The 115343-nt window shown below is 65.9% G+C and carries 76 protein-coding genes and 1 tRNA gene (2 of these 77 only partly in view); 34 read left to right on the top strand and 43 right to left on the bottom strand.

The window, feature by feature from the left end:
- The 6 genes from KF688_07710 to KF688_07685 all read right to left on the bottom strand — a co-directional run.
- A protein-coding gene (locus tag KF688_07710; GenBank protein MBX3425547.1) for a hypothetical protein crosses the window boundary here: on the bottom strand, nt 1-809 show its 5' portion. 121 nt of this gene lie to the left of the window's left edge; the window shows 809 of its 930 coding nt (coding positions 1-809); its start codon is at nt 807-809; its stop codon lies beyond the left edge, outside the window.
- Nucleotides 810-1034: 225 nt separating this feature from the next.
- A complete protein-coding gene (locus KF688_07705) occupies nt 1035-3698 on the bottom strand; it encodes a hypothetical protein (GenBank protein MBX3425546.1) in 2664 nt (887 codons plus the stop codon).
- 155 nt (nt 3699-3853) lie between these two features.
- Nucleotides 3854-8503 carry an autotransporter-associated beta strand repeat-containing protein gene (locus KF688_07700; protein ID MBX3425545.1) on the bottom strand — a complete coding sequence of 1550 codons (4650 nt, stop codon included), beginning with the start codon at nt 8501-8503 and terminating at the stop codon, nt 3854-3856.
- A gap of 332 nt (nt 8504-8835) precedes the next feature.
- The gene (locus tag KF688_07695) at nt 8836-9258 is read right to left on the bottom strand and encodes a hypothetical protein (GenBank protein ID MBX3425544.1); all 423 of its coding nucleotides are present in this window, start codon (nt 9256-9258) and stop codon (nt 8836-8838) included.
- Nucleotides 9259-9360: 102 nt separating this feature from the next.
- A complete protein-coding gene (locus KF688_07690) occupies nt 9361-10377 on the bottom strand; it encodes a DUF1559 domain-containing protein (protein ID MBX3425543.1) in 1017 nt (338 codons plus the stop codon).
- 175 nt (nt 10378-10552) lie between these two features.
- Nucleotides 10553-11263, bottom strand: coding sequence for a hypothetical protein (locus KF688_07685; GenBank protein MBX3425542.1), 711 nt, complete (start codon nt 11261-11263; stop codon nt 10553-10555).
- Nucleotides 11264-11855: 592 nt separating this feature from the next.
- On the opposite strand from KF688_07685, the gene KF688_07680 reads away from it, so the two are divergent.
- The 5 genes from KF688_07680 (at nt 11856) to mscL (ending at nt 17134) form a co-directional block, all read left to right on the top strand.
- Nucleotides 11856-12542 (top strand): sigma-70 family RNA polymerase sigma factor, encoded by a 687-nt coding sequence (locus KF688_07680; protein ID MBX3425541.1) that lies wholly within the window; start codon nt 11856-11858, stop codon nt 12540-12542.
- Nucleotides 12539-14440: a LamG domain-containing protein gene (locus KF688_07675; protein MBX3425540.1), complete on the top strand. Its 1902-nt coding sequence runs from the start codon at nt 12539-12541 to the stop codon at nt 14438-14440. Before KF688_07680 ends, KF688_07675 begins: the two co-directional genes overlap by 4 nt.
- 223 nt (nt 14441-14663) lie before the next feature.
- Entirely contained in the window at nt 14664-15533 is an 870-nt protein-coding gene (locus KF688_07670; GenBank protein MBX3425539.1) for a hypothetical protein, read from the top strand.
- Entirely contained in the window at nt 15530-16627 is a 1098-nt protein-coding gene (locus KF688_07665) for an RluA family pseudouridine synthase (protein ID MBX3425538.1), read from the top strand. The genes KF688_07670 and KF688_07665 overlap by 4 nt, the downstream gene beginning before the upstream one ends.
- A 120-nt stretch (nt 16628-16747) precedes the next feature.
- Nucleotides 16748-17134, top strand: coding sequence for a large-conductance mechanosensitive channel protein MscL (gene mscL, locus KF688_07660; protein ID MBX3425537.1), 387 nt, complete (start codon nt 16748-16750; stop codon nt 17132-17134).
- Nucleotides 17135-17202: 68 nt separating this feature from the next.
- On the opposite strand, the gene KF688_07655 is transcribed toward mscL, so the two are convergent.
- Together KF688_07655 and KF688_07650 are read right to left on the bottom strand one after the other, a co-directional pair.
- On the bottom strand, nt 17203-18414 hold the full coding sequence (locus KF688_07655; protein ID MBX3425536.1) for a response regulator: 1212 nt from the start codon (nt 18412-18414) through the stop codon (nt 17203-17205).
- A 76-nt stretch (nt 18415-18490) separates the two neighbouring features.
- Complete coding sequence (locus tag KF688_07650; GenBank protein MBX3425535.1) at nt 18491-20407, bottom strand: PAS domain-containing protein; 1917 nt, start codon at nt 20405-20407, stop codon at nt 18491-18493.
- A 162-nt stretch (nt 20408-20569) separates the two neighbouring features.
- On the opposite strand from KF688_07650, the gene KF688_07645 reads away from it, so the two are divergent.
- Nucleotides 20570-20800 carry a hypothetical protein gene (locus KF688_07645; protein MBX3425534.1) on the top strand — a complete coding sequence of 77 codons (231 nt, stop codon included), beginning with the start codon at nt 20570-20572 and terminating at the stop codon, nt 20798-20800.
- A gap of 515 nt (nt 20801-21315) precedes the next feature.
- Here KF688_07645 and KF688_07640 read toward each other — a convergent pair.
- Nucleotides 21316-21591: a hypothetical protein gene (locus KF688_07640; GenBank protein MBX3425533.1), complete on the bottom strand. Its 276-nt coding sequence runs from the start codon at nt 21589-21591 to the stop codon at nt 21316-21318.
- Nucleotides 21592-21804: 213 nt separating this feature from the next.
- Here KF688_07640 and KF688_07635 point away from each other — a divergent pair, with 213 nt between their 5' ends.
- The gene (locus tag KF688_07635) at nt 21805-22167 is read left to right on the top strand and encodes an STAS domain-containing protein (GenBank protein ID MBX3425532.1); all 363 of its coding nucleotides are present in this window, start codon (nt 21805-21807) and stop codon (nt 22165-22167) included.
- A gap of 143 nt (nt 22168-22310) precedes the next feature.
- Here the strand turns inward: KF688_07635 and KF688_07630 are convergent, their stop codons facing one another.
- Both KF688_07630 and KF688_07625 read right to left on the bottom strand, forming a co-directional pair.
- Nucleotides 22311-27602, bottom strand: a complete 5292-nt coding sequence (locus KF688_07630) for a DUF1080 domain-containing protein (protein ID MBX3425531.1) — start codon at nt 27600-27602, stop codon at nt 22311-22313.
- 48 nt (nt 27603-27650) lie between these two features.
- Complete coding sequence (locus KF688_07625) at nt 27651-28859, bottom strand: Gfo/Idh/MocA family oxidoreductase (protein ID MBX3425530.1); 1209 nt, start codon at nt 28857-28859, stop codon at nt 27651-27653.
- 269 nt (nt 28860-29128) lie between these two features.
- Here KF688_07625 and KF688_07620 point away from each other — a divergent pair, with 269 nt between their 5' ends.
- From KF688_07620 to KF688_07585, 8 genes are all read left to right on the top strand, one after another.
- The gene (locus tag KF688_07620) at nt 29129-30316 is read left to right on the top strand and encodes a DNA-binding transcriptional regulator (GenBank protein ID MBX3425529.1); all 1188 of its coding nucleotides are present in this window, start codon (nt 29129-29131) and stop codon (nt 30314-30316) included.
- Between the two features lie 364 nt (nt 30317-30680).
- Nucleotides 30681-31589: a PEP-CTERM sorting domain-containing protein gene (locus tag KF688_07615; GenBank protein ID MBX3425528.1), complete on the top strand. Its 909-nt coding sequence runs from the start codon at nt 30681-30683 to the stop codon at nt 31587-31589.
- A 102-nt stretch (nt 31590-31691) separates the two neighbouring features.
- Complete coding sequence (locus KF688_07610; protein ID MBX3425527.1) at nt 31692-32726, top strand: DUF1559 domain-containing protein; 1035 nt, start codon at nt 31692-31694, stop codon at nt 32724-32726.
- A gap of 8 nt (nt 32727-32734) precedes the next feature.
- On the top strand, nt 32735-33187 hold the full coding sequence (locus KF688_07605; protein MBX3425526.1) for a hypothetical protein: 453 nt from the start codon (nt 32735-32737) through the stop codon (nt 33185-33187).
- A 64-nt stretch (nt 33188-33251) separates the two neighbouring features.
- A complete protein-coding gene (locus tag KF688_07600; GenBank protein MBX3425525.1) occupies nt 33252-34430 on the top strand; it encodes a hypothetical protein in 1179 nt (392 codons plus the stop codon).
- Between the two features lie 344 nt (nt 34431-34774).
- Nucleotides 34775-36388: an MFS transporter gene (locus KF688_07595; GenBank protein ID MBX3425524.1), complete on the top strand. Its 1614-nt coding sequence runs from the start codon at nt 34775-34777 to the stop codon at nt 36386-36388.
- Between the two features lie 5 nt (nt 36389-36393).
- Nucleotides 36394-37857, top strand: a complete 1464-nt coding sequence (locus tag KF688_07590; protein ID MBX3425523.1) for an ADP-ribosylglycohydrolase family protein — start codon at nt 36394-36396, stop codon at nt 37855-37857.
- 179 nt (nt 37858-38036) lie between these two features.
- Complete coding sequence (locus KF688_07585; GenBank protein ID MBX3425522.1) at nt 38037-38924, top strand: glycoside hydrolase family 16 protein; 888 nt, start codon at nt 38037-38039, stop codon at nt 38922-38924.
- A gap of 20 nt (nt 38925-38944) precedes the next feature.
- Here KF688_07585 and KF688_07580 read toward each other — a convergent pair whose 3' ends face one another.
- The 6 genes from KF688_07580 to KF688_07555 all read right to left on the bottom strand — a co-directional run bounded on the left by KF688_07580 (nt 38945) and on the right by KF688_07555 (nt 47327).
- Nucleotides 38945-40507 carry an FAD-dependent oxidoreductase gene (locus tag KF688_07580; protein ID MBX3425521.1) on the bottom strand — a complete coding sequence of 521 codons (1563 nt, stop codon included), beginning with the start codon at nt 40505-40507 and terminating at the stop codon, nt 38945-38947.
- The gene (locus tag KF688_07575) at nt 40504-43305 is read right to left on the bottom strand and encodes an NAD(P)H-dependent oxidoreductase subunit E (GenBank protein ID MBX3425520.1); all 2802 of its coding nucleotides are present in this window, start codon (nt 43303-43305) and stop codon (nt 40504-40506) included. Before KF688_07575 ends, KF688_07580 begins: the two co-directional genes overlap by 4 nt.
- Nucleotides 43302-44321, bottom strand: coding sequence for a 4Fe-4S binding protein (locus tag KF688_07570; GenBank protein MBX3425519.1), 1020 nt, complete (start codon nt 44319-44321; stop codon nt 43302-43304). The genes KF688_07575 and KF688_07570 overlap by 4 nt, the downstream gene beginning before the upstream one ends.
- Before the next feature lie 68 nt (nt 44322-44389).
- A complete protein-coding gene (locus tag KF688_07565) occupies nt 44390-45013 on the bottom strand; it encodes a 4Fe-4S binding protein (GenBank protein MBX3425518.1) in 624 nt (207 codons plus the stop codon).
- A gap of 26 nt (nt 45014-45039) precedes the next feature.
- A complete protein-coding gene (locus KF688_07560) occupies nt 45040-45861 on the bottom strand; it encodes a hypothetical protein (protein MBX3425517.1) in 822 nt (273 codons plus the stop codon).
- Nucleotides 45858-47327: a PQQ-like beta-propeller repeat protein gene (locus KF688_07555; GenBank protein ID MBX3425516.1), complete on the bottom strand. Its 1470-nt coding sequence runs from the start codon at nt 47325-47327 to the stop codon at nt 45858-45860. Before KF688_07555 ends, KF688_07560 begins: the two co-directional genes overlap by 4 nt.
- A 526-nt stretch (nt 47328-47853) precedes the next feature.
- On the opposite strand from KF688_07555, the gene nrfH reads away from it, so the two are divergent.
- Nucleotides 47854-48345 (top strand): cytochrome c nitrite reductase small subunit, encoded by a 492-nt coding sequence (nrfH, locus tag KF688_07550; GenBank protein ID MBX3425515.1) that lies wholly within the window; start codon nt 47854-47856, stop codon nt 48343-48345.
- Between the two features lie 97 nt (nt 48346-48442).
- Nucleotides 48443-49957 (top strand): ammonia-forming cytochrome c nitrite reductase subunit c552, encoded by a 1515-nt coding sequence (locus KF688_07545; GenBank protein MBX3425514.1) that lies wholly within the window; start codon nt 48443-48445, stop codon nt 49955-49957.
- Here KF688_07545 and KF688_07540 read toward each other — a convergent pair.
- Nucleotides 49954-51351, bottom strand: a complete 1398-nt coding sequence (locus KF688_07540) for a sigma-54-dependent Fis family transcriptional regulator (GenBank protein MBX3425513.1) — start codon at nt 51349-51351, stop codon at nt 49954-49956. The genes KF688_07545 and KF688_07540 overlap by 4 nt on opposite strands.
- A gap of 672 nt (nt 51352-52023) precedes the next feature.
- Between KF688_07540 and KF688_07535 the strand changes: the two genes are divergently transcribed.
- Nucleotides 52024-53418, top strand: coding sequence for an alginate export family protein (locus tag KF688_07535; GenBank protein MBX3425512.1), 1395 nt, complete (start codon nt 52024-52026; stop codon nt 53416-53418).
- Between the two features lie 108 nt (nt 53419-53526).
- Here the strand turns inward: KF688_07535 and KF688_07530 are convergent, their stop codons facing one another.
- The 10 genes from KF688_07530 to KF688_07485 form a co-directional block, all read right to left on the bottom strand.
- Nucleotides 53527-55113, bottom strand: coding sequence for a sulfite reductase subunit alpha (locus KF688_07530; GenBank protein MBX3425511.1), 1587 nt, complete (start codon nt 55111-55113; stop codon nt 53527-53529).
- A 34-nt stretch (nt 55114-55147) separates the two neighbouring features.
- Nucleotides 55148-57025 (bottom strand): NirA family protein, encoded by a 1878-nt coding sequence (locus KF688_07525; GenBank protein ID MBX3425510.1) that lies wholly within the window; start codon nt 57023-57025, stop codon nt 55148-55150.
- The gene (locus KF688_07520) at nt 57022-59268 is read right to left on the bottom strand and encodes a nitrate reductase (GenBank protein ID MBX3425509.1); all 2247 of its coding nucleotides are present in this window, start codon (nt 59266-59268) and stop codon (nt 57022-57024) included. The genes KF688_07525 and KF688_07520 overlap by 4 nt, the downstream gene beginning before the upstream one ends.
- Nucleotides 59265-60959: a dimethyl sulfoxide reductase anchor subunit gene (locus KF688_07515; GenBank protein ID MBX3425508.1), complete on the bottom strand. Its 1695-nt coding sequence runs from the start codon at nt 60957-60959 to the stop codon at nt 59265-59267. Before KF688_07515 ends, KF688_07520 begins: the two co-directional genes overlap by 4 nt.
- Nucleotides 60960-61066: 107 nt before the next feature.
- Nucleotides 61067-62047 carry a GAF domain-containing protein gene (locus KF688_07510; protein ID MBX3425507.1) on the bottom strand — a complete coding sequence of 327 codons (981 nt, stop codon included), beginning with the start codon at nt 62045-62047 and terminating at the stop codon, nt 61067-61069.
- Nucleotides 62048-62063: 16 nt separating this feature from the next.
- Nucleotides 62064-63038 carry a nitrate ABC transporter ATP-binding protein gene (locus KF688_07505; protein MBX3425506.1) on the bottom strand — a complete coding sequence of 325 codons (975 nt, stop codon included), beginning with the start codon at nt 63036-63038 and terminating at the stop codon, nt 62064-62066.
- Between the two features lie 39 nt (nt 63039-63077).
- On the bottom strand, nt 63078-63938 hold the full coding sequence (locus tag KF688_07500; GenBank protein MBX3425505.1) for an ABC transporter ATP-binding protein: 861 nt from the start codon (nt 63936-63938) through the stop codon (nt 63078-63080).
- A gap of 92 nt (nt 63939-64030) precedes the next feature.
- Nucleotides 64031-65071: an ABC transporter permease subunit gene (locus KF688_07495; protein ID MBX3425504.1), complete on the bottom strand. Its 1041-nt coding sequence runs from the start codon at nt 65069-65071 to the stop codon at nt 64031-64033.
- A gap of 660 nt (nt 65072-65731) precedes the next feature.
- A complete protein-coding gene (locus tag KF688_07490; protein MBX3425503.1) occupies nt 65732-67318 on the bottom strand; it encodes an ABC transporter substrate-binding protein in 1587 nt (528 codons plus the stop codon).
- Between the two features lie 414 nt (nt 67319-67732).
- Nucleotides 67733-67815 (bottom strand) — tRNA-Leu (locus KF688_07485).
- A 273-nt stretch (nt 67816-68088) separates the two neighbouring features.
- Here KF688_07485 and KF688_07480 point away from each other — a divergent pair.
- The 4 genes from KF688_07480 (at nt 68089) to KF688_07465 (ending at nt 77308) form a co-directional block, all read left to right on the top strand.
- Nucleotides 68089-70161, top strand: a complete 2073-nt coding sequence (locus tag KF688_07480; GenBank protein MBX3425502.1) for a UvrD-helicase domain-containing protein — start codon at nt 68089-68091, stop codon at nt 70159-70161.
- Between the two features lie 17 nt (nt 70162-70178).
- Nucleotides 70179-72020, top strand: coding sequence for an ATP-binding cassette domain-containing protein (locus tag KF688_07475; protein ID MBX3425501.1), 1842 nt, complete (start codon nt 70179-70181; stop codon nt 72018-72020).
- A 321-nt stretch (nt 72021-72341) separates the two neighbouring features.
- The gene (locus KF688_07470; protein MBX3425500.1) at nt 72342-74315 is read left to right on the top strand and encodes a hypothetical protein; all 1974 of its coding nucleotides are present in this window, start codon (nt 72342-72344) and stop codon (nt 74313-74315) included.
- 395 nt (nt 74316-74710) lie between these two features.
- Complete coding sequence (locus KF688_07465) at nt 74711-77308, top strand: hypothetical protein (protein ID MBX3425499.1); 2598 nt, start codon at nt 74711-74713, stop codon at nt 77306-77308.
- On the opposite strand, the gene KF688_07460 is transcribed toward KF688_07465, so the two are convergent.
- From KF688_07460 to KF688_07450, 3 genes are all read right to left on the bottom strand, one after another.
- Nucleotides 77305-79761 carry a glycosyltransferase gene (locus KF688_07460; GenBank protein MBX3425498.1) on the bottom strand — a complete coding sequence of 819 codons (2457 nt, stop codon included), beginning with the start codon at nt 79759-79761 and terminating at the stop codon, nt 77305-77307. The genes KF688_07465 and KF688_07460 overlap by 4 nt on opposite strands.
- A gap of 923 nt (nt 79762-80684) precedes the next feature.
- Entirely contained in the window at nt 80685-81074 is a 390-nt protein-coding gene (locus KF688_07455; GenBank protein MBX3425497.1) for a hypothetical protein, read from the bottom strand.
- A 110-nt stretch (nt 81075-81184) separates the two neighbouring features.
- Nucleotides 81185-82222, bottom strand: a complete 1038-nt coding sequence (locus tag KF688_07450) for a DUF4365 domain-containing protein (GenBank protein ID MBX3425496.1) — start codon at nt 82220-82222, stop codon at nt 81185-81187.
- A 201-nt stretch (nt 82223-82423) separates the two neighbouring features.
- Between KF688_07450 and KF688_07445 the strand changes: the two genes are divergently transcribed.
- Together KF688_07445 and KF688_07440 are read left to right on the top strand one after the other, a co-directional pair.
- A complete protein-coding gene (locus KF688_07445) occupies nt 82424-82594 on the top strand; it encodes a hypothetical protein (GenBank protein ID MBX3425495.1) in 171 nt (56 codons plus the stop codon).
- Between the two features lie 385 nt (nt 82595-82979).
- On the top strand, nt 82980-83726 hold the full coding sequence (locus tag KF688_07440; GenBank protein MBX3425494.1) for a DUF2071 domain-containing protein: 747 nt from the start codon (nt 82980-82982) through the stop codon (nt 83724-83726).
- Nucleotides 83727-83818: 92 nt separating this feature from the next.
- Here KF688_07440 and KF688_07435 read toward each other — a convergent pair whose 3' ends face one another.
- Nucleotides 83819-84823 (bottom strand): class I SAM-dependent methyltransferase, encoded by a 1005-nt coding sequence (locus tag KF688_07435; GenBank protein MBX3425493.1) that lies wholly within the window; start codon nt 84821-84823, stop codon nt 83819-83821.
- 227 nt (nt 84824-85050) lie between these two features.
- Nucleotides 85051-86409 (bottom strand): sulfatase-like hydrolase/transferase, encoded by a 1359-nt coding sequence (locus tag KF688_07430; GenBank protein MBX3425492.1) that lies wholly within the window; start codon nt 86407-86409, stop codon nt 85051-85053.
- A gap of 190 nt (nt 86410-86599) precedes the next feature.
- Here KF688_07430 and KF688_07425 point away from each other — a divergent pair, with 190 nt between their 5' ends.
- Both KF688_07425 and ilvD read left to right on the top strand, forming a co-directional pair.
- Nucleotides 86600-87118 (top strand): N-acetyltransferase, encoded by a 519-nt coding sequence (locus tag KF688_07425; protein ID MBX3425491.1) that lies wholly within the window; start codon nt 86600-86602, stop codon nt 87116-87118.
- Between the two features lie 301 nt (nt 87119-87419).
- Nucleotides 87420-89105, top strand: coding sequence for a dihydroxy-acid dehydratase (gene ilvD, locus KF688_07420; GenBank protein ID MBX3425490.1), 1686 nt, complete (start codon nt 87420-87422; stop codon nt 89103-89105).
- 25 nt (nt 89106-89130) lie between these two features.
- Here the strand turns inward: ilvD and KF688_07415 are convergent, their stop codons facing one another.
- From KF688_07415 to KF688_07395, 5 genes are all read right to left on the bottom strand, one after another.
- Complete coding sequence (locus KF688_07415) at nt 89131-89322, bottom strand: hypothetical protein (protein ID MBX3425489.1); 192 nt, start codon at nt 89320-89322, stop codon at nt 89131-89133.
- 188 nt (nt 89323-89510) lie between these two features.
- Nucleotides 89511-91523 carry a ferrous iron transport protein B gene (gene feoB, locus KF688_07410; protein MBX3425488.1) on the bottom strand — a complete coding sequence of 671 codons (2013 nt, stop codon included), beginning with the start codon at nt 91521-91523 and terminating at the stop codon, nt 89511-89513.
- A 13-nt stretch (nt 91524-91536) separates the two neighbouring features.
- A complete protein-coding gene (locus KF688_07405) occupies nt 91537-91812 on the bottom strand; it encodes a ferrous iron transport protein A (protein ID MBX3425487.1) in 276 nt (91 codons plus the stop codon).
- 297 nt (nt 91813-92109) lie between these two features.
- Complete coding sequence (locus tag KF688_07400; protein ID MBX3425486.1) at nt 92110-93390, bottom strand: AI-2E family transporter; 1281 nt, start codon at nt 93388-93390, stop codon at nt 92110-92112.
- Nucleotides 93391-93688: 298 nt separating this feature from the next.
- Nucleotides 93689-93838 (bottom strand): hypothetical protein, encoded by a 150-nt coding sequence (locus KF688_07395; GenBank protein ID MBX3425485.1) that lies wholly within the window; start codon nt 93836-93838, stop codon nt 93689-93691.
- Between the two features lie 126 nt (nt 93839-93964).
- Here KF688_07395 and KF688_07390 point away from each other — a divergent pair, with 126 nt between their 5' ends.
- The 3 genes from KF688_07390 to KF688_07380 all read left to right on the top strand — a co-directional run bounded on the left by KF688_07390 (nt 93965) and on the right by KF688_07380 (nt 98446).
- Entirely contained in the window at nt 93965-94984 is a 1020-nt protein-coding gene (locus KF688_07390) for a glycosyltransferase family 2 protein (GenBank protein ID MBX3425484.1), read from the top strand.
- Nucleotides 94981-96507, top strand: coding sequence for a hypothetical protein (locus KF688_07385; protein MBX3425483.1), 1527 nt, complete (start codon nt 94981-94983; stop codon nt 96505-96507). The genes KF688_07390 and KF688_07385 overlap by 4 nt, the downstream gene beginning before the upstream one ends.
- A gap of 181 nt (nt 96508-96688) precedes the next feature.
- Nucleotides 96689-98446, top strand: a complete 1758-nt coding sequence (locus tag KF688_07380) for a PEP-CTERM sorting domain-containing protein (GenBank protein MBX3425482.1) — start codon at nt 96689-96691, stop codon at nt 98444-98446.
- Here the strand turns inward: KF688_07380 and KF688_07375 are convergent.
- The 3 genes from KF688_07375 to KF688_07365 form a co-directional block, all read right to left on the bottom strand.
- Nucleotides 98435-99172, bottom strand: coding sequence for an RluA family pseudouridine synthase (locus tag KF688_07375; GenBank protein MBX3425481.1), 738 nt, complete (start codon nt 99170-99172; stop codon nt 98435-98437). The genes KF688_07380 and KF688_07375 overlap by 12 nt on opposite strands.
- Before the next feature lie 97 nt (nt 99173-99269).
- The gene (locus KF688_07370; protein ID MBX3425480.1) at nt 99270-100100 is read right to left on the bottom strand and encodes an SDR family NAD(P)-dependent oxidoreductase; all 831 of its coding nucleotides are present in this window, start codon (nt 100098-100100) and stop codon (nt 99270-99272) included.
- 34 nt (nt 100101-100134) lie between these two features.
- On the bottom strand, nt 100135-103200 hold the full coding sequence (locus KF688_07365) for a VWA domain-containing protein (GenBank protein ID MBX3425479.1): 3066 nt from the start codon (nt 103198-103200) through the stop codon (nt 100135-100137).
- A gap of 427 nt (nt 103201-103627) precedes the next feature.
- On the opposite strand from KF688_07365, the gene KF688_07360 reads away from it, so the two are divergent.
- Both KF688_07360 and KF688_07355 read left to right on the top strand, forming a co-directional pair.
- On the top strand, nt 103628-104299 hold the full coding sequence (locus tag KF688_07360; protein ID MBX3425478.1) for a hypothetical protein: 672 nt from the start codon (nt 103628-103630) through the stop codon (nt 104297-104299).
- Nucleotides 104300-104303: 4 nt separating this feature from the next.
- Nucleotides 104304-105437, top strand: coding sequence for a PAS domain-containing protein (locus KF688_07355; protein MBX3425477.1), 1134 nt, complete (start codon nt 104304-104306; stop codon nt 105435-105437).
- Nucleotides 105438-105458: 21 nt separating this feature from the next.
- On the opposite strand, the gene hflX is transcribed toward KF688_07355, so the two are convergent.
- Nucleotides 105459-106814 carry a GTPase HflX gene (gene hflX / locus KF688_07350; protein MBX3425476.1) on the bottom strand — a complete coding sequence of 452 codons (1356 nt, stop codon included), beginning with the start codon at nt 106812-106814 and terminating at the stop codon, nt 105459-105461.
- A gap of 185 nt (nt 106815-106999) precedes the next feature.
- Nucleotides 107000-108088 (bottom strand): hypothetical protein, encoded by a 1089-nt coding sequence (locus tag KF688_07345; GenBank protein ID MBX3425475.1) that lies wholly within the window; start codon nt 108086-108088, stop codon nt 107000-107002.
- Between the two features lie 856 nt (nt 108089-108944).
- Here KF688_07345 and KF688_07340 point away from each other — a divergent pair.
- From KF688_07340 to KF688_07330, 3 genes are all read left to right on the top strand, one after another.
- On the top strand, nt 108945-113528 hold the full coding sequence (locus KF688_07340; GenBank protein ID MBX3425474.1) for a S8 family serine peptidase: 4584 nt from the start codon (nt 108945-108947) through the stop codon (nt 113526-113528).
- A gap of 205 nt (nt 113529-113733) precedes the next feature.
- On the top strand, nt 113734-115113 hold the full coding sequence (gene hydA, locus KF688_07335; protein MBX3425473.1) for a dihydropyrimidinase: 1380 nt from the start codon (nt 113734-113736) through the stop codon (nt 115111-115113).
- A 187-nt stretch (nt 115114-115300) separates the two neighbouring features.
- Nucleotides 115301-115343, top strand: the start of a protein-coding gene (locus KF688_07330) for a hypothetical protein (protein MBX3425472.1). Its footprint extends 1193 nt past the window's final position; 43 of the gene's 1236 nt are visible here — the first part of the coding sequence; it begins with the start codon at nt 115301-115303; its stop codon lies off the right edge, out of view.

Here is a 115343-nt window from a genome sequence, read left to right as displayed (position 1 = left end):
CCGCGTCCGGGATACAGCGTCACCTCCCACAGCGCGACGATGCCCGCATTGACCGCCTGAGCCGCCAGTTGCAAGCGGGCGATTTGTCGATCGGTTTCTTGATCGCGATGCTTCGCAGCCGCCAGAGCCTGCAACCGAAACGCGGCGCTGGCCCGCGATTCTTCGTCGCTCTGCGACTTGGTCCACTCCTGCCAGCCGGGCTGCAGCAGGTCGAGATCTCTCTCCGCGAACAGGAAGAACGGCGCCGCGTACTCGTCGCCATTGGCCAGTTCGATGACGACCCCTTCGCAGTGGAACGTACGGGGCTTGCCCTTCTGGCGAGCGACCCAACGGTTCAAGTCGACGCGAGTTTCGATCGTCGTTTCATCGAAGTGCTCGACGATTCGCTCGACGATCCGTTGATAGACCTCAGGCAGGTTGTCGAACGTTCGATCGTTGACGTACAGCTTGCCGCGCCGGCGGTGGAGCGTCACGTCGCGCTCGACGTAGTCGACGATGCGTCCCTCGACCTTCTTGCCGTGGCGGGTCGTCCAAATTTGCATCGCTCCCGTCACTTCGGCGGAGCGGTCTTGAGCCTCCTTGCTCGTCAGGTAATCGCGATCTGCCGGGGAGAGGTTCTCCAGCGGGACTTCGACCAGATGATGGTCGCCCCGTTGAAGGACGGCGGTCTTTTCGTCGAAGGCGATGAGATCGGCCTCGACGGTGTAAGCACCGGTCGAGTCGGTCCAGGTGCGGGCCGCCGCGAGAGCGGGAGCGACGGCGCAAGCCGCAAGAAACGCAACACGGGCAATCCGCAGACGAAGGCGCATCGATCAACCCCGCAATCGGCGAGAACCGCGGCGCCAGACACGACTCGCGGCGCCGCATACGAGTCGGTCACCGATTATGGTCCCGTCGGAGCGAACTGTCCACGAACCAATCCGGGCGGGCAGGGGAACTGCCGCGCCCAAGCAGGTTGCCGTGCGCCAGATTCGACCCCCCAATCGGCGAGGACGTCGAGTGAATTCACGAGCGGAGCCGCAGTTCAGCGCGAACTAACGCGCATGGCGGCCACGGCCGGAGGCGAGCGCCGCAAGCGCCGCCAGGGCGACCAGCGCCAGCGTGCTTGGCTCGGGCACGGCGGCGGCGGCGCCAGGTTGACCGCCGGCGCCGAAGTTTGCCTGCCAGCTTGCCAAGTCTTCGGAGCTCCCCGCCATGGGGGACTCGCCGCGTTGCCAGGCGAGGAAATCGACGCCATCGACGACGCCGTCATGATTGAAGTCGCCGGGCACGACCGGCACGACCTGCAACTCGCCGGTGAGTGCCAAGTCGCTGGTCTTCCAGGCCAAACCGGGGTCAAGCGCCGGCAGGGTCAGCAGATCGAAGGCGCCGCTTGCGGAGTCGAACTCGAGAACCTGAAATACGTCGCCCGCCTGCGGCGCCGGGGCGCCGTACGCCATCGTCACGCGCAACTCGCCCCCCAACGCGGCATGCCCCGCGATCGACAGCACGTCGTACGACGCCGGGTCGAACAGGTTGATTTCGAGCACCGAGCCGGTCGCCTGAGAATAGTTGCCCCCGACGGCCAGGACGTCGGCGAACCAGGTGTGCTCGGGATCGTAGCCGGTGAGCGGGTTCGTCAGGTCGAGACCCTTGAAGTAGAACAGATCGTCGACGCGCACGCCGTTGTCGACCGGCGCGGAACCGGCCAGGGCGAGAAACACGTTCAGGTCGTCGGATGTGCCGTTGCGGAACGCCAACGGAGAGGCATTGAGCTTGTTGCCCGCCGTCGCGTCGCCGTCTCCCTGATTCATGTACACGTCGTAGGTGTCGGTCGCTTGGTCGACGACCATCCAGACGTTGTACCAAGCGTTGAGCGCCAGCCCGCTGGCGAGCGTGGCCGAAAAGCCGCCGCCGTTGCGGGCGTCGATCGCAACCGTCCCCGCGGAGGTTCCTTGCTTGATGCGAAGCTGAGCTTCGTAGTCGCCGAAGTCGGCGGTGGCCGTCGTCGCTTTGTCGCCGAGGCCGAGGTTGTGATTGGGAACGTCGGTCTTGGAGTTGAACCGGAAGAAGTAGGTGGCGGACTCCGAGTTTTCGAGGATCGCCTCCTCCGGCAGGGTGCGCGACCCGCCGCGGAAATTGGTGGCCCAGCCGTAGGTGAGCACTTTGCCGCCGCCGTAGCTCTCAATGTCGATCAAGCTGGTGTTTTCGTGGGCCGTCCAAGGGGGACTGGCGACGTCGCGGACGTTGCCTAGCGCGTAGCTCTCGAAGTCGTCGATCTTGACCCGGCGCGGGGCCCCTGAGCCGTCGTCGCCGATGCGGACGACGGACCCGGCCAGGAGCGACAAGTCGCCCGAGACGCTGGCGGCGCCCGTGATCTGCGACCCGTTCCCCGCAGCCAAACTGCCGAGCGCCTGCGACGAACGCCGCATGTGCAGAGTCTGCCCTGGCGAGACCGTAAAGGGGCTTGATTGCAGAGACACGTCGAAGGTGCCGGCCGACTTGATCTCGATGCGGGGAGCCGTCGACATCTGGCCGCGGCCGGTGAGGGCGAGCGTGCCGCCGCTCACCAGCACGTTGCCGGAGCCGGTCATCGAGGAGCCGAGTTGAAAGGTCCCCTCGGCGATTTCAAATAACCCGTTGTTCGTGACGCTGCCGCCGAGGATCCCCATGGCGTTGGCGCCCGACTTCCGCAACGTGGCGCCGGGCTGAATGCGAATCCAGTTGTCGGTAGTCATGTTCCAGTTGGAGGTGCCGGTGACCGTGCTCGTGCCTTCCAGGGCGTTGATGTAGCGAACGACTCCGGGAACGGCTCCGTTCTGCTGCAGCGTACCGCCGGCCAAATAGGCGACGTGCTCGCCCAGGGTGCGGCCCGCGATATTCTCGCTCTGCCCGCTCTTCAGGACGCCGGTGTAGGCGTAGCTCATCGGCGTCGGCACGGGGGGATTGCCGTTGTAGAGCCGAGCGTCGCTGAACCAGTGATACCACGCGTACCCGGCGACGTAGCTGCGCGAATCGAGCGCGGGGATCACGATGTCGAGGAACTGGCGGTTCGCTTCGATGATCGCCGCGTCGGAGTAGGCGTTCCCCCAGTCGTGGATCGCGAACTCGGTGATAAACACCGGCTTGCCGTACGAGTTGTAGTACGAATCGACCCGGCTGAGGAAGGAACTGGCCGCTCCGGCGGGGTTGTCGGGGTTGCTGACTCCGTACCAGTGAAATGCGACGGCATCGACCCGCAGGCCCTGAGAGTTGGCCTGACTCATGAAGCTCGACAGCCACGCTTGACCGCCAGACGTGTCGGAAACCGCGGGACTGACAAGCTTGATCCCCGTGCCGGCGAAACCGTTGTGAAGGGTCGTCCACGAGGAAATCGCCTGGGAGACCGTCATGTTGGCCTGATCGGACCGCTCCGGCTCGTTGAAGCCGAGAACGTACTCGGGATTGGCGGCCTTGACGTTGTTGATGTTCGTTTGGTTGACCGCCCAGCCTCCCCAAAACATGGGATAGTGCTTGGCGTCGAAGTTGCCCGGATTGCCGGCCCCGAGCCCCCAGGTGTAGTACCATCCGGCCCCGGTCGCCTGCAGATTCGAGTAACCCGCTCCGGTGTCGGCAAAGCCGCGCTTTTGCGAGAGGATGGCGGCCTGGGTCGCTTCGCCGGCAAGCATCGCGAGCAGGAGCATGGTCGTCCCGAGGGACCACTTCGAGCGGCAAGTCATCGTGCAGTTCCCAGAGGAGACTGAGCTAGTAATCTTTGTTGCGGCGACGAGCGTGAAACGAGGCGCCGCAACTCGGCGAAAAGCGAGCCGACGACCCAGCGGCGGGCGGAGCGCGCCCGCCGCTGAGCGAATCGGCGTTCGTCAAGCGGAGCTCGTCAGCAGCCTCGACGGCGTCGGCTGGCGGCGACCGTCGCGCCCATCAGACAGGCAGCCAGGATCAGCGTCGACGGCTCGGGCACGGCCCCGACCGCGGGAGTCGCGGGGCCGACGCCTGCGCCGTAGTTCGTTCGCCAATCGCTCAGATTGCCGACCCCCGGATTACGCTGCCAAGCCAGGAAATCGCTGCCGTCGACCTTGGTGTCCGAGTTGAAGTCGCCCGGCAAACCGCCGGCGACGACGCTCAACTGGCCCGTGGTCAGCAGACTCGACGTATCCCAGCTCAACCCGCCGGTCAGACTCGGCAGGCTGACCGTGCTGAACGACCCGCTCGCGCTGGCGAAATCAAGGATGTCGAACACGTTCCCCGCGGCAAGGGTCGGCGACCCCGCCTGAAGCGACACCGCCAACGTCCCGCCGGCGGCAAGGTTGCCCGTGACGTTCAGCTTGTCGTGCGCCGAGGGAGTCGAGATGTCGATCGCCAGCGTCGACCCGGCGTTGAGGGTCAGATCGCCGCTGACCGTCATCGTTTGGCTGATCGCGGCGGTCGAGCCGTCGCTGAAGCTCAAGCCGTCGTACCACGTGCGACCGTCGCCGACCGAGGCGTTGCCGCCGTCGTCGATGAACACCGCGATGTGCCCGTTGACGTCGGCGACCATGTTGCCCATGGGGGCGCCGTACATGGTCCGGTTCCCTTCGGTCCGCAGAGGAGCGGTCGCGTAGAACAAGGTCGAGGTGTTGATCCCGTCGACGGCGCCGGCGACGGCGTCGTCAGGCGAGTCGTACAAGGTCAAAGCGCCTGAGGTCGTCCCGGCCCGGATCTGCCACTGCGAACCGGTCGCGTCCCAGTAATTGGCGTACACCGTATAGGTTGCGCCGGGAGTGAGGCCGGTAATGGTCGACTTCAGTTCAGGCGCCGAGGCGGGATCGTCGCTGCCGCCCTGATAGATCGTGCCGTTGTTGCCCAACGCGGTGCGAAGCTGCCAGTCGGGGTTGGTCGTCGGTTCAAACGTAGCTCCGCTGGAAAGGGTCGTGTTGCCGCCGACGCCGTGGGTGGCGTCGAGGTATTGGTAGACCAACTGGGTCGGCATGCCGGCGGAGCCGACGCGAATCGTCGAACCGCTGGCCGCGCTGACGTTGCCCGTCACCACGCCGCCGCCCGACCCGCTGAGGGTCTGCCCGTTGGCCACGACGAAGGTCCCCAGGGCCGTGACGTCGAGCGAACCGTTGCTCACGTTGACGAGCGGGGACGAGACGGTCGCCGAAGCGGCGAGTGCCAAGACGCCCGTGCCGTTCTTGTTGAGCGCGCCGTTGTTGCTGACAGCCCCGGCGACGGTCATGCGCGAGCCGCCGTCGATGTTGGCGTTGACGGCTCCGGCCGCCGCGCCGCCGATGGCGCTAGTCACGGTCAGGGCGTCGTCGCCGCCGCCGCCGTCGACCTGGAACGTGCCGCCGCCGGCGTTGACGGTGATCGGCCCGGCCAGCGTGAGGGCCGCGGAGGCCCCGCCGCCGACGGCCAGGGCGCCGCCGTTCAGGGTGAACGGTTCGCTGGTCGTGTAGGCGTCGCTGTTGGAGCGCACCGTTCCGCCGGCGTTGATCGTGGTGCCGGCTGCGGTCGTTCCCAGCGCGGTGGCCGAATCCATGTTCAGCACGCCGCCGTTGACGACCACCGCTCCGGTGAACGTGTTGGCGCCGCTGAGCTGCAGCGTGCCGGAATCGACGCGAATCGTGCCGGCGCCGCTGACGACTCCGGTCGAGATCGTCGTTCCGGTGCTCGACCCGTTGCCTTGCTGCAACGTGGTTCCGGCGCCGACGCTGATCGTGCCGGTGAGGTTGTTATTGGCGTTGGCCAGCACCGCAGTCACATTGCCGGTGAGCGAGACGGGGGCGCTCCCCTGAACGCCCTGCGTGCCGGTGAAAGTGAACGTGCGGCTGGCGGCGCTGGTCAGCGCGATCGACGCCGGCGAAACCGACGACGAGGAGATGTCGACCGTCGTATTCGCCCCGGCCGTGTCGTTGAACGTGACGCTGTCGAGATCGAAGTAACGGGTGTCGCCGCCGGACCAACTCGCGGTGTTGTTCAAGTCCCAGGCCGTGCCGCCGGCGCCGGTCCAGGTGAGATTGGCCTTGCTGCCGGAGACGACGAGGTTCACCTGCCCGGCGGTCGCGCCGCTGACGGCCAAGCTCTGGCGAATCGTCAGCGGATTGCCCGCGGGATTGAGGACGCGAGGCGTGATCCCGCCGAGCGACGTCGTGCCGCCGGCGTGCGAGATCAAGCGGTACGTGCCGGTGGCCAGCCCGCCGTCGGCCGGAGTAATGTCAAGGTTCATCGTCGGCGACCCGTTGACGGTCAGGGCGCCGGTGACGTTCAAAAGGTCGTTGACGACTCCGCCGACGGTGGTCGTGCTCCCCAGTTCGTACTGGAGGGCCCCGCCGCCGCTGCCGCCGTTGAGGGTCATGGCGCCGTTGATGGTCAGCGTGCCGACGCTGTCGCCGGGGGCGATCGAGTTGTCGTCATAGACCTCGACGGTCTTCCCGGTGGCGAGCACCGTGCCGGCGCCGCCCAGCCGCTGGAATTCCTGCAGGGCGTAAGTGCCGAAGTGGGTGACGTCGAACGTCGCGCCTGCGCGGACGGCGATCAGCGGGCTCCAGAGTTCGCCGTTGTTGGCGCCGTCGGAGAGGACGCGGAGCGTGCCCCCTTCGACGATGGTGTTGCCCAGCCAGTAGTCGTCCTGAAGGTTGGTCGCGGTGCCGATGGTCAGCGTGCCGGCCCCCTGCTTGATGACGCTGACGCTGCTCACGGCATTGGTCGGCGCCGGGGGCAACGTGCCGTCGGCGTTGGACCCCAGATCGGTGATCTTGCCGGTCACGTTGAAGTTGCCGGCTCCGCTGAAGACGAAGTTCCGCGTACCGCTGTCAGGGGCGGAGATGACGCCCCCCAGGGTGAGCGTGCCGGAGTTCGACACGAGGTTGTATTGCGATCCGCCGACTTCGCCCTTGACGTTGCCGGCCCAGGAGTTGTTGCCGGTGCTGACGACGTGGGGGGAATTCGCGGCGCTCAACTCGCGAGCCGCGAGGACCAACAGTTCGTTGCCGACGTTGATGTTGCCCGACAACGCCAACTGGCCCTTCTGCTCGTTGCCGCCGAGCAACGTGCGCGAGGCGACGGTCCCGTCGGAGACGCCCAGCGCCCCGGCGTTGCTGACGGCGAGCGTGCCGCCGTTGATCGTCGTTTGGCCCGAATAGCTCTTGGCGCCGCTGAAGGTGACGGTTTCGGTGGTCAGCGAGCCGTCAATCAGCACCGTGCCCGCCCCGGCGATGTCGCCGGCGAAGACGCCGTTGTAGCCGCCTCCCAGCGAGTCGCCGACGAAGGCCAGCGTGGCGCCGGCGGCGACGGTCGCGTTGCCGTCGACCGAACCGACGCGAGCGAGACGGAGCGCGCCTCCCTGGACGTCCGTGAGCCCCGTGTAGGTGTTGTCGGCCGAGAGCGTGATGCCGCCGCCGCCGGTCTTCACCAACCCGGCGGTCCCGGCGATGACGGCCGAGATTTCATGCGTGCCGTTGGTCGAGCCGAGTTGGGCCAAACCGTTGAGGGTGAGGACGCCGGGACCGGCGAGCTTGTACTGGTTGGCGTTGCTGAACGTGATCCGCGAGGCCGACGCCGCCGCGGTCAGCGTGACCGTCGCCGGGGCGTTGGCCGCGGTCAGCACGCCGCCGAAGACGACGTTTGCCGAGGCGCCGGGGGCGACGCCGCCGGTCCAGTTGCCGCCGACGTTCCAGGCGCCGCCGCCGTCGACGTTCCACGACAAGGGCGCCGAGGCGACCGACAGCGTCCCGTCGAACGGGTTGAACAGGTACGTGCCGTTCGTCCAGAAGTCGCCCGACTTGGTGAAGCCGGCGACCGAGAAGGTGCTGGTGAACGTCTGCGTGGCGACGTTGGCGATCGTCCAACTCGAACCTGGGGTCGCGCTGGCGCCGGTCAAATCGAAGTTGAACGTGCCGCCGAACTCGGCTCGGCCCGTGCCGCTCACGCTGTTGTTGACGCCGCTGGCGCCGATCGTGAACTTCAGCGCTCCCGTGCTGGAGACCCGCAACCGCCCGGCGACGCTCGTATTGCCGGTGAACGTGTTGGCGCCGGTGAGCGTCAGCAGCCGCAATTCAAAATTGCCGTTGCCGTTGTCGTCGGTGGCGGGGACAGTCAGATTGGCCGAGCCGCTGATGACCGAGCTGATGGTGATCGAGCCTTGCTTGGCGTAGATCGTCGAGGGGGCGACGACGTTGATGTTGCCGGCAAGCTGAAACAGGTCGCCCGTCCCATTGGCGTGCGAGATCAATCCGCTGTTCAGGATCAGGTTGTTGATCGTGATGACGCCGGCGTTGCCGGTCCCCTTGTAGAGCAAACCCGTGGAGTAATCGGCCACCGTGCCGCTGGCGGTATTCACAGTGAGCGAATCGCCGGCGAACACGTGGCTCGCTCCGTCGGCTGGGGTCCGCAGGATGTTGCTGCCGGTGAAATAGTTGTTCCCGGCGGTCGGGGCCACGGCCCCCGGCCAGTTCAACCCGGTGTTGAACGAAGACGTCCCCAAACCGTCGCTGGCAGAGAGCGTGATGTCCGCTGCGTCGGCCGTACCGACGCAGCCGAGCGCCATGGCGAGCGCCGCCGCCCAGGCCGCGACTCGTCGCGTCCGCCGAATCGCGACTGATCCGAATTCCGTCCTGAATTCCGTAATTGACCGTCCGATCATCGTCTCTTCCCCCTCAAGCGTGCTGGATGGCACTTCACTGGTGAGCGTGGTTGACGGGCGTCGACCGCCGGTCGAACGCCATGGCCCGCCGCGGGCCGCAAGACATGAGAACAACGCAACAAGATCGCCTACCGCCGCGCTGCCCCGGCGATCGCCGCAACGATCGCGCGACGGCGATAGGCGAATCGCTTCTGAGAAGTTTCTCTTCTGAAAAAAAAGTTCCGTGGAACTCGTCGCTACCGCTCGGGCCGCGACGAGAGATTGAGGACCGCCTCGTTGACTTTGCCTGATTCGACTTGAATGACCAGTCCCGACGTCTCCGCGACGGAGTACCGCTGCGGGACGAGGAGTTTCCTCGGGGCCTCGGGGTTGAACGTCGCCGACTCCTCGACGGCGATGACGGCCGCCCGGTGAGTTCCGATCGTCGCCCCGGCGCCCAACTCGCCCGAGGTCAGGACGAATCGCCCCTCGGAATCGATCTCGCCGCGGGCGCCGCGTCCTTTCTCGGGCATCGTCACGACGACGCCGGCCGTCAAGGGCTTGCCGTCGAGCAGCACCTGTCCCTTGACCGACGCAAGGCCGTCGCCGCCGCCGCTGCAGCCGGACCAACCGATGGCCGCGGCCGCGAGCAGGTACTGCCAACGCGTTGTTCCCGACACTGTGTTCGCCTTGGCTGGTATGACTTTGATTGTAATTGGAATCGCGTTTTTGTCGCTCCGGGGGCTGACGCCCGCCGGCTCGGGGGGAGATCAAGGTTGTAATTATCGCCCCGAACCGCCGCCGCCGGAGGTGCAGGTCGAATCGGGCTGGGCGACGTCGTCCGCGTTGTCGCGGGTGGCCAGGGCGCGCAACACCCGCATTTCGACGTCCTCGTTGCGGAAGCTCGCCGAACCGTCGGCCATGCCCAAATGGGCCCCGCCCGGATGGCGGCTTCCCAGGCTGACGTCGTTGCTCAGGTATCCGCTGTAGGTCTCGCCGGGCTTTTCGCGAAAGGCGGTGTGCATCGGCCAGCGGACGTTCTTCGAGTTGTAAAGCCAGCCGTGATAGTCCCCGCCGGGACCGCTATTGACGTCGAGCGTGCCGACGATCCAGCTGCGAGTCGGACCGGCGTCCCAGGAGCATTCGCCGATCATGAGCGTGCTGGCCGTGCCGTCGCCGAAGTTTCGGAACTGAATCTTGCCATTGAAGACGATCGACCCGTTGGATGCCAAGCCGCCGCTCTCGCTGGCTCCCTCCCGACGGACGAGCATCGTGTAGCCGGAGTCGGGATAAGCCGCTGAAGCGGGATCGCAGGACGATTTGGCCCCCATGTTGCCGACATAGTGAGCCCGCAACGGCGAGAATTCGACGAACACGGACGTGTTGCCCGGGGTCGAGGTGAAGACGCTCAGTTCGCCCCCGGTGGAGGGGCAGTTGAACAGCGGGACAGGGGTCTGCTCGGCCAAGTCGTTGTTGGCGTGGAACCAGGGGACGCTGTCGTCGATCAGGTCGCGTAGGACGGCGTTCTCCTGATAGGGAAGAATTTGACCCAGCCAACTCAACCCGGTCGCCTGGTGAGCCGAGTTGGCGACGACTTGGTCCCCCGCCGACGGCAGACGCTTCATGGCGTCATGATGATTGTGGCAGGCGAGCACGAGTTGACGGATTTGGTTGACGCATTGCGTCCGCCGCGCCGCCTCCCGAGCGGCCTGGATCGCAGGCAGCAAGAGCGCAACAAGGACCCCGATAATGGCGATCACCACCAGCAATTCGACCAGCGTAAATCCTCGTCGCCTCATCCTGTCCGCTCCTCATGCCGTCGGGATCCGCCGCAGGGGCGGCCCGAGAAAAAGGGATACCTTCGTGGCCCTGACGTGTCTCTGCGTGTGCCTGATTTGTCTCTCTGTTGGAATGTCGGCCGGCGGACCGCGGAGGGCCCGCCGGCCGAGCGATTCAACTCCAAAAAGATCCGATCTACTTGCGATTCCTCCGCCGGGCGGCGACCAAGCCGAACGCACCGCCGATCATGGCGAGCATCGCCCCGGTCGGTTCGGGGACCAGTTCGTACGAGACGCCGTCGTACCACGTGCGGTTGTTCACGCCGATCTGCGAAGGAAGGTCGTCAATGTACACGTTCAGGTTGCCGCTGCCGTCCGACAAGGCGATGCCAACGAGCCCGGCGAACTGCGTCCGGTCACTCTCGGTGAAGGGAGTCGGCGGGTTCACGTAAGCGAGCGTGCTGGCGAGCACGGCCGGGGTGGCTCCCAGGTCGGGCGCGTCAGTCGGGTTGGCGAACAGAGTGTTGCCGCCGGGACTGGAGGTGAAGCCAGCCCGAATGTTCCAGTCGGGAGCCGTGCCGCTGCCGTCCCAGAAATGGACGTAGACCCGATAGGGGGAGTTCGCCGCGAGGCCCGTGATCGTCGTGGTCAGTTCCGGAGAGTCTTCGCCGTTGCCGTCGCCCGACTGAATAAAGGTGCTGCCGACGGAGAAGCCCGTTCGGACCGTCCAGAGGTCATCGTCGGCTTGACCGTTCGTGCCGGCAGTGAAGGCCGAGAGCGGACCGGTATTGTCCTTCGAGGCGTCCAAATACGTCAGGGCGGCGCGAGCGCCGGGGATGCACGTGGCGATCGCCGCCAGGGTCATGGCGACCCGGGCGCAACCGGAAATCCAATTTGTCATTCTCATGAGACGAGACCTCACTGCTGAAAGGAAGAAAGAGAAAACCGCATCGATCGCCGCTGCCCTGCTCCGTTTCCTGCACCTGACTGCTGCTTGCCGTCCTGAACCAAGTACTTACGAGGCAACAGACTGGGGACCGGGTCGTCGACGCCATCGCCAGCCCTGGCCGGTGCGGGCTCCTGCGGCCAACCGCAAACGACTTGCCGATTCAGACAAGCAAAATCGGCCGAAGTGAACGGGCAGACGGAGCAGCCAAGCCAAAAAGCAGCCGGGAGGGCTGGGAAACGCCTTGTGACGGTCGCCGGATTCGCGTCTGCCCTCGCGAAACCCCGCTCCGACCCAGTCGGAACCGACCGATCATGTCTTGCCTGCAGGTCGGTAGACCTTCGGGCTATCTGTTAATCCCCACACCGGCCCTCGCTTTCGCGACAATTACGCAAAAAAAACGAGAAAGTTTCCCCGAAAGCGTCTGGTCGCTCCCAGAGGGGAGCCCCAGCGGCAGTCGGTTGAGCTTGAGCGTCTTTCTGGCGGGATTCGCCGCAAAAGGCTCGGTCCCTCGGGTGATACACAGTGGAACCTTGCAATTTCGGGCGATCCCGTGTTCGGCATCCGTCGGCTGCGCGCCTGGACGGAGTGCGCTTGGCCGGTCACAACTGAGAGGGTCTCAAGTGCGGCGGACCCCATTGGCAGAGTTCCCAAGAGAACGGACGTCGTCGCGACGGAGCGTATTGCCTTGACCACATCCGATTTCGAATCCGACAGTTCCGAGCAGGAGCGGCATACTGAGTTTTTGCGACTGTTCTCGCAACATTCGCGCCGGGTGTTCGAGTTCATCTCGACGCTCGTGTTCAACTCGTCGGACGCGGAAGAGGTGTTCCAAGACACGTGCGTCGTGCTCTGGAGAAAGTTCTCCGAGTACGACCCCGAGGGCTCGTTTTACGCCTGGGCCTGCAAAGTCGCCTATTTCGAGATTCTGCACCTCCGGCGCGCCAACCAGCGGCTCCAGATCATGAGCGAGGAAGTTTTGACCCTGCTGGCCGACGACCTGTTGTGCCGGTCCGAGCACCTGACCGCCCGGCGGGCGGCGCTCGAGGAGTGCCTCGACAAACTGGCCGCAAAGGATCGCACGCTGATTCAACAACGTTATTATTTGCAGCACCGTCCGAAAGAGATCGCCCGGAAGGAAGCCGCGTCGGTGCATTCGATTTATCGCTCGCTGGCGCGCATCCATGTGGCGCTGCGAGAATGCGTGGGCCGAGTCATGGCCAAGGAGAACGCGTCATGAAAAACGACGACTCTCGCGTGGAATACGACGTCACGCGGATTCTGATGGCCGCCGTTGACGGCAACGCCACGCTCGATGAACTGGCAGAGGTCAATCGGCGAATCCTGGCCGACCCGTCTTTGGCGTCGTTCGTCGTCGACGTCATGAGCCAGGAATCGTGGCTGACCTGGTACAGCACGAAGTCGCGCAACGGCGGCAGCATGCGGGCCGATTTGTTGGAGCAGATCGTCGCCACGGCCAGTTCGGCCAAGTCGGCGGGGACATCGACCGGCACGGTTCCGCAACGCGATCCCGCATTCCGACCGGTCGCCGGCGCGACGGCCGCGTGGCGAGCGCGACTGACCCGCGCGTCGAGGTCGTCCTATTGGGCGACCGCGGCGGCGCTGCTGGCGGTCGCGGCGGGCTGGACGCTGGGCTTCGGACAGGCCAGTCGCCAGTTCTCGCAGCGCGAGTACACGGCCCCTTCGCTCGCGGAACCTGGTTCGCTCGGCGAACCCCGTTACGCGGCCCGGTTCGTCCAAGGGACGGCGTGCCTGTGGAATCTCGACGGCCGAGCGGCCTACCTGACCAACGACACGCTCCACACGGGCGAGACGTTGAATCTGCTCGAAGGCCTCGCCGAGTTGCAAGTCGACTGGACGGGCGGGCGCGCGGCGCTCAGCATCGAGGGCCCCGCAGGGTTGGTGCTGACGGCCGAGCGAGGCGCCAGCCTCAGCCACGGCAAACTCACTGCCGAAGTCAAGTCGACCGATTCGCAGTTCATCCTGACGACCCCGAACGGCCAAATCGAAGTCGCCTCCGACGCCTCGCTGGGAATCGCGATTGCGGGGGGAGACGTCGAGTTGCATGTCTTCACCGGCCAGGCGTTCGTCTCGCTCCCGTGGACCGCGGATTCCACCGGCGTGAAGCGGGTCGGAGTCAAGGCGGGCGAGTCGCTGCGGGTCGCGGCCAACGCCGACGGCATGGTGAGCATGGTGCGCGGGGAATCGTCGCCGGGAGCCTTTGCTTCGCAGACGTCGATGGGTTCGGACGGACTGCATGTGACGCGGGAGTACGCCCGCGAGGTGCTCGCCGCGCAGCCGTTGATTTACTGGCGGTTCGAGGACAAGAACCCGCAGCGAATCAACAACGCGGCGGCGGATCGCTACCACGGTCGCGTCGTCGGCGTCGCGGAGATGATTCGCGACCGCAGCAATCAGTATCTCGACCTCGGGGCGGCGCTGACCGACGAGGCGTATTCGACCTATCTGGTGTCGGAGGAGCCGATTCGCGAGTCGTTCGACGCCGGTTACGCGGTGGAAGCGTGGATTAAGCCGAGCCACTACCATTGGTGCTCGCTGGTCGCCTTGATTTGTCCGCCGCCGGAGCCCGACTGGAGAAGTCCGCATGCGTTGCTGTTGGAATTAGGCGGCCCCCGCGCCGCTGAGTCGTCGATCGAGCATCCGGGCCGCTTGCGGTTCCTCCACCGCAACCCGCCGAGCGACGTGGCCGGCTCGGGGACCTCGGTCTTTTCCGAAGAGTTGTACGATCTGCGCCGGTGGCAGCACGTCGTCGCCGTCAAGGAGGGCGATCGGCTCAAGCTGTACGTCAACGGCAAGCTGAGCGCGACCGGCGTCGACCCGACCCCGCTGGCCAGCGGCTGGCGGCTGCTGGTCGGACAACTGGACGAAAAGCAGAACTATCGCCGATTTATCGGCCAAATCGACGAATTGGCCGTCTATCCCCATCCGCTCTCGGAGCAGGATATCGTGCGGCACTACGAGTTGATCCGCCATCCGCGGCGCACGGAACCTCGCAACCCCGAAGCGAGTCGCACGGCCCGCAAGGTGCGCGGCTGGGTCGTCCCGCAGTTGATCGATTCGGCCGCGAACCCGGTCTGGGCGATTCCTCGGTCGTAGCCTGCACGAGGCATGCTGACTCGACGGACTTGCGCCGCCTGGGCGCCTGCGCCGTTCGGCGGTCGCGACCTACTTCCTGTCGCCGTGCCGCCTGGGGCGCCGGCGTGGTCGCCTTGACCGCAGGTGCAACGGGCATCTACACTTACGACTCGCCGCAGGCGTCCTGACGCCTCCGCAAGTTCGTCTCTTTCTCCCGTCGCAACGCATCGAAACCTCCTCCGCCATGCGCACCGAACGCCGTCACGAGCTCCAAACGAACACCCTGGCCAAGGACCTGGAGCTCGGACTCGAAAAGTTCCGCCCGTATACGAACCAAATCCTGGCGGCGATCGGGGCCGTTTTGCTGCTGTTCGCCGCGCTGTCGTACTGGCGCAACTCGCAGTTGAAGCAGGAGCAAGCCGCCTGGGAAGCCCTGCAATCCGCGATGCTCTCCAGCGAACTGGAGCTGACCGGCGTGCAAAAGTTGATCGAAGACGAGACCTACGCCGGCTTGGCGACGCAAGAATGGGCCGCCGTCACGTGGGCCGACAGGCAGCTCAGGATTGCCGCCAATGACGCTCTGATCCGCCCGGAGGCGGCGAGCGACAAGATTGACGCCGTGGCCGGGATTTACCGCCAGTTCTCCGCGAGCGCCTCCAGCGACGAAATTCGCAACCGCGCCCGGCTCGGACTCGCCCGCGTGCACGAGTTGCGGAGCGAAGTCGACGAGGCGATCGCCGCGTATCAGCGGGTCGAAGGCGAGTTCAAGGAAATCGCCCAGGACCGGATCGAATCGTTGGAGCGCACTTCCGGCATCGATGCGGTGAAGTGGCTCGCGACGGCTAAGTTCGAGTTGCCGCGCAGCGCGACCGGGCCTGGCACGCCGGGGGTGCGACCGCAGTTCAGCCCCGGGGAACCGGCCGCCGACGCCACGGGCGAGATGGAGTTCGATCCGACCCGCTCGTTGGAAGAAATCCTCGGCGGGTTGTCCGAGGCTCAAGGCGACGCGCGCTACGACGACAAGGACGCGGAGCCCGCCGACAAGTCGCCTGCCGCCGATGCGGACGCCGACGACGACGCGGCCGACGAGAGCGACGCCGCGGCTGAGCAATGAGCGACGCTCCCTTGTTGCCGTGGGACGACGACGGCGACCTTGCCGATTTGCCGGAGCTCGTCCCGCCCCCTCCCGGGCCCGCGCTGTCGCCCGAGGCGGTCGAGTCCTTTGATCTGACCACAGGGCCAGCCGACGTCGGGCAACGGTTGGACGTCTATCTTGCCGCGGCCCTGCCGGGGGTGAGTCGCTCGCGGATCCGTCGCGCAATCGACCAGGGTCTCGTCCGACTTGACGGCGAACCGCCGAAGGCTTCGTTCAAGCTGGAAGCGGTTCACCGCGTCGCCGGCCAGATCCCCGCCGCGGCCGAGGGCCCGCACCCTGAGCCAATTCCGCTGACGGTGTTGCTGGAGGACGAGCATCTGGTCGTCGTCGACAAGCCGCCCGGCATGGTGGTTCACCCCGCCAAGGGGCACTGGGCCGGCACGCTGGCCAGCGCACTCGTTCACCGCTTCGGGCAATTGAGCACGACCGGGGGCGCCGCGCGGCCAGGAATCGTCCATCGGCTCGACCGCGACACGAGCGGCGTGATCGTCGTCGCCAAACATGACGCGGCGCACACGGAACTGGCCCGGCAGTTTCACGATCGCACGGTTCAGAAGGAGTATCTGGCGATCGTGGCGGGACGACTCGATCGGGATCGGGACCTGATCGATCGGGCGATCGGCCCCCACCCGACCAGCCGGGAGAAGATGGCCCTGCGGCCCGAGCACCCCGACAGTCGGCCGGCGCAGACTTTTTACGAAGCCGTCGAGCGGTACCCGGGGTTCGCGCTGGTGCGGGCGCAACCCAAGACAGGGCGAACTCACCAGATTCGGCTCCACCTGGCGCACGTCGGCGTGCCCGTCTTGTGCGACCGGCTCTACGGGGGCCGAGCCAAGATCACGCTCGGCGAATTGCGGGCAATCACGCGCTGCAAACGACTCGGGGCCGGGCAGGCGGATTCTTGGGTCATGCTCGAGCGGCAGGCCCTGCACGCCCATCGGATCGCATTCACCCATCCGGCGACGGGAAAGCCCGTCGAGGCGACCGCTCCGCTGCCCGCCGACCTTCAAGCGGTCGTTTCCGTCTTGCGAGAATCGCGCGAGTTGGGTTAGAACTCGCCGGCGCACCCCCGCATTGGGGGGATTCGCCTGCGCGTGGCTCGTCCAAGCAGGTTGCATCGCGACGCGCCGTTTGCGTTCCTCGGACCCCTGCGAAGGATTCCCCACATGGGCATGCTGAAAGAGTTCAAAGAGTTCGCCATGCGCGGCAACGTGGTCGACATGGCCGTCGGCATCGTCATCGGCGGGGCGTTCGGGAAGATCGTCACGTCGCTCGTGGAAAAAGTCTTCGCGCCGCTGACCGCCTATCTGACCGGCAATTCCGACGTGTCGGATATGGCCTGGCAACTGCCCCCGGTGGTGGAAGGAGGAAGCTCGGCATCCATCGGCTGGGGCGCCGTCGCTCAGGCCTTGCTGGATTTCGTCATCGTGGCCTTCGCGCTGTTCCTTGTCATCAAGGCGATGAACACGCTGAAGAAAAAGGAGCAAGCGGCCCCCGCGGCGCCTCCGGAAGACGTCGTGCTGCTGCGAGAGATTCGCGACGCGCTGGCGAAGCGCTAATCCGCTCGCGCTGTCCGGAAGTCCTGGGCTATCGCAACTCGCGCAAATGCCGCGAACCCGCCGGCATACTAGCCAAAGGCATTTTCGTTCACCGCAAAGGAGCCGATTCCTGGCGAGCGGAGGGGGAAAGCCCCGTATTGATCCTCAGGCAACTTCACCACGGTCAGCATTCGCCTTTTTCGCGAATCCGAGGAGTGCAAATGGATCTTCTCGATCACGGCGCGGGTAAGCCGGCGCCCTTTGCGTAGCAACAGCGCACCGTCCGGCGACACGACGTCGGTGGCAATGATCATTCCCTCTCGCAAGTGATCCACATCCACCTCGACCGTCTCCGGGCTGGACGCATCTTCGTCCATCTCGCTCAAGGCAATGCACAGACGAGGATCGATCTTCGGAAAAGCCTGTTTCAATTCTTGGACTGCAGCGGTATTGTTCATGCCGTTGCCAATCAGCGCCGCCCAGTGAGTGCCAATCCTCAACAGCGCCGCAGCCAACTTCAGATTCCGTTGGCGTTCATCTCCGCCGGAAGGCAATTGCCCGTCAACCTGTAATTGAAGCCGAATAATCTGCGCAACATCGTCAAGTCGCGGAATTCTCTCGATCAGGCGCGCGGAAGATTCGGCAACGGCTCCCATGAGCTGAGGAGCTTCCGGATCCACGGGGGACAGAAAACAGAACTGACGCTGCAAGGGGTCGGGAAGCAGCGCCAACCCCAGGAACGCCAGCCGACCGGCGAGGCGACTTTCCCAACGTTCGGGAATGTCAAGTCGACCCTCAAGCTCCTTCACGACTGCGCCGACACGCCCCGACTGCTGCACAAGGTTCGGCTGCAAGGACTCGATGACGTCCGTCAGCACCCCGACGGCGCCGACGAACGTCCGATGCAGAAGCTGTTTCTCCCCGACGACAAGTTCGTACTGCCGCTGCGCCAACTCGAGCGTCTTGCGGATATCCTCCATCTGACAAGGCTTGTTGAGGAATCGAAAGACGTTCCCTTCGTTGACGGCCTGAGTCGCCGTGTTCACGTCCTGATTGCCTGTCAACATGATGTAGACAGTGTCAGGGGCAATCTTACGGGCCTCGTTGATGAACTGAATGCCGTTCATTTTCGGCATCCGCATGTCGCTGACTACGACCGAATACGCTTCCGTAGATGCAATCTTCGTCAGCCCCTCGCTGCCCGACTCGGCCAGCTCGATATCATAATCCATACAGAGATTGCGCTCGATGCTGCGAAGCAAGGTCGGGTCGTCGTCGACGAAGAGAATCTTGGCGGTCATGGATGGCCCCTAGTGAATAGCGATCTGCTGTTCCTGCTGATGCGTGCCGCTTGCACCTGCAAGCGAAATCGACTTGTCACGCCCCGTCTGCGACAACCGCTTCTTGTCCGCACGACTCGCCGTCGACGCTCGACAGGCTCTGGGGGAGTCGGATTCTGAAGGTCGTGCCAAGGCCGACTGCACTTGACACCTCGATCGTTCCGCCATGCCTTCGCGCGATGGCGTCGTAGGTTATGGCAAGTCCTTGGCCCGTTCCCTTGCCGACGTCCTTGGTCGTGAAGAACGGTTCGAAGATTCTCCTTCGCACTTCGTCAGACATTCCGCATCCGGTATCCTCGATTTCAAGCAACAGGTCGGAGTTTTGCTGGGCGGTACGAATCGTGATTGTCCCGCGATTGCCTTCATCGCCCTTCTCGGCGATCGCGTCAGCCGCATTGACAATCATGTTGAGCAGCACTTGGTTAATCTCGGCAGGGAACAGGAACGCGGTGCCAATCGACTCGTCAAATTCGTAACGGACGTCGGCGTAGTCCTTCCAGCGATTGCGCGAGATGGTCCCCGCGTTCTTGATGAGCTCGTTGACGTCGACGCCGACTCTGTCTTGCGTTCCTGGATGCGACATCGACTTCATGGCCCGAACGATCTCGATGACTCTCTTAACCGCTTCCGATGCCTCTTGGATTGCTTCGGGAACTTGGTCGCGAATATGCTCAAACCGAGTCGCTTTGACGACCTGGTTGATCTCGTCCATTCGCACATGCCAATTTCTCTCGGGCAAGTCAAGCGCTTTGGTGTAACTGTCGATCACGGCGAACAGGCGATTGCACGAATTCTTAAGAAACTCTACGTTGCCGCTGACGCATTGCATGGGCGTATTGATTTCATGCGCGATTCCGGCCGCCAATTGGCCGAGCGCCTCCTGTTTCTGGAGTTGCAAAACTTGCGTTTCCAGGGCCTTACGATCGGTAATATCGGTGTACGTGCCAAGAACGCCCTTGAGTTCGCCGGTCGTCGCACCCAGTACAGTGCGGCTCGCCACCACCGTCTTGGGGCCGTCTGGAAGCTGGTGGACCTCTTCCGTCGTCAGCGGCTCCGTCGCCGTCAGTACGTCTGAAACCGCTCGTGCATTCATTTCCTCCGATTCGGCTTGCCAGGGCAGATCTCGATCGGACTTGCCGACGACGTCCTGCGGGGCGACAAGGCCGAGATGCCGCGCGAAAGCGGCGTTGCACCCCTCGTATTTGCCCTCGACGCTTTGCCAGTAGATTGGCGTGGGGAGAGCGGCGAGCACAGAATCGAGATGCATCTGCTTTTCTCGAGCCTCGGCAGTTCGCTGCGCGACGCGGATCTCCAGGAGACTGCATTCACGCTGCAATGAGACTTGCAGAAGCGCCAGCGTCCACAACTGTCGTTGACTTTGAGCGACGCCCCAGAGAAGAAATACGGTCTCAAAGAGCACCCAGACCGTGTGCTCAAACGTTCGCCAAGGGGCGGCGGCAATCACTCCGTAGACGGATTCCGGCCAGAATGCGCCGCGAACAAGATGATCAATCGCCACAAAGCCGACAGCAGGCAGAAACACCCACAGATCGCGATAGAATGCGATGATTGCAAGCGATCCAAACACATGAAAATGCGTTTCGATCCGGCCGCCCGTCAGGTGAATTAAGAGCGCAGAGAACATGACCTGCGCCGTACACACGACAAACCGCGTCGACCGATCCTCATTGGCGAAACGAACCAGCATGGCCGGCCATATCGCCAAGATTCCGCCCAACACGACGCCGGCAAAGACATGGACGTGGAGCGAATGCTCGGCTCCGCTCCATGCGACTGGCGACACCCAGATCGCAAGAATGACGGATAAAACCCATTCGCACAGCAGCAGACGCACCAACACTCGGTTCGTCTGCTGCCGCAGGGCGCTCAACTGGGACTGGTAAACGCATTCAGCCTGATTCCGTTCCTCCTTGGTCATAGCGTGTGTAATCATGGCCTACTGTCGTCCTTCTGAAGGGTCCTTGAGACTGCATCCATATACGGGAGCGGTGCTTGCCGACGTCTGCTTCCCCTCGACGACAAGCCGAATAACGTCTGTTCCTCGACAATCGCCCTCGTGACCGCGCCCCGGGGTGATCCCCCCAGCGAACTTCGATTGACCGTCTGGACCGTACAAAACGACCGCCCCGGAAACGCCCAGACCAAGCGAGGCGGCGATACGACCGTCCTCATCCTCGACGATCTGCGCATATTTTGCCGCTTCAAGGTTCGTGACGAGCGAGGTGCGGCCCCACTCCAGAGGAGTTCCAAGCGGACGATAGACGAGAACCGTAACGGCAAGGCGCGTACTGCATCGAGCGAGAATTCGTTCGATTTGCCGGACTGACGCCGTCGTACAAGGACATCGAGGATGAGCGGCCATCACGAGCCGGTAGGGCGCGTCGTTCGGACGCTTCGGCAGTTCCGCCTCGCGTTCCGCACAAGGCTGGACCGTTGCTCCTGAGGCGTGTTTGTACACGAGTATGAACAAAAACGCCGCTAAGCATGCAATAACCCAAAGGCAAGTGACAATGGCCCGTGGTTTCGAGAATGCCTCCCCTGACGTCGAAGCAACTTGCTTCCGAAGCAGACCTTCGTTCTCCGACTCCTTGTCCGTCATCTTGCTATCCAAGACGCACCTCCGCATTTTGTGGAATACGACCAACAAATGCAGCGTCATCCTCAACGGAATCACAAGCTGAGCGGTCTGTGCGTTCCTCCCAATTCCCAATAGCAAAGCTTAGGTCGCTTCGCTATCCGTGTGAGACAGGCCCCCCATGTCACACGCGGCCAAATCAATACAATCCGCACAAACCCTAGATTCAACTGCATGAAAATTGAAAGGACGGCGCCAATTGATTCTTACAAACGAGTCGTCGGTTGATCGTCGCTCGAAATTGCAGTCGCGTGCTCGGCGATCACCGCATTTGCGGACATCCGCATTGCTTCTCCGGCAATCGCGGCAGATTCGGCTTCGGCAGCTGTCTGGCTTGCGGTTGCATCATTCAGCCCCGCTCCGCATTGAATACGCAAACCAGGGGCTTTCACACCATACTTCTTGTTATGTTGCTTCGTCGCCGATCCTCCCGAATGCTTCGCATGAAGACCGTGACGCTGCCAAGGAGCGCCGAAGGGCACAAGTCAAGGCCTCGACATGCGAGGCGCTCCGCGTCCGATTGCCGATCCAAGCGAGCTTGCGTTTGGGTTTGGCAGCAGCGTCAGCACGCTCGGCAATGACGATGCCCTCGGTCCCCGACGTCGGCGGATTCCGCGTGCATGCCGGGCGGGCGTGTGCTAGATTGCGCAAGTCGCAGTTCGATCCGCTCCTCGTCTCCCCGCAGCGAGTCCGCCATGTCCCTCGTCACCGCTTCCAAAGACGGCATCCTGACGGTCGCCATCGCCGACGAACGGCTCGTCGACCCCGAGCACCTCGCGCGGATGTTCAAGGACCTCGAAGGAGTGCTGGGCAAGAGCGACGAGGATCGGGTGATCCTCGACTTCTCGAACGTCAAGTTCATGGCCTCTTCGGCCCTGGGAAAGCTGGTGCAGCTCAACAAGAAGTGCGCCGAATACCGGGCGAAACTGAAGCTGAGCGGCATCTCGAAGGAGATTTACGAAGTCTTCAAAATCACCAAGCTCCACAAGGTGTTCGACATCGCCGCGGACGAAGCGACGGCCCGCAAGGCGTTTCAGAAGACCGGGCTGTTCCGGTGAATGTTGTGCGACCGCAGCGCACCGCCGCGTGAATTGGCTTGCCCCGCGAAGTTCGCGACTCATCGCGAATCGATTGACAGTACGCTCGCGGACTTGACGCCAGCGCCCAATCGGAGATCTACCACAAGCGAGTACGTTTCACGCTATTCGCTCCCTGCGCGGGATCCTCCCGGGCCAAGTGGCGTCAGCGCCAGGCGGCGAAAACGCACCTCAGTCGGGCCGCCGGAGTGGACCTGCAGTGCGAACACCCCGCGACGTCGCCCCGCGGGGTCGTCGAGATCGACGCACGGCTGGTCGTTGATCCAGGTGCGAATTCGGGCCCCTTCGGCACGGACGACGTACTTGTTCCACTCGCCGCGACGGACATGAGCTTCGCCGGGCTTGTCCCAGAGCAGTTCCCGGCCGTGCTCTTCGTACAGCTTGCCCCACCAGCCCGGACCGACGTCGGCTTGATACCCGGCCACGTCTCCGTCGCCCGTCTCGCGGCTGCGAAACTGCACGCCGCTGTTGCCGGCGTCGTCGACGAGCTTCACCTCCATGGTCAACTCGAAATCGTCTGCGGCCAGATCGCTGACCAAGAACGAATTGCGGGCCAATCCCGAGGCGGCGCGGCCGACGATCTCGCCGTCTTCCACGGACCACACCGCCTCGTCCCCATGCCAGCCCGACAAGTCCTGGCCGTTGAACAGGGGCGGCGCCCCGTCGGCCGACGCCAAGAGCGGCGCTTGCGATCGTCCCCGCAGGTAAGCGATCAGCGAGACGATCTCCTCGTCGGTGAACTGCTGCAGCTGATTCTCGGGCATGAGCGAGAGTTCGCTCAGCGAACGGTCGTCGATTTCGTCTTTGGGGATCGTGATCGTCTCGGTCGCGGATTTGAGCGTCAGCGAGTGATCGTCCTCGGCGGAGACGACGCCGCTCAGCACCCGGCCGCCGTCGGTCAGCACGACCGTCGTTTGGTACTCCTTGCTGATCAGCGCGCCGGGGTCGACGATGTTGTCCAGAAGATAGTCGAGATTCGAGCGATTCGATCCCGTCAAATCGGGACCGATCGCCGCGCCGACCCCGTACAGCACATGACACGCCTGACACGTGCGAGTGAACACGGCCCGGCCGAGGATCGGGTCGGCCGCGTCCGGGGGCGCGGAAGTGACGAGGTCGCGATACCGTTGAATCTGCTGCAACTTCTCGTCCGGGGTCGTGCGAAGGCTCCCCCAGGTCTCGGCGAGCTTCTCCGCGACGGCGTCGTTCTGCAAATTCAGCAGTTGTCGAGCCAAGTCGGCCGAGAGATCGGCTCGCGAGATGCGGCCCGCGGCCATCGCGTCGAGCAGGGCCGACCCGTACGCAGGGCGCGAGGCGAGCGTCGCCAGCGCTTGGCGTCGCTCGTGAAGGGGGAGCGACCCGTAGACCGCCAGCAGTCTAGCCGGGGTATCGTCCGCGTCGTAGCGAGCCAAGCCTGTGAGCGCAACCGATCGAAGTTCCGCGTCGGCGAGCAGGTCGTACAGCGTGCCTACCAGTTCCGGATCCGCCGCGTCGAGCAGCGTCTCGACGGCGGACCGCCGCGCGGCCAGATCGGCTGACGGCGAACCGGCCACGACACGCAGCGCGCGCATCGCCTGGCGATCGCCGAACGCGACCCCCAGCGCGGTCGCTTGGGTCCGCACCTCGTCGTCCGCAGCGGCGAGCTTCGCGTAGGTCGTCTTCCAGCCTGGGGGTTCGGCCACATTGCGACGCCCTTTGAGCGCCGCCCGCAAGCCGGCCAGAATCGCCGTCTGGCCGGCGCGGTCGGAGGCGTTCCCGAGAGCGGCGATCAGCACGCCGCGGGTCGCGTCCGAGTCGATCGCGCCGATTCGCTGGATCATGAAGTCCCGCACGCGCGGCATGGCGCGCGCGTGTTTCATGGCCAACTGCAAGGCCCGCTCGGGATTGACTTCGGCCAACGGCTCTGCGGCGTACCAGTACAAAAGCGGCAGGTTGTGATCCCCGGCATCCTCGCCATGAGCCAGCAGCGCGTCGAGCGTCTCCCACCGCTCGTTCAGCGGGAGACGTCCGACGGCCGAAGCGAGGGCCAAGCGAACGACCGGCGAAGGATCGCTCGTTGCCAGCGAGATCCACGCGGGCAGCAGTTCCGCGTGCTTGGCATCCGGCCGATCCAAAGCCGCTTGAATCGTCCAAGCGCGAACATGCGGGCTGGCGTCCTGCAGCAACTGCGAGACGAGTAGCGAATCGAGGTTATTCGTCGCATGCAACGCCCACAGGGCCCGCAAGCGGCGCGTTTCGTCGGCGTGCTCGCAGACGATTCTTCGCAGTCGCGCGAGGGCGGTCGTGGCGAGGGCTCGCTCCGACGCGCGTTCCTGCAGCACCCGGCGCGCGTGACGCACGTACCAGTCGTTGGGGTTGAGCGCGTGCTCGGCGAGATCATCGTCGCTCGCCGCCGCCAAATCGACCGCGACGGACTGAGGCTTGCCGTAGAAGATCTTGTAGATGCGCCCGTTGCTGCGGTCATGCAGCGACGCGTCGCCGTGATGGCACGCCTGCATATCGTACCAATCGATGACGAACATCTGCCCGTCGGGCCCGTATCGCATGTTGAGCATCTGCGACGCGCGATCCTGGGTCAGCAGGAAGTCGGGGCCGTGCCGTCCCACGAGCCCAGACCCGTGCGGCTCGAGCACGTCCATGTTGAGCCGCTGGCCGTGAATGTTGTTCATGAACACTTGGCCGCGATAGCGTTCGGGCCACGCGCCGCCGAGATAAATCATGGCGCCGGCGTGGGCGTGTCCGCCGCCGGCGGAATCGGATTTCTCGTTGCCGCTGTGGGGCGTGTCTCCCAGGTAATGGCGGTGATCGGCGATCGTCTTGACGTCGTCGAACGTGAAGGGGTTGAAGTGGGCCCCCGCCTGACGTTGGTAACGAGCGCCCTGAATGACGTGGAACAAGTGGGGAATGACACACGCCGTGCATACGGCCTGTCCGCGATCGGTGAAGTCGACGCCCCATGGGTTGCTGGTGCCGTGGGCGAAGACCTCGAACGCCTGCCGCACCGGGTGATAGCGCCAGATTGCGGCGTTCAGCGGGGTGCGGTCGCTGGCCGGAGCGCCGGGCTTGCCGACCAGCGAATGCGTGAAGACCCCGTGACACCCGTAAAGCCACCCGTCCGGACCCCAGATGAACGCGTTGAGCGTTTCGTGCGTGTCGTGATAGCCCCAGCCGTCCAGCAGCACCTGCGGCTCGCCGTCGGGGACGTCGTCGCCGTCGCGATCGGGGATGAACAGAAGATACGGCGCCGCGCCGACCCACACGCCCCCGAATCCGACCTCGAGCCCGCTGACGAGATTGAGCCCCTCGGCGAACACCGTGCGCTCGTCGAATCGGCCGTCCCCGTCGGTGTCGGCGAACACGAGAATCCGATCGCGCCCCTTTCCTTCAGGGGCGCGCCGGGGGTACTCGTACGCCTCGGCCACCCACACGCGACCGCGATCGTCGAGCGCCATCGCGATCGGCTGCTTCACGTCAGGTTCGGCGGCGAACGCCGTCGCCGTGAACCCCGCGGGCAACTTCATTGCGGCAGCGGCTTCCTCGGCCTCCAGTCCGGCGAACGGATAGTCGTCCGTCTGGAGGATCCGCGATTCAAGCGCCGAGATCTGCGGCTTGGCCTCGTGGAAGCGGAAGTGGTCGAAGTTGACGTGTCCCCACGGTCCGCTGCTCTCGTCGACGATCCGCACAAACGCGATCTTGCCCAGATGGTCGGAGACGTCGAACGAGACGGGACGCAATTGTTCGGAGTCCTGGCCGCTAGCTGACAGCAGCACGGCGCCGGTCTCCTGGCGAACCAACTCGACCCGCGTTTCCGGCGCGGCCCCTCCGCCGACGTAGAAGCTAATATGCGGATGCGAGATCACGAACGCCGACGACGACAGCGTTCCTTGCGGCGCATCGCCGGCGACTTCGTAGCTGCCGATCCACCGATCGCCGAGATGTCCGCTGACGCTGTCGCCGCGGCGGGCATGAACGGTGTCGCCCCAGATCGGCTGGCCCTTGAAGGCATCGCCCGTTGCGGTCCAGTCGGAGAGGTCGCCCGCTTCGAAATCAAGGTTCAATCGCCTCCCGTCGGGCGACAACGGGACGAACTCCAAGGCGCCGGCCGGACCGGCGTCCTGAGGGGGTTCGGCGACGATTGTCGGATGAGCGGAACCGATCGGCTTCGGCTGCGCTTCGGCGTACTGCTCAGCCGTGACGTCGCGAACCTGATGGCGATGAAGGAACGTTCCCTTCTTGTTGCTCGTGAAGACGTCGGGGAGCCCGTCGCCGTCGACGTCGGCGACCGCGAACTGCGTCCCGACCCCGGAGTTGCCGTCGATGAGCCGCGGGACGAATTCGACGCCATCCGGGCTGCGAACCGTTTGGAACCAATACAGCACGGCCGGGTCGAGCGAACCAGGATCATGCTCCTTGTGCGCCCAAAACCGCTTGCCGGTCACAATGTCGCGGACTCCGTCGCCGTCGACGTCGACGAGTTCCAGCGCGTGGAGTTGCGAGAACGCGACGCCGTAGCGGTTTTCCTCCGGAGTCTCGCCCATGATGCGACGGGGGAGGAACTTCCGGACGCCGTCCTCCACGATCTGTTCGTGCCACACGAGGCCGTACGCATGCGCGTCGAGACTTGTGATCACGTCGTTGTCGCCGTCGCCGTCGAGATCGTAGGCGTACATCTGGGCGCCGCCGGGGCCGGCGAACTCGACCGGGTGGTGGGTCCACTCCTCCCCTTGTTCCCTGTCGGCCGGTTGCCGCCACCAGCCGGTCTTTTCGAGCAAATCGAGGCGGCCGTCGCCATCGACGTCTCCCGCCCCCAAGCCGTGCGTGAAGGGCCCGTAGCCGCGGTCGGGCGAGACGGCCCGAAACGTCCACGGGGCCGTCGGGTTCGCCGGGTCGACGAGTGCGTAGCCAAGCCGCCCGCGCGACATGCAAACCAATTCCGGCATGCCGTCGCCCGTGAGGTCGACCGCCAGCGGCGATTCGTTGTCGACGCCCTTTAGGACGAGATGGCGGCGCCAGGGCCCGCCCCCTTCGCCAGGGTTCTCGAACCATGCCGCCTCGGCGCCAGGAAAGCCGACGACGAGCACGTCTTGCCGGCCGTCGCCGTTGAAGTCGGCGACGTGGGCGACGAAGTTGTCGGAATAACCGTCGACGTCGAACGCCTGCGGCGGATAGATTTCGCGCCGCTCGAGAAATTCGGGGCCGCGATACCAGTACGGCCCCGCGACGAGATCGAGGCGACCGTCGCCGTCGATGTCGCCGACCGCCGCCCCTTCGGCGACAAACTCGGGGGACATACGGACGCGCTGAAACTCATGGAGCCGAAAGCCGGACTCCGCGCCCGTCGCTCCCGCGCTCGTCGCGACCATCAGTGCCGCGAGAGCCGCACGTTGAACGTTCATGACGATGTATCCCTGGCTGCCGTCCGGCGTGCATCGCTGCCGGCTCGGTCAGCGAGCTTGGTCGGTCTGCGAGATCGGCGCTCCCTCTCGTACGCCGGCGAGACGGGCCGGCGCCCCGTGGGCGCGATCATACCGCATGGAAGCCGTTTTGGTGAATTCGGGAAGGCCCAGTATCGCCCCCCCCTGCATGGCGGATTCGTGCGCCAAAATCCCCACGCACGTCCAGTTGGCGCTGGTGGTGGCGTTGGGCCACGGTTGCCGATCATCTCTCACGGCCGAGACGAACTCGTGGACCAAGTGGGGATGCGATCCGCCGTGGCCGGCGCCTTGCAAGAACGACAGGTGATCGGCGTCGACGATCGATCGCGTGAACGGACGAATCTCCTCCGGCAGCAGGTGGGCGAAATCGGGGATCTCGACCCGCTCGGGAATCTCGTGCTCGGGGCGCTTCGCCGTATGAACGACGTGCGGCTCGCCTTCGACCAGCGTCCACTCGAACGATTTCTTCGACCCGTACACGTCGAAGCTCTCGCGATACTGCCGAGCCGTGTCGTACAGGAACCGCCAGACGTGGGCGGCGACGTCGCTGTCGGCGAGCCTGATGTGGCATGATTGGACGGCGAACGGGTTGCCGGACTTCTCCCGAATGTCGTCCCGGACGGCGCCGGAACCGAAGCAGGAGACGGACTCGGCCCGGCTGTCCATGAGCCCCAGCACGGGGCTGACGACGTGCGTGGCGTAGTGCATCGGGATCATCCGTTCCCAATACGTCGGCCAGCCGTCCATATCCTGCGGGTGCGAGGCCTGCAGGTATTGGATCTTGCCGAACTCGCCGCGGCGATACATGTCGCGGATGAACAGAAACTCGCGGCTGTAGACCACGGTCTCGGCCATCATGTACTTGAGGCCCGTTTCCTCGACCAGTCGGCAGATCTGCCGGCACTCGTCGATCGTGGTCGCCATGGGGACGGTGCACATGACGTGCTTGCCGGCCTTGAGGGCCTCGATGCTCATCCAGCCGTGATCGGGGATCGGGCTGTTGATGTGAACGAAGTCCACGGTCGGATCGGCAAGCAGTTGCCGGTAGCTCGTGTAACGCTGCGGCACGCCGAACGCGTCGCCCGCCTTGTGGAGTTCGGCTTCGTTACGACGACAGATCGCGTGAATATTGACGTCGGGATGCCGTTGGTAGATCGGAATGAACTCGGCGCCAAACCCGAGTCCGACGATCGCCGCGTTGAGCTTCTGAGCATTCATGGTCGTCGCCGCCCGCCAAAGTGACAGTGGAGTCGAAAGCAAGCCCGTACAGTCGGTCCTGCCATCGCCGAGAGGCGTGCCGCAAGGAGGAGCAAGACGAGCGATTGCGTCGAGGCAATCGTTGCATTTTAGCCCGACTTGCCTACGCTAGAATGAACTATAGCGCACAATACCCGTCTTATTTTACATGCCCTTCCTCCCTCGACCGGCGCGGTTACGCTGGCCTTGTGCGCGTCTTGTCCTGAGCACTTGTTCCCGCCGGAGAATCGATGCAACGCCGCTCCGTCGCCCTGCTGGTCGAAACCTCCAACGCCTACGCTCGCGGCCTGTTGGACGGAATCATCGCCTACCAACGGGAACATGAACTGTGGTCCATCTACGTCGCCGAGCAGGACCGGGGCGCCCGGCCGCCAGTCTGGCTCAAGAACTGGAAAGGGGACGGCGTCATCGCTCGAATCGAGACGCCCCAAATTGCCGCAGCGGTGCAAAAGTTGAATGTCCCGACGGTCGACGTCAGCGCCGCCCGGATGGTCAAGAGCCTGCCCTGGGTTGAGACCGACGATCGTGAAATCTCGCGGCTGGCCGTCAATCATCTTGTCGAGCGGGGGTTCGAGAATCTTGCCTTCTGCGGGGAACCGATCTTCAACTGGTCGCAATGGCGCGAGGAGAACTTCCTGGAGTTCGCCGCCAAGGCGAATTGCCTGTGCCACGTCTTTCGCGGACTGTCGCGGAACGAAAAGGGGTTTTCCTGGACCCGCGAACGCCGCCGGTTGACCGCTTGGATTCAAAAGCTCCCCAAGCCGATCGGGATCATGGCCTGCTACGACTTCAAGGGGCAGCAACTTCTGGACGTTTGCCGGGAATTGGACGTCGCCGTCCCCGAGCAAGTCGCGGTCGTAGGAGTCGACAACGACGCCCGATTGTGCGAGCTTTGCACGCCTCCCCTGTCGAGCGTGATTCCCGATACTCACCGCACCGGTTACATGGCGGCGGAACTGCTGGACCGGATGATGCACGGCGATACGATCTCGAACCGAGCGACGCTGGTGGCGCCAATCGGCATCGCCACCCGGCAATCGAGCGACGTCTATGCCATCGACGACGAGTTCATTGCCGCGGCTTTGCGATACATCCGCGAGCATGCGTGCGAAGGAATCACCGTGGCCGACGTCCTTAAGGTCGTGCCCTTGTCGCGACGAATGCTGGAGCACCGCTTCCAGAAGCTGGTTCGACGAACGCCTCACGCCGAGATCACCCGCATCCGCATGGAACGGGTCTGCCGACTGCTCCGCGAGACGGATCTGTCGCTCGACGAAATTGCCCGCAAGACGGGCTACGCCCATGCAGACTACCTGTCGGTCGCGTTCAAGAAGCAAACCGGCATGTCGCCCCGCGAGTTCCGCAAAGACACCGGCTACCATTCGCTGAAGGCGCAGCATGGAATGCTTGCGGATTGAGCGTCGTTCCGGCGTCGGATCGCAATTGATTTTCACATCCGACTATGTCATTTCACACGCCATTTCGGCGGTGATTTCAAATTGACGCCTTCGACAGTTTGGTTGAACATCTAGTCAGGCGGTCTTGCTTCGAACGCAGAGCATTTGCACTGCATCGAATCCCGCTCTGCCGCACGTCTCCTCGGTTGCCGAGTGCTCGCTACGACCACGGTCGCCGGCGACCAGCGTACGAACTTCGCCGGCTTATCACGCGAATCGTCCCTGGCGCCCGCGCGGCTCTGCAACGTCCGAGACGCACGACGGCGGCATCTCATCGGCTTTTTTTGCTACGCACCTTTGGACACGTCTCATTCGGAGGGGTCTCATGAAACGAACGGCAAGTACTTTAACGATCGCCGTCGCGATTGTCGCGGCGGCGGGTCGCGCTCCCGCGGTCACTTACAACTATGCCGGCACTGACTACGACATCGGCGGCACGTTCTTCCCCGGCGGAACGGCCCCCTACGTCGTCGCCCCGTGGCGGAGCAACGACGCCGCCAAGGCGTTCGACATCGACGGGAACAACGTCTACGGCTCGGCCGGCTACGTGATGTTCGCCACGCAGTATCTCTATCCGAACGCCGGTTGCTGCGGCAGCAGCGCGCCCTACGCCAGCGCGACTTATCCGAACCTCGAAAGCATGCCGTCCTGGATCGCCGGGACGCAGAATCTGACCACCAACAAGGTCGGCGGCTGGAACTACGCCCTGGTCGACGACCCGACGCAGACCAACGGACCGCGCAACTACAACTGGGGGCAAAGCCTCGCTCCGCCCGTCAACGGCCAAGTCCCGTACGTCAAGCTCGGCATCCTGGACGGCAACGACATTTTCGGGAACAACCCCGCGACGACCCCCGCCGGTCGCTGGGCGTTTACCGTCGGCCCGAACGCTCCGGCGGTGATTCGCGTCGGCGTGATGACAGACGGACTTGACGACACCCACTGGGCGGCCAGCGAGGTCGTCCTGGCCGAGGTGACTGGCATGCCGAACCCGATGATCGTCGGCTCGGCCACGTCCGGGACCGTGACGCGAAACAGGTTTATCGACATTCACACGTTCGACATCGTCGGAGCCCAGGCCGGCGATACGTTTGCGATCATGGCCCGTGCCGCCAGCGGCGGTTTCGGCGCCATCTCGGCCGTCACGTTCGACGTGGTGCCCGAGCCGACGACTGCGGGGCTGACCCTGTCCGCACTCGCGGCGCTCGCCGGCTGGCGGCGTCGTCGGGTATAAGCAAGGAGCCCTCGGAGCGAGTTGACAGAGAAAACCGCTCGCCGCGATCAGGGGCCGTCGCGCCCCTGATCGCTCGGGCGGCGAAGGATCTGCGAGGCAACTATGACGGACTCATCACCCCGACGATCTCCGACAGCGGCGTTCACGCTGGTCGAGTTGCTGGTGGTCATCGCGATCATCGGCGTGCTGGTGGCGTTGTTGCTGCCGGCGATTCAGGCGGCGCGCGAGGCGGCGCGCATGAACACCTGCCAGAATCACCTCCGTCAGGTCGCGCTGGCTTGCCTGAATCACGAGAGCAGCCTGAAGCGACTCCCTTCGGGGTTCACCTCGCTCGACGGCGGCCCCGGCGACACGGTCGACATCTTCCACACTTGGGCGTCCTACGTGCTCCCCTACCTTGAACAGGCGAACGTCTTCGGGCAGATCGATTTCACGATCCCCTCGTACCGACCCTGGGAACTCGCGGGAGCGACGCAGCCGCTAAACGCCCCGTGGACGTACACGCAACTCGACGTCTATCTGTGCCCGTCCGATCAGCCGCGGGGGATTCATACGGGCGACGCCCAGTGGTTCGCCCACGGCAGCTATTTGGCGAACCAAGGGTGGTGGGGCTGGTGGCAACGAACGACGCTCAACACCTACCAGGCGCGGCTGCAGGCTGAGACGACCGCCAACGGCGGCATCGACAAACGGGGCCCGTTTCAGAAGGTGTGGGGACAAAAAAACAAGGGGACTCAACTTCGCGAGATCAGCGACGGCACGAGCAATACGGCGATGCTCGCCGAGTGTCGGCAGTATCCGGGCGAGGATTCGCGCGGCGTACTGTTTCTGGGAAGCTGCGTCTACTCGCACGAGAACCCGCCGAACGCGCGTTCGCTGGACTACCTGGAGTGGTGCGGCAGCGACGTCGGGGCTGACGATCGAGACGGGGTCGTCAATCCCTCGGCGCCCTGCTCGGAGGCGCGCCGGGCGGCCCGCGGAATGTGGACCCAACCGGCGCGCAGCCAGCATCCCGGCGGCGTGAACGTCGCGTTCTGCGACGGCCGGGTCGTGTACGCAAGCGACGACGTCGACATTGACGCTTGGCGTGCGATCTCGACGATGGCCAACGCCGAAACGCTCAACATCGGATCATGATACGGAGCATGACGAAGGTACGCCGCCAAGTTGATGTTTCTCCTGCCGCGCGAGCGTGCCTCTGGTCGCTTGCTGCGACGATCGTCGTCGCGTCCGGCTGCCAGGCGAAGAATGAACGAGTCGCCGTGACCGGCAACGTGACGTACGACGGCGAAGCCGTCGCCGACGGCCAGATCGCCTTTGAGCCGAAAGGCCGCGGCAAGATGGAATTCGCCCGGATCAACGAGGGACGCTACTCGTTGCCGGTCGAGTACGGACTCCTTCCGGGCGAATACCTCGTCCGCATTACCGGCAACCGAGCCAGCGGGAAGCTGGCCCAAAGCGACGCCTTCCTCGACGGAGCCGACTCGCTGGAAATCGTCGACCAATACATCCCGTTGAAATACAACAGCGGCTCGCAACTGACCGTGACGATCGAGCAGGCCGAGCGGGTCGAACGCGACTTCACGCTTGCACCGTAATCTCGAGCGCGAACATACCTGAACACGCAGAACTTCGATTTATCCCCCAGAGGCGGAAACGGTCATGCGCATTTCCATCACAGCACAGCGAATCGTTCGGACAGTCCTGCTCTCCGCCGCGATCGGCGCCTCCGCCTCCGCTGGCGCAGCCGTCGTCCAGTTTGCGGGGTCGCAAGCGAATCTCGACAACGGGTTGTTCCCCGGCGGCGGCCTGCCGTACGTCACCGCGTACTGGCGGACTTCGACCACCAATAACGTCTACGCCACGAGCAGCGGCGACTTCGAGCAGTTCTACGGCCGGGCGGGGTATGCGTTGTTTGCAACGCGGTTCGCCTACCCGAGCGTCAACGACGGCATTAGCGATCCCAATATTGCTCCCGACGGTGAAGACCCGCTGTTTCCGAACCTCATCGATCTGCCGAGCTGGGTGGCCGAATCCCAAATTCTGGCCGAGCGAATGGCCGGCGGGTTCGCTTACTCGCTCATCGACGATCCGCGGCTGATGTTCGACGGGACTCGGCAGTGGACGTTCGACGGCGTGAACTATCCGCCGGCGACCGGCATGAACGGCACGGGGCAGAACCCCTACGTCAAAATCGGTTTCCTCGACGGACGCGACATTCTGGGGAACGACCCCGCGGTCACCCCCGCGGGACGGTGGGGATTCACCGTCGGAGAGGACGCCCCGGCGGCCTTTCGCGTCGGAGTGATGACCGACGGCAATGACAACGAACTCTACACCCCCGCCGAGGTGCTGTTGCAGCAATTCGACGGGACGACGCCGGTCGGCAGCCCAGCGACGACCGGAACCCTCTCGGGGTCGCTCAAGGATCGCTTCTTCGACATGCACTTCTTCGACATCATCGGCGCCCAGCCGGGCGAATCGTTCGTCTTCGCCGTCCGGGCCGGCGCGGGATCGTTCGGCAACTCGGGAATCGCCGGATTCTCGTTCGACATCCTCTCCGTGGCGGCGGAGAACGCCGATTTCAACGACGACGACGTCGTCGACGGCTCCGACTTCTTGATCTGGCAACGCGGGTTCGGCACGAACGGTTCGGCGACGCTGGGTGACGGCGACGCCAACGGCGACGGCAACGTCGACGCCGGCGACCTGGGCGCCTGGGCGGCTCAGTACGGCGCCCCGGGCGCCGTGTCCGCCGTGGCGAGCGCCGTCCCCGAGCCGGCGACGGCGCTCCTCGGGTTGCTCGCCGCTGCCGGGCTCGTCGCTCGCTCACGGCGATAATGCGAGTCGCTCGCCTGAGGCTGATCGCTCCGCCGCGACGGGGCGGCCTGGATCGTCGACACGTACCGCAACTCGGAGCGGAGGGACGCAGTTCCACGCCTCACCGCCCGCATCCCTCCGAGTTTGCTCGCGATTCCAAGCGGCATTTGCGGTTCTCTTGAAGCAGGGCGCGAGCCAGATCGGACTTGGCAATTCTCCGGAACACGTTCGCAGACCCTTAACTTGCGTCGAGCGACTTGCTATCACGTGAGGGCGGTCCAGGCGACGCGCAACTGCTTACGGTCGTCGCCCGGTATCTGCGCCTCGTCGTCGTCTCTCGTCACTCGCTCGCGTTCTCGGAAGGCATGATGCAATCTGACAACAATCGTCGGCTGTTTCTCGGCTGCTTCATCGGCTTGGCCGCCACGTCGTTCGGCTTCGCCGTCCGCGGCGCCGTGCTGGGCGACTGGGAGACGCAATTCGGCCTGACCGAAGAACAGAAGGGGATCATCAACGGCGTCGGAGTCTACCCGTTCGCCATCTCGATCATTCTGTTCAGCCTGATCGTCGACCGCATCGGCTACGGCACGGCGATGGTTTTTGCGTTCTTGGGGCACGTGGTGTCGACCGTGCTGACGATCTTCGCGCCGAACTTTCTGACGCTGTATCTCGCGACGTTCCTGTACGCCTTGTCCAACGGGGTCGTCGAGTCAGTCATCAATCCGGTCGTCGCCACGATTTACAAAGACAACAAAACGCACTGGCTGAACGTGCTCCACGCGGGGTGGCCGGGGGGCCTCGTCCTGGGGGGATTGTTGTCAATCCTGGTGACCAGGCTGGAGGACGGATTTGGCGCCAAGCTGCCGGGCGAAATCTGGCAATGGCAGATGGCGATCCTCTTGCTGCCGATCCTCGTCTACGGCTCTTTGTTGCGCGGGGTCCGCTTTCCCACCCAGGAGCGAGTCGAAGCGGGAGTCTCGTTCGACGACATGCTCAAGGAATTCGGCTGGGGGAGCGCCTACATCGTCTCGTACCTGATCATCATGGGGATCTGCCAGGTGCTGACGGTGCTGGACATGGAGTCAGTACGCAGTCTGCTGGCGTGGCTCGACTGGCGAACGGCGATGATCGTTGCAGTCGTCCCGGCGATGCTGTTCGCCGTCCGCGTCCGCGGCGCCTTCGGCCGGCCGATGTTCGTGTTTCTGCTGCTGTTGATGTTCCTGCTGGCGACGACCGAGTTGGGGACCGACGGCTGGATTCAAGACATCATGGGAGCCGTCTTGCAGGACAAGACGATGGGCACGTGGTTCATCGTCTACACCTCGGCCATCATGTTCGTGCTGCGATTCTTTGCGGGGCCGATCGTGCATCGCATCTCCCCGTTGGGATTGCTGGCGGCTTCCTCGGCGCTGGCGGTGATCGGACTCGTGTGGCTTGGCAACGCCGGAACGGGCGGGGGCGTGCTCTTCCTGGCCGCCACCCTGTACGGGTTCGGCAAGACCTTCTTCTGGCCGACGACGCTGGGAGTCGTCTCCGAACAGTACCCCAAGGGAGGAGCCCTGCTGCTCAACGCGGTGACCGGGGTCGGCATGATCGCCGTCGGCACGATCGGCGGGCCTTACATCGGCACGATCCAGGACGCCGACTTCAACCGCGCGGTGAGCGAACAGGCGCCCGAACTGCACAAGTCGGTCGCCGCGACCAAGACGGGCCTGTTCTCGCAATACGAATACGTCGACAAGAGCAACTACGACGCCCTCGACAAGGCCGAGCGGGAACGGCTCGCGGGCTGGGAGCGGTCGACCAAGCAGCAGGCGCTGGCCAAGATCGCCGTGCTGCCGGCGATCATGTTGGCATGCTATGTGGGCCTGATCGCGTACTTCCGCGCCAAGGGAGGCTACAAGGCCGAGGTCCTGACGGGCCACGCGGCGATCGACGAGAAATTCACCGGCGGGACGATCGGACCAGGCGAGGGCTGACGCACATGCAAATCCCCTGTTTCAGCCGCGCTGCGATCCGTTGGTCAGTCGCGCTCGCTGCGGTCGTCCAGTCGTTCTCGAACTCCGCGGCGGCGAACGGGGCCGAGGTCGTACTTCTGCGGGCCGAAGTTGAAGATCGCATCCGCGGCGGGATGCTGGGGCAGATCCTGGGGAATCTCAACGGACTGCCCCACGAGATGAAGTACATCCACGAACCCGGGAACGTCGACGCCTACGTCCCGGCGCTCCCCGAAGGAGCTCGCACCGACGACGACACCGATCTGGAGTGGATCTACGTCGTCGAGATCGAGCGGCGAGGCGATCCGCTGATCCCCGCCGACCAAATCGCGCGGCTGTGGCGGCGCCATGTGAACGAGGGGGTCTGGTGCGCAAACGGCTACGCGCGGCAACTCATGGAGTTGGATTTCGAACCGCCGCTGACGGGTTCGGCAAAGCTGAATCCCTGGGCCAGCTTCAATCTCTCCGGTCAGTTCGTCTGCGAGTCGTTCGGGCTAATGTCCCCCGCGATGCCGCAGACCGCGGCCCGGATCGGCATGCACTACACGCGAGTCGCCGTCGAGGGAGAGCCTCTGCAAACGACGCGGCTGTTTACCGCGATGATCGCGTCGGCGTTCGTCGAGCACGATGTCGAACGGCTGCTCGATGCGGGCCTCGCCGCGGTTGATCCGCTTTCGGAGGTCGCCGCGATCGTCGCCGCGACGCGTGACATCTGCCGCGCGCATCCCGACGACTGGCGAGCGGCTCGCCAATCGATCAAAGACCGCTGGCAGGTCCATCGGGGCGAAGTCCGTGATTGGAACGGATACGAGTTGAACGCCGCCTGCACGATCGCCGCGCTCGTGTACGGTCGGGGCGACATGGCCGAGACGCTGCGGATCGCCTTCAATCTGGGATGGGACTGCGACAACAACGCGGCGACGGCCGCCACAATCGTCGGGGTCATGGTCGGGCGCCAACGCCTCGACGCGCAGGACTGGGAGATCAAGGATCTGTATCGCAACACGACCCGCCCCGGGATGCCCGACGACGAAACGATCGCCTCGTACGAAGATCGAGTCCTCGCCTGCGCCGACATGGTGATTCGCAGACAGGGAGGCGAGGCAATCGTCGTCAACGGCGAACCGGCCTATCGCATCGTCGCCGAGCGGGCGGGCTATGTCGCCGACGAGGGCGCCGACGCGCCTTGTGCCGGAGCGATTGCTCTCGACCCGCCCGACGGCGCCCCCGAGACGGTCCGCCGCCTCGCCCGAGCCGCTTACTTGGCGATCTGTTGCGGCGTCGATGAACGACTCGCTCGCGAACGCCCGCAGGAGTGGCTGGACGCGGTCCGCGCTCTCGCGTCGTTCGCGGGGCTGATGCGCGAGATCAAGGCCGCCCCCCGCCCCTACGGTACGGTCCAACAAGCCGGCGTCGCACGCTGGCTTGAGGTCGATCAGCTTCCGGATTAGGTCTCCCGGCAGCGAAGTTCGCCCGGCATTGAGGCCGAATTGCGTGGCGCCGCTCACCATGAGCGGCCATTTTCCACGGTTCGCCGGGAAGAGCGCCTCGGCTAGAATCGGCTGCGGTTGCCTCGCATGCCGAGGCTTCGCATTTGGTTTGCTCGATGATGCTCGCCGGGAGTCGTTGGATGCACGTGTTTGTTCGTTGCGGTTGTCTCTCCATCGTGGTTCTGTCAAGCGTCGACAAGGGCGCATGGGCCGTCGATTCGGTCGCGCCCGAGTCGGTCGCCGGCGAGCGACGTGATTTGGCCGGATTCCGCCTCGTGTGGGCGGACGAATTCGATGCGAACGGCCCGCCGAATCCAAAGAACTGGACATACGAACGCGGATTCGTCCGCAATGAAGAGCTGCAGTGGTACGCGCCGCAGAACGCCGACTGCCGCAACGGACTGCTGGTGATCGAGGCGCGCCGCGAGCAGGTGAAGAATCCGCGATTCGACCCGCAATCGGGCGATTGGCGGCGGCGCCGCGAGCATGCCGAGTACACCTCGGCGTGCGTGCTGACCCGCGGATTGCAGGAGTGGCTTTACGGGCGGATCTTCGTCAGGGCCCGCATCGACGCCCGCCCGGGGCTGTGGCCGGCGATCTGGACGCTCGGCTCGGCCCGCGGCTGGCCGGGGTGCGGCGAAATCGACGTCATGGAATACTACCGCGACATGCTGCTGGCGAACGCCTGCTGGTCGGGCCGCCGCGGACGGCCCGCCTGGGATGCGGTGAACGTGCCCCTGGCTGATTTTGGCGAGAACTGGGCGGCGGACTTCCATGAGTGGGAGCTTGACTGGACCGAGTCGCGGATCCGCATCCTCGTCGACGGCAAGCTCCTCAACGAGGTCGATCTGGAACAGGCCGTCAATCAGGACCGCGGGCGGACGCGTCCCTTCGCCGAGCCCCACTACGTGCTGCTCAATCTTGCCATCGGCGGGACGCAGGGGGGAGACCCGAGCGAGACGCAGTTCCCCGCACGGTTCGAGGTCGACTACGTCCGCGTTTATCAGGTTGACGAGACGGCGCAGTAGGCTAGGCGAGTTTCCGGCAATCAGGATGCATCGACGACGATGGCGCCGGTCGGGCAGGCCTCGGCGCATTGCCGGGCGGCGCTCCCCAGGGCGGCGTCGAGCGACGTTCCCGCAGGAGGCGCAACGCGGATCGCCGTGCTCCGCCCCGTGAGGGCCAATCCGACCGCGTCGGGGGTCGCCGCGGCGATCTGTACGCAAATCCCGCACGCGATGCACTTGCCGATCTCCAGCCGCACGCCCCGCCCCTCAATCCGGCCGCGGTAGTGTTGCCCTGGCCCGGCGAATCGCCGCGCGTCGCAGTCATACGCCTTGGCGTAATGATGCAACAAACAGTGATGCAGCGCCTCGCAGTCGCAGTGCAAGCAACGGGCCGCTTCCTGCCGAACGGCGTCTTCGCTCACGTCGCCGTTGAACAACCGGGCATCAATGCGCGGCGTCGTCGGCGTGCCCTCGCAAAAATCGCACAATTCGCCGGCAGTCATCCGTTGCAATCGCGACTCGAACGCCTTCCGCCGATCCGGCACGGGACGATTCGCCAGCCGGCAATCGATGCACTCGGCGGCCAGCTTCCCCTCGGCGACCGACTGCACGACGAGTTTGTACGGCCTGACGACATTGCCCGCGGCGAACACGCGGTCGCAACTGGTAAGGCGCGTCGCCGGGTCGACTTGAACCCCGTTGCCGCCGTGGCGAAGCCCTAACCCAGCCAGCGCATATCCGTCGGTTCGCCCCGTGGCCAACAACACCGCGTCGTGCTCGGCCAAGAGCGCATCGAGGGCGAGACGGGCGTCAATCCGCTGCGAATAGCTGGTTGCGATTCCAGCCCGCAGGACGGCGGCGATCTCCGCGGCCAGCACGCTCGGCGGGAGTTCCTCGGCCGTGTACTCGCTCCGTAATCGCCCTCCCAGATGCGGCTGGGCCTCGAAGATCGTGCAAGCGTGTCCCCGCAGCGCAAGGTGATACGCGGCGGTCAACCCCGTCGGTCCTCCGCCGACGACCGCGATGCGACGCCCCGTCGGCGGCCCGATCTCCGGCAAGTAAGGCGCGAGAGAATCCAAGTCGCGATCGGCGACGAACCGCTTGATCTTGCAGATTGCTGCAGGGCTGTCATGTTGCCCGCGACGGCACGCGCTCTCGCACACTTCCGGACAGACCCGACCCAGGATCGCCGGAAGCGCGATGTCCCGCTTCACCACCGCCAGCGCCGCGCGATAATCGCCGTCGACGACGTGGCGCAGCATGTCGGGGACGTCCATCCGCGCGGGGCATGTGTTCTCGCACGGCGCGCGGCAGTCGCCTGCGTGGTCCCCGAGCAGCAGTTCCAGCCCGGTGCGGCGCAGTGCGCGGATCTCAGCGGTCTCGGACTCGACCTGCATCCCGTCGCGAACCTTCGTGGCGCAGGACGGAGACGGCGTCGCGGCGCCGTCGATGCGCACCAAACAGCACATGCAACTAGCGTTGGGCGGGAAGTCGGGATGACAACAGAGGGCCGGCACGTCGACGCCGGCTTGCCGAGCGGCGTCGAGCACGCTCGCCCCGTCGGGGACCTCGACCCACGTTCCGTCGATCGCCACGCGGATCATGACAGCACCTCGATCGCATGTTCAGGGCATGTCGTGCGGCAGACGTCGCACCGCGTGCAACGGTCAGCGTCGATGACGTGCTGACGGTATGGCGTCGCGGGGATCGCCCCGACCGGGCAGTGCTGGGCGCACAGCGTGCAACCGACGCACTGGCGCGTCACGTGGTAACGGATCAGCCCTTTGCACCTCCCCGCGGGACAGCGCCCGGCGAGGTGGGCTTCGTACTCGTCGCGGAAGTAGCGCAGCGTCGTCAGCACGGGATTCGGGGCCGTCTTGCCCAAACCGCACAGGCTGCCGGCGATGACTTGCGCTGACAGCGACTCGATCTCGTCGAGATCGCGCGGGCGCCCCTGTCCGGCGCAAATCCGCTCGAGAATCTCCAGCAATCGCCGCGTTCCGAGCCGACAGAAGGTGCAATGACCGCAGGATTCGCGCTGGGTGAATTCAAGGAAGTAGCGGGCGACGTCGACCATGCAATCGTCGTCGTCCATAACGACCAGTCCGCCGGACCCCATGATGGCGCCGACGCTGCGGAGCGCTTCGTAGTCGATCGGCGTCTCGGCGAGCGAGGCGGGGATGCAGCCCCCCGACGGCCCGCCGATTTGCACCGCCTTGAACCGCTTGCCCGAACGGACGCCGCCGCCCAACTCCTCGACGACCTGCCGGATCGTGAGCCCCATGGGCACCTCGATCAGCCCGCCGCGGCGCACCTTTCCCGCCAACGAAAAGACCTTCGTCCCCTTGCTCGTCGGCGTCCCCAGCGCAGCGAAGCGGTCGGGGCCGTGACGCATGATCCACGGAATGTTCGCGTACGTTTCGACGTTGTTGACCAACGTGGGACGGTCCCACAAACCGCGTTCGGCCGGATAGGGGGGACGATACCGGGGCGTGCCGCGACGGCCCATGATCGATTCCAACAGCGCGGTCTCTTCGCCGCAGACGAACGCCCCGGCCCCTTCGACAATCTCGACCGCGAGCGAGAAGTCGCTCCCCGCGATTCTCTCCCCCAGGAGCCCTGCTCGGGTCATTTCCGCCACGGCGTGCTGCAATCGCTCTACCGCCAACGGGTACTCGTGTCGGACGTAGATCATTGCCGTGGCGGCCCCCACGGCATAGGCGGCGATCGCCATGCCTTCCAACACGCGGAAGGGATAGGACTCCATGACCATACGGTCCATGAACGCGCCCGGATCCCCTTCGTCGCCGTTGCAGACGAGGATCTTCTCGCCCGCCGCGGCGGCGACGGTGCGCCACTTGCGTCCCGTGGGGAACCCGCCCCCGCCGCGCCCGCGGAGGCCGCTCGCATCGACGGCGGCGATGATCTCGGTCGGGCTCCGTTCGGCGAGACGCCGCTCGAGCGCCGTAAAGCCGTCGCGGCGGCGATAGTCCGTCAGGCTCGTCGGGTCCATCTCGCCGCAATGCTCGGTGACGATCCGCACCTGCGGACCGGTGAACGACTGGATGCGATCGTCGGCCAGCGGCGAGATCACGCACTGCGAGTCGTTCGTCGTGCCAGCGCAATCAGCGGACGCCCGACGACCGCGATCGACGAAGCTGCGGACCGCCCGCAACGGCCAGGGAGCCGCGGTCGGCAAGGCGCGGACAATTCGCCGCACGTCGGCGACCGTCGCCCGCGTCGCCGCCAGAGGTTCGGCTCCCGCGCCGCGGATCTCGACCAGCGGCGTCAAGTGACACGCCCCTACGCAGCCCACTTGCTTGACGACGGCGCGAATGCGATTCACGCGGAGCTCGCGTTCGAGGGCGTCCATCACGTCGCGACTCCCCCCCGCGACGCAGCACGACCCCAGTCCGATGCGAATCTCCAGCGGAGACTGCGCGGATTCGCGACCGTCGCAACGTCCGTTGGAGCCAGGCTCGCAGTGGTTGCCGCAGGGCGTTCTCTCCTGCCCCGCGGCGACCAGTTGCTGCACGTCCTCGACCTGGACATAGGCGGCCGTGCGATCGTCCATTTGAACCACTGGCGCCCGCGTACAGCAGCCGAGGCAACCGACGGTCTCGACGGTGAACCGACCCGCGGCGTCGGTGTCGCCGTCGGCGGGTATGCCCAAGTCATGGCGAAATTGGTCCAGGACCCGGTCGGCCCCCGCCACGTGGCACGCCGTGCCGACGCAGACCTGCACAAGTCTCTCGCCGCGCGGCCGCGTGCGGAACTGGCTATAAAACGATGCGACTCCGTCGACTTGGGCCGCCGACGCTTCTGTCAACTGCGGCAATCGGGCAAGCGCCGCAGGGGGCAGGTAACGGTAGTGCTGGTTGATCGCATGCAACAGCGGAATGAGTTGCCGCGATTCGCGTCCGATGCGCTCAACGAGAGCCGGGAGCGGCGTCAGATCGACCGGCGCAGCAATGCTGACGTCCGGCGCCGCAGCGAACGCGGCTTGATCGGCTGCAGCAGATCCGTCCTCCGCGCGTCGCGTCGTCACGACGTCGTACACTGCGTCAGGCGCCGCTGGCTTCTGCCGCGAACGAACTCGCACAAGGGCGACGCCGAGCGCCGCGGCCGCCAGCGCGACGATCCCCGCGGCTTGTTGGCGTCGATCCCGAGCCAGCGAATCGACCGTCCGCCGCTCAACGAGTTCGTCTAGAGGCGCCACTGCGGCAGGATCGCTCCGCGCGGCATCCTCTGCGCGAGCGAGCAGATCGACGTATCGGGTCGCCTCGATCCGATCGGCCGCTCGCTGCCAAATCCACACGGCAACCGCGGCCGCGAGCACGCTGCCCGTGCCGAGAAGCGCCGCTCGACGCCGACTTTCGCCGGCATACCGCGAGACGCTCATGAGGGCCTCGCCTGCGCCGCGGAGGGCGCTTTGTCGGCGGTCGCCAGTTGCTCGATCTCGTACAACTCGATCTCGCCCCAAGCGTACTGCTGACGCGGGCAATGAGCGAAGCACCGAGCGCACGCGACGCAAGTCGCGGCCTCGGCCCGCATGCCGCGGATGGCGCCGAACGGACACGCCTCGACGCACAGTCCGCAGTCCAACTCGTCGTCGGGGGTGATCCGAACCGGTTTCCACGCGAACCGGGCGACGACCCCCAAGAGCGCGCCGTACGGACAGAGGAAACGGCAATAGGGCCGACCGACGACGGTCCCGACGGCCAACAACCCGGCGCCGAACCCCAGCATGGCCGCCGATCCGTTTAGGCGGAAGAACCCGACGAACGGATCGAACCGGCAAATGACGAAGTCGCGCGACGCCGCCGGCAATGCGGCCATCGCGACCGCCGCAACTAGGTAGACGTAGCGCAGATTGCCCCCCCAACGGTCGACGGCCGCGGGAAGCTGACGGGGCTTGAGCAGCATCAGATCCTGAATCGCCCCCAGCGGGCATGCCCCGCCGCAGAAGATCCTCCCCGCGACCAGTGCAGCAGCCAACGGCAGCAGAAAGAACGCCAGCACCACCAGCGGCACGGCCAGACTCGGTTCGGCGAGCGACGCTGCGACGTTCTGGATCGAACCGATCGGGCAAACGCATCCCTGGCGGTAGAAGCCGAAGTAACCGAGCGATGCAAGCGTGACCGCGACAGCCATCCACCGCCGCCGCCAGCGGTGTGCGATGCATCCGCTGAGAACCAGCGCCGCGACGAGCAAGGCCAAGTCGAGAAAGTACAACCACTCGGCCCGCGGGGCGACGCGCTGCGGCGGGGGAACTTGGTATTCGGCGCCGATATCGGCCGGTTGCGGCGCGACGTTGGCCTGCCTAGCGTAATCCTCCTCGGCGGTCACGGCCATGGCGCCCGGCGAAGCGAGCGCAAGAATGAGCGCCGCCGCTCCGACACGCACGGTAAGCAGCACTCGCCCCGTCCTCCCGAGCGAAGCTCGCCGGCGGTCGTCAGCGTCGCTCAGACGGGAGGGAGCAGCAGTCACGCATGCCCCCCTTCGAGCGCCGCGGCCGGCGCCGGCTGCGGCCCGACGCGCACGTAGGCGTCCTCCGGGCAATGGGTCGCAATCGAGCAGCGATTGCAGCGCAAACACAAGTCGTAGCGCACTTCAAGCCGGATCGATCCCAATCCCGCGGGGTCCTTGCACTCCATGACGCACCGGCCGCAGCCGTTGCAGCGCTCGTCGTCGATCGTGTACTCGTAGAAGTTGTTGAGGGGATCGTACGGATCGACTTCGCCGATCGGAGTGCGGCGAATCGCATCGCGCGGGCAGAGCTTTTTCGTGGGCAGACCATCGGACCCGACCTGGCTGCGGACGTCAAAGTACGCGGGGCAAATGCAGCACCGCCCGCAACGATCGTGCTCGTTGACCGCCCGCACCGCCGACAGCGGCAGCACGCACTGGTCGGCGCATACGCTGCACACCTCATCGGCGCCGGTGACTCCCAGGCGAATATTGACGCACCGGTCGGGAACGATCGCCCAGGCGTCGCCGCGGCACGCCCGCCGGCCCAACAACACGCCGGTCCCAGTCAGCGCCGTCGCACACGCAATCTGGCCCGTGCGGTGGAGAAAGGCCCGGCGTGTTTCGTCAAATTCGGACATGGAACGTTGCCAAGGCGGGGCAGGAATCAATCTTCGGACAATTCAAACGCTTCGATCGTGCCGCGCACCGAGTCGGTCGCGTAGACGAACCGCTCGTCGGCGGCGAGGAACTGATTCTTGGCGCCGGGGTCGAATGCTTCCGTGGGAGTCGCTGCCAAGAATACCCCGGCAGGAGTGAACGCCTTCACCACAGGCGGGGCCTTCTCGCTCACGAGCACGATCCCGGCGGGAGTCGTGGCACAGGTCGTCGGATTGCAGCACCCGCCAAAGTCCTGCGGCGATTCGTTGCCGAACCGCCCGAAGCGCCCCGCCGGTTCGCCGTCGAGTTCGTAAAACTCGATCCTGTGCTTCTGGGGATGGGCGACGACAAACAGTCTCCGGCGAGCGTCGTACGCAACGGTGAGCACGCCGTTGGGAATCATGAACCCGCGCGTGTTGACCTCGGTCCCGACGTCGCGGACCCATCGACCGCGTTCATACAACCGGAGCGCCTTATGGGTCGCGTCGGCCGCCAACACGAGGTCGTCGACCGCGGCAATCCCGGTCGCCAGACCCAGCCGGTCGCGGTCGACGATCGCTCTCACCTTGATCCCCGCGAAGTCGACCTGCTCGATGCGGCCCTGCATGCCGAGCCACAACAAGTCGCCGTCCACGGCCAACGACCAGGGGGCGTCGCTCGCGGGAAACCGCTCGACGAGGGCTCCGTCAGGGGCGAACGATTTCACTTCGCGATCCCCGGCGGCGAACAACCGCCCGTCGCCGGCGACCGCCAACCCCGTGATCCGGACGCGGAACTGGTCCGCTCCGGCGCCGCGACCGCTCAGTGTTCGGGTCCGAGTGAATCTCATGGCTTCGCTTCGATCTTGGCCGAGCGACTCGCCACCGCGGCGGCATTCGCACCGGCGGCAATATCGAGACAGACCAGTTTCTTCAAATCGCGAATCAGCAATTTGCCGTGCGAAATCACAGGCGGAGCCCAGACGTCCGGCCCTTCGAGGACCTGGGCACGGGCCAGTTCGCGGTATTCGTCGCTTCCCGCGTCGAGCATGCGGACCAGGCCGGTGCGATCCTCGAGCAAGAAGAACTTGCCGTCCGCCAGCAGATAGCCCCCCATGCCAAAGGCCGCTTTGCCGCGGCTAGTCCACAGTTCTTTCCCTTGAAGATCAAGACAAGTCCACAGCCCGCGCTGTTTCTTGCCGACGCCGAAGACGAAACCGCGATGAAGGATCGGCGTGTGGACCTCCGAGTTCCACCCCCCTGTCGGCGGCGGCAGGCTGACGACCTCCTCGGCCGACCATCCGTCCGCGCCGCGGCGCACCTGGCACACGACGGTGCGGGCGTGATACCCGCTGGTGAGCAGCAGTTTGCCGTCCCCCAACGGCAGCGGGGTCGTGGGCACGGCGGTGTTGAACTGCCACGGGAATTCCCACAACAATCGGCCATCGCCCGCGTCGACCCCGACGAGCCCCTTGAGCGTGAGATAGGCGTACTGTCGCACGCCTTCGACCTCCAGCGGCATGATCGAGCCATGCGACATTTGATGGCCGCCGGGGTTCGGGGTTTCCCAAACCGGTTCGCCCGACCCTTTGTCGAGCGCCGTCATGAGCACGCGGCCGCCAGGGGCGACGATCAGACGCTCGCCGTCCAAGAGCGGGCATTGGCCGTTGTACCAGGGAGGAATCTGCGAATCATACGCCGCGGGGAAGAACCGCTTCCAAATCAGACTGCCGTCGCGAGCGTCGAGACAATGGAGCTCGCACTTGGGATCGATCGCAAAGACAAACCCGCCGTCGGTTGCGGGGGCCGTCCGCGTGATCGCGTGGTTGGGGCGAATCCGCTTGGGAACCTCGTACCGCCAAGCCTCGGCGCCATCGTCAAGCCCGAGCCGACGGACCATCCACACGTTGCGCGCTTCATCGTAGTCGTTGAAGTAGACGTTCCCCGCGACGACGGCCGGGGAGGAGTAACCCTGTCCGACGGGAACATGCCACAGAACGCGCGGCCCCCCCTCCGGCCAGGAGTCGGCCAGCGCGGCCGCCTGCGAGACGCCGTCCCGTGCTGCGCCGCGGTACTGCGGCCAATCTTCCGGGGTGAGCGCCGTCGGCCCGGGCAAATCGGCAGTGCGCGCGACGACGTACGCGACGGGAGCCGAGCCCTCGCCGATCGGAGCGGCTTCGGGCGAGGCCGCCGCTGGGGCGGGATTCGCCGTGACGGGCTGACTCGACTCACGCGGCAACGGGGCGACCCGCTCGCCGCAACCCGCCAGCGATCCCGCGCCGGCAACCAAGGTCAAGAAGACGACAATGCGAGACATATCTTTCTCGCGGACAGAAACCGAGAGGTCCGTGTCGCGGCACATGACGCGGCATCACGCCGCCTCTTAGTGCGAACCGGGCGCCAACCGCCGTTCCCGAGTGTGCCGCACGCCACAATCGCCCCCAGAAACGGACCGGGCGCGCTCCTTGCGAGCGCTTTCCCTTATCGGGGAGCGAATCGGGCAACGAGTTCAGCCGTTGCCGCGGACTGCCAGCGCGCCGATAGGCCCGAAAAGATGTGCGAATACGCCCGCCTGCGAAATGGGAACAACGTCGGCGCCTCCGTCCATAGCGTCAATCCATGACGCCGATTCTAGCGCATTCGCTCCATGAGCGCCGACGTGCGGCGGCGAGACGTTGCACGCTCGCAAGCGAACATTCCGTTGTTCCGCAGCAGTTTGACGAATTGCCGACAAGCGATATACTCAGCGGTCGGATGCGTCGCCATCCCCGTCGTCGTGCAGCGCGCCGCCGTCGCGGGACTGGCCCGCATTGGCTGCTTATCAACCTTTTCCGCAGGCGGACATGACGACGCCGCGCGAACCGCAACCGCTGGGCAAGGCGCGCCTGTTGGCGCTGCTGGCGTGCATTCTGGCCGGGGGGGCCGCGGGGGTCGGGCTGTTCACCTTCGGCTATGCCGACGGCGCGTCGTATCTCACCAACGATCCCCAGGCGTGTGCAAATTGCCACGTCATGCAGCCCCACCTCGACGCGTGGGTGAAGTCGTCGCACGGCAAATTCGCCGTCTGCAACGATTGCCACGCCCCCCGGACGAGCTACGCCGCCAAGTACTATTGCAAAGCTCGGAACGGGTTTTTTCACTCGCTGGCGTTCACGACCGGCGGATTCCCCGACGAGATCCAGATGCACGCCTACAACCGCGGCGTGGTCGAGGCGAACTGCCGCAGTTGCCATGCCGAGTTGACTCACGCGATCGACCCCGACCCGAAGCCCGGCGGAGCGATCGAATCGACGTCTTGCTTGCACTGTCATCGCACTGTCGGCCACGACACGTAACGGGCGCGGGGGGCGCCAAGCTGCCTCGTCGGCCGGCGCCGCTTCCGCGACGCCACGCCTGCCGTCCGATCCACTGACCTGCTCGGAATCGACTCACATGTCCACTCAGCGTTCGCGTTCAGTCTGGCTGCTCGCCGCGGTCGCGGCCCTGTCCGGGGCGGCGTGCTTCCTCATCGCCTACGTGCTGACGACGATCTTCGAACACAAGCAGGAGGCTCGCACCCCGGTCGTGCGGGTCGTCGAGATCACCGACGACGACGACGATCCGGAACTTTGGGGCCGGAACTTCCCGCAGCAGTACGACGACTACCGCAAGACCGCCGACATGGTCCACACGACCTACGGAGGCAGCGAGGCGATCCCCCGCGTCCCGACCGAGGCCGACCCGCGCCGCGTCGTCTCGGCGAGCAAGCTCGACGCCATCCCGCAACTGCGACGAATGTGGGCCGGGTACGCCTTCAGCAAGGATTTTCGCGAGGAGCGCGGCCACGCCTACATGCTCGAAGACCAGCTCTACACCGAGCGTCAAAAAGTCGGCCAGCCGGGGGCCTGCGTCAACTGCCACGCTTCCACTTACACGGCCATGAAGACGCTTGGCGAGGGGGACCTTCTCGCCGGGTTCGACAAACTGAACTCGCTCCCCTACTCCGACGCGAAAGAGCACGTCTCGCATCCGGTGGGCTGCATCGACTGCCACGACGCCGAGACGATGGCCTTGCGCATCACCCGGCCCGCGTTCATGGAAGGGATCGCCGCAGCGAAGAAGCACGAAGGGATCGACAATTACGACGTGAACACAATGGCCTCGCGGCAAGAGATGCGCACCTACGTCTGCGCCCAGTGCCACGTCGAGTATTACTTCAAAGGGGACAAGAAGCGGCTGACCTATCCGTGGGCGAACGGGCTGACGGTCGACGGGGCGTATGAGTACTACGAAGACGAGGGCTTCACCGACTGGGTCCACGCCGAGACCGGGGCGCCGATGCTCAAAGCCCAGCATCCCGAGTTTGAACTCTGGTCGCAGGGAATTCACGCCCGGTCGGGCGTGACCTGCGCCGACTGCCACATGCCTTACAAACGGGTCGGCGCCACCAAGGTCAGCGATCACCACGTCCGCAGCCCGCTGATCAATCCCAACAATTCCTGCGGCACGTGTCATAAGCTCAGCGATGAGGAGCTCGTCGCTCGCGCCGAATCGATTCAAGGTCGCCATCGTCGGAGCGTGGAACACGCACTGGACGCCCTCGTGGAACTCATCGACGAGATCAAGGCCGCCAAGGAGGCCGGCTTCGAGGACGACCAGCTCGCCGAGGCCCGGCAATGGCAGCGGCGGGCCAGTTTCTACGTCGACTACGTCGAGGCCGAGAACTCCTCCGGGTTCCACGCGGGTCAGGAAGCGGCGCGGATCCTGGCGGACTCGATCAACTACTCGCGCATGGGTCAGAACTCCCTCAAGAAGCGGTGGCTGGAAGTCGCGAAGCCCGGCGACAACGACGCCCCCGAAAAATCGCCGGCAGGGGACGAGGCGGCCGATGCGAAGGCCGACTCGCCGACCAAGTCGGCCGCGATTCGGCCGACGGACTCGCCAGCGATCGCGGTCGGCGGGGGTTAACCGGGGAGCGGCACGCCGAGCGCCCGGATCTTCTTCCGCAAGCTCGCCCGCGAGATGCCAAGCACGCGCGCCGCTTGCGCCTGGTTGCCGCTCGTGTGCTCCAGCAACCGAGCGAGAAGCTTGCGCTCGGCTTCGGCGAGGCACTCGGAGTGGAGCTCCGCGGTGCCGAGCGAGAGCCGTTCGTCGACGAAGCGACGCCAATTCGTGACGAACGACTCGTCGGAGTCTCGCGACAGGGCGGCTGCGGTTCGGGGTCGGACGCACAGTGCGGCGCGGACGACCTCGGCGTCGAGCACTCGCCCCGGCGCCTCCGCGACAGCGCGCCGCAGCACGCTTCGCAGTTCGTCAAGATTGCCGGGCCACGGCTCGCCGCGCAGCAGTTCTACGGCGTCCCCGGCCAGTACGAAGTCGGCCCCCTCGCTCGTCGCCGACTCGGCAAGGAACGATCGGGCCAGGGCCTCCAGATCGACGACCCGGTCGCGCAGCGCGGGCAAACGCACCATGCACGCGGCAAGTTGGTAATACAGATCCGAGCGAAATGCTCCCTGCGGCACTAGCGGGTCGAGCGAGACGCTCGCCGTCGCGACGATCCGCGGAGGTACGTCGGAGGCGTCGATCCTTGATTTGGCTTGCAGGCGATCGACCACGGCCGTCTGAATCGACAATGGCAACGAGCCGACTTCCTGGATCACCAGAGTGCCCCCCTGCCCCTGGCGCCATAGCCCCCCTTCGCCGTCGCGGCCGAAAAGTTCTTCGTGCAACCGCTCCTCCGCATAGGCCGGACAGTGGAGCGTGAGAAACTCGCCGCCAGGGGCCGCGCGATGTTCATGCAGGGCGCGAGCGAAAGCTTCCTTGCCAGTTCCTGGCTCGCCTTGAATCAGCACGGGATCATCGTGTCCGGCGAAGCGACCGATCGATTTGAAGGCCTCAAGCATCGCCGCCGACTGCCCCACGAGCGCCTCGTCGCCCGAGTCGCTCCACGGGGCCTCGGCGCGGTCCTCCTCGGGCGAGGCGTTGTCGCGATACTGAAACGCCCGGGCGACCGCCGCGCGGACGATGTCGCGGTCCAACGGTTTGGTGAGAAAGTCGAACGCCCCGGATTTTGCAGCCTCGATCGTCATCGCGCCGCTTGTGCGGGCTTGGACGAACAACACCGGAACCAACGGGTCGACATCGGCAATGTGCCGCAGCACGTCGACCCCGCGGAGGTCGGGAAGGATCGCGTCGAGCAGCACGGCCCCGGGCCGTCGCGAGCGAACCAAGTCGAGCCCCGCGGCGCCCGTGTTGGCCGAACAAACGACGGCGGATTGCGGGTCGAGCATGCCGCGAAGCAGGCGCGCCACCGCCGGATCGTCGTCAATGACGGCCAGGATTTGCGGGGGGGGAGCGGTCACGGCGGGGTCGCAGCGGCGGGCGAGGATGGCAAGGGCCCAGGCGGGAAAGACCAACTAGGCGGCAGTGCAGATTCCATACCGAGCCGCCCGGCAATCAGGCCCGGCGCCCCCTTCAACCTCTTCGTGCGGGCTCGACGAGGGGAATCGCTGACCGTGACCCCGCTTGCGCCTTCGGGAGGGCGGCTAGGGTTCTAGCGCAACGAAGATCTCGGGAGCACCGATTAGGGCTCGCTTCGATCGAGCTTTGCCGGCCGGACGAGCGGCCATCGGCATCGCAGCATCACCCCCCTTCGTCGCCTGCCCGCCGGGGGAAGCAGAATATCGCCGTGAGGCATACGGCGACCCGCGATGTAAAAATGCCAGCGTCGTTGCTCACTTTTCCGGCAGAAGCTGCCCAGTTGCCCGGCGAAATCAGGGGAAAACCGCAACGGAGGCGGTCCTGTCATGCCGGTGGGGCAAGGGCTGCGGGCCCGACGAATCAACCCGATTCTTCCGCTTTCGCCGTGCCGAAGACTGCGACAACGGGCTCCAGCGGCCAACTGGCAATTGCGAGGCACAATTGCGGCCGCCGGCAGCGTTCCTTTCCCCCCTGACATCGCCGGGGGAGGCCATTGCGCCTCCGTCCTGCGAATCGCTCACGAACGGAGTCGATGCGATATGGGATTCTTCAAGATGCTTCGGACGCCGTTGGCGTGCGCGGCCCTCGCTGCGGCAACTCCGCACGCACTCGCCGCGCCCCCGGCGCCGAACCCTTGTGCCGCCTCGCACAAGGGACTGTTCTACCTCAACGATTTCAGCTACCTGTCGAAACCCGACTACGACGGCAACTGCCTGGGCGATTCGCTTAAGCAGCTGTCGATCGCCGACGGGATGTTCGGCACGCTCGACGTCGGCGGGCAATTCCGCGAACGTTACCACCACGAAGTCGGCATGGGGCAGTCGCAAGGCGCCGGCCGGTTCGAGGACACGACGACCAATTTTTGGCTCACCCGCCTCCGGACCTACGCCAACTGGCAGGCTACGGAAAACGTACGCGTGTTCGCTGAAGGGATCTACGCCGACACCTCGACCGACAACGGGCTCTACACCCCGCGGCCGATCGACGTCAACCGCGGCGATTTTCTCAACCTGTTCATCGACGCGGGGCTGACCGATTCGCTGACCCTGCGCGTCGGTCGGCAGGAGTTGCTGTTCGGGGCCGAGCGGTTGATCTCCCCCCTCGACTGGGCGAACACCCGCCGGACCTTCGAGGGCGCGCGGCTGCTGTACGCCGACGGCGACTGGACCGGCGACGCGTTCTACACCCATTACGTCCCGGTCGACTTCAACAATCTGGACGAAGCGGATTATCAGCAGACGTTCTACGGCTGCTACGGAACCTATTCCGGCTTCGAGGCCTTCACCGTCGACGCCTACTACATCGGCTACGACAACGAGAACGAGGGCCCAGCGAACGGCAATCAGGACTTCTCCATTCACACGGTCGGCATGCGGGTCAACGGCGCCCTCACCGAGAACTGGCTGTTCGACATGGAGGGGGGCCCGCAGTTCGGCCGACAGAGCGGCTTGGGACTCGACCACAAGGCCATGTTCGCCACGTGCGGCATCGGCCGCAAGCTGGGCGACGTGCTCCCTTGGTCGCCGACCGCGTGGCTGTACTACGACTACGCCTCGGGGAACAACCTCGGCGGGAGTTTCAACCGATTCAACCAGTTGTTTCCGCTGGCTCACAAGTACTTCGGGTTCATCGATGCGGTGCAACGCTCGAACGTCGAGGCCCCGAACGTCCTGATCACCGCCAGCCCGACTCCCAAGTGCACGCTGCTGTTATGGTACTGGCACTTCATGGCAAACCAGGACACCGACATTATTCCCGCGATCGGCGGCACGCCGACCCAGAGTCTCGCCAGCAAAGACTACGGCGACGAATTGGATCTCATCGCCAAGTTCGGCATCGGCCCGCGGTCGAGCATCTTGGTCGGCTACTCGCACCTGTGGCGCGGCAGCAAGATCCTCGAGACGACCGACGCCGACTTCTTGTACAGCGAGTACACGCTCAACTTCTGACGAATTGAACGGCAGAAGGACGACAATTCTCAAGGCGAGCGGGGGCGCACAACCGCCCCCGCTCGTCGGCGAGAAACCACGAGCAATTGCGGGGCATGCGCGAGAGGCCTAATAGACGTCGCGGACGTAGCGGCCGCTGCGGCGCAGGTCGTTGACGTACTTCGCTGCGGCTTCGGGCGACAACCCGCCGTGCCGTGCGACGATCTCGCACAAGGCTCGGTCCACGTCGACGGCCATCCGCTTGGCGTCGCCGCAGACAAAGAAGCATCCCCCATCCTCGAGCCAGCGGAACAATTCCTCGCCTGCGGCGAGCATGCGGGTCTGGACGTAAATTTTTTCGTCCTGGTCGCGGCTGAACGCCAGGTCGAGTCGCAGACGGTCAGCCGCGACCAGCGGCTCCAGTTCCTCCTGATAGAGGAAATCGGTCGCTCGCCGTTGATCGCCGAAGAAGAGCCAGTTCGGCCCCGACGCCCCCGTGGCGATGCGCTCCTCGAGAAACGCCCGAAACGGCGCAATCCCCGTCCCGGGGCCGACCATAATCATCGGCGCTGCAGGATCGGCCGGAACGGTGAACCCGTGCGCCGCGTGGACGAAGACTCGCACCTCGTCGCCCGGTTGCAGGCGGTCGGCGAACATCGTCGACGCCACCCCTTTGCGACGCCGCCCCCGCAGTTCCGTCTCGACGCGTCCGACCGTGAGGTGGACCTCCCCGGGGTGCGCAAGGGGCGAGCTGGCGATCGAGTACAACCGCGGCTGCAACCGGCCCAACGCCTCAGCCAATTCGGCCGGCGTCGGGCGACGACTGGGCGCCAACTGCAATAGATCGAGCACGTCGTACTCGCACAGCGAGTCGGACTCCTCGGCGCGCCGCACCACGGCAGCCTCGGCGGGGTCTCCCCCGTTTTGCAGCAACTCGACCAAGGCGTCGTCGACCGTCGCCAGGTCGCAATCCAACCTCAACGCCTCGCGGAGCGGCAGTTCGCGTCCGGCAGGCGACTCGACAAGCTCGTCGCCTTTGGCGCCCAAGGCGTCGATGATCGCCTCGACAAGTTCGGGACAGTTGGCAGGAAACACCCCCAAGGCGTCCCCGACCTTGTACGCGACGCCGCAGTCGGCCAGATCGATCTCCACATGCGCCGTGTGCTTTGCCGAACCGGGACCGTTGAGATTGCGAATCGCCTTGACTCGCGCGACGGCGGGGTTTTGTCTCGTCCCCGCAGGCGCCGGGCGACTCGCCCCGTTCATGGTCGGCGCCGCGGCAGGCGCGGCTCCCTGCTCTTTCAGGATCGCCTTGACGGCCTTGGCCGTCTCGCCGCCGCCGGGGGCGCACAAGGTCAGGCACTTTTCTTCGCCTGCGGCGATCGCCTCGGCGTAGGTCTGACACTGGTAGCCGCAGGCGCCGCAGTCGAGCTGCGCCATCGCCGCCATCAGGCGCCGCGGCAGCGGCTTTTCCGCGGCGAGGTCGAGCCGCTCGACGATCGGCAGCCCAGGATCGTGCCAGGGGAACTCCTCCTCCGCCTGGGTTGGCGTCCGTCCCTGGTCGCCGTCGCCAAGCAGTCCGAGCGCGACGCCGTTGCCGTTGAGCCCGCCCGGCTGCTCGCCGTTGACGCCAAGCCAGCCCGAGAGAAACCCGTTGAGCCAGGCGCGCTGCTCGGGCGAGAAAGGGGCGCTGTCGGGAATGAGCGAAAGTGACATGGCGGTTCAGGGCGGAAACAAGGGGGCCGTCGGCTCAAGCCGCCGTGAGCTGGGCTTCGCACAATTCGCGAAGCGCGGGAATCTCGTGACGGGCGGCGAATTCATGAAAGGACTCCTGCGGGTCGCGGCGCCGGGCGAGATACCCCTCCAACAACCGAGCGACGACTGCAGGGACTTGATCAAAACGGAGCGAGGGGCACAGTTCACGACCGAGGCACTGCCGCTCGCCGTACCCCCCGCCCACGAGCAGGTGATAGCCCTCGACCATGTCGTCGCCGTCTTCGACCGCGGTGGCGATCAGTCCGATGTCTCCGATGTAGTGCTGGGCGCACGAGTGGTGGCAGCCGGTCAGGTGGATGTTCACCGGCTGGTCGAGTTCAAGCCGCTCTTCGACGTAGTCGGCGATCAGCAAGGCGTGACGCTTCGTGTCGGCGCCGGCGTACTTGCAGCCGGCAGCGCCCGTGCAGGCTACGAGCCCGGCCCGGACGCTGCTCGCCCGCCAGTCGAGCCCGAGCGCCTCGATCTCGCTCTTCACGGCTTCGACGTCGGCGTCGGCGACGTCGGTGACGAGCACGTTCTGCCACACAGTGAGCCGAATCGTGCCGCTGCCGAAGCGCTCGGCGATGCGCGCGATCCCGCGAAGCTGCACGACGGTCAATCGGCCGACAGGGAGCGACAACCCGACGTACTGCCGGCCCGACTGCTTCTGGGGATGGAACCCGACGTGCCCCCACCGGTTGTCCGCAGGTCGCGGGGCCAATCGCTCGGCCGCGACGTAACGCAGCGCAAACGGCAAGTGCTTCTGCACCTCGGCCAGATACCACTCGAACCCGCGCTCGTCGAGCACGTACTTCAGCCGGGCCCGCTTGCGATCGGTCCGGTCGCCAAATTCGCTGAACACGCGGACAATCGCCGTGGCGACCGCGACGCACTCGTCCGGGCGAACGAGCACTCCCGTCGGGCGGGCAAAGTCGCAGTGGCCGGTGATTCCCCCCAGCGTCAATTGGAAGTACGTCCCCGCGGGGCAGTCGGCGTCGGCGAACTCGTCCGGGACGCGAACTGCGGCGAAACCGACGTCGTTGGTGTCTTCGAGCGCGGCGATCGCCCCCCCGCCGTCAAACGCGATGTTGAACTTCCGCGGCAGGCCGTACATCTCGCGGTGATGGAGGATGTGGTGGTGCATCGCGCGGGCCAGGGGCAACGTCTCGATCAACTCCTGCGGATCGACGCCGCTGGCGGGACTGGCGGTGACGTTGCGGATGTTATCCGCCCCGGCGCCGAGGCTCGTGAGCCCAAGATCATGCAGGCCCATGAGCACATGGATCGGATCGCTTGCGGCGATCTCGCGAAGCTGAAAATTCGCTCGGGTCGTGACGTCGGCGTACCCTCCGGCGTATTTCTCGGCGAGATCGGCGAGCCCATCGAGTTGGCGACTAGAAAGGTGCCCCCCCGGGATTCGCAGCCGGCACATAAAGGCGTCCTGGGCCGGCGCCACGTAGAACATGCCGTGGTACTTCGTGAGAAAGACGTCGGTCCCCTTGGGAAACTCGCCCGCGACGGCGCGGGCCTGCAGAAGGTCCCGCATGTCGAGCGGGTTGACGGCGCGCTTGGCTTGCTCCTCCGCGCACAGCTTCCCGCCCGCGGCGAGTTGCCGGTCTTGGGCGTCGTAGTGAATTTGCTCCGGTCGCGGCGGGCCGGACGGGACCGCGACGGCGGCGCCTCCCAGCGTGATCGTCGCTCCTTTCGGCCCAGCGCTCCCGGCGAGGATCGGCAGCCCCTGCACTTTGCGGGCCACGTCGGCGCCCAGGGCGAAACCCTGCAAGTAGCTCTGCTGCTCCGCCGTGAAGGGGGCGGCGCCGTGCGTCGATTCTGGTTCAGCCGCCAAGACGCAGCCATCGGCCAGGTCGATCATGATTGTCCTCGCTGGCAAGCGTGTTTGCGAATGCGAACGGCGCAGTCCTTGTACGACGGCTGCCGAGAATGCGGATCGAAGTGAGCAAGCGTGAGTCGGTTCGTCGCCGCGTCGTGCATCGGCAGGAACGCCTGCCCGGGCTGCACGACGGCGGTCACCTGGACGACCGCCTGCAGGGCCCCGCGACGCGACTCGATCGTCACCTCGTCGCCGGCGACGATGCCCAGCCGGTCGGCGTCGGTCGGGTGGAGCTCGACATGGAGCGATTGCGGGTAGAGCTTGCGCAACACGGCGCTTTGGGCGGTCCGCGTTTGCGTATGCCATTGCGATACGCTCCCCCGTCCCGTCAGCAGCACCAGCGGATACTCGTCGTCCGGGGGTTCGGGCATCGACTGCGGGGCGTCGAACACGAACCGGGCCCGACCGTCTTCGTGGAAAAAGCGCCCGTCGTCGAACAGCCGCCGTTCGGGTTCCGGGTTCTCGAGTTCCAGGGGGCAGGGCCACTGCACGCCTCCCGCGGCGTCGAGCATGCGGTAATCGCGAATTCCCGAGACGTCGCACGGCCGGCCGCGCGACAGCCGCTTCATCGTCTGGAACACGTCCTCGGGCGTCCCCCAAGCGGCGAACAACTCCTCGCACCCCCAGGCGGCGGCCAGCAACTTGAAGATCGTGAAGTCGGCCAAAGCCTCGCCCGGGGCGCGGCGCACCTTCTTCAAGAGGCCGATGCGGCGTTCGCTGTTGATGAACGTCCCCTCCTTCTCTCCCCACCCCGCCGCGGGGAGGACGAGGTCGGCCATTTGGGCGGTCTCGGTCGTGCGGTACATGTCCTGAACCACCAGAAAGTCGAGTCGACCGAGCAACTCGCGCATATCCCCTTGGTGAATCCACGAGTGGGCGGGGTTCGTGGCGACGACCCACAACCCGCGGATCTCGCCCCGGCGGATCCCTTCGACGATGCGGTCGTACGGCCAGCTTGGCTCGTCCGGAATCCGCTCGACGGGGACGCCCAGCGCCGTCGCCGCCTCGCGTCGATCGGATTCGCTCTCGAATTTCCGCCCTCCGAACAGGTTGGTCGTGTTGCTGAAGATCCGCGATCCCATCGCGTTGCACTGCCCGGTGATCGAATTGGCCCCCGTGCCGGGTCGACCGATGTTGCCGGTCATCAGCGCGAGGTTGATGATCGCCTGGGCCGTGCGGGTCCCTTCGTAGCTTTGGTTGACCCCCATGGTCCACCAGAACGACACCCGCGGATGCTCGTGGATGAGCTTCGCCATGTCGCAAATCTGCTGTGGGTCGAGCCCGGTCGCCGCCGCTGCGCGCTGGGGGGTGAACGGCTCAACGTGTCGGGCGAACTCCTCGAACCCGCGCGTGTGGGCGGCGATAAAGTTGTCGTCAAGCCACCCCTCGCGCACCAGAACGTGGGCAATGCCGTACAGCAACGCCAGGTCCGATTTGGGGCGAATCGCCAGATGCCGCCACGCGGCTTGCGCCGTCTCGGTGGCGCGCGGATCGACGACGACCACTTTCCCCCCCCGACGATTCTGCAGCACCCGCTCCCACAGAATGGGGTGCCCCACGCACAGGTTGGCGCCGATCAAAACAATCAGGTCCGACTTCTCAAAGTCCGCGTAGGTGAACGGCGGGGCGTCGAATCCGAACGACTCCTTGTACGCCGTGGCCGCGGTCGCCATGCACTGGCGCGTGTTGCCGTCGCCGTGGATCATCCCCATGCCGAACTTGGCGAGGGCGCCCAGCAGCATCATTTCCTCGGTGGGGATTTGACCTGTGCTCAAGAACGCAACCGACTGCGGGCCGTGCTCGGCCTGAATCGCCTTCATTCGCGAGCAAAACGTCGCCAGGGCCGTCGGCCAGTCGATCGGCTGCAGATTCCCGTCGGCGCTCCGCAGCAACGGGGTCGTTGCGCGATCGGGCGAATCGAGCACGGCAAGCGCCTCCCATCCCTTGGGACAGGCCATGCCGAGGTTGACCGGGTACTCGGTCGCGGGAGTGAGGCCGACCGCTTCCCCGTCGCGGAGATGAAGATTGAGCCCGCACCCCGTCGAGCAGTATCCGCAGACCGCGGTCGTCGTCGCCGTGGGGGCGGCCGTCGCGGGGACCATTCCCAGCCCGAACCGGCCCGGCTCCAGCAGCAACTCGCGCGTGAGCCGCCCCTCGCGCTGATGCAGCAGCGACGAGGCCTCGGCCAACAACCGGCGCGGGCGGGCGGCAACGGTAGCGCTCATCGGCCAATCCCCCCCGGCATCTTGTGAGGGACGACCGCTTGAAAGAACAAGGTGCGTTCCAGCAGTTCCCCGGCCAGACATAAGCACGCAGCCGCAGCAGCCAGTGCAATGTGCACGGCAGGCGCGAGATCGAATCCGCTCAGCGCCAGCGACAACAGCGCAACGCAGACTCCCCCCGCTCCGCAGACAAAGCGCGCCGCGGCGGTGCGGCGCAGCTCGTTGCGCAATAGCGCCGCGCTCTTGGCCAACGTCGCTCCGGGGGCCGGACCTTGCTGCTGCTCGGGCCAGGCGAGCTGCCGGGCCTCAAACGCCAGTTTGGCGACCAGCGACGCCACGAACAGAACGGCGAACGCCGCGGCGCTGCGATCGGGGAGTTCCACGGCGACGGCCGACAGCCACGCGGCGACGGCCCCGACCCCAACAGCGCACAGGGCGAACTTCACCCCCGTCTGGACGCCAATCCAAAATGGACGACGAGTGAATTGGTAGATCTTCGCTGAGCAGACCGCCGCAACGATCCCCGCGGCGGCGGCGCTCAGGACCAGCGGCGCCAGCGCCGGCCGAGCCCAGGACCAGCGTTCACCCCCCCAGGCGGCGAAGCACGCCCCCGCTGCGAGCGGCAGCATCGCCCCGAACCCGAGAATCTCGCGGCTCAGCCAGGAGTGCCCGACCCCCAACACGGCCCGAAAGGCGTACAGCGGCCGCCCCAGATGGAAGGTGCTCGCCGTGACGCCGGCCACGGCCAGGACGCCTGCGAGGGTTGTCATCGCCGTGACGAAGCTGGCGCCGCTCGCCGCAACGCCGAACGAGTTCAACTCCCCTTGGTCTCCGAGGAGCCAAACAGCCAGCATCACCAGCGTGCCGACCGCTCCTTGCGTCAGCACAAGCATCGCCACTAGCGCCGCATGTGCGTGCTGCGGCGTCGCTCGCCGCCCATCGGCGGGGAGCAGCGCGTTCAACTCGCGCCGCGCCGTGCGAAACTGCGTCGTCGGCCGCGTGAAGTCGGAGCCGACCGCCCCCGGCACAAGCGTCCCGGCGCTCGCGCGGGCCGCGATCTCGTCCTGCCGTACCACCGTGATGCGGATCGCCTGATTGGGGCACGACTGGACGCACGCCGGCGCCTCGCCCGCAGCCAGCCGGTTGGTGCACATGTCGCACTTGCGGACGATCCCTTTGCCGGCGTGATACTTCGGCACGTCGTACGGGCACGCGAGCGTGCAGTACTGGCAACCGATGCACTGGTCGTCAAGATGCCGGACGACGCCGGTCGTGCGATCCTTCTCGTAGGCGTTCACGGGGCACGCGCTGGCGCATGCCGGTTCGACGCAGTGGTGGCACGCGGTCGTCACGTGGACCGAGGCCGGAACGGAAGACTCCGCCGGCGCAAGCAACAGCCCCACGTCCCGCCAACTCTCGTGCTCGTCGAGTCCGTTGAGGGCGTGGCACGCGACGACGCACGACTTGCAGCCCGAGCAGGCGTCGAGATCGACCTCGAACGCGTACTGCTCGCCGACCTGCGGCGCCGCCGGCAGCAACGAGTGGTAGTGGCGCGCCTGCAGCGGCTCGCCGTAGCGACCTTCGTGCCATTGCGAGAATCGCTCGACGGCCGACAGGTCGCGCTGCTCGGCCAGCGACCGCTCGACGAGCTCGTCGAGCGTCAGCGCTCGCGACGCGGCGCGAGGCTTCTCCATCGGCATAAGTGGTTCGGCGATCACCATACTGTTTGCACGTCGGCAGGTCGTCGTCGCGGCGGACAGGCAAATTGGGCGTCAGAAAGCGCGGGGCGGCCTCGGCCGCCTCACAAGTACATCACGACAACCGACGTCATTTCGGAACCGACGTAAGCGGGAACGGAGACGGCCGTCGTCAAGCCGTGCTGAACGAGCAAATGGGCGCGGGCCGACTCGAATTCCTCGGCCGACTCGGTCGCTTCGGGCGCCCCCGACTGCCACGCGCGGCCGGCAAGCCCTTCGCCGGAAGCGCACCGCAAACTTCGCGAAGCGTCCGCCAGTTCGCTGAGCGAACCGTAATCGGCTTGGCAGATGCGCAGCTCGTCCTGCTCGGCGTCGCGACCCCACACTTCGATGGCGCGGGCCAGCGGCGTGCGGGCCGACGACAGCAGCACGACCACCGAGTCGAGTTCGAGCGCCGTTCGCATGACCGGAACGCCGAGCCCCGTCGCGAGCCCGTCCGCCTTGGCCCCGGCGGCCCGCATGAACGCCTTGGAGCGGCCCAGGTTCGAGACCAACAACGGGAAGTGCGACTCCCATGTTTCGCCCGGCAAGCCCGAGCCGCGCGGGAACTTGACGTGCTGGCTGATCACGCCGAATCGTTCCAGATTGGCGTAATAGCTGTCCGTCAGTCCCAACTCCTCGCGGTGATTGCGGCTCCAGACCTCGAAGGCCCCTTGGGCGTTCGCGCCGTCGTCGCACAGGAAAACGACCACTCCCTGCAGTTGGTCGCCGCGGAAGCAGGGAAGCGCGATCCCGGCCGCCAGTCCCGCCTCGCGAGCCGCGGCGGCTCGCTTGAACACGCCGGCCGAAAGATGGTGCATCACCACCGGCCCGCGGGTCTCCCACGCGGCGCCGGGGAGCCCCTCGCCGCAGGCGAACGATTCGTCGACGCTCGCCGCGCGAAACGCGTCCAGTTCGCCGTAGGCGCCAGAACGCCATGTGAGCCGCTCGCCCTGGTCGTCGAGGGTCCAGGTCTCGACGGCCCGCAACAGTCCCGCCAACGGGCGAGATGAGTCGACGTCATGTTCGGCGACAGTCAGCGTCATAGGATTCTCAAGGCAATCAGGAGTTGGTCGTCAACACGGCGGCGGATTCGGCGAGCTGGCTTCCCAGAACGACGGTCGCCGCCGAGCCGGCCCGACGGGCGCCCCCCGCGGGGCTCCAACCGCGGATCGCGGCGTGCGGTTCGTCCGCGGCGTCGATCGACGCCGCGACCGCTTCGGCCGGGGGAGACGCGTGCGACTTCCGCTTGTCTTGCTGCTCCAGGAACGAAACCAGACATCCGCGCAGGTCGTAGTACAGCGGGTCCTCGAGCACCTCGGTCCGCACCCGCGGTCGGGCGAACGGCAGGTCGAGCAACTGCCCCACTCGGGCGTTCGGGCCGGTCGTCATCATGCAGACGCGGTCCGACATGTAGAGCGCTTCGTCGACGTCGTGCGTGATGATCATCGTGGTGATCCGCTCACGGTCGAGGATCCGCAGCACGACGTCCTGGAGTTCCATCCGGGTGAGCGAATCGAGGCGTCCGAACGGTTCGTCAAGCAACAACAGCCGGGGCTTCAGCGCGATCGCCCGGGCGATGCCGACCCGCTGTTGCATCCCCCCCGACAGTTCGCGGGGATAGCGATGCATCGACGAAGCCAGCCCGACGGCGTGCAGATAGTGCTCGCAGATCTGGCGGCGTTCGGCCTTCGTGGCGTGCGGATAGACCTGATTCACGCCGAGCAGCACGTTCTGATACGCCGTCATCCAGGGAAGGAGGCAGGGCGACTGAAACACGACGGCCCGATCGGGCCCGGGGCCGTCGATCTCGCGGCCCGCGACTGCGACGCTGCCGCGGGTGATCGGATTGAGGCCCGCGACCATCGTCAGTACGGTGCTCTTGCCGCAGCCCGAATGGCCGATGACGCTCACCGCCTCGCCCCGCCGCATGATGAGGCTGAAGCCGTCGACGACCACCGCGGCCTCGCCGTACGGATTGGGGTACGCCTTGATCAGGCGAAAGATCTCCACGAATCGTTCGTCGGGGCCCGTCATCAGCTTGGGTATCCTAGGGAGTGTGCGAATCCGCGGAGGCTAAGCCACGACCGTTTGACGCCGCTGCGGCAGGACGGGCTGCACGTCCGGGAGCGGATAGGTCGCGTCGGCGTCCCATTGCCGGTTCTCCGCGTTGATCGACAACATGTACTTGGTGACGTCGTTGCGAAGTTGCTTGAACTGCGGATTGAAATTGAGCGTGGCTCGATCGCGGGGCCGCGGCAGCGTCACGGCGAACTCGCGCCCGAAGTGCGCCCCGGGTCCGGGCGTGAGCGGCACGATCCGGTCGGCCATCAACACCGCCTCGTCGACGTCGTTGGTGATCATGACGACCGTCCGCTTGTCCTCTTCCCACAGCCGAATGATCTCGTCCTGCAGCACGGCTCGCGTCAGGGCGTCAAGCGCACTGAGCGGTTCGTCCAGCAGCAGCACCTCCGGCTGCATCGCCAACGTGCGGGCCAGGGCAAGCCGCTGCCGCATTCCTCCCGACAACTCATGGGGTTTTCGCGACTCGGCGCCCGTCAGAGTCACCAGATCGACGTACCGCTGCACGTACTCCCGCCGTGCGGCCCGAGTCATTTCGGGAAAGACCTTCCGCACGGCCAGTTCGATGTTGCCGGCCGCCGACAACCACGGCAGAAGCGAATAGTTTTGAAACACGACCCCGCGGTCCGGGCCGGGGCTCGACTGAGGGCGGCCGTGAAGCCGCACCTCGCCGGCGTCGGGCGTCAACAGCCCGGCAAGCAACGACACGAGCGTGCTCTTGCCGCTCCCCGAGAAGCCGATCACGGCGACGAACTCGTTCTTCCGAATCGCCAGGTTCGCCCCGCGCAACACCTCGTACCGCTCGGTTCCCGAGCCGTATCCGAAGGTCACGTCATCCAGTTCCAACAGCGGCATAGCGAGACGACTCGACAGCAAGTGAAGGCGGGATGAACCAAGCAGGGCGACGGGGGAGGTCCGGGACCAAGCGCGGGCCGCGATCCAACGGCTCACACCGTGGCGACCGACCCCTCAAAACTGACCAAGCGTTGCAGCACGACCATGATCCGGTCGAGCGCCAGTCCGATCGCCCCGACCACGAACACGACGACGATCATCTTGGCGAAGGAATCCGAGGCGCCGTTGTTGAATTGGTCCCAGACGAACTTGCCGATCCCCTCGGACGAACTGAGCAACTCCGCCGCGATGAGGACCATCCACCCGACCCCCAGCGAGATCCGCAAGCCGGCGAACATCAGCGGCAAAGCCGACGGAACGACGATCTTCACCAGCCGATCCCAGAACCCCAGCCGCAGCACGCGGGCGACGTTGAGATGGTCTTTGTCGATCGACGCGACCCCCAGGGCCGTGTTGACCATCGTCGCCCACAACGAGCAGAGGGCCACGGTGATCGCCGACGCGAGGAACGCGGGATTGATCTTCATCCATCCCAACAACGGCAAGCCGGCAAGCCATTGAATGAACCAGTGCTTGTCGGGATCGGGGATGAAGCCCCCCACGATGATCAACGCCAGCGGCAGCCACACGATCGGCGACACCGGTTTGAACAGCGCGATGAACGGCGTCAACGCCGCCATCGCCGTCTTGCTCAAGCCGCAGAGCACCCCGATCGGCACCGCGATGGCCGTCCCGATCACGAACCCGACGAACACGCACAGCACGCTCCGCACGGTCTGCATCGGCAGCGTATAGGGCTTGGCGTAGGCGGAGGCGGCGGTCGTCTCGACCCGCCCGCGCGTCTCGGCGATCGACTTGGCGAGCGCGAACGCCTCGTCCCCCTCGGCCACCAGGAACTCTTGCTGCTTCTCGCGCAGGGCCGCGACTTGGGACGAAGTCTTCTCTGAGCGGTTCGCCCGGCCGAGTTGCTCGATCATCTTGGCGAGGTACTGCCTCTCCTCGGCGATTTGCGATTGGGTTCGCAGCGCCTTCTCCAGCGGCGGGAAGGAGCGGGCCCGGACCTCGGCTCGCTCGGCGTCGAGAGCTTGCAACTGCTGCTGTTCGCTCGCCAACGCAGCCAAGTGGGCGGTCATCGCAGCGAGGTACGCCTCGCGCTCGGCCACCGTCGCCCCGGCCAAAGCGGCGGCTTGCGTCTTCAGATCCGACTCGCGTTTCGTCGCGGCGGCGGCCTGCTTGGTCGCCAGTCGCTCGCGCTTCTGGTCGAGCGGAGCCAGCCGCTCTGCGTCGCGAGCTTCTCGCGCCGCCCGGGCCTCGGCCACCTTCGCAGCCGCGGCCGACTCGTACGGGGCGAGCGCCGCCAACCGCTCTTGTGCGACCGCCAGCTCGCGTTCGCGCTCGGCGCCGCTCAGCCGGTACGCTCGGTCCTTGGCGCTCTCGCGGACGTGGAACTGCCAGATGTCCCCTGCAGAGTCCCAGACGACCGCGGGGGTCGGCACTTCGCCTGACTTAGTCCGATGCTTCGGGGCCAGCACCGTCCACAGCACGAGGAACGCCGCGAACGCCGCCAAGGGCGCTCCCAGCACGCGGGCGATCTCCCGCAGTTGCTTTCGCGGTTCTTCGCCGTAGCAGAGTCGCACAATCGGCGTCAGGAACGTGAGTCCCGTCACGTCGATCGCCTTGAGCAATTTGTACTTCACAATCGTTCGAGCCCTGGCGAGTATTGGCAGCCGAATCCTTTCGCAACGCGGCCCGACGCCGTCGCCGAGCCGCCGCGAGCGACGCACGGCGTCGCGTCAGTCCTTGTTGCCCACCTGATGGGCCTTGAGGTAGCCCAGCGGGTCTTTGCCGTCGAAGGCGATCCCGTCGATGAAGTCGCTGGTCGGCGGCCGGTATCCGTCGACCTCCCAGGGCACGTCCTGCTCGTCAAGAAGCCCCTCGTCGACCAGCAGCCGAGCCGCCTGCTTGTAGACCTCGGGCAAGTAGATCTTCTGGGCCGTCTCGGCGTACCACTCCGCTGACTTGGGTTCGTCGATCTGCCCCCAGCGACGCATCTGCGTCAGGAACCAGACCCCGTCGCTGTACCACGGGTACGTGGCGAAGTATTTGAAGAACACGTTGAATTCGGGCATCGGTCGTTTGTCGGACTTCTGGAAGACGAAGAAGCCCGTCATCGAGTTGCGGATGACCTCGTAGTCGGCCCCGACGTAATCAGGTCGCGACAGGATCCGCGCCGCTTCCTCGCGGTTCACGTATTCGCCCTTGTCGTCGGTCTCGTCGAGCCACTTCCCGGCGCGAATCAACGCCTTCACCACCGCCAGGTGCGTTTGCGGATTCGCGTCGGCCCAGGTCTTGGTCACGCCGAAGACCTTCTCGGGGCCGTTCTTCCAGATGTCGAAGTTCGTGCTCACCGGCACGCCGATCCCCTTGGCGACCGCCTGCTGGTTCCACGGCTCGCCGACGCAGTACCCTTGGATATTGCCCGATTCAAGCGTCGCCGGCATCATCGGCGGCGGAGTCACCGACAGTTCCACCTCGGCGTCGATCCGGCCCCCGACGTCGGCCTTGGCGTACATCCCCGGGTGAATCCCCGCCGCGGCCAGCCAGTACCGCAATTGGTAGTTGTGGGTCGACACCGGAAACACCACCGCCATCTGCAGCTTCTCGCCCGCGGCGATCTTCTCGGCCACGATCGGCTTGAGCGCCTCGGCCGTGATCGGGTGCGACGGCCGGGGATCCCGCAATCGCGGGTCGTGCTTCTGCATCTGCTCCCAAATCGAGTTCGAGACGGTGATGCCGTTGCCGTTCAGGTCCATCGTGAACGCAGTGACCACGTGGGCAGACGTGCCGATGCCGATCGTCGCGGCGATCGGTTGCCCGCTGAGCATGTGAGCCCCGTCGAGCTCGCCGCTGATGACGTTGTCCAGAAGCGTCTTCCAGTTCGGCTGGGCGACCACCTCGACCTGCAGCCCTTCGTCGGCGAAGAAGCCTTGTTCTTTGGCGATGACGATCGGGGCGCAGTCGGTGAGCTTGATGAATCCCAGCTTGAGCTTCGACTTCTCGACCTCGAGCAACTGCTTGCGAGCAGGCTTCTCGACCGTCGCCCCCTCGGCCGCGGGCGCGCCGGTCGACGTCGGCTTGGTCTTGCTCCCCTCCGTCGCGGCGACCTCAAGATCGAGACTTCCCAGATCGAGCGCCGGCTCCGACGAGCAACCCGCCCCCCCGGTCAGCACGATGGCCGCCAGCACCCATGCCTTGCCGCCGAGGCAGCTCCAGAATTTCGAGTTCGGCTTCGAGATTGGCTGATGCAAGATCGGTTCTCCGAGAAGGTTGAGTGGCAAGCGACGGATGCTCCCCTGCCCTGCTCGCAACAAATCGGCGATGCGGCAGGCACGTCAGGGGGGCGACGCGAGCCGGATCGCAACCGGCGTGCCAATCAACCGCGTGGCACGTCGGGCACGAACTGTGGTCACGCAGAATCCACCCCGCCCCCGCGCTGGCACGCAACGAGCCACTTTCAGAGTGCCGCGGCTCACCAAACCCAAGGACCGAAGCAGCCGTGCCCATTGTTTAAGCACAAGAATCCGCTTCCGCGGAAGCAAGCCGCCGGCGCCGCACGAGGAGTGCAGCAACGCACCGGCTCACTCACGACGGCACGGCAGGCCCGCCCGGGGGAACCCGCGACTCGCCGCCGCGACGGCAGTGCAGGCCCGTGTGCCTGCAGCCATCCCCTGCAGACAGTCAAACCGGGGGACAACGGCGTCCAGATACGACCGAAGTCGTTACGCCACGGAGAGTACCGGAGGTGGGAGTCGAACCCACACGCCCTTGCGGGCACTGGATTTTGAGTCCAGCGCGTCTGCCATTCCGCCACTCCGGCAAAGACTTCCGAGGCAACAGTTTAGAACGATCCGCCGCCTGCTTCCAGTCCTTCCGGGGGAGCAATTCTGTGCGCCCCCGCGGGATCTCCTGGGGGCTCCGCTGCGCTGCGACCCCAGCCACCCTTCCAAGGGCGCAAATGGTCTCACTACCGGAATTGTCAACTCCTTCCGCAACGCCGGGGAGGCGCAATAGACTGCGGGGCCCGCGGGTCGCTGCGGGGGCGGGTTTGCCGACCCGTCGTCGCTTCGTCACGCAACTCCCCCCTGGTCCCATGGCCGTCGGGCTCAATCCTGCTCAACTTGACGCGGTCGAGACCCTTCGCGGGCCGATGCTCGTGCTGGCCGGCGCGGGGACGGGCAAGACCCGCGTCGTGACCCACCGGATCGCCAATCTCATCCGCCATGGCACGCGGCCCGAGCGGATCCTGGCGGTCACCTTCACCCGCAAAGCGGCGGGCGAGATGCAGGAGCGGGCCCTCGAGTTGCTCAAGGGGGCCAAGGGGCGCACGCCGCGGAGCCGCTTGTCCGGCAAGGCGCCTCCCCCCCGGCCGCAGATCTCGACCTTCCACGCCCTGTGCGTCCAGGTGCTGCGGCGCCATATCACGCACCTCGGGTACCCGTCCAAGTTCACGATTTGCGATCGGGGCGATCAGGAGTCGCTCGCGCGCGCCGCGCTGCGCGAGATCCGCGTGCCCGACGACTCGCTCAAGCCGGGCGACATGCTGGCGATCGTCAGCGGGTGGAAGAGCCGGTCGGTGCGTCCCGGGCACGCGGCATCGATTGCCGAAAACGACCGCGAGCATCTGGCCGCGGCGGCATATCGGCGGTATCAGACTCACCTCAAGGCGCGCGGGGCGGTCGATTTCGACGACCTGCTGCTGCTGACCGAGGAACTGCTGACCAAGCACCCGGCGATCTGCCGCGAAGAGGCCCGGCAGTTCGACCACGTTCTGATCGACGAGTACCAGGACACCAACGGCAGCCAGTACCGCATCGTCCGGTCGCTGGCGGCGCCGCATCGGAACTTGTGCGTCGTGGGGGACGACGACCAGTCGATCTACGCCTGGCGCGGCGCCGAGGTGCAACACATCCTGCGGTTCTCGCACGACTGGCCCGAGGCGAAGGTGATCCGCCTGGAGGACAATTACCGCTCGACCGGGGCGATCCTCAAGTTCGCCAACACGCTGATCGCATTCAACCGCCACCGGCACGACAAGGTGTTGCGGCCGGCGCGCGGCGACGGGCCCCGGCCGCAGATCATGCAACTGCAGACCGAGACCGAGGAAGCCGAAAAGGTCGTCGGCGAGATCGCCCGCCGCGTGGCGGAACCGGGCGGCCAAGCGAAAGACTTCTGCATCCTCTGCCGCACCAACGAACAACCGCGGGCGTTCGAAACCGAGCTGCGGCGGCTTAAGCTGCCGTACGTGCTGGTGGGGGGGATGAGTTTTTTCGACCGCAAGGAGGTTCGCGACATCCTCTCCTACTTGAAGGTCGTCGCGGACCCGACCGACGAGTCGGCCTTGCTGCGGATTATCAACACCCCGGCCCGCGGCATCGGGGCCTCGACGATCAAGGGACTGATCGAGGAAGCCGTCGCCGCCGGCGTCCCGGTGTGGGACCTGCTGCAGGATCGTCGCTCCGCCGGCGGTCTTCCCCCCGCAGTCAAGGGCGCCGTCGACAAGTTCGTCACGCTCATCGGAGACTTCGCCGAGATGGCCGAGCGGGTGAAGCTCGCCGCACTGGTCGAGGCGGTCGTCGACCGCACCCGCTACCGCGAGGACCTGGAGCGGCAGTACCAGGACCCGATGGAACGCGAGGCCCGCACGGCGTCGATCGAGGAGCTCGTCAACGCCGCGGCCGCGTATCAGAAAGGGAGCAAAAACGCGGACCTTCGCGGGTTCCTCAACGACGTCGCCCTGGGGGGGGACGATCGGGGCGACGACAAAGAGAAACAGCTCGATCGCAACGCGGTCGCGCTCATGACGCTCCACTCGGCCAAGGGGCTCGAGTTCCCCCACGTCTACATGGTCGGCATGGAGGAAGGGATCCTGCCCCATAAGCGCACGCTGGAACTGAGCGACGACAGCCAAATCGACGAAGAACGTCGGCTGTGCTACGTCGGCGTGACCCGAGCGCAGGAAACGCTGACGCTGTCGTTCGCGCTCACCCGCCGCAAGTGGGGCAAGCCGCGCGAGACCGTGCCGAGCCGGTTTCTGTTCGAGATGACGGGGCAGGCGGAGCGGGCGCCGCGCGTCGACAAGCCGAAACCGGGCAAGCGTCGCGCCCCGCGCCCCGCGACTGGCGACTCCGGCGCCAGTCCCCGACAAGCCAACCGACGCCGCTAGCCCCGCCTCGTCCGCCCATGCCGCAGATTGCCCTCCACAGCGTTTCGATCGCCTACACCTCGCACCACTTGCTGGACGAGGTGTCGTGCCGCATTGAACCGGGGGAGAAGATCGGGCTGTTGGGACGCAACGGGGCGGGCAAGACGACCCTCATGCGGCTGCTGGCGGGGACCGAGACGCCTGACCACGGGGCAATCGAACTGGTCCCCGGGACCCGCACCGCGCTTTTGCCGCAAGACGTGCCCGCCGGGATCGTCGGCAACGTCGCCGAGGTTGTCGCCGCGGGGCTGGCTGACGTCGATCGCGATCACGAGCAAGCCTGGGAGCAGCACCGCCGCATCGAGCGAACGCTCGCCGAGATGCAGCTCGACGGAACCGCGGACTTCAAATCGCTCTCCACCGGCATGCAACGCCGCGTGTTGCTGGCGAAGGCGCTCGTCGGCAAGCCCGACGTCCTGCTGCTGGACGAGCCGACCAACCACCTCGACATCGACGCGATCGAGTGGCTCGAGCAGTTCTTCAGCCGCTGGTCCGGGACGCTGCTGTTCGTGACCCACGACCGGGCGTTTCTCACCAAAATCGCCAAGCGAATCCTGGAGATCGACCGGGGCCGGCTGTTCGATTGGGAGTGCGACTATCCCACGTTCCTGACCCGCAAAGAGGAAGCCCTGGCCGTCGAGGAGAAGCAACAGGCGCTGTTCGACAAACGGCTGGCCCAGGAAGAGGCGTGGATTCGCCAGGGGATCAAGGCCCGCCGCACGCGGAACGAAGGTCGGGTGCGAGCTCTCAAGGCGATGCGGCTCCAGCGCCAGGCTCGGCGCGAGCGGGTGGGCAACGTCGCGCTGGAGATCGACGCCGGCGAGCGGAGCGGCGCGTTGGTCCTCAAGGCCGACGACGCCGCCTTCGGTTACGACGGAACGCCGATCGTCCGCGGCGTGACGACGACGATCATGCGCGGGGACAAGGTCGGGCTCATCGGCCCGAACGGCGCCGGCAAAAGCACGCTGCTCAAGGGACTCTTGGGCAAACTCCCCCCGCTGGCCGGCACGGTGCGGCAAGGAACGAACCTGCAGATCGCCTATTTCGATCAGACCCGCGCCCAGCTCGATCCGGAACAAACCGCCGAGGAGAACGTCGGCCACGGAAAGACCACGATCACAATCGGCGGACGCGGCAAGCACGTCATCGGTTACTTGCAGGACTTCCTGTTTTCCCCCGAGGAGGCTCGCAGCAAGATCCGGTTCTTCTCCGGCGGGCAGCGCAACCGGTTGCTGTTGGCTCGACTGTTCGCCCAGGCGGCGAATTTGCTCGTGCTTGACGAACCCACCAACGATCTCGACAGCGAAACGCTCGAACTGCTCGAACAGCGGCTCGTCGACTACGAAGGGACCGTGCTGCTGGTGAGCCACGACCGTGAGTTCCTCAACAACGTCGTCGGCAGCGTGCTGGCGTTCGAGGGGGGAGCAGTTCGCGAGTACGTCGGCGGGTACGACGACTGGGTGCGGCAACGCCCTGCCGACTGGAACCAGGGAACGACCTCCGCAAGCGCGGCTTCGGCAATGCCGGCCGCTGCGCCGCTGACTTCGCCGATCCCCGCAGTCGAACCGATCTCCCCGGCGGCCCCGGCCCGTCCGGCGGCGAAGAAGCTGTCGTACAAAGACCAGCGCGAGCTCGACGCCCTCCCCGGGCGCATCGAAGAGCTCGAAACCCGACTCGCCGAGATCCATGTCGAGATGGCGACGCCGGAGTTCTTCAAACAACCCGGCGAAACGATCGCCGAGCGACAGGCCGTCGAACGTTCCCTCGCCGCAGAACTGGCGGCCGCATACGCCCGGTGGGAAACGCTCGAAGGCGATTGACCTCCCGGCGACCGCCGGCGACCAGCCTCTCAAAGCCGGGCTTCCCCAAGTCTCGCCGAGACTCGCCTCGCCGAGAGGAACGTGAAGGGCTTTCTCCGCGGCGCAGTTCGCCGTGGCGGCGAGTCGTCACTGCCGCGGACTTTGCTTGGCTTCCGAGCGTTTCGCCCCGCGAATTGCCCAGCAACGCCGTCAGTCAGTTGCACCCTGGGCGGGAAACGCCTACAACGCCCTGCGGCGTGTGATGCGCCCCGGCGATCGAACGCCCGTCGCGGCGTCGCTGCTCGCTCGGCTCCTCGATACGCCCTTCCGGGACTCCCGTTCATGAACTCGTTCCTCAAGCGCCCGCTGCGCGCCGCGGCCTGCTGCCTGGCGTCAATCGTTCCGATGGCCCTGTTCCCCGCGACCGCCGGCGCGGTCGGCGGGTTTGGATTTCAGCGGATCGTCAACACGGCGATCACCGTTCCCCCCTCGGAACTGCCGACCGCCCAGTACGAGTACGTGGGGATTCCCGCCATTGCGGGGGGGACGATCGCGTTCGGGGCGAAGCAAACGGGCGTCCTCCTGCCCGGAGGGGGGCTCTTCACGAGGATCGACGTCGGCACGACCGCCGGCGCCCTGACGCAGTACGCCAAGTCGAATCCCGGGGCCGGCCCGAATCCGCCGTTCGGGAACATCGACTTCTTCTTCGACGACCCGGCGATCTCCGGCGGGCTGATCGCCGCAAGGCCCAGCGCCTACGACGGCACGAACTACCGCGGGCAAGCTTGGGTCTACTCGGCCCCTCACGTCAGCGTCAACCACGGCGTCGCCTGGGGCCCCCCGGCGCTCTCTGCGCCGACGCCCGTGTTTCCCGCCAATCGCGTCGGGTTGAACGTCACGCAGCTTTTCAACACGCTGCTCGACGTCAACGATTTCGTTCCCGGCGGCGGGGGCGCCAAGTTCCAGAACTTCAGCCCGATCGGCGGTTCCCTCGGCTACCAGGAGTATCCCGACTTCAACGGCGAGTACGCCGCGTTCCTCGCCCGCTGGACCGACGCGTCGAACGTCATCCGTATCGGACTCTACCGCTGGCAGAAGTCGACCGATACGATCGTCGCCGTCGCCGACAAGAACGTCTCCATCCCGGGCTTTCCGCTCGACAAGTTCGACGACAACTTCTCGTTCTACACGACCAGCTTCGACAACGTCTCGACGACGGGAGCTACGGGTTCGGCGCGGCCCAGCGTCGCCGGATCGACCGTGGCGTTCGCCTACGACGAGATCACGTCGTCTCCGGCTCGCGCCGGAGTGTACCGTTACGCGGGGTCGAGTCTCGCCAAGATCGCCGACGTGACGACGATCAATCCCGCGACGAGCACGAACTTTCGCCACTTCGAGGGAGTCTCGACAGTCGGCTCGGCGACCGCCTTCGTCGCCAATTCGGTTCCGATCGACAACTCGATCGTACCGGCGTTCACCAGTTCGATCGGCAGCAACTACGGGCTCTATCTTGTCTCCTGCGGGCAGATTCAGTTGGTCGCCAAGCAGGGCGGAACGCTCGACGGACGCACGATCAGCAACCTGGAACTCGGTCACCGCGGCCTTTCGACCGCGAAGTTCTCATACAATCTCGCCTTCCGGGCCGAGTTCACCGACGGCAGCGAAGGCGTCTACGTCGCGACGACCAGCTCGCTGTGCTTCGATCCGATTGCAGTGCTCGACGTCAACCACGTCTTGTTCAATGCATCCACGGCGTTCGTGGCCGCCGATCCGGACATCGGGACCCCCGTCGGCAGCAACTGGCAAATGACTGCCCGCAGCGGAGTCGGCAGCGTGATCGAAGCGGCGCTCGGCGCCGACTTTGAAACCGGCGCCGTCGGAATCGACAGCCTGCCCGGCAACAACCCGGCGCTGATCGACTTTACGCTCGACGCGGGCGGCGTCGCGCCCGAGGAACTGGCGCTGTCGTTCGATCACGAGTTGCTGGTCGAGGGACTGGCGCTCGGCAGCTTTGACCCCGAGGATTCATTGGTGCTGACCCTGGGGGGAACAACGCGACTGATCGTCGCCTCCGACCTGATGGACGGCGTCTTGCCGCTGCACAATGTTCGGCTTCCGGCGGGTGAGACGATTCGCATCGCCTGGGATCCCAACAACTCCGTCGGCGACGGCGTCAGTTGGGGCGGACTCGGCTATCAAGTCGTCCCGGAACCGAGCGCACTGCTGTTGGCCCTGATGACGACAACGTACATACGAGTCGGACGCTCCTGCCCTGCCCGTCGAAGCTCGAGTCAGCCCGCCGTCGGGGCAAGTTGAAGCGACCGCTTGCGGCGCCGCCGACTCCCATCAACAGCGACAGGCGGGACGAGCTCGCGACGTTCCGTCTTGAAGGGCTCGGTCATGGCTCGGGGCCCCAGGGCGACGATGCGCTGCACGCCACATTGCCGCGAATCGCGCCGTGAGGGGTCCGTGGACGCGCGGCGAGAATTGTATCCCGCCTTATTGGCGCTGTCACGGAATCGGCATTTCTGCGATTTGCCGGAGCAGTCGCCTACGAGTTGACAGATCGCTCTCCCAATTTCGCCCGAATCGCCCGGAATCTGCGTAAGGTTCCTGAGCCGGCCGACATGCCCCCTAGGAGAAAGTGCGTCCCAGGGCGGCGAGGCGACGCCGGGGCGTGCTGAGACGGGGCTGAAAAGGGAACTGGCGGAATGGCATTAATACGGATTCTCGGAGTTCGTTGGCACGTCGTGGCTCTGCTCGCGCTGCTGACCCCGAGCGAATTGCAGGCCGCGATCCTGTCGTCGAAGCGCGGCTTCGCCGACGTGGGGGCGAACTACACGAACCTGCAGGCGACCGGCGCCGGCTGGTACTATACCTGGGGGACCGGCGCCGGCTCGCCGGGCAACTTCGACGCCAAGCACTATCCGATGATCTGGGGCGGGACGCCGAGCCAAGCGACTCTCAACAACATCAAAAACGCCAACCCCGAGTACGTCCTCGGGTTCAACGAACCGGAACGCCCCGATCAGGCGAATATGACGGTCGCCCAGGCGATTGCGTCCTGGACGACGATCTCCAACGGACTGGCCGGCTCGGGGATCAAACTCGTCAGCCCCGCGGTCGCCGACACAGGTGGCGCCGACGGCGGGCAGGCGTGGCTCGCCAGCTTCATGACTCAGGCCAACGCCGCCGGGTTGCAGGTCGACGCCGTCGCCTTCCACTGGTACGGCGTCAGCAATCCCAACAACCCCGCCGGCGCGGCCAGTTCGTTTCTGAGTCGGGTCGATTCGTATTTCAACTCGTACGGCAAGCCGGTGTTCATCACCGAGTTCGCGATTCACGACTGGGGGGGCGCCTACACCGACGAAGAAATCACCGAGGCGAACCGCCAGTTCCTCGACATCGTCATCCCGGGGCTGGAGTCGCGCAATCACGTCGCCGGGTATGCGTGGTACCACTGGTTCAGCGACGCCCGGCTCTACAGCGGGACGCCGGCCACTCCCACCCCCATGTCGCACGCCTACATCGGGGCGCTGCGCACGGGCGAGTCGGAGAACGTCGCCGGCCGAGATCTCGGCGAGCATGCCGCGTATCTTGCCGGGGGCACGCTGCAGCAGAACGGCGCGACCGCGGGCACGGTGCGCTACGTCAGCGCGCTGGCCGGCAAGAGCACGCTCGCCGGGACTGTCGACTGGAGCATGACGACCGGCAATTGGGTCCGCATCCAGCCGGGAGCCGTGCTGCGCAAGAGCAGCGCCAACACGCTCAACCTGCTGGGCGCCGCCGTCGCAAACAACGGCGTCTTGGAAGTCGCCCAGGGCAGACTGACTCTCGGATCCTCGATGACCGGGTCGGGCAGCGTCGTCGTCAGCGGCGGCACGCTCGCCGTAACCGGGCGGGGGAACCTCAGCACGGCGCGCGCCGTCGAGGTTCGCTCCGGCGCCCTCCTCGACGTCTCCGCCCTGAGCGGATTCACCGCGGGAAACGGCCAGTTGCTGATGATCGAATCCGGCGCCAATGTGCTCGGCTCCGTCTTCGCCGGGGCCGGCTCGACCGTCTCCGCCGCCGGGACGATCGGGGGCAATCTCACGGCGCTCGCCAACTCCCGCGTTCAAGTCGGCGGCGCGCCGACGACCGTCGTCTATTCTGACGCCTTCAACGGTTCGGCGACATTGCTCAACGGCACGGTCGAAGCGGCCCGCGGCGGCACCTGGACCGCCAACGCTCCCTTCCGCGCCAACGGCCAAATCGACGGCACGGTCGAAGGCTCGGCGCTCTTGCCGTTCACTCCGTCGCTCAACTCGGTTTACGAGTTGACCCTGGACGTGTTCAACACGACCGACCGCTGGTTGGCGTTGGGCTTCGCCCGCGATCCGATCGTCGCTCCCGGGGTCGACAGCCTGACCGATCGGTTCGCCAACGAGACCGAGGGGATCGCCTGGATGCTCTATCGCAACCAAACGTCCAACCCGGCTCAGAGCATCGAGCTGTTCGGCGGACTGCGCACCGCCAACTCGATCGCCGACACGAATGCGGCGATCAATTTCAACCGCTCCAACACGCTCAAGATCGTCATCGACACGACCGGGACGGGCGCGAACTTCACCGCCGATTTTCAACTCGACCAGGGAGCGGGCTTCGTCTCGCTCTCCAATGGTCCGAAGACGGTCAACGTCAGCGTCAACGACGTCAACTTCGTCGGCATGTCGTTCGACGACGCAACGACTGCGAGCATCACGATCGACAACTTCCAGCTTGTGAAGAAAGCCCCCTCCGGCGGTCACGCCACGACCGTTCAGGGCGACGTCACGCTGAACCCGGGCTCGATCCTCGAGTTCGACCTCTTCGGCCCGACGAGCGTCGATCGGCTGACCGTCGCCGGCAATCTGGCCGCCGGCGGGATGTTGAGCGTCGCCCTCGCCGCGGGAGCGCCGGCGCCGCAACTCGGCGACTCCTACCAGTTGTTCGACTTTGCGACGGCCGATGGCTCGTTCGACTCGTTTATGCTGCCGTCGCTGGCCGCGGGGCTGGCGTGGAACGTCTCCGACCTGACGGCGACCGGCGAACTGAGCGTCGTGGCCAACGTCGACCTCGACGGCAACGGCGTGGTCGACGGCGGCGACTACCTGCTGCTGCAGCGCGACAATCCCGCGCTGCTGTCGCAGTGGGCCGCCCAGTACGGGCAACAACTGATCGTCCCTGCCGTCGCAGTCGCCGCGTCGGTCCCCGAGCCGGCGAGTGTTGCTCTGTCCGTCGCGGCCGCGTCCCTCGCCGCCGTCGCTCGCCGCCGATTTCGCCGCCGCTAGCGCGTTTGCCGCGACCTGTCGTCCGCTCGTCGGCGAGCGACCTGTCGTTCGTACTCCGGCACGGTCGCGACGAGGATCCGCGCCGATCCGCGCACCGCGACCGTATCCAGTTTCGTCTGCGGAGGAAGCTGCGCACGCAGCACGTCTAGGTCCTGCCTCTTGCGCATGACGATCATCACGCGACCCTCGCGCTGGGCGAATTCGCGGAATTGCGGAGCCTCGGCCACGACGAAGTTGTGAATGTCGTTGCGCTGCAGTTCAAAGGCGATGTGCGACCATTCGTGATCGAACGTGGCGATCGCCGTCGAGTCGAGCGGATGTTGCGTCATGAGCGGCGAACCCTCGCCGAACACGGTGCGCGCCATCGCGTAACGGGGCATGGTCCGGTGGATGATCTGCGACCCGAACACGACCGTCGTCGCCAAGCACATTCCCCACGCCGCGCCCGGCTCGAATCCCTGCCGGCTCGCCGCAAGTGCGGCCGCGAGCAGCACGGCCCAGAACGCCATCGTCAGACCCGCCGCCAGCGGCAGTTCCGCGCCGGCGATGACGGCGAACACCGCGACGCCGATCCCGCCCACGCATGTCGCCGCCGTCGACAGCCAAGGCGCCATCCGCCGGGCGTACTCGCGCCACGGCGCCTGGCGCGTCGTGAAGACGCCGTGCTGAAAGTAATGGGCCGCCATCAACGCAAACGCCGGCGCCGCCGGCAGGATGTAACTCGGCAGCTTGCACTTCGACGCCGAGAAAAAGGCGAAGCACCACCCGGCCCACAGCGCCAGGAACCCCAAGGCCGGCGTTCGCAAACTGCGCACCGTCCCCTGCCGGGTCGCCAGATAGGTGAGAATCGGCGCCGTCAGGAACGTCCACGGATGGCCCGCCAGCATCAGCACCGGAACGAAATACCACGCGGGCTGCGTATGATAAGCTCCCGCGAAACGCTGCATGTTGTGCCGATAGAAAAACTCGTAGAGAAACTCCGGCGCCTGGCGGGTCACGGCGACGAACCACGGCGCCGCGATCGCCGCGACGACGGCTCCCATGATCGCCCAGTGACGAAGCCGCAGCCGGACGGCGTCCTGCGTCAACCATGCGAACGCCGCGACCGGCGGCGCCAGCAGCACCACCGCGATCGGTCCCTTGGCCATGAAGGCCAGCCCCGTCGCCGCCGAAGCCGCCAGCCACCATCCCCAACGCAACCGCGCATCGCGGACCGCTTCAAAGGCCGCGAACATCGCCACGGTGGTCAGCGTCGCCAGCACGCCGTCGATCAGCAGAAATCGACTCGCCCCGAGGAACCCCGCCGAAGCCAGCAGAATGACGCCCCCCAGAAGTCCCGTCATGCGCCCGAACATGCGGCTGCCGAACCACATCGTCGCGGCGACGGTCCCCGCCCCGGCCAGCGGCGCCACCAGCCGCGCCGACCACGACGACACGCCGAACAGCTCGTAACTGATGGCGCACAACCAGTACAACAGCGCCGGCTTGTCGTAGTACGGTTCGTAGTTGAGTTGCGGCAACACCCAGTTGCCCGACTCGACCATTTCGCGCGGGATCTCGCCGTAGCGGGCCTCGTCGCGCTCGATCAGCGGATAGTCCAACCGGGCGAACAGCAAGACGGCGGCCGCCGCCAGCACGGCCCACTGGCCCCACAGCAGCCGCCGCTCGCGACGAGTCTCGGCCTCGCCGGCAATCCGCCTCGGCGCGGCCGACTCGCCGGGAAATTGAACGCGGTTCCACCAGAATCGCAACAGCGCCGCAAACACGACCGGGATGTGGCGGATCGAGACGGTGCTTTGTCCCTCGGTGCGCGGCCGATGGGTCGCTCCCACCTCGACCACGGGAATCCCCTGCTGCCGCGCCTGCGCGAGCATCTCGGCGTTGATCAGAAACCCGCCCGTCGTGATCGGCAGTTTCGGCAGCACGTCGCGGTGAAACATCTTGAGCGCGCAATCGACGTCGCGCACTTGCGTCCCCAACAGCAGTCGCACCAACTGGTTGTAGACGCGCGAGTACAGACAACGGAGCTTCGAGTCCTGCCGGTCGATCCGATAGCCGCACACGATCGGATAACTGCGGGCCAGCAGCACGAAGCGGTCGAGCTCGGTCAGATCGAACTGCGAGTCGGCGTCGGTGAACGCCACCAGATCCCCCGTCGCCGCGGCGAACCCGGTTTGCAGCGCAGCGCCGTAACCGCGATTGACCTCGTGACGCACCAGCCTGACCGCAGGGCGCTCAGCCGCGAGTTCGGCGACGATCTGCGAGGTCGCGTCGCTGCTGCCGTCGTCGACGACGATCACTTCGTAGCGCTCGGCGACAAGGGCGAGCGCGGCCTCCGCCTCGAGCACCGCTCGGGCGATCGCCTCGGCCTCGTTCCACGCCGGCAGCACCAACGACACGCTGGGGCGAGAGCCGCAGCGCGGCGTCTCCGATGCGGAAACGATCGAGGCCATAGACGGGCGCCTTGCAACAGCGGTCGCGCGGCCAGTCGAGGCCGGCTTTGACGAAAGAGCGAGAGGGTGATATCACCCGGCCGAAACGGCGACAATGCCAGCCGTGAATGACGTTTCCGTTAGAGTGCCGCCGGCGGGACGCCGCACGCCCACGCCGCCCGTTGCCGCCCCGACGGACGTACCAGCTTGATTCGGCATCGGCGGCGATTTCAGCAGCCGCGACGCCGGCGCCAGCATGCCCGGCACGCGGGACGCGCGGCTCGTGCGATCGACCCCTCGGCCGTCGATAGCGACACGATCGTCGCCAAGGCCGATCAATTTTCCCCCGTGTGCCATGCCCACGTCCGCGTGGGCATGGAGACGTGTCGGGAAACCATGGCCGCACGTCCGTTGGAACAACGGATCGGCCCTTCCGTCGAGCAAAACCCCACGCGTCCTTCGTGCAAAACCCCGCGGGCGGCGCCGCCGACCGTGGCCCTAACCGATGACAAGCCAGTGACTTAGGCGTGCGCTCGCCGGGGTCCGCCGCCGAGTTTTGCCGGCAAAACTCCGGCCCGGCGAGCAAAATGGCGATCTTCCGTCGTCGTCTTGGCTCGACGAACGTCCGTCCTGTGCGAGACCGAAGCCCTGGGAGCCAAACCGGGCTCAGCTGCTCGATCACCCCCTGCGGCGCCCCCGGCTCGGCACGGCTTGGGCAGCGCAATTTGGTTGTACGCGAAGCGGCGGCCCAATTTCAACGACGAATCCGACAACGCGCCGGCGGGATCCAACCGGCAAGTCCCGGGGCGCCTCGGTTCCCGCCCGCACCAACGCGGCCCCTGCAGGGACTTTTACAGACCAGAGAGTACGCTAACGTCGCCGGACGACCGCCGACCCCTCCTGCAAACTGACCGACGAGGCGCGGGTTGGCTGCAGCGCCCTTGTTAGCCGCGTTTGCGCTTTTTTGGCCGAGGATTGACGCCAATTCGAGAATCATACTGCCGAGCCAGCCGAACAAGATCCTCGGCGACCGGCTCAAACGCCTCCGATGACTCGGGGAGATAGAGCCATTTCCGCAGCACTGGGTGCGGCGATAGAGCCGGGAAATCAGCCATCAATGATGCGTGATGGTCCCGATCGGTGGCCACAAGCACGCCTCGCCACGGCTCAGCTTTGGCCATGAAACAAAACGTCAATCTGCCCTTGAGATATACCGCCTTCGCTCCAAACATTGCACGAAGCTCAAACGATGCGTCTGATTCTAATGGCTCCCATAGCCACGCGTACGGATGCACGACCTTGATTCGCACAAGATCAAATTCGGATTTACGCACTGCTGCACTTTTATCTAACGGACCGACGTTCAGCGGGCCGGCGCGATACGTGTTGATTTCTAAACCGACCCGACCGCCGGCTCCGTTGCATGCGATTGTTATCAGGACTTTTATGACTCGGTTTTGCCGTGATCCGGAAACATCGTTCGGAAGACATCCCCATAGCCGTCGCTGTCGGGCAACACATCGTCCATCAGCAATTCGCCATCGTCGCACCCGTACAGCATGTACAGCGCATTAACTCGTCGTTGCATCGGAAGTGACTTGTCTGCCGCCATATCTTCCATCACGCGTTCCGACTCGTCGCAACAAACCAATATGTCGAAAACTCGTTCACCAAGTGCCTGTGGACCACCGAACCATTCTTCATCTAGACGCTCAATCAGACGCGTGCATTCTTCCATCGTGAGATCGCGGCACAACTGTGACGCGTATGCCATCAGTTGTTTCTCGTCTTTGTTGTTCGGATTCCGTGACCAACGAAAACGGCCAACATGGTACGACAGCGTTCGGATCGCAGCTTCGGCGACGACCTCATTCTGGTCAAACAACAGACGCCGTGCGATGAAAGCGGTTGTCCGTGAGTCGCGTGAGTCGGGGTGGTCAGACAAGATTTGTAGACCTTGTAGGCGTTGGCGATGATCACCGGCCAAGCAATGATCGACACATTCAATCAAGATTTTTCGGTCAGCACCAGCGCTTGCCAGACCGCCGACGCCATCGTTGAGTGAGCCAGCATCAAAAACGTCACAAAATGGAATCTTGATTTGAGTGACGGGTGTGCGGCCGCAATACGTTTCGTTGCGAATGTACTCTAAAATCGGGGTCCACGCGGCTAGATTTCGCGATGGCGAATAACACACCATCATGACGGGAATCAGGTACGAGTCCCAATAGTCAAGATGCTCTTGTGAAACGTTGACTACAAATTGTTCGTCACTGGCGGATACGTAGGATTCACCAGATTTGATCTGCACGGCAACCAACTTGCCGGTGGCGTTTTCGGCATCGACAAGTTCGATGTGGCCATCGACGCCCACATCGTCTTCTTGATGGATCGGGCGGAAAATTGAACCGTGGGCGTTCACTACTCCCTTAACGTACAGGACGCCTTGGTTAGCGGTTTGGTTCTTTCTCTGCCACTTCATGCAAGTTCACCTGGTCCTGATAACTTGTTATTAGACCGAAACTTCTTCAGTAAGCCCTGCCTATTGAAGAGGACCTTCGGCATGCAGGTTGACAGGTCGCCCGCGGGAACGTATCCAGGCGTACCGTGTCGCTTGTTCGGCATACGGAGCGGCCGTCATGGCCTCATTCTATTCCTTGCCGCAAACTCCGCCAATTACCGAATGCACCCCGAGCCGCCTAGGTTGCTCGACCGGATGCGGCTCGGCCTACGGGCCAAGCACTCCTCTTGGCGGACCGAACAGGCGTACGTCCACTGGGGCATCGAGAACCGGCTCCACTGGGTCCGCGACGTCACCCTCGGCGAAGACCGCTGCCGCGTACGAACCGGCTGAGCCCCGCAGGACCTCGCCGCCTTCCGCAACGCCGCCCTCTCGCTCTTGCGGCTCGCCGGGTTCCAAGAAATCGCCCCCACGCTCCGCGACTTCGCTTACCAACCCCGGAAACTCTTGCGCTTCCTCGGGCATTACGAAAAACTGATCGGCCCTGAGCGAATGGCGCGAGGTTGGTTTCTGCTGGCTCGTCGCGTGGTTCTTCGGCGGCTAGCGTCGTCCGCTCAGGATGGGGCGGCGTCTCGGTTTTTGTGATGGCTTCCGCGTTTATTGCGGTTCAAGATCTGTGGAACGACAATGGCGCGTTCGCGCAGTTCGCTGGGGGGGACGCCATCGCATGGCTGAGGGTTCGACTATGACCGAGGAGGCATCCGGGGCGGACGCGCCCATGCCGTACGCTTGGCCGCGGCGGCGGACGTTCTTGACGGCCGAGTGGCGGCATTTGGTCATGCTGAACTATGCCGTCGACCCCGAGTTGCTCGCGCCCTTCGTGCCCGCGGGGGTCGAGTTGGACGACTTCGACGGGACGACGTACGCGTCGATCGTAGGATTCCGCTTCTTGCGGACGCGCGTCTGGGGAATGGCGATTCCCGGGCATCGCGACTTTGACGAGGTGAACCTGCGGTTCTACGTGCGGAGGCGGGCGCCCGACGGGGTGCGACGGGGGGTCGTGTTCGTTCGCGAGCTCGTGCCGCGGCGAGCGATCGCATGGGCGGCTCGCGTCCTCTACAACGAGCCCTACTCGGTCGCCCCGCTGGCGAGCCGGATCGAATTGCGCGAATCGCCGCACGCGCCGCCGCGGTCGGCGGAGTATACGTGGCGGTGGCGGGGACGGCCGTGCCGCGCGGCGATCGAGCCCGCCGACGTCGCCCGGCCGCTGACGCCCGGGTCGCTGGAGGAGTTCATCGCCGAGCACTACTGGGGCTATACCCGGCAGCGCGACGGCGGCACGAAGGAGTACGAGGTCGCCCACCCGTCGTGGCACGTCGCGGCGGCGCTCACGGCGACGCTGGAGGCCAACGTCGCCGCGCTCTACGGCCCGCAATTTGCGGCAGCGCTCTCGGCGCCCCCCGCGTCGGCGTTCTGGGCCGACGGTTCTGCGGTGCGCGTCTATCCGGGCGTGCGGCTTGGATGAGCGGACGGCGCTAGCCGCCGATGCGGTGCGGTTGGACGTCGGGCAAGCCGACGGCTTGATTCATCGGCGGCTAGCGCCGTCCGCTCATCGGGTTACTTGGTTGCGAGGGTGCAGCTCATCGCCCAGCCGCGGCACAACAGCCGGGCCAGCTTGACCGGCAGGCGGTCGAGCAGGGGTTCGGCCATTCGCTTCGGCCAGCAGAAGCCGTCGGCCACCACGGACATTTGGCGCCGGGTCGCGAACAGCGGCGTCGCCACGCGGCGGAAGCCGGCCCGCTTCAGCAGGGCCACGACCTCTGCGAGTCGATACTCCTTGAGGTGCAGCCCGCACGCTTCGCTGCGTGCGGGGCGGAAGTCGCCGGTCACGTCGGACGGTCGCATGAGCCAGTTGGGGGTGATCGTCACCAGGGTCCCCCCAGGGGCGAGCAGCGTGCGGGCGTGCGCGACGTAGTCGAGCGCCTCGTCGGGGGCGACGTGCTCGAGCACGTCGTTCCAGTAGATGACGCTCGGTCGGCCGGGAAGGTCGTCGACTTGAACGTCGAGGAAGTCGCCCAGCATGAGTCCCTCGGCATGGCGACGCCCCAGGATGGCGACCGCCTGCTCGCGCATGGTGGTCGAGACCTCGATCCCCCCGACGGGAAACCCGTAGCCGCGGACTTCGTTCAGCAGCGCGCCGCTGCCGTAGCCGATCTCGAACAGTCGCGGGTGATCGATCCCGCGGGCGACTTGGCGCTCCAGCAGATTGAGCACGAGGCTTGCGTAACGGCGGTCAAATCCCATGACCAGCGGCCCGTCGACGCCGGTCGCCGCGGCTCGCTGAGCGGACAGCAAGGCGCAGACCGTGTCGTAGGCCTGAGCCGTAACGAGCGACCGTTCGCGCGAACGGGACGGAAACGATTGAATCGCCCGGGCGAAGCGCTGTTCCTGGTCGAACTGCAGCTCGTGGAGCGTCTCGGCCGGCAGGCCTTCGAGCATGGCCAGCGTGCCGTCGGCGAGCATGACTTCGCGCGGCGGTGCGAAGGCCGTCGGCGCCGGTTGCGGCGCGGCCTCGGGCTGGACTTCGGGCTCGGCTTGGGGGAGAGGATAGATCGCTAACATGTTCGAACCGATTCTCGCCCGCCGTGCGGGGCGCCTGGCAACGGGATGGACTCCGCCGCAAAAGCATAGGTCACGCCCGCGATTGGTCGCGCCCGGCGCCGGGCGGCACGTCCCGGGTCCTGGCGGTTCTGCGGACTGTGCGGGCGCGTCGTCGGGGGTGTTCGGCTTGCCGCGGAGGGGCGGGGGAAGGATCCTCGGTTTCACAACGGCGGCGGCGCTCTGCCTGCTCAATCGCCGATTTCGGCGCGAGCCTGTGCGATCGCCTCGCGGAGCAGCCGCGCCTCGCGGGGCCGCTCGGACGCCAGGTCGCGCGTCTCGCTCGGGTCTTCCTGCAGGTCGTAAACCTCGATCGCGTCCGCGTCGCCGCGGCAGATCCCTTTCCAACGTCCCCACCGCACCGCCTGCTGCGGCGGATCGACGAGTTCCCAGTACATCGGGGGGTGAGGAGGCGCCGCCTCCTGCATGAGCGTCGCGGTCACGTCGACGCCGCTCAGTCCGGCCGGGACCGCCGCACCGGCCAGCTTGCACAACGTGGGGAGCACGTCGGCCGTCGACCACGGGCGGTCGCTCGTGGCGCCCGGGGCGATCCGTCCCGGCCAGCGAACCGCCATGGGGGTGCGAATGCCCCCTTCGTAAAGGTCCCCCCGCCCGCCGCGCAGTCCGCTGTCGCTGGCCAGCGTCGCGGCGATCTGCGGGTCTGCTCCGTTGTCCGCGGTGTAGAAGACGAGCGTCTGGTCGGTGAGATCCAACTCGTCGAGGAGCTCGAGAATGTTCGTTGCCGTGCGATCGGCGCGCGAGAGCATCGCCGCGTAGTTGCGAACCTCCGGCGGCCAGGGCTTGTCTCGGTACGCAAGGGCTGCGGGGTCGCGTTCGGGGATTTCGTAAGGGGCGTGGGGCAGCGTGCAAGCCAGGAACAGAAAGAACGGCCGGTCGGAGTTCTCGCGGATGAAGCGCAGGGCTTCGCGTTCCAGCAAGTTGGGGACGTACAGCTCGCGGCCCCCCTCGCGATTGCGGCGAAGTTCGACGCGGCGTCCCCCGTCCCACAACCACTCGGCGTAATGCTGATGAGCGCGCTCGGCGCCCAGGAAGCCGTACCAGCGGTCGAACCCCTGCAACTCGGGGGCCCCCGCGCTGCCGGCGTCGCCCAGCGTCCAGTAGCCGACGCCGCAGGTCGCGTAGCCGACGTGGCTGAGCGCCTCGGCGATCGTCACGTCCTCGTCGCGGAGGGTCGTCCAGCCGTGGGAGCAGGGATTCTCACGGAGACCGGCGCCCGCCGAGGGGGCGCCGTGCAAGCGGCGGCCCATGTCGAACCCGGTCAACAGCGTGCAGCGCGCGTCGCCGCAGAGGGCCGACCCGTTGTAGTGATGCGTGAAGCGGGTCCCCTCGCGGCAGAGCCGATCGAACCCGGGGGTCGCGACGTACGGCGAACCCGTCGCCCCGAAGTCGCCGTACCCAGCGTCGTCGAGCAGGATGTAGACGACGTTCGGCCGACTGTCGCCCCGTTTGAGGGGGGCGGCCGCCGCTTCGTCAAGGACCAGAGTCGCCAGCGCTGCTGCGACCGAAACAACCCATGCGACCCGCAGCATCCTGATCCCGACTCCAGCCGACCCGACATTGCCCCTTTCCCAGCGGGTCCCGCCGCCGGGTATAACGGAACATACGCCACGCAGCCGGCCGCGCCGCCCGAATGCGGCAGCCGGCAACGTGAAACGTTCCGCAGACGCTCGTCCTCGGCGTCACCGTCGGCCTGCCACGAACGACCGTTTCTCGAAGACTATGCCCACCCCCCGCCGTCTCCGCCTGGCGACCGTCGACGATCTCGACGCGATCAACCGGATCTACAACCACTACGTCCCCGAGTCGACGACCACCTACGACGTCGCCCCGACCACGATGGCCGAGCGCCGACAGTGGTTCGAAGGGCGCGCCGACTGCCATCCCGTGACCGTCGTCGTCGAGCACGACGCGAACACCGACGCCGAGGTCGTTGCGGGGTGGGGTTCGCTTCATCCGTTTCGGACGCGAAGCGCGTATCGCTTCACCGTCGAGAACTCGGTGTACGTGGCGCCCGATCGGCTGCGATGCGGGATCGGCTCGGCGATTCTCGCGGACCAAATCGAACGGGCCCGCGTCGCCGGATTGCGGGCGATCATCGCCGTGATCGACGCCGAGCAAGCGGCGAGCATCACGATTCACGCCAAGCACGGCTACCGCGAGATCGGCCGCTTCCCCCAAATCGGCCGCAAGTTCGATCGCTGGCTCGACGTCGTGTTCATGCAACGGCTGGTCGAGTGATTCGGCCGACGACCGGCCCAAATCGGCAGTGATGCCATGTGCCACAGTGATGGGTGGTGGGGTCGAACGAAGTGCGCCCCCAGAAGATCCCCTGGGGGCTCCGCTGCGCTGCGACCCCAGCCACCCTTCCACGGGAGCACATGGTATCGCTGCCCCCGAATCGCGGTCCTGACGCCGCGGACGAACGTGCGGTAGAATAGCCCGTTCGCGCTTTGGCCGAGGACCGCGGACGGTTGCGACCGACGGCCTGCACGCGCTGACCTCCCCCCGACCTTTCACCCCCGATCGCGCCCTGGCTCCCATGCTCAACAAGTACTCCTCCCACGTCACGCAGCCCAAGTCCCAAGGCGCCAGTCAGGCGATGCTCTACGGTTGCGGGCTCTCCGAAGCCGACATGAACAAGCCGCAGGTCGGCATCGCCAGCGTGTGGTACGAGGGGAACACGTGCAACATGCACCTGTTGGACCTTGCCGCCAAGGCGAAGGAAGGGGTGCAGGCCGCGGATCTGGTAGGGCTGCGATTCAATACGATCGGGGTCAGCGACGGCATCTCGATGGGCACGAGCGGCATGAGCTACTCGCTGCAAAGCCGCGACATCATCGCCGACAGCGTCGAGACCGTCGTCGAGGCCCAGTGGTACGACGCGGTGATCACGATTCCGGGCTGCGACAAGAACATGCCGGGCTGTCTGATGGCGATGGGGCGGCTCAATCGACCGGGGCTGATGATCTACGGCGGCACGATCAAACCGGGGTTCACCAAGACGGCCGCCGGCGGACCGGAGAAACGCGACATCGTCAGCGCCTTCCAGTGTTACGGCGAGTTCCTCGCCGGTCGGATCACCGAGGAGGAGCGCCAGGGCATCGTTCGCAACAGTTGTCCCGGCGCCGGCGCGTGCGGCGGCATGTACACGGCCAACACGATGGCCTCGGCGATCGAGGCGATGGGGATGACCCTCCCCTACTCCAGCAGCATCCCGGCCGAGCATCCCGCCAAGTTGGCCGAGTGCCTGGCCGCCGGCGCCGCGATCCGCAACCTGCTCGAACGCGACCTCAAGCCGCGCGACGTCATGACCCGGGCCGCGTTTGAAAACGCCATGGTCGTCATCATGGCCGTCGGGGGGAGCACCAACGCCGTGCTGCACCTGCTGGCGATGGCCCGGGCGGTCGACGTGCCGCTGTCGATCGACGACTTCCAAGCGGTCAGCGACCGAACCCCTTATTTGGCCGACCTCAAGCCGAGCGGCAAGTACGTGCAGGAGGAACTGCACGAAGTCGGCGGCACGCCGGCCGTGATGAAGATGCTGCTGGAAGCGGGGCTCATCGACGGCTCGTGCCTGACGGTGACCGGCAAGACGATCGCCGAGAACTTGGCCGACCTGCCGGGGCTGAAGCCGGGGCAAGAGATCGTTCGCCCGCTCGACAAACCGCTCAAGGCGACCGGCCACATCCGCATCATGCGCGGCAATCTGTGTCCCGACGGCGCCGTGGCCAAGATCACGGGCAAAGAGGGCCTTGTGTTCACCGGCAGGGCCAACTGTTTCGACAGCGAGGAAGACATGCTCCACGCGCTCGAAGCGAAGCAGATCGCCAAGGGGGACGTGGTGATCATCCGCTATGAAGGCCCGCAGGGAGGCCCGGGCATGCCCGAGATGCTCACCCCCACCAGCGCGATCATGGGCGCGGGGCTGGGGAGCGACGTCGCCCTGATCACCGATGGCCGATTCAGCGGCGGCAGCCACGGGTTTATCGTCGGCCACGTCACCCCCGAGGCCCAAGTCGGCGGCCCGATCGCCCTGGTCAACAACGGCGACAAGATCACGCTGGACGCCGAAGCGAACACGATCACGATCGACGTCAGCGACGTCGAACTCGCGAGCCGGAAGGCCGCATGGAAAGCCCCGGCGTACAAAGCGACCCGCGGGACGCTCTACAAGTACATCAAGAACGTGAAGAGCGCGAGCGAAGGATGCGTGACGGACGAGTGACGTCGGTCAGGCTTGCCAGCCTGATCTAGCGATCCGCCTCGACGAGCTTCCAATTGGCGATCAGTTGCTCGGCGCCGGGGGTCATTTCGCGCAACTTGCGGGCGATTTCGATTTTTTCGGACTGGGTCGCCTTGGGAAGGCTCTTCTTGATGAGAGTCAACTTCGCCCGCCGTGCCCGACGCCGACGAAGTTCCCGACCGCGTTCGCTGCCTGCCATGGACTGAGTTCCGGTATGAGGTGGTGAAAGTTCGAGGTGAATCGGTCCAAGCAGCCGCTCGGACCCGAGCCCGACATTTTGACGCGGCGTCCGCGGGGCGTCAATGTTGGGGTTGCCGGCGAGTTGGGAACTCGCGGCTATTTTCCGGGCGCTCAAATGGGTTACAGGTCCCGGGCGCTACTAACGGGTTACAGGCCCGCCGCGGCAGCGACCTGATAGGTCGTCAGGGCGGCGACGTACGCCAGGGCTGTCATCGAGACGAACTGCACCAGGGGCCACTTCCACGAGCCGGTCTCGCGGCGGGTCACCGCCTGGGTCGGCAGGCATTGCATCGCCAGCACGTAGAACACCAGCAGGCTGAGGCACGTCGCGGTAGTGAAGACGGGGCTGCCGTCCGAGCGGCGGCTCGACTGCAGCTTGGCCAGCAGCGATTTCGACGCCCCCGTCTCGTCGTCGGTCGCCTCGTCCTCGGAAATGCCGTAGAGGACCGCCAGGGTCGAAACGATCACCTCGCGGGCCGCGAACGAGCTGACCACGCCGATGCTCATTTTCCAATCGAAGCCCAACGGGGCGAAGGCCGGCTCGATCCCGCGACCCACGCGCCCGGCGAGCGAATGTTCAAGCTGGGCCTGAGCCAGCAGCCGTTCGGCCTCGCCGTCGTCGCCCGACGCTTCGGCCGCGGCGATCTGCGACTGGTACCGGTCGGGCACGTCGGCCTCGTCGAGCTTCGGGTACGTGGCCAGGGCCCACATCACCAGCGCGATCGCCATGATGATCGTCCCGGCGTTCTTGACGAACGCGCAGGCCCGGTCGTAGGTCGTCAGCACTGCGTTGCGAAGCGAGGGCATCCGGTAGTTCGGCAGCTCGATCACCAACGGCTTGGTACGTCCCTTGAGCAGCGAATGCTTGAAGACCCAAGCCATCGCCAGCGCCGCGACGATCCCCAGCGCGTACGCCCCCACGAACACCAGCGACGCCGTCGCCGGACGATTGGGAAACAACAGCGCCAGCACCATCGCGTACACCGGCACGCGGGCCGAGCAGGTCATGAGCGGGATGACCATGATCGTCGCCAGCCGATCGCGACGGTCCTCGATGACGCGGGTCGACATAATTGCGGGAATCGCGCACGCGTGGGCCGACAACAGCGGAATGAACGCCTTGCCGGGCAGCCCCACCCGATGCATGAGCCGGTCCATCACGAACGCGGCCCGGGCGAGGTAGCCTGAATCCTCCAGCAGCGACAGCGCGAAAAACAGCAGGCAGATCTGCGGCAGGAAGATCAGCATTCCCCCCAAGCCGGCGACGACGCCGTCGGTCAGAAAGCTTTGCAGATCGCCTGCGGGGAGCCAGCGGCCGACCGTCTGGCTCGCCACGGCGAACAGGCCGTCGATCCACTCCATCGGGAACTGAGCGACCCAAAAAATCAGCATGAACACCAGCGCCATCACGCCCGCAAAGCACGCCAGCCCCACGACCCGGTGGGTCAGCACGCGGTCGATCGCCTCGGTCCGGCGGCTGCGGACGACCGGCTCGCCGCGAACTGTTGCGGACGCAACCGAACGAGCCCAATCGTACCGGGCGGAGTACTGGCATCCGCTGCACGCTCCGCACTCGACAAGGGCCGGCGGGGTCTCGACGCGCGTCGCTTGGGAAACCGTCGCGGCGAGCGCGGCGGTCAGCTCGGCGAACCCCTGCCCCGTGCGGGCCGAGACCGGCACGACGCGGCAGCCAATGCGGGACTCGAGTTCTGCGCAATCGACGGCCACCCCCTGCTTCTGGGCGTCGTCGATCATATTGAGCGCCACGAGCGTCGGGACCCGCAACTCCAGCACTTGCGCAACGAGGAACAACGAGCGTTCGATGTTCGTGGCGTCGATGACGATCATCGCCGCGGTCGGCGCGGGGCTCCCCGACAGAGTCCCGGCGAGGGCGTCGCGGGCGACCTGCTCGTCGAGCGTCACGGCGTCGAGCGTGTACAGCCCGGGCAGGTCGATCAGCGTGACTGCATCTCCCCCCAGCTTGATGGTGCCGCGACGATGCTCGACGGTCGTGCCGGGAAAGTTCGCCGTTTTGGCCCGCAGGCCGGTCAGCCGGTTGAAGACCGAGGTCTTGCCGGCGTTGGGGTTGCCGACCAGGGCCACGACCGCGGGCGGAATCCCCTGGGCGGGCGTGACGATCGGCAGCGCTGCGGAAGACATGACGGGCGACGGCTCAGCAGCCCGAAGAAGCGTCGGGGACGACGGTCACCTGCTCGGCCAGCCGCGCCGCGACGCCGACGCGCGTCCCGAGCACTCGCACGATGAGCGGGTCCCCCGCGGAGGCGACCTGCACGTGCCGACCAGCGCACAGCCCCAAGGCCTTCAGCCGGGTCGACTCGCCATGCTCGCCGGCGACCGCGGTGACACGGCCGGTCGTTCCCGGAGCGAGCATCGTCAGCGCGACGCCCGGTTCCTCAGGAACTCTCGCGTGGTAAGCCCGGGTGACCATGTCGTTGCGTCCCGTTCCGCAGTGAGGGGGATGCGGCCCAACGGGCCGCGAGATTATTGAGACTCCGTCTCATTCTCGTTACGTCAAAGATAGGCGGCCCGATCGGCGCTGGCAAGGGGGACCACCGTTCCTTATCGGCTCGTCGCCCGCAGAATTGCGGCAGCTCGCCCGCACCAGGAGAGCTCCCTCCCAAGCCCCCCAACTTCTGGGGGGAGAATCGCGGTGCGACAGGCGACAGGATTCGCCACGAAGGGCAGGCCCGAGCACGCTGCGTTCTCCGCGGTAGCGTCCGGCTCGTCACCGGCCGCGTTTGCCACGGCGTTTGGGGGACGACTTAGAGGACTGCGGCGGCGCGGCTGGGCGCGGCGCGGGATGGGGCGCAGCGGGCTCGACGCCGGCAAGCCCCTCGGCCTGGACGCGCACCGCGTCATCGCCCCCGGCGAGAGCCGCCGCGCGGATCGCGTCGGGGCGCCCCAGCAGGTGGAGTTCCTTGTGAACCATGTTGAGAATCGCCTGCAGAAACGCCACCAGCATCGGTCCCACAAGGATGCCGACGGGGCCCAGCACCTGCACGCCCCCCAACACGCTGATCAGTGCCAACAGCGGATGGAGATTCGATTGCCCGTGCAGGATGTACGGCTTGATGAGATTGTCGATGGACGACACGACGACTGCGCAATAGACGCCCAGGCCGATCGCCGCGACAGGTCGCCCTTGGACGAAGTAGATCCACGCGACGACCGGAATCCACACCGCCGCGCCGCCGACGAAGGGGACCAGGGCCAGGACGATCGTCAACATCGTGAGCAAGGCGATCGGCGCCCCCTGAGCGTCCGCGGCTGCCGCGGCAGGTTCGGCCGAGAACGCCTGATCGGCGATCGCCGGCTCGCCGACGCTGAACGCCACGAAGTAACCCGCCCCCGCCAACACGCCTTGAGCCAAGGCGGACAACAGCGAGGCGACGACGACGGCCCGGCTGACGTTGGCGAACTTGTCGAGCAGTTCCCGCTCGTACGCGTCGTCCAGGGGCGAGAGTCGCATGAGGGTGTCGATCATCGCCGGCCCGTCGGCGAGGAAGTAGTAGAGCGCGAACGTCATGATCGCCAGTCCGACCAGCAGGCCGAAGATCGCCTTCACCCCGCTGAGGACGATCGCGGTGATTCGCTTCCCCGCGTTTTCGACGATCGACCGGACGTTCAGTTCGGTCTTAAACGTCTCTTCGTACCATTCCAGGAGTCCGCTCGCCTTGTCGTTGATCTCGTGGACCAGTTGGGCGGTTTTCTCCTTGTCGGACAGGAACGAGGCGACCTTGTCGTGGCTCTCGACGTACGCCCGCCACCCCAACAGCACGGTCGGCAAAAGCACGACCAGCACGATCAACAGCGTCGTCGCCATCGCCGAAGCGCGGGGCCGGTCGGGCAGTTTTTCCTGGACCCACAGGTGGAGCGGTTTGAACACTACTACCAGCACCGCCGCCACGAACAGCGGAACGACGAAGTTGATCATCACTTGGAAGAACATCGTGCCGATGAGCAGCAAGATGCCAAGCAGGACGATGAAAGAGACGACGCGCGGCACGGCGAGCCCTCCAGGCGACCAGGACGGAAACCGGCCGCCAGTGTACGCGATTCCGCCCGGGAACGAAGCGCCGCGCGGCGAGATCCTCCGAGCAACCGCATCCCCTTCCATCGCTGGATCCATTCAACGACTCCTCGTGCAAAGACGCGAAGGCTGGGCCGCCAAGGCGACCCCTCGCGCCGAAGCGCTAACCCGCTTGGCAAAGACGCCATGACTGGTGATCGCCCTGCACCCCTGTCCGCCGACGAAGAATCGGCGGAACTTCGAGGGCATGCGCTGAGCATCTCGCTGTGCGGCTCTACGCCTGGGCGCCAGATTGTTCCCCCGGAGCGAGCGTCAGCGGCGGCGGACGCTCGCTACGACCCGCGTAATCGGAACCGCTGCCGGCGGCTTGTCTCGCCGCCTCGCCCGGGGACGGGACGCCGCGGGTGCGTTCGCGGGCCTTCATGGGTATGCTGGCTAGAGGGGACGGAAGTCGTTTTTCCAGCGAGACGGCATCCGTTCGACATGGCATCGAGAAAGCCGACTCCCGTCCCCCGCTAGCGCCCCTGCTCCCCGTGCTGACGAATCCGTCGTGATTAGCGTCGTCATCCCGCTGCTCGACGAAGCGGCGACTCTTGAACAACTCCACCGCGAGTTGGTCGACGTCGCCGAGCGCCACGGGTACGCGCTGCAAATCGTGCTGGTCGACGACGGCTCGACCGACGGCTCCTGGCGGATCATTCAGGCCCTCGCCGAACGCGATCCGCGGGTCGAAGGGATCCGGCTGCGGCGCAACTTCGGCAAGGCCGCGGCGCTCTCGGCGGGGTTCGACGTCGCGGCGGGCGAGGTAATCGTCACCATGGACGCCGACCTGCAGGACAGCCCCGCGGAACTTCCCAAGTTGCTCGCCAAGCTCGACGAAGGCTACGACGTCGTCAGCGGTTGGAAGCAAGTGCGGCACGACCCGTGGCACAAGCGCTGGCCCTCGAAGGCGTTCAACTCGATCGTCGGTCGGCTGACCGGCGTGCGGCTGCACGACCACAACTGCGGCCTGAAGTGCTGCCGCCGCGACGTGATTCACGAGATCCGTCTGTACGGCGAGCTCCATCGATTCATCCCCGTGCTGGCCGCGGCGCGCGGGTTTCGCGTCGGCGAAACGCCGGTGGCGCATCGGCCTCGCGAGTTCGGCGTTTCGAAGTACGGCTGGTCGCGGATTCCCAAGGGGCTGCTCGACATTCTCACGGTCCAGTTCATCACTCGCTTCGGCCATCGGCCGCAGCACTGGCTGGGAACGATCGGGCTGGCGTCGCTGCTGCTGGGGATCGCCGGCATGATTTACTTGGCCGTCGTCTGGTGCACGTCGCGGCTGTTCGGCGACCAGCCGGTCCATCTCCACGAGACGGCCGCGCTGTACTACTCGCTCGTTGCCGTGCTGCTGGGGGGACAGTTCCTGGCGATCGGGTTCGTGGCCGAGATGATCGCGGCCCTCGTCTCGCGCGATCGCGACGAGTTCTCGATCGCCGAGCACGCCGGCCCGACCGAACGGGTCGGGGGCGTTCCGGCGCCGAAGTCCCCCTTCTCTCCCGCTCCGTCTCAGCGAGAGCCGCGATGAGCGTTGAACCCCGCGGCAGCGGCGCCGACCAGGGGGAGACCGACGCCCGCCGCGCCCTGCGCCGCGGCGTCTATCTGCTGCTGGCCGCGTTGTCGCTGGGCAACGCCGTCGGCCGGTTGCTGGCCGTCGATTCCGTGAATCGGGCCGAAGCCGAAAAGCGCGCCGTTTCGGTGCGACTCGACTCGCTGGCCAGGAAGCTCGCCGCCGACGGCCTCGCCCCCGACGAAGTCGCTGCGGAACTGGAACGCAAGCGTCCCGAAGTCGAGCGCGAGGAGCGGCTCATGCGGCCGTTTCTCAGCGCGAACGACCGCAGCCGCTGGCTGGCGATCCGCGCGCTGGTCGATCATGGACAGTTCGAGATCGACCCGCTGTTGGATCGTCGCGTGTGGAACACGATCGACATGGTCCAGCACCGCGGTCGCGACGGCGAGCTGCATCTCTATTCCAGCAAACCGCCCCTGTCGTATCTGCCGACGGCCGGGGTCTATTGGCTCGTCAAGCATGCCGCCGGCTGGACGCTCGCAGACGAGCCGCACGCCGTGGTTCGACTGGTCGTCGCCATCGTGAACGTGGTTCCGCTCATGCTGTTGATCGGCGTTGCGGCGGCGCTGGCCGAGCGGTTCGGGGCCACCGACTGGGGACGGATGTTCGTCGTCGCCGCGGCGGCGCTCGGGACGATGCACTCGGCGTTCGTCGTCGTGTTGAACAACCATCTTCACGGGGCGCTGTTCGCGGCGATTGCGCTGTACGCAGTCGTGCGGATCGTCGCCGACGGCGACGAGCGTTTGCGATGGTTTGCGCTTGCCGGCGCGGCGGCGGCGCTGACCGCGGCTCATGAGTTGCCCGCGCTGTCGCTCACGGCGGTCGTCGGCGTCGGGCTGCTGTGGCTGAACCCGCGGGCGACGCTGCAGGGATTCGCCCCGGCGGCGGTCGTCGTCGCGGCGGCGTTCTTCGGGACCAACTACGCGGCCCACGCCAGTTGGCGCCCCCCCTACGCCCACCGTAGCGTGACCGATCCCGAGGACAACTGGTACGACTACAGCTACGAACTCGAAGGCCGGACGATCGACAGTTACTGGCGGAACCCGCAGGGGATCGACCGCGGCGAGCCGAGTCGCGCCGCGTACGCGTTTCATTGCCTCGTCGGCCATCATGGCGTGTTTTCGCTCACCCCCGTCTGGCTGCTGAGCATGTTCGGCTTGGCTTTGTGGCTGCGCGGCGACGACCGGTTCGGCCGAGCTGCGGCCGCCGCGATCATGCTCCTTACGCTCGTTTGCCTGGCGTTCTACATATCGCGCCCGCTGGGAGACCGCAACTACGGCGGCATGACGAGCGGGCTGCGGTGGATGTTCTGGTTCTCGCCGCTGTGGCTGTGGGCGATGATCCCCGCGGCCGATCGGCTGTGTCGTAGCCGCACAGCTCAGGCGTTCGGCGCGACGTTGCTGGCGATTTCCGTCTTGTCGGCGAGCTATCCGACGTGGAATCCGTGGGTCATGCCATGGCTCGTCGAGCAGGTCCGTTGACTCGCCTCTTCCAGATGAACAAATCGTAAGGTCGATTTGTTGCGTGGTCCCGCAACGGCGATTAAGCTGCTGGCAGATCGCCTCCGCGTCGACTAAGCCTCGACCAAGCCTTGCTGACAAGGCATCGACGCCAGCGGTCATGCTGGTTTCATCACTCGTTCACTCTTTGACGCAGCACCTAATGAGCACTCTACATATTGGGGCGTTCCCGCCAGTGGCGGGAACCGCCCTTTTTTTATTGGTCGCTTCGCTCCACGCCGTTCCCGCGCGCGGCGGACTTCCGCGTCCGGTCGCGGACCCGCGGTCGATCGACGGCACGGGCAACAACCTCGGCGCTTGGGACTGGGGAGCGGCGGGAGCGCCCTTGTTGCGCATCAGCCAAACCGGTTCCTCAACGGGCGCCCATTATCCTGACGGGGGAAGCGGGGACGTGTTTCGCGGCGGGCCCGGCAGCGCCGCAATCGTCGCCAATCCGCGCGCCGTCAGCAACGCCGTCGCCGGCGCTCCGGGCTCGCCCCCCAACGCCCTGCAAATGAGCGGCATGGTCTATCAATGGGGGCAATTCATTGATCACGATTTCACTCTCGTCGAAACCAACGTCGCGGAGACGAGCCTGATCGCCGTCGCCGGCGGCGATTTGCTGGCTCCGGGCATCCCGTTCAGCCGCTCGGTCTTCGCCCCCGGCACGGGAACCAGCGCCGCCAACCCGCGGCAGCAGGTCAACAGCCTGACCGCGTACATCGACGCTTCGCATGTCTACGGCTCGAACGCCGTGCGCGAAGCGGCCCTTCGCGACAGCGGCGGCAAGTTGAAAACAAGCGCCGGCGCCCTGATGCCGCTCAACACGTTCGGCCTCCCCAACGGGTCGAACCCGGGGCAGGATCCGACCCAGCTCTTCCTGGCCGGCGACGTGCGGGCCAACGAACAGTTCGGCCTGACCGCGATTCACACGCTATTCGTCCGCGAGCACAACCGACTGGTCGACTTGTTGGCTGCCGGCAATCCGTCGTGGACCGGCGACCAGTTGTATCAAACGGCGCGAAAGATCGTCGGGGCCGAAATGCAAGTCGTCACCTACAACGAATTTCTGCCGACGGTGCTCGGAGCGGCGGCGCCTCCGGCGGCGGCGTACAACTACGACAGCACGATCAACGCCGGCGTGGCCAACGAGTTCGCGACGGCGCTGTTCCGCTTCGGCCACAGCTTGCTGCCGTCGCACCTGCCGCTGGCGTCCGTCGGTTCGCACCCCGCCGGCGACGTGGCGCTTCGGGACGCGTTCTTCGTGACGGACTTCTTCGCCGGCGACGCGACAGGCGCCACGGATCGAATCGCTCAATTGCTCAAAGGCATCTCGCTGCAGACGGCCATGCAAGTCGACACGATGATCGTCGAGGACGTTCGCAACTTTCTGTTCGGCCCTCCTGGCGCCGGGGGGATGGACCTCGCTTCGCTCAACATCCAGCGTGGTCGCGACCATGGCCTGCCGGGATACAACGCCGTGCGCGCCGCCTATGGGCTCGACTCCGCGGCGACGTTCGCCGACGTCACCGCGAACTCAACGCTGAAGTCGACGCTGGAGAACCTGTTCGGCACGCCCGACGACATGGACGTGTGGATCGGCGCCTTGGCCGAAGACCACCTTCCCGGGGCGGCGGTCGGAGAGCTGATCGCCGCGGGGCTCGTCGACCAGTTCACGCGTCTCCGGGACGGCGATCGTTACTTCTATCTCGGCGATCCGGAGTTGACGGACAACCCGGCCATCGACGCGGTCATCGACCTGGGGAGCCTGACGTTGTCACAGCTCATTTGTTGGAACACCGGCATGACCGACCTGCCTGCCAACGTGTTTCTGGCCGTGCCGGAGCCGGCGACTTGGCTGCTGGCGGGCCTAGGGATCGGCCTGGGGCGGGTCGCGCAGCGGCGGCGCTCACGCCGTTGAATCTCCCGCGACGGCAGTCGGCAGCCCCAGCTCGCGCCACGTCGGCGGCAACGGGGCGACGACGTCGACCGGCTCGCGCGTCATCGGGTGGGTGAACGACAACTGCCGCGCGTGGAGCGCGATGGGACGATCGCGCTCGTCAAGATCGGGATCGCCGAACGATTGCGTCGCACCGTATTGGGAGTCGCCTCGCACGGGCCAGCCGCGGCTGCCGGCTTGGATGCGAATCTGGTGCGTGCGCCCGGTCTCGAGTTCGATCTCGAGCAACGTCGCCTCGGCGCCATCGGCGGTCGCGCCGTGCCACAACACGCGGTAGTGGAGCACCGCGTGCTTTGCCGCGGGGTGATCCTCAGCGACGACCTCGGCCTGGGCCATGCCGTGGCGCTTGTGGAGGAAATCGCGCCACGTCCCCTCGGCCGGCTCGACGAGCCCCTCGACGAGGGCCCAGTAGCTCTTGCCGATCGTGCGGTTCTCGAACTGTTTGGAAAGATTCCGCGCCGCACGAACATGGCGTGCAAAGACGATCGCCCCCGACACGGGCCGATCGAGTCGATGGGGGAGTCCCAGATAAATCGTCGCGTCGTCCGGCTTCTCCTCGCGGCGGCGGTAGAAGTCCTTCACCTGGATTTCCAAACTGTCGATCCCCGCGGGCGCCTGGGTCAGGAGCCCGGCCCGCTTGTTGACGACCAGACAGGGGCCGTTGTCGTACAGGACGTCGAGGGGCATGGGGAGTGAATGGCGTTTGGTGAATCGTCGCTAGAGACAAGCGTCCGCATTGCCCGTCGGAAATCAGAAATCCGGAATCCGAATTCTCCCGCCAGCGTCAGCCCCCTGCTCCGCCCCCATACCGCCGCATCCAGCGGTCGACTGCGCCAGGAAACAGGCGATTGGCGAAGACCAGCGCACCGCCGCGCCAGTTGGGGAAGACTTCGCGGCGGCCCCGTTCGACGCCGCGGATGATTTGCTCGGCGACGACCGCGGGGGGGAGCCCTTTGGATTGCTTCCACGGCATTTCGGCCCGCTTGGCCACCAAGTGGTTGAAAAACTCGGTGTCGGTCGTGCCAGGGCTGGCCAGCAGCACGTCAATCTGCCGGCCGGACAACTCGGCTCGCAACGCCTCGCTCCAGCCGCGCAGGGCGAACTTGCTGGCCGAGTACTCGCTGTTGAACGGCGCCGCCCGATGTCCCAAGATCGAGCTGACGTTCACGATCGCCCCTCCCGGGCCCATGAGCGGCAGCAGCAGCCGGGTCAGCTCGGCGGGTGCGAACAGGTTCACGTCCATGACGCGGCGAAAAGTCGCCTCGTCGCCGCCGGCGAAGGCCCCGTGGGCGCTCACCCCGGCGTTATTCACCAGCAGATCGAGCCCCCCCCACCGCTCCTGGACCGCAAATCGGATCGCGTCGCGCGTCCAGGGATCAGTCACGTCGCCGACGACCGACTCGACGGCGGCCCCCAGGTCGCGGCACTCGGCGACGGTCCGTTCGAGCGGCTCGGCGCTGCGAGCGACGAGCACCATGCGCGTGTGCCGCCGCGCCAGGGCGAGGGCCAGTTCCCGACCGATCCCGCGCGAGGCGCCGGTCACCACGGTTCGTCGATCTCGGAGCACCCGGCGCGTCATGGCGCCACTATGAAGGACGACGCGGTCGGAGTCCATGGGCCGCCGCGACCGGATGCTCGCCCCCCCTGAGTCACTCCCACACCTTCTTCTTCGCTCGCAGCAAGCGCTGGGTGTAGCTGTCCTCCTCGGCGTCCCCCGCGGTCGGCGAGGCCGTGGCGTCGGGCGCAGGCGGCGAAGGGGGCTCGGGGCGCGCGGCGGTCGCCGCGGCGACCGGCGACGGCCCCCGGGCCGCGTCGGCAAGGGGCGGGTCCGGCAGCGCCAGGGACGCGTCTCGCCCTCCGCGATATTGGCGGGCAATCTGCTCCTTGCGATGCCGCAGCCGAGCCATCGTCTCCGGCACGGCGGGCTGCCCTTTCCGGCCGATCACGGCGCCCCACGCGGCGGCCAGTTTTGCGCCGATCCACGCCCCGTCAAGCTGGACGCGGCGGACGAACACGTCGCTCCAGAACAACACGGAACCGACGACGACGACCCACGGCCAGATCGACTGCGCGGAGACCGCCCACGGCAAGTCGTCGCGGAACGGATTGAATCGGCGGCTCTCCTCGGCGTCGGTCAGCAGCGATTGAAGCCCCGCCTCGGCAAATTCTCCCGCCGGGCCCGCGCCGGCGGGCAACTCGGCAAGCGACCGCAACAATGGGATGTTCGTCTCGATCGAGCGGTACTCGGGCGAGTAGGCGACGTTGACCCCGGTGACGATCGGCGCCGCGCCGGGCGCGGGGCTCGTCACCAGCATGTAGGCTCCCGGCGTCTCGGAGGCGAACGATCCCACGTAGCGCCCCGGGGCGGTTTGCTCCAGCGACACCGCAAGCGTCGCCGCGCTTGCGCCTCCTCCCGGCGTCCGCGGGGGGACGACGGCGACGTTGATCGGCAGTCCGTTGACGAACTCGCCCGCGGCGTCGAGGGCGGTCACGACGATCTCGGTTCGTCCGTCGCGGACGTTCGTGGCGACGGTGTAATCCCCCTCGGCGCCGTCGACGGGCCGCATGGCCCAGCGGACCAGTTGGCTGAAGAACTTGTCGTACCCGTCCCATTCCTTCCAGGCGTCGGCCCAGCGAGCTCCCGCGTCGGTCGTAAGAGCCGCGGTCTTGCCGGCGCCGTAGTTCCAGACGGCCAGCACCGTCGCGTTGTCGGGGGTCGCCGGCAAGGGGCTTTGCAGCAGGACCTGCACGAGCGGGTTTTTCTTGACGTCGGTGAGCACGAACCCGCGGATCGGCGGGACGCCGGCCTCGAGGCCCGTCAGAATCTCGTGCGATTGCAGAATGTGCGGAGTCACCGGGGCGGCCGGTTCGTAGACCAGCGGACGGGCGACGCGGCGGACCTCGCTCATGAAGATCCGCGGCAAGGCGCGCGGCTCGCGAACGAAATAGAACTTCCCGCCCCCGGCGGTCGAGATCTTGCGCAGCAGATCGACGTTCGCGTCGGTCCCCACGGCGACCCCCGTGACGGTGATCTTCGCGTCGCTCATCTGCCGCACCAGTCGGGCGAACTCGGCGTCGGGCGTTTGGCCGTCGGTCAGGACGATCATGTGCTTGACCGAGGCCTCGGCTCGCTTCAGCTGCCGGAAGGCTTCTTCCATGGCAGGGAAGAGGTCGGTTCCTCCCCCCTCGGTGATCCGCTCGATCCGCGACGCGACCCGCCGATAGTCGCCGACCCGCTGCAACGGCACGATCTTGTACGGCGCCTGATCGAACGCGGTGACCGAGACGTAATCGCGCGAGCCGAGCGACTTCACCGCGGCGATCGCGGCCGCCCGGCTCATGCTGAGCTTGGGTCCGCTCATCGAGCCGGAGCGGTCGATCACCAGGGCGAGCGCCCCGACGGCGGCGACCTTCGCGCTCTTGATTTGGAAGTCGACTGGCATCGCTTCCTCGAGCTTCGTATTCGCCCACCCCCCGGCGCCGAACGTTTCGGGCCCGCCGAGCATCACCAGTCCGCAGCCCAGTTCGCTCGTATTCCGCACGAGCAAGTCGATCTGGGCGTCGCTGAAGTTCGCCACGTTCTCCGCATCGTCGCCGCTGGAGCGAGGCACGTTCCCCAGCACGATGCAGTCGTATCGCTGCAGCTCGGCAAGCGAGTTGAACAGCTCGCCGGTGGTCCGGACCGTCGTTTCGAGCCCTTCGGTCCGCAGCCGGTCGACCAGTTCGTCGAACTCGCCCGGCGCGTCGAAGTTCTCAATCACGAGCACCTGCCCTCGGCCGCGGATGTGCGTGAACGCGCTGGCCGTGTTGTTCTGGGCTGTCCCGTCCGCCTCCGGCGTCGCCGGGCTGAAGCGGGCCTCGTACGTGTAGAAGTCGGCCTGATCGATCTCCTCGGGGATCGTGAACACCCGCTTCCCCGGCGGAAGCGTCACCTCCTGCTCGGCGACCGTCTGCTGGTTGTCCCCCGTCTTGCGGATGATCCGCAGCGTGCCGCGGGCCGAGGCCTTCGAGTCCGTCGGGGCCTCGTTGTTCAGCACCACCCGCAGCTCGAACGGCTGCCCCCGGCGGACTCCGGCCGGCAGGTCGACCTTTTCGACCGAGACCTCGGTCCGCGGCTTGAGATGCACCGGCACGACGTCGAGACTCACTCCCGCATCGGCGGCCGCGCGGGCCTCGCGGTACGCGTTGCCCAGGTTCTGGTTGCCGTCGGTCACCAGCACGATCCGCCGGGCCGCGTCGTGCGGGAAGATCGCCTTGGCCCGCTGGATGGCCGTCCCGAGGTCGGTGTACTCGGGGTCGAGGAGACTCTCGACCCGCGAGTGGAGGGCCAGTTCCGACTCGACCAGCGGGATCTCGATCTCCGCGTCGCGACCGAACACGATGACGGCGTATCGATCCCCCCGCTCAGCCTTGCGGTTCGTCTGGATCGAGTCCTTGACGTACTCCATCATCTGCTGCCGGAGTTCTCCGGGAATCGACAGGGACTGGTCGAGCAGATAGACGACCGAAAGCTGCTCGTTCTTCCGCTGGTACTGGACGTCGGCCAGGGCAAGCACGATCGCCGCCAGCACGAGCGACCGCAGCGAGAGCGCCGTCAATCGCCGCCATCGCCCCAGCCCCGCGAGGCTGCGATACCCCCACCACCACAGCGCGGGGATCAACGCCAGGAGCAGCAAGTAGCCCGGGCTGTCGAAGGCAAGCGTGTGGGTGAGCATGGGGAGGGCGGTTGGCGACTGGTGGCTGGCAGTTCCCGGCGGACCAGGAAAAGTATCCGCCCGCAGGCGTTGCGAGTCAAAAGGTCCTGCGGGGTTGCCGACGATCCGGCGATCCGCGTCCTGCCGCATACCTCCACGTTTCCGGCACTCGGCGCCGGGCGCTCGCGGCCGCACGAGAAACAGGGCTCGCAGTCCCCCGACCGGGGGTCGCTCCCCTCGCCGGCGCCTCAGCCCCCTCTGCAGGGTCGTTTCGATCGTGCACATTCGTCGGGTTGTGCGGACTGTCGCCCCTGCCGTGCGGAGGCTCGTGATGCGAACAACCGCAGAACGTGCCGAGTTTCGCCGAGGCGGTCCTAGAGTTGAACGACCTGCCCGGAGAATTGCGCATTTCGCGAATCCGGTCGGTCGAACGGGCGGACGAACTCTTATGAACGACGCATCTCCCCCAGATCAATCGCTAGGCGGCGTCGGGACCGTTGCGCCTGCACCCGGGCGCCACAGCCTGGCGCTGAAGCCGTTGACGCTCGTCACGCTGGCGTGGGCCGTGCTCTGCCTGGGCACGCTCGCCGCGCTGATGATCTACAAGCAAGCTCCCGGCGCCATGCAATTCGCGTGTCACGAACAGGACTCCGGGCTCCCTGACCGTGAGGATCTGGCGCCCTATCGTTTGGTGATGGCGGTCCATCCGAAATGTCCCTGCTCGACGGCGTCGGTCCGGCAACTGGAACGGCTGCTCGCGCGGACCGGGTCGCAAATGTCCGTCACGATGCTGGCGTATCGCCCGAGTCGGGCGCCCGCAGACTGGGAACGCACGCCGCTGGCGGCTCGGGCGCAGAGCGTCGCAAACGCTCAACTGATCGTCGACGACAACGGCCAGATCGCGGCACGACTGGGGTTATGCACCTCGGGGGCGACAGTGCTGTACGGCCCCGACGGAGTTCCCCTGTTCAGCGGCGGCATCACGCCGTCGCGAGGTCATGAAGGGGACTGCACCGGGGCCGACGCCGTACTCGCGGCAGTGCAAGGACGTCGCGTCCCCGTCTCGACCGCTCCCGTCTATGGCTGCAGCCTTGATATGAACCCTTCGGCAGAACTGTAACATCATGCTGCTCGACTCCCAGAAGCAACACGCCTTGACGCCGGACGAGACGGCGATGGCCGACCGAGTGTATCACTCGGAACTGGACACGCTGCGCCAGCACACGAACGTCGTCCTCGTCCGGCTATTGGCCTGCGAATGGGCGCTGGCCGTCGCGCTGGCGATCTGGATTTCGCCGTTGGCGTGGAGCGGCGTCGAGCACCGCGTCCACATCCATGTCTTCGCCGCGGTGGCCTTGGGAGGTCTGCTGACCGTCTGGCCGGCGGCGCTGGTGCGTTACGCCAACGACCGTTGGTTGACGCGATTCGTCGTGAGCTCAGCCCAGGTCATGTACTCGGCGCTGCTGATCCACCTGACGGGGGGGCGGATCGAGACCCATTTTCACGTGTTCGGTTCGCTGGCGATCCTGGCGTTCTATCGTGATCGGTGGGTCTTTCTGCCTGCCGTCGCGCTGGTGGCGATCGATCATTTGGTTCGCGGGCTGTTCTGGCCGGAATCGGTCTTCGGCGTGCTGGCCGCGGCGCCGTGGCGGACGATGGAACACTCCGCGTGGGTGTTGTTCGAGACGGCGTTTCTGCTGTGGGGGGTCGCGCAGAGCCAGCGTCATCTGCGGTCGCTTGCGATCCTGCAGGTTTCGCTGCAGCGGGAGTGCAGCCTGCTCGAAATTCGCGTCGCCCAGCGAACGGCCGAAACCCGCGAGAAGCAGGCCCACCTCGACTCGGTGCTGGCCGCCTTGCCGACGCCCGTCTACTGGCAGAACGTCGACGGGGTGTACGAAGGCTGCAACGAGGCGTTCGCGCGCCACGTCGGGTTCGACGACCCGCGCGAGATCGTCGGCCGAACCGATCGCGATCTGCCGTGGGACGAAGACTATCCGGGGCGGGATCCGCGCCACGTAGCGCACGTGCTGTGCGCCACGGAGCCGCTGGTCGCCGAAGAGGTCCATCGGCTTCCTGCCGGCGCCCGGACGGTGGTCGCCAGCCGGACCACGCTTTCGGCGCCGACGGGCGAACTCAAGGGGCTTCTCGGCACGTTCACCGACGTGAGCGATCGCAAAGCGCTCGAATCGCAACTCCAGCAGTATCGGCAATCCGAAGCCGGCGGCAAAGCCTCGGCAATCGAGGGTCCCAGTTCGTGAAGCGACAGGCCGGAAGCCTCGCTACGCCACGTCGCCGATGTCCGCGGCGCGGTCGCTCGCCGGGCGGGCGGTCGACGACGAATTGCTCTGCCCGTTGCGATGCGGTTTGATCTCGGCGTCAGGGTGTTCGTGGATTCGCCCCAGGTACTTGCGGGCGAGACGGACGTGGACCGCGACACGGTCCTCGGCGTACGTGCGACTGAGCACGTCGCCGAACTGGGCAAGCACGGCCAGCAGCTTGCCGTTGCCCGCGGGGAAGCTTATCTCCAGGTCGAGGAAGTCGTGGCTGAGGGCGTCGCTGACCGCCGCGGCCAGCCGGTGGAGGCCGTCGCCGCTCTTAGCGCTGATCGGCACGGCGTTGGGATACCGGTTGCGGAGCGCCTCGAGCCGGCCCGGGTCGTCGACCCGATCAACCTTGTTGAGCACCAACACCGTGTCCTTCTCCTCGATCCCCAGTTCGTGGAGCACGCCGTAGACCGACTTGATCTGCTCGAGCGCCGCGGGGTTGGCCGCATCGGCCACATGGAGCAGCAGATCAGCCTGCCGGGCCTCCTCGAGCGTCGCCTTGAAGCTGGCAATGAGTTGATGCGGCAGGTCGCGGATGAATCCGACCGTGTCGGACAGCAGCACCGGCCCCCAGCCGGGAAGCATCCACCGGCGGGTCCGCGTGTCGAGCGTGGCGAACAGCTTGTCCTCGGCCAGCACGTCCGAGTCGGTCAGTTTGTTGAGCAGCGTGCTCTTGCCCGCGTTCGTGTAGCCGACCAGCGAGACGGTCATCCGATCGTGCCGGGCGGCGACCTCGCGCTCTTTGCGCTTGAGCACCTTGTCGAGGTCGCGGCGCAGTTCGACGATGCGGCGCTCGACAAGCCGGCGGTCGGTTTCGAGTTGCTTCTCGCCCGGGCCGCGCATGCCGACCCCCATCTTGAGCCGCGAGAGGTGGGTCCACATCCGCTTGAGCCGCGGGAGCGAGTACTCGAGCTGGGCCAGTTCGACGGCCAAGCGCGACTCGTGGGTCTGGGCCCGCGTCGAGAAGATGTCGAGAATGACCTCGGTGCGGTCGAGGACCTTCACGCCGAGGGCCTGTTCGAGATTGCGCCCCTGCCCGGGGGCGAGATCGTTGTCGAAGATGACGACGTCGGCCTCGGTGGCGTCGACCAGCAGCTTGAGCTCGTCGACCTTGCCGTGCCCGACGTAGGTCGCCGGATCGGGCGCCTGCCGGCGCTGGGTCGCCTTGCCGACAACGACCGCCCCGGCGGTTTCGGCTAGGCCGGTCAGCTCGTCGAGCTCTTCGTCAAAGTTGTCTTGTCCCGACAGCTTGACGCCCACCAAGACGGCGGACTCGCTGTCGACGCTGTGGTTGCGATCGGGAATGCTCAAGGCCGGGGGCGTGCTCCAAGGACGAGGCTTTTTGTTCAGCAGCGTTCGGCGCGAGAGCGCCGAGCCGCGTACGTCCTCGCGAGGAGCCGAATCGGCCCCGCAAGGTTCGCACTGCTTATCCCAATTATAGCCTGCCTCGCCCGGGAGCTATACCGCGGGTTCCAAATCCCGCGATTTGTCCTTGTTTACCAGACGTACTCAAATCCCGCCGTGAAGCCGTGGTAGAGAGCGTCTCCCTGCGAGTTGACCAGGATCGAACTGGGGGCGGTCGTCGACAGATTCGAGCCGACGGTGGCGAGGCTGCTGATGTAGAGCACCTCGTAACCGCCGCGGAGCGACCAGCTTGGCAGGATATCGGCCACGAGCAGGGCCCGCGACTCGCCGACGAAGGCGACCTGATTGCCCTCGGCCGCGGCGACGAAGTCGGGGGTCGCAGCCGAGAACACGCCAGTCTTGGCCAGCTTGAAGCGATTGTTGTAAACCCCCGCTTTTCCTTCGACGCCAAAACGCAAGCCTTGACGCAGGCCGATCCAACCGTCACCGCCAAATTGGCCGCCGAGCAGGTCGTTCTCCGAGTTCAGGGCGATTGTTCCGGATCCGTTCAGGCCGCTGCCGAAGAACGCCATCTGCTCGGTCATCCGCACATAACGAAAGCCCGTGAGCAAGGTTCCGCTGATCCGCGGATTGGCCCCGACCCAGTATCGCCGGTAGGTGAACTCAGTGCTCTGGAGGTCGGAATCGTAGGAAAACCGATGAACCGAAGCGTTGTCGAGTTCGAGAAACGTGTTATTGAGGCCGAAGTTCGAAAACGCCGAGAACAAGTCATTGTTCTCGGCGGTCACGCTGGAAGTGAAGCCGATGTCGTACAGTCCCGTGTAGGTCGCTTCGAGCACTGACAGCGGCCCCAAGTCGTACCGCAGGGCGATTCGCCATCCCGCCTCGTAGTCGTTCAAACCCGTAGCTGGAGAGGGGAGCGTGTCGTCCGTGTTGCCCAGGCCGATCGTCGACAGCGGTCCAATTCCGTCGAGCAACCCATCGGGCCGCAGGAAGACGGCCTCGGCGGAGACGTCGAAGTAATGAGGCCCGACCTGATCGGGCATACTGTATCCGCCGAAGTCGGCGTAGAGCCCATCGCCGGCTCCAGGCTGGCAAGCGCCGTAAGCCTGATCCGGGGCGCAGTATTGGGCGGGCAACACAATGGGGTTGCCGTAGACGTCCATATAGGATCCCCCGGCGGTCGCCGGCATCCCCCCCGCAAGCGGGGAGGCGGGCATCGCCGCGGGCGCCCCCGAACTGAAGGGATCAGGGATACGCGTCGATTGCGCACCGCTGGGTGTTGCCACAAGTGTCGCTTGCGCGACCACTGCCGCCGAAAGCGAAAAGATGAGCCGGTTCATCCCTAAAATCCCCCCCGGTATGACGTGCCTCGCGCGGTTCACCGCGCGATCTCGCCGAGCCCCCCGCCGAGGCGGCTAGCGACCCGAGCTTTCTGGCTCGGGTCGCGCTGGATGCAGCCCTGCGAAGCGGACCTAGTGCCCGCTTGGAGTTGGGTATCGGCCCGTCGCCAACCGGATAATCAGGGTTTTCGGAATAATCCGAACAGTTTCGCAGACCCGCGGCGTGCGTTTTGGGGTTGAAATCGGCCGGTGATAAGGCGGAATGGCCCGGACCCATGTCACGACTGCTCGCGCCAGACAGGCGCGGGAAGCCTGTCCCTCCCGATTAGGGGAAGGAATGGCGCCAACGGCCAGATTCCCGATCCGAGACAAGTCCAAAAGTCCAGATCGCCGGTTTACGAAAGATTTGACGGTCTTTTCGAGGGTGACTACTCTCAACAGATGGGCAATTATGGGTTTGCGGCGATTCTCCTGGCGCTTGGCCGCTGATCGCTCGCCCCGTAACGTCGATCGGATGCGTCGCGTCATGGGACGCTCACTGCGAATTTCGGCTCCCACCTACGGAACAGGCATTTTTTCGAGTACTTCTTACTAGAGGCGTCTCGCCGTGTTTTTTTCCTTGAGTCGTCGCGCGACTGATCTTGTTCATTCCGCCAAAGCGCGGCGCCCGTTTGGGGTCAGCCGCAAGCAACGTCGTCAGCTTGGCTTCGAGTCGCTCGAAGACCGGCGCGTCATGACGGCGAATCTGGCCTCGCAAACTCCGTACCAGATCACTTTGGTCCCGGTCGCCGATCCGCTGGCGGCGGAGATCGACTCGTCCTGGGCCCGCGCAGCCAATTTGGAACAATACACGTCCGAGCAACTCGCCGCGACGACCAGTTGGGTCGTGATGACGATGCCGGGCGTCTCCGCTGCGCAATTGGCCGCTTCCACGGGGTTAGCCGTGGCCGGCGCGACGGGGATCGTCTCGGACACTTATGTCGTCGACGTCGGCGACTTTTCGCTGGGCACCGTGGTCGACTCGCTGTCCAGTTCGCTCGACGTGAACTTCTTCTATCCGCTGGTCTCGACAGGGACCGTGCGCCGCTCGGTGCCGAACGATCCGCTGTTTCCTGACCAGTGGCATTTGTTCAACTACGGCCAGATCGTCGGCAGCCCGGACTTTCAGTTCATTCGCGGCGTACCCGGGATTGATGCGAACGTTCTGGACGCCTGGGCCGCCGGCTACACCGGCAAGGGCGTCGTCATCGGCATCGTTGACGACGGGCTGCAGATGAATCACCCCGACTTGGCCGGCAACATCCGCGCCGATTTGAGCTACGACTACGTCGGCAACGACAACAACCCGACGCCAGCGGCAGGGAGCAACGACAATCACGGCACGGCCGTCGCAGGCTTGGCCGCCGCGGTGGGCAACAACAATCTGGGTGTCGCCGGCGTAGCCTACGAGGCAAGCATCGCCGGCATTCGCTTGTTGGGGGTCAACCAAAGCGACCTCACTGAGGCGCAAGCCCTGTTTCATCGCCCCCAGGACATCGCGATCTATAACAACAGCTGGGGACCGGTCGACGGTCCCGGTCAGGTCGGCTATACCGGCCCGCTGGTCGAGACGGCGCTCCGCAATTCGGTGTACTTCGGTCGCGGCGGACTTGGCACAATCCACATGTGGGCCGCCGGCAACGGCAGCAGTTCGGGCGACTCGGCCAACTACGACGCCTACGTGACCTCGCGATACACGATCGGCGTCGGCGGCGTCGACCATGACGGACGCCCAGCCAACGTCGACGGCACCAGGACGACCTATCCTGAGCTGGCATCAAGCGTGTTGGTCGTGGCTCCGACTGGCTCCACCCCGTTGGCGATCAACCGCGACGGCACGGTCAGCATCAGTTCACTGGGAAGCGGTCTGACGACGACTGACCGCACAGGAAACCTCGGCTACAACACGTCGACCGAGCCCCCGACGACTCTGCTCGGGTTTGACGGCGACTACCTCGCGGACCTGGATTATACGTCGCGGTTCAACGGCACTTCGGGCTCGACCCCGATCGCCGCCGGCGTCGTGGCCTTGATGCTGCAGGCCAATCCGAACCTGACTTATCGCGACGTGCAGTCGATTTTGGTGCGCTCGTCGACAAACATCGAAGCCGACGATCCAAGTTGGATCACGAATCAGTTCGAGGTTTGGCGCGACCCGCTGGAAGGGGACGACTTCCCGTTGTCCGTCCAGTCGACCGAGAAGCCATTGCCGCTGTTCTCCAACGGCGCCGGCTACACCGTCAGCGCGGCGCGGGCCGGGGTGACGGAATACGGCTACGCTCATGGCCTCGTGAACGCCTCGCTGGCGGTCGAGCTCGCGAAAAACTGGAAATCGATCGGCGGTCAGCAGAGCGAAGTGACGTACCGCGCCGCCAGCACGGGATTCATCGCAGTGCAGAACGGCATCACACTTTCAGGCGACGGCGTTCCGCCCATCTTCATCCCCGGGGGCTTTGGCGGCGCCAACCAAAACATTGAGAACGACTACTACACTGGCACGTTTCAATTGGGGAATAGTCCGCCGGAAGACTTCCCGGCGTTCTCGAATCGCGGCTCTTCGGTACTCGCGCTGACGGTCCCGGAAATCAACACGATGGCCGTCGAATGGGTCGAAATTGAAGTTTCGACCACCGGCGGGCTGACTGGCAATACGATGCGGTTGACGTTGATCTCCCCGGACGGCACGCATTCCGAGCTCAACCACTGGTATCTGCCGGCGACGAATCGCATTTATCTGGCCGATCTGCCGGGCATGAACACGATCGCCACGCTAAGCCCGGGCAACTTCGACTCGTGGACTTTCAGCACCAACCGCCATTGGGGCGAACGCTCCAATGGAACTTGGCAATTGGTCGTCGAGAACTACGGCGACGCCGACGGCAGCATTAGCGTCGAGGTGTCGTTTCACGGCCAGTCGATCCGCAACACTGGGCGGATCATCGGCGCGGTGGGTATTGACGAAAACCGCGACGGGACGTTCGACAACTTCGATCGCTTCATCGAGGACATCGACGCCAACGGCGACACGATCCGATTTGCCAATCCGACCCAGGAGAAGTTCGCCCCCGGGATCATCCTTTACGCCGAGCGCGTCGGTCAGGCGGGCGACAACGGCGTTCGCGATTCGTTTGAACCCTATTTCCAGACAGGCTTCGACGGGAATTACTACTTCGACCTCGCCCCGGGCGAATGGAACATCCGCGTCGATCCCGCCTCGCTCAAGGACGGGATGACGATCACGGCCGGGACGCCGATGTCCTTCAACGTGACGATTGCCGATGTCAACGAGGTCGTGACCGGCAACAACTTCACGATCGACCCGGGCGTCGATCCGGCGTCGCCCGGTTTTCAGCTTTCGGGAACAATCTACGTCGACATCAACAGCAGCGCCACGTTCGACTCCGGCGATTCGGTGCTGGGCGACATGGTCGTTTACTTCGACGTCAACCAGAATCAGGTCTTCGACGCGGGGATCGACCCGATCGCGATTTCCGACCCCACCACGGGTGGTTACTCGTTCGATTTGAGCGACATCGCTCCGGGGATCATCGCCGACGCCTTCTTCGAGTTGCTGCAGACCGGCGGGTTCTTTCAAGTCGGCGTGCTGAACACGACCGCGCTCGCTCCCAGCACCCCGGCCACTGGAACACAGTTCGTGTTCCTCCAGCAGGGCGATAATAAGTCCGGCGTCAACTTCGGCTTCGCTGCCCCGACGAACGGTGGCGGCGGCGGCGGCGGTGGCGGTGGCGGCGGTGGTGGCGGTGGTGGCGGCGGCGGCGGCGGCGGTGCAACGACCGCGTCGCTGTTCGGAACTGTGTTCGGCGACGTGAACAACAACGCCGCCTTTGACGGCACAGAGTCGGGGGTCTCCGGGATTCGGGTCTACATCGACGCCAACGGCAACAACTCCTACGACGTCGGCGAGACGTTCACGACCACCGGCAGCTCTGGGGCGTACCTGTTCGCCACTCTGACTCCAGGAACGCACGTCATACGGATTGAAACCCCGGCCGGCTACGCCATTACGACCCCGGCAAGCTCCAGCTACGTGCAAACGGTCGTGGCGGGTCAAATCGTTACGAACCGCAACTTCGGCGTCCGCAATCTGGCCGATCGCGATTGGGGCGATTTGCCCAGCAATCTCTACCCGACGCTGGCTAGTCAGAACGGCCCGAGTCATCTGATCGGCTCGCTGTATTACCTGGGAACCCGCATCGACGGCGAACTCGACGGCCAGCCAAACGCCACCGCCACTGGCGACGATCTCGTCGGCCTGAACGACGACGATGGCGTCGTGTTCGCGTCGCTGCAGCGGGGGATGAACAATCTGGTGACGGTCACCGCCTCGTATTCGGGCGGTTTCTTGCAGGGCTGGATGGACTTCAACGGCGACGGCGACTTCAACGACCCGGGCGAGCGAGTCTTTCTCAACCAGCTGCTCGTCCAGGGCGACAACGTCTTCTCCGTGTTCTTCCCGGCAGATGCGACGAGTATCGTGTATGCCCGGTTCCGTTACGGCGTAAAAAATCTGGGGCTTACCGGCTTTGCGACTGTCGGCGAGGTCGAGGACTATGCCTACAACCTCGGTCCGGCGCCGGCCCCGTTGTTCGTCGCTGCGCCCAGCGATTTTAACAATGACGGCGCCGTCAACGGCAGCGACTTCCTCACTTGGCAGCGCAACGCCGGACGGACGTCCGGGGCCACGCACAGCCAAGGCGACGCCACCGGCGACGGCGCGGTGAACTCGGCCGATCTCCTGGATTGGAAGCTCCGTTACGGTTCGACCGAGGCGGCAGTCCTGGCGGCGAGCGTCCCGAGCGCCGACGTGAATTTCAGCGGCATCGTCGACGGAGGCGACTTCCTGGCCATCCAACGCGGCGAAGGAGGCTCGTCGATTACAAACTGGAACGCGGAGTTCGGCCAAGCAGCCACGCTCGGCGTCGCAATCTCCGCCAGCGTCGCCGCGGCGCCGGTCTCCGAGGCCGCGCTTGTCGTCGACCCGGCCGATCCGCAACTCGTCGGAGCGGCCCAGTTCGCCGTCGGCTCGCAGGTCCGGACGACAGACGCGCCCATGCTGCTTCGCTCGCATCGCTTCGGCGCCAAGGCGCACGAGTCCGTGCGTCAGCAGGAAGCCAGCCGTCGCGACGACGCCTTCGGCGAGTTCGCCGCCAGCCGGCGCGGGATTCGTCGCGAGCGAGATCAGGATTTCAAGACCGACGAGGTCGGCGACGACGCGTTCGCCGCGGCCCTGGCGGGCGAGGAGTATTGGCTGTTCTAGCGACCGTCTCGACTTCGACGAAACGATCCGACAGACCCCATCGAGCCGGCGGACTTGCGAGTCCGCCGGCTTTTTTCGTGTCGTGTCGGCGGCCTGTTCGCCGGCCGGCGCTGCTGCCGGTCCTGAGAAAAACCGTTTCCCAACTCGCGCCCAGGATGTTAAGACAAGCGGCTGAACGCCACAAACCACCGCCGGAGACCCAACGATGGCGCTGTTGATCCAAGGGGGCCGCATCGTTACGGCCGAGGCCGATTTCGTCGGCGACGTGCTTGTCGAGGGGGAGACGATCGCCGCGGTCGGGCCCAAGCTGGCGGCGCCGGCGGGGGCCGAGTTGATCGACGCCGCGGGCAAGCTGGTCTTTCCCGGGTTCATCGACCCGCACGTCCACATCTATCTCCCCTTCATGGGGACGTACGCCAAGGACGACTACGCTTCGGCCAGTCGGGCGGCGCTGGTCGGCGGGACGACCACGCTGATCGAGATGTGCTGCCCGGCCCGCGGGGACGATCCGCTGGCGGCGTTCGAGCTATGGCTCGGCAAGGGAGAACCCTCGGCCTGCGACTACACGTTTCACATGGGGGTGTCGCGGTTCGACGGAGAGACGGCCGCGGCGATCCGCGAGATCGCCAACCGCGGAATCGCGTCGCTGAAGGTGTTTCTGGCCTACAAGGGGGCGTTCGGCGTCGACGACGGCGAGCTGTTCGCCACGCTGTCGCTGGCCAAGGAGTTGGGGCTGATCGTCACCGCCCACTGCGAGAACGAGACGCTGGTGTCCGAGTTGCAGAAGCGGCTGCTGGCCGAGGGCAAGACGGGTCCTGAGTGGCATGAGCCGTCGCGTCCCCCGCGAGTCGAGGCCGAAGGTGTGCACCACCTGATGACGTTCGCCGAACTGACCGGCGCCCACGTCTACTGCGTTCACACCTCGTGCGGCGAGGCGCTCGCGGCGGTGCAGGCGGCCCACCTGCGCGGGGTGAACGCCTGGGTCGAGACGGTGATTCCCTACCTCGTGGTCGACAAGTCGTACGCCGAGTTGCCCGACTTCGAGGGCGCCAAGTACGTCATGTCTCCCCCGCTGCGCGACGTGCGACAGCAGCCGGTGTTGTGGAACGCGCTGCGGTCGCGACTGATCAGCACCGTGGCGACCGACCACGCTCCGTTCGACTTCGCCGGGCAGAAGGAGATGGGCCGCGGCGACTTCACGAAGATTCCCAACGGCATCCCCTCGGTCGAGCACCGCGTGACCCTGCTCTACACGCACGGGGTGGCGACGGGGCGAATCGATCTGGCCACGTTCGTCGACGCGGCCAGCACGCAGGCCGCGAAACTGTTCGGCCTTTACCCCCGCAAGGGGACGATCCAGCCGGGCAGCGACGCCGACCTCGTCGTCTGGGACCCGGCCTACCGCGGCCGAATCGCCCAGACTGAGCAGGAAATGGCGGTCGATTACAGTGCGTTCGAGGGGTGGCAGATCGAAGGCCGTCCCGAGACGGTCGCGGTTCGCGGCAAGGTGCAGGTCCGCGACGGCAAGTTCGTCGGCGAGATGGGCCACGGCGAGTTCCTGCGCCGCGAGCCGACGCACTTTTGACGACGGGGGAAGGCGGCCGGGGGAGGGCGGAAAGCCGCGGCAGTCCCTCCTTCCCCGGCCGCTTGATAGCTGATAGCTTCTGCAGCAACTGAAGTTGGCCGAATTGCCAATTCCCGCTAGACTGCCGTGACTTTGGGAATTGCCGCGCCCGGGACGGCGCGGTCCCGCGATGTGCAAGGAGGCCGTTATGTCGCAGGCGCCGCTTCGTTTCGTCCATGCCGGCGACCTTC

This window comes from Pirellulales bacterium (assembly GCA_019636345.1).
Taxonomy (GTDB): domain Bacteria; phylum Planctomycetota; class Planctomycetia; order Pirellulales; family Lacipirellulaceae.
The sequence above is the reverse complement of the archived record's forward strand: the minus strand, read 5'-3'. Positions and strand labels throughout refer to the sequence as shown.

What these genes read in the sequence shown, in the direction of transcription:
- KF688_07705 (MBX3425546.1), bottom strand. Translation starts at nt 3,698, where the DNA reads ATGACTTGCCGCTCGAAGTGGTCCCTCGGGACGACCATGCTCCTGCTC.
- KF688_07700 (MBX3425545.1), bottom strand. Translation starts at nt 8,503, where the DNA reads ATGGCGCTCGGCTGCGTCGGTACGGCCGACGCAGCGGACATCACGCTC.
- KF688_07690 (MBX3425543.1), bottom strand. Translation starts at nt 10,377, where the DNA reads ATGAGGCGACGAGGATTTACGCTGGTCGAATTGCTGGTGGTGATCGCC.
- KF688_07685 (MBX3425542.1), bottom strand. Translation starts at nt 11,263, where the DNA reads ATGAGAATGACAAATTGGATTTCCGGTTGCGCCCGGGTCGCCATGACC.
- KF688_07675 (MBX3425540.1), top strand. Translation starts at nt 12,539, where the DNA reads ATGAAAAACGACGACTCTCGCGTGGAATACGACGTCACGCGGATTCTG.
- KF688_07670 (MBX3425539.1), top strand. Translation starts at nt 14,664, where the DNA reads ATGCGCACCGAACGCCGTCACGAGCTCCAAACGAACACCCTGGCCAAG.
- KF688_07665 (MBX3425538.1), top strand. Translation starts at nt 15,530, where the DNA reads ATGAGCGACGCTCCCTTGTTGCCGTGGGACGACGACGGCGACCTTGCC.
- mscL (MBX3425537.1), top strand. Translation starts at nt 16,748, where the DNA reads ATGCTGAAAGAGTTCAAAGAGTTCGCCATGCGCGGCAACGTGGTCGAC.
- KF688_07655 (MBX3425536.1), bottom strand. Translation starts at nt 18,414, where the DNA reads ATGACCGCCAAGATTCTCTTCGTCGACGACGACCCGACCTTGCTTCGC.
- KF688_07650 (MBX3425535.1), bottom strand. Translation starts at nt 20,407, where the DNA reads ATGATTACACACGCTATGACCAAGGAGGAACGGAATCAGGCTGAATGC.
- KF688_07635 (MBX3425532.1), top strand. Translation starts at nt 21,805, where the DNA reads ATGTCCCTCGTCACCGCTTCCAAAGACGGCATCCTGACGGTCGCCATC.
- KF688_07630 (MBX3425531.1), bottom strand. Translation starts at nt 27,602, where the DNA reads ATGAACGTTCAACGTGCGGCTCTCGCGGCACTGATGGTCGCGACGAGC.
- KF688_07625 (MBX3425530.1), bottom strand. Translation starts at nt 28,859, where the DNA reads ATGAATGCTCAGAAGCTCAACGCGGCGATCGTCGGACTCGGGTTTGGC.
- KF688_07620 (MBX3425529.1), top strand. Translation starts at nt 29,129, where the DNA reads ATGCAACGCCGCTCCGTCGCCCTGCTGGTCGAAACCTCCAACGCCTAC.
- KF688_07615 (MBX3425528.1), top strand. Translation starts at nt 30,681, where the DNA reads ATGAAACGAACGGCAAGTACTTTAACGATCGCCGTCGCGATTGTCGCG.
- KF688_07610 (MBX3425527.1), top strand. Translation starts at nt 31,692, where the DNA reads ATGACGGACTCATCACCCCGACGATCTCCGACAGCGGCGTTCACGCTG.
- KF688_07605 (MBX3425526.1), top strand. Translation starts at nt 32,735, where the DNA reads ATGACGAAGGTACGCCGCCAAGTTGATGTTTCTCCTGCCGCGCGAGCG.
- KF688_07600 (MBX3425525.1), top strand. Translation starts at nt 33,252, where the DNA reads ATGCGCATTTCCATCACAGCACAGCGAATCGTTCGGACAGTCCTGCTC.
- KF688_07595 (MBX3425524.1), top strand. Translation starts at nt 34,775, where the DNA reads ATGATGCAATCTGACAACAATCGTCGGCTGTTTCTCGGCTGCTTCATC.
- KF688_07590 (MBX3425523.1), top strand. Translation starts at nt 36,394, where the DNA reads ATGCAAATCCCCTGTTTCAGCCGCGCTGCGATCCGTTGGTCAGTCGCG.
- KF688_07585 (MBX3425522.1), top strand. Translation starts at nt 38,037, where the DNA reads ATGCACGTGTTTGTTCGTTGCGGTTGTCTCTCCATCGTGGTTCTGTCA.
- KF688_07580 (MBX3425521.1), bottom strand. Translation starts at nt 40,507, where the DNA reads ATGATCCGCGTGGCGATCGACGGAACGTGGGTCGAGGTCCCCGACGGG.
- KF688_07575 (MBX3425520.1), bottom strand. Translation starts at nt 43,305, where the DNA reads ATGAGCGTCTCGCGGTATGCCGGCGAAAGTCGGCGTCGAGCGGCGCTT.
- KF688_07565 (MBX3425518.1), bottom strand. Translation starts at nt 45,013, where the DNA reads ATGTCCGAATTTGACGAAACACGCCGGGCCTTTCTCCACCGCACGGGC.
- KF688_07560 (MBX3425517.1), bottom strand. Translation starts at nt 45,861, where the DNA reads ATGAGATTCACTCGGACCCGAACACTGAGCGGTCGCGGCGCCGGAGCG.
- KF688_07555 (MBX3425516.1), bottom strand. Translation starts at nt 47,327, where the DNA reads ATGTCTCGCATTGTCGTCTTCTTGACCTTGGTTGCCGGCGCGGGATCG.
- nrfH (MBX3425515.1), top strand. Translation starts at nt 47,854, where the DNA reads ATGACGACGCCGCGCGAACCGCAACCGCTGGGCAAGGCGCGCCTGTTG.
- KF688_07545 (MBX3425514.1), top strand. Translation starts at nt 48,443, where the DNA reads ATGTCCACTCAGCGTTCGCGTTCAGTCTGGCTGCTCGCCGCGGTCGCG.
- KF688_07535 (MBX3425512.1), top strand. Translation starts at nt 52,024, where the DNA reads ATGCTTCGGACGCCGTTGGCGTGCGCGGCCCTCGCTGCGGCAACTCCG.
- KF688_07530 (MBX3425511.1), bottom strand. Translation starts at nt 55,113, where the DNA reads ATGTCACTTTCGCTCATTCCCGACAGCGCCCCTTTCTCGCCCGAGCAG.
- KF688_07525 (MBX3425510.1), bottom strand. Translation starts at nt 57,025, where the DNA reads ATGATCGACCTGGCCGATGGCTGCGTCTTGGCGGCTGAACCAGAATCG.
- KF688_07520 (MBX3425509.1), bottom strand. Translation starts at nt 59,268, where the DNA reads ATGAGCGCTACCGTTGCCGCCCGCCCGCGCCGGTTGTTGGCCGAGGCC.
- KF688_07515 (MBX3425508.1), bottom strand. Translation starts at nt 60,959, where the DNA reads ATGGAGAAGCCTCGCGCCGCGTCGCGAGCGCTGACGCTCGACGAGCTC.
- KF688_07510 (MBX3425507.1), bottom strand. Translation starts at nt 62,047, where the DNA reads ATGACGCTGACTGTCGCCGAACATGACGTCGACTCATCTCGCCCGTTG.
- KF688_07505 (MBX3425506.1), bottom strand. Translation starts at nt 63,038, where the DNA reads ATGACGGGCCCCGACGAACGATTCGTGGAGATCTTTCGCCTGATCAAG.
- KF688_07500 (MBX3425505.1), bottom strand. Translation starts at nt 63,938, where the DNA reads ATGCCGCTGTTGGAACTGGATGACGTGACCTTCGGATACGGCTCGGGA.
- KF688_07495 (MBX3425504.1), bottom strand. Translation starts at nt 65,071, where the DNA reads ATGACCGCCCACTTGGCTGCGTTGGCGAGCGAACAGCAGCAGTTGCAA.
- KF688_07480 (MBX3425502.1), top strand. Translation starts at nt 68,089, where the DNA reads ATGGCCGTCGGGCTCAATCCTGCTCAACTTGACGCGGTCGAGACCCTT.
- KF688_07475 (MBX3425501.1), top strand. Translation starts at nt 70,179, where the DNA reads ATGCCGCAGATTGCCCTCCACAGCGTTTCGATCGCCTACACCTCGCAC.
- KF688_07470 (MBX3425500.1), top strand. Translation starts at nt 72,342, where the DNA reads ATGAACTCGTTCCTCAAGCGCCCGCTGCGCGCCGCGGCCTGCTGCCTG.
- KF688_07465 (MBX3425499.1), top strand. Translation starts at nt 74,711, where the DNA reads ATGGCATTAATACGGATTCTCGGAGTTCGTTGGCACGTCGTGGCTCTG.
- KF688_07460 (MBX3425498.1), bottom strand. Translation starts at nt 79,761, where the DNA reads ATGGCCTCGATCGTTTCCGCATCGGAGACGCCGCGCTGCGGCTCTCGC.
- KF688_07450 (MBX3425496.1), bottom strand. Translation starts at nt 82,222, where the DNA reads ATGAAGTGGCAGAGAAAGAACCAAACCGCTAACCAAGGCGTCCTGTAC.
- KF688_07445 (MBX3425495.1), top strand. Translation starts at nt 82,424, where the DNA reads ATGCACCCCGAGCCGCCTAGGTTGCTCGACCGGATGCGGCTCGGCCTA.
- KF688_07440 (MBX3425494.1), top strand. Translation starts at nt 82,980, where the DNA reads ATGCCGTACGCTTGGCCGCGGCGGCGGACGTTCTTGACGGCCGAGTGG.
- KF688_07435 (MBX3425493.1), bottom strand. Translation starts at nt 84,823, where the DNA reads ATGTTAGCGATCTATCCTCTCCCCCAAGCCGAGCCCGAAGTCCAGCCC.
- KF688_07430 (MBX3425492.1), bottom strand. Translation starts at nt 86,409, where the DNA reads ATGCTGCGGGTCGCATGGGTTGTTTCGGTCGCAGCAGCGCTGGCGACT.
- KF688_07425 (MBX3425491.1), top strand. Translation starts at nt 86,600, where the DNA reads ATGCCCACCCCCCGCCGTCTCCGCCTGGCGACCGTCGACGATCTCGAC.
- ilvD (MBX3425490.1), top strand. Translation starts at nt 87,420, where the DNA reads ATGCTCAACAAGTACTCCTCCCACGTCACGCAGCCCAAGTCCCAAGGC.
- KF688_07415 (MBX3425489.1), bottom strand. Translation starts at nt 89,322, where the DNA reads ATGGCAGGCAGCGAACGCGGTCGGGAACTTCGTCGGCGTCGGGCACGG.
- feoB (MBX3425488.1), bottom strand. Translation starts at nt 91,523, where the DNA reads ATGTCTTCCGCAGCGCTGCCGATCGTCACGCCCGCCCAGGGGATTCCG.
- KF688_07405 (MBX3425487.1), bottom strand. Translation starts at nt 91,812, where the DNA reads ATGGTCACCCGGGCTTACCACGCGAGAGTTCCTGAGGAACCGGGCGTC.
- KF688_07395 (MBX3425485.1), bottom strand. Translation starts at nt 93,838, where the DNA reads ATGAAGGCCCGCGAACGCACCCGCGGCGTCCCGTCCCCGGGCGAGGCG.
- KF688_07385 (MBX3425483.1), top strand. Translation starts at nt 94,981, where the DNA reads ATGAGCGTTGAACCCCGCGGCAGCGGCGCCGACCAGGGGGAGACCGAC.
- KF688_07380 (MBX3425482.1), top strand. Translation starts at nt 96,689, where the DNA reads ATGAGCACTCTACATATTGGGGCGTTCCCGCCAGTGGCGGGAACCGCC.
- KF688_07375 (MBX3425481.1), bottom strand. Translation starts at nt 99,172, where the DNA reads ATGCCCCTCGACGTCCTGTACGACAACGGCCCCTGTCTGGTCGTCAAC.
- KF688_07370 (MBX3425480.1), bottom strand. Translation starts at nt 100,100, where the DNA reads ATGGACTCCGACCGCGTCGTCCTTCATAGTGGCGCCATGACGCGCCGG.
- KF688_07365 (MBX3425479.1), bottom strand. Translation starts at nt 103,200, where the DNA reads ATGCTCACCCACACGCTTGCCTTCGACAGCCCGGGCTACTTGCTGCTC.
- KF688_07360 (MBX3425478.1), top strand. Translation starts at nt 103,628, where the DNA reads ATGAACGACGCATCTCCCCCAGATCAATCGCTAGGCGGCGTCGGGACC.
- KF688_07355 (MBX3425477.1), top strand. Translation starts at nt 104,304, where the DNA reads ATGCTGCTCGACTCCCAGAAGCAACACGCCTTGACGCCGGACGAGACG.
- KF688_07345 (MBX3425475.1), bottom strand. Translation starts at nt 108,088, where the DNA reads ATGCCCGCCTCCCCGCTTGCGGGGGGGATGCCGGCGACCGCCGGGGGA.
- KF688_07340 (MBX3425474.1), top strand. Translation starts at nt 108,945, where the DNA reads ATGACGGCGAATCTGGCCTCGCAAACTCCGTACCAGATCACTTTGGTC.
- hydA (MBX3425473.1), top strand. Translation starts at nt 113,734, where the DNA reads ATGGCGCTGTTGATCCAAGGGGGCCGCATCGTTACGGCCGAGGCCGAT.